Raw genomic sequence first — 112,520 nt, 5'->3', positions numbered from 1 at the left:
CAACACAGTAATAATCAGGCAGATAATATTATCGCATTAGCCAAAAAATATTATGCAGAAGTGGCAGTTGCCAAACAAGGATTATGGTCAAGTGAAGATGAAAATAGTTTATTTTTTAGATGTAATACTAATCCGCCACATAAAGGCAAACTAACACATAAATTAGTCGGGCATATTCTACGAGAAACATTCACAGAAGAGGATGTGGTTAATTTTAGAGAACAATGCTGGCATCAAAAAATCAAAGGAAACTCAACCGTTAAAAGTTTGGCTGGAAAGATTGAAGAGACTCGTAAAGAGCATGGCAATGGTTTTAATTACATTGTTCAGACTATCAAAAAACGCAATTATGTGTTGGAAAATAATGATACTACGCAAGCACAAAAAGACAGATGGGCTAAATATAAAAAAGATTATAAAGAGGTTGATGAGGCAATTAAAAATACTGAGTTAGTGGCTGAAAAAATTAATCAATTCTTAGACCATGGCAAACAAGAAAAATACAACAATCCTTTTAGTATTGCCCAACTTTATAATCATTTAGAAACTGAAATTACTGGATTTAGTAAAACGGATAAATTCAATACCGAAGAAAATGCATGGCGTGATAAAGAACAATCTACTGAGATTTTAAGCAAAGCAGGAGAGGTGATAGAGATAACAAAATCTAACGCCTCTCGTTTAACTGCTGATAGCATTCGTCCATTTGATGGATTATTGGACAGAATTATTAGCCGTCAAGCCTATGAAATTGCCAGTATGAAAATTAAACAAATTGAGGCATTAGATGTTGATAAAAAAAATGCGTTATTTGTGCCAATTTTTATGGAACAAAATCGCTTTAAGTTTGAACAAGATATGGCAGAAATTAAAAGCAATGCTAAGAAAAAAAATAGTGCAAAAGAAGGATTAGAGAAACAAGATAGCCTGTGGCAAGAGAAAAACACCAGAATTAAGAAAAATACTTACTGCCCCTATACAGATGAAATTATTACAAGTGGTGAAATTGACCACATCATTCCCCAAAGTCAATCTAAAAAAAATCAAGATGTAGTGTTTAATTCGGAAGCCAATTTAATTTATTGCTCAGGCACAGGTAATCATCAAAAAGGCGATGTCCGTTGGGCATTTGAGCAACTAAAACCCAAGTATTTAAAGGAAGTTTTTGGCGATGAAACCAATATTAAACAAAATATCATAGATTTTATAAAGAGTTTAAATGAAAACGATTCAATCAGTTTTCATAATTTAGAAGAAAAAGAACAAAATTATCTGAGGCACGCTTTATTTATCAGCGAGTTAGACAATCGGACTTTCCCACTTTTAAATACCCGGTATAAAACCTTTGTGAATGGCACACAGGGCTATCTAGGCAAACAAATTAGAAAATTATTACAAGAAAAATATCCAAATATTCAAGTTAAAACCTATCAAATTCCTGCCCAAGAAGTGAGTCAATTACGCACCGTTTTAGGTGAATACAATGACAGTTTTGCAAAGCAAGCAAAACAAGGGGCGTTCTCTCATGTTGTGGACGCTTCTTTGGTTTTAGCCACGGCACTACAAACGCCCAAAATAGCCGAAGAATTAACCACGACCAATGTATCGGCGTTAAGTGAAAAAGGGCAATGGTTACAGGATTTATTGCCACAAAATGCACTGGTTCAACATATTAAACGCAAGCCAAAATATCGTAAACAACTAGAATCCACACAGATATTTAAAGACGGCTTGTATGGTGAACGATTTATGCCAATTTTATTAGACGATGAAAAACTTTATTATGGTTTTGCACTGGATAATTGCCACGAAATAGAGCCGTTAAAAGCACTTAAAAAAACCGTTAAAGACTTTGATAAAAAACAACGAATTGCCAAGGAAAAGCAACAAACTAAGCACAATGCATATTTTGAATTATTAAAGCCATTTTTATATACGGGTAACAAAAATGACAAACATCCTGTTGCAGGCGATTTATCCGATAATTGGCAATATCAATATCTATCTATTGATAAAACCAAAGCCTTAAATCACTTGCAAAAATGTGCCAAAGAAGTTTGTAGTGATACTGAAATTGAACAAGCACAGCAACTAGAAAAACTGCGTTATAGTGTCGAGAAAAAGAAAATCAAAGGTGTTTTGTTGACAGGACAAGGTAAAAAATCTTTTATTAATGCACTAGATGATAATAAATTTAAGGTTTCAAAATTAACGCTACCTGCTAAATCCCAATGGGAAGCATTAATCAATTACCCAATTATAGATTATGCCAATAATAAAACTACATTAAAACAATGTTTTGGAAAGTCCGAACAAATAGAAATAAGCAGTCCAAATATGATCAATTTTTGGCAAGATTTGGCAAAAGAAAGTAGTTTAAGTGTTGATTACCTCCAAGAGCATTTATTTAAAAGAAACGATAAAGGTGAATTGGTTAAAAAATCTGGCATTATCCCTAAAGGCGTTTTTAATAAAAAAATCAAAACAGAGAAAGGGTTGAAGGCATTAGAAGGCAGTGATTTATTAAACACATCCTTTGGCATGGAGTTTATGCAGAAGACAGACTTAATCCCGCAATCAAGTTGGGATACATTGTTTAAAGAATTTTTCCATATAGATAAAATTAAAAATAGTAGCCAGCATAAACAAGTACGCAAAGAATACTCTTTGCCAGTTGTATCAAATCCATCAGGTGGCTTTAGAATTAAACGCAAAAATTCCCTAACGGGCGAAGTAGTTTATCAAGTCAGCAGTATTGCAGATGGTGGCTATGCTTGTGGATTTGAAAAAGATGAAAATGGCAAGGTAAATATGACAAAAGAAGGCGTTACCTTTCATGCTGGATTGAAGAAAAGTCGCAATGTTGCCTATATTGGAAAAAGTGGAAAGCCTAATATTAAAAAAAGTAATACTAGCGATTTAGTAGAATCATTTGGCAATATAAGGGAGGTTGATTTAAATATTGATAATATTCAAAGCAGTCATTTAACTTTAGCAGAATCTGGCAGAATTGATATAAAGATTTTGATTGAGGATCAACTTTTTAAAGATTTGTGCAAGTTTAATGGCAATATTGATTCTAACAATCCCCCATCAGACATTACCTTTGCTTTTAACAAAGACCAAAAAATAGACTGTGATAAATTTAAAAATTTTATTAATCAACAACAAATACCAATGCCACGAGACAATGGAAATAGTAATCGTTGGGCATATAAATTTACTATTCAAGTATTAAAAAATAGTGTAGAACTAGCGTACAGAACCAGTTTATCTAAAAGTATGAAAACCGCTTATCAACAAGGCAGACCCATAAAATGAATTTATCCACCCTAAACCCCAACCCCAAAAAAGCCCTATTCCTCGCCAAAAAGCAACTCAGCGAATTGGTTTTTGATGCGGTTAACTTAGAAGGTGTGAATTACACTTTGCCAGAGGTGCAAACCTTGTTGGACGGGGTAACAGTGGGCGGACACAAGCAAACAGATGAATTGATAACGCAAAATCAAATTAAAGCGTGGCAATTCTTATTTGCAGTCATTGAAAAACAAGATTTTGATTTATCAGCTCAGTTCGTTTGTCAAATGCAGGCAAAAGTAGCCCAGCAAGAAGCATTAACTTGGGCTGAGTTTAGGTCGGGTGGCGTGAGCATTGCAGGCACGGATTATTTACCACCCGACCATACAAAATTAGCGGATTTATGGCGAGTATTGGCAGAAAAAAGCTTGCCTAATGATATTGACGGTATTTATCAATACGCTGTCAGTCTATTTTTGCAAATGGCACGCAATCAGTTTTTTTATGACGGCAACAAACGCACGGGGAGGCTGATGATGAATGGCATATTACTGACAAATGGCTTGCCCGTGATTAACCTGCCAGCCAGCAAACAACTAGAATTTAATCAATTAATGCTGGATTTTTACCCAAGCGATGACGAAATGCCAATGCAAGCATTTATGCGTTCTTGTTTGAACGCTCATCATTTGAAAATAATGGCGGAGTAAATGCACGCACACTTAACCCTAAGTGAATACGGACAATTTATTGGCGTAACCAGTGAATGTCTAACTGTCAAACACGAAGGATTTACTCGGGAATACCCACTGAATCGCTTAAAAAGCATTCAAATTGCCAAGCGAGGTGTCAGTTTTTCCTCAGATGTGATTATCGCCTGTGCCAATAGAGGGATTAAATTTTTCATTCAAGATTTCAAAAATGAAAATATCGCCTGTTTGAGTGGCACAGGGCAGCACGCAGTCGTGCGTGTTCGACAAAATCAGTTTGAATTTATCAAAACCGTTAAAGTATCAACGCTATCAGCATCAGTCATTGCAGGAAAAATTAAAAATCAACGGGCAACCCTGCTTTATTTTAAAAAATACCACCAACAACATAAGGACACCATTGACAAAACTGCCGAGCGATTAAACAGCATTTTGACTCAAATAAAATACAGAAAATGGCAAAATTTTGATAAATGGAGTGCGATATTATTAGGGTTAGAAGGGCAAGCAGCAACACAATATTGGCAATGCTTGGTTGAATGTGATTTAATGCCAAATGATTTTAAAAATAGAATCGGACGACAAGCACAAGATGTTGGCAACAAAGCATTAAATTATGGCTATGCAATTTTAACCTCGTATATTTGGAATGCAATTTTAAATGCTGGATTAGAACCTTATTGTGGGTTTTTTCACACGGTTAGAGCAGGAAAACCCTCATTAGTTTTAGATGTTATGGAAGAGTATCGTGCTTGGGTGGTCGATAGAAATATTATTAAATTACGCACCCAATTAGAAGGGAGAAATGATTTAACACCTACTATAAAAAAGAAAATTATTACAGATATTCACAAAACCTTTAACACCAAATATCATTATAAAAAACGAAAAATGCGCCTAGAAAGCATTTTACAAAGACAAGTTTATCATTTGGCAGGGCATTTTTCTGATGATAAAAAATATAAATCTTATCGATTTAGGTGGTAATAATTTTATGGCTCAAGCAAAACTACACAATGAAGTAATGGTGGCTTATGATATAGAAAACAGCAAAAATCGCACCAAATTATTCAAAAAACTCAAAGACATCAGTCTTCAACCCATTCAAAAATCCGTATTTTGGGGGCACCTAAATAAAGCGGAAGAAGACAGTGTGAAACGACTACTAAAAGAATATTGCCAGAAAACTGATAAAGCCTTTGTCGCTAGAATTGCACTCTCAGAGCAAGTTAATCAAAATAATTCCATTGGTTATGACAAGGACGATTTTCCTAAAAATCCCCATGAATATTATGTCTTATAGTTTGCCAATTAGCCTTATTCGTCAATATTGTTTTTGCCCTAGAATCCCTTATTTTCAAGAATTATTAAAACTCAATCCCAAAAGACCACAATGGGTAAAGCAAGGTGAAGACCTACATCAAAAACAACAAAAAGTCTTTAAACACCGCACCTTAAAACGCTTTAATTTAGAACAAGCCACCCAAGCATTTAATGAGTTTGTAACCTCAGACAGTTTTGCTTTACATGGTGTTGTTGACAGTATTTTAAATACCCAAGAATACATCTATCCAATAGAGTTTAAATTAGGCGGTAGCAAGCCAATGAAAGGACAAATCCTGCAACTCACCGCCTACGGACTATTACTACAAGAAAAATACGATTTACCTTGCCAAATGGGGTTTATCCTGTATGAAACTAGAGGCAAAACCCATCAAATCAATTTTGACGAAAAACGCATACAGCAAGTAATGATAATTAGAGATAAAATCCTAAATGATTTAGAAAATTCTTATATGCCAGATAGCCCAGCAACCCCTGCACAATGCACCCAATGTGAATATCTAAACCATTGTAACGATCGCTAAACGATTTTATCCTTGATTTTTTAAGCACACTAAAATAAGCAATTATCAGCATTTTTTAGTCTCATTGCTTTTTGAAAATAGTATTATTCTAAAATAAAAAAATGCACATTTGACCTCCGCCCTTGCTAGTATAATATTTCCTAAAAATACTGTAATAATAAGGTTTAACGCCATATTAATTCATTCTATTTTTGAATTAAGGTATAATACTTCCATTAGTTTTAGACAATAAAAAACCCGATATGTGCAATACAGAGATCGGGTCAAAATTTATTTTAGATGATTTCAGTGCATCGTTGTTTAGGTTATGATGTGCTGTCACTAGTGAGAAATTATAACAAAAAAACTTCGCAAAATTCAACACTTTTTAATATTTTTATGAACTTCGTAAAAACATCCTTTTCCCAACTTTTAAAATCCTTACTGTGTAAGAGTTTTAAGCCGAGCCAGCACATCATAACCTAAACAACCAGCAACTGAAACATTCGTTACCGATAAATCTATCGTCTGCAGATTCCCAGCACATCATAACCTAAACAACCAGCAACTGAAACCTCTTTGGTTGTGGCGTTATTGCCTGTTTTAAACCAGCACATCATAACCTAAACAACCAGCAACTGAAACGTCCCATTCCTAGTCGTCCTCTGGCACAAAGACGCCAGCACATCATAACCTAAACAACCAGCAACTGAAACTATAATCGTTGCAGTGTTCAAATGTTCCGCGGGTTAATTCCAGCACATCATAACCTAAACAACCAGCAACTGAAACTAGAATACGATTTTGACCCTGGTCAATCTTACACCAGCACATCATAACCTAAACAACCAGCAACTGAAACTACTATATGGGTGGTCGTGTGGAATGTTTTGAGACCAGCACATCATAACCTAAACAACCAGCAACTGAAACAACGCACCCAAATTCTATTTTACAACTCTCTGACCAGCCAGCACATCATAACCTAAACAACCAGCAACTGAAACTACGCAATGACCAAGCAACACTTTAGCGGAGATACCAGCACATCATAACCTAAACAACCAGCAACTGAAACTGCCCACAAAAGCCGCTGGTGCAATCGCTGGTATTCCAGCACATCATAACCTAAACAACCAGCAACTGAAACAAGTCTAACCGACAAGAACAAATCCGCCGAGCCTTCCAGCACATCATAACCTAAACAACCAGCAACTGAAACCTCTAATTATGAATTATGCAATGAGAACAGATAGTCCAGCACATCATAACCTAAACAACCAGCAACTGAAACCTAATTGCTCAATGGTATTTATTTTATCTACTTTCCAGCACATCATAACCTAAACAACCAGCAACTGAAACTACTACTGGAATAACATACACGGTGAAGGAATGTTCCAGCACATCATAACCTAAACAACCAGCAACTGAAACAACGAGAGCAACACAAGAAACAAATCACCGATTATCCAGCACATCATAACCTAAACAACCAGCAACTGAAACCCATTAAAGACGGTCTATTGGTTTTTTTTCTTACCAGCACATCATAACCTAAACAACCAGCAACTGAAACTAGTTGTTTTTGTTAAAAATTTGTTTGGCTGTTCCAGCACATCATAACCTAAACAACCAGCAACTGAAACTAACAATCAGTTTGGATAAGGCTGGGAAAACTGGCCAGCACATCATAACCTAAACAACCAGCAACTGAAACTGAAAAGTCTTACCAGAGCCAGTGCCGCCAATAACCAGCACATCATAACCTAAACAACCAGCAACTGAAACCCGAAGCCCCAACCTGCAACACACCAGGCTGCCACCAGCACATCATAACCTAAACAACCAGCAACTGAAACCATTAAGCACTGCAAGTGAAGTAGTAAGAATTTCAATCCAGCACATCATAACCTAAACAACCAGCAACTGAAACGCAAGAGATGTTCGCCAAACCAGCAAACTATGACCCCAGCACATCATAACCTAAACAACCAGCAACTGAAACATGTTACTGAATTAGCCTCTAGGTTTAGTGCCAATGCCAGCACATCATAACCTAAACAACCAGCAACTGAAACGCTTCATTTCTATTTTGTTTTCCATTTTATTGTCCTCCAGCACATCATAACCTAAACAACCAGCAACTGAAACGCTGTCAAATTGGCGACATTCACGGCGATGTTAACCAGCACATCATAACCTAAACAACCAGCAACTGAAACACTTCAGTTGTATTGTATGTTGAAATTATTTCAAATCCAGCACATCATAACCTAAACAACCAGCAACTGAAACTTGGTGGCTCCCCTACTCCTGACACAGTTGCATTACCAGCACATCATAACCTAAACAACCAGCAACTGAAACCCCGACCGAGCGAACAAGTGAGGGAGGGAGGGAGCCAGCACATCATAACCTAAACAACCAGCAACTGAAACCAAGCAAAACAAGTCTTGCACTACAAGTCATTGGCCAGCACATCATAACCTAAACAACCAGCAACTGAAACATTAAGTCCATTACTCCTACAGTAAGGTCGCAATGCCAGCACATCATAACCTAAACAACCAGCAACTGAAACAATATTTCCAATTAATATTACTTTGTTAATTCCCACCAGCACATCATAACCTAAACAACCAGCAACTGAAACAACTGATATTTATGAGAGTCAACAGCATTATTAGCACCAGCACATCATAACCTAAACAACCAGCAACTGAAACTAGCAAATGAGTTAATAACCCGTAAAATCGAATATCCAGCACATCATAACCTAAACAACCAGCAACTGAAACGAGATTAATCTTTACATATCATCAGGAGGAGGGTCTCCAGCACATCATAACCTAAACAACCAGCAACTGAAACTTCATCTACCTCTGAAACAAGAAAACTATTAGCAACCAGCACATCATAACCTAAACAACCAGCAACTGAAACCATCTTTCAATCAAGATATTACTAACTGGGATGCCAGCACATCATAACCTAAACAACCAGCAACTGAAACCAGACCTAATACAGACTGGGTTAGAACACAACGCCAGCACATCATAACCTAAACAACCAGCAACTGAAACGACAAGGAAATCCTCCGACCAAAAGTTCAAAGTCCCAGCATAACCTAAACAACCAGCAACTGAAACCACCACCAATCAATGGACACTTTACTACGCGGAACCAGCACATCATAACCTAAACAACCAGCAACTGAAACTGCGTAGGTCAAGGGCATATCGCTGATGTAATTACCAGCACATCATAACCTAAACAACCAGCAACTGAAACAAATAACTCAAACTGATGAATTCTTTATCCTTTACCAGCACATCATAACCTAAACAACCAGCAACTGAAACCATCTGGTATTGATCGGCCATTGCTTGGCTTGCTCCAGCACATCATAACCTAAACAACCAGCAACTGAAACTAGCGGCTCCGTTCGTTCGGCGGGCGTTCGTTCGTTCCAGCACATCATAACCTAAACAACCAGCAACTGAAACGAAACTGAAACTCAACAGTTAAAACAACTTCCTTTTTATTGAACCATTACAATCAGGCTAAAGAGAGGAAGGGGTCTATAATATTGAGCCTAATCTGGATGTTTCTTTGGGGTGTAAGGGTGTAGTATTATGGTATTCCAGTCTTAAAGTAATTTATTTTTCTAAAAATTCAAGTGCCTTTGCAATATCGGGAGTTTCTAAAGTCAGAGCATCTTTTTCGCTTCTTAGCCAAGTGCTTTGGCGTTTACAGAGTTGGCGGGTGGCGATGATGGCTTGGTCTATCATTTCTTCTAGGTTGATTTTGTTGTTGAGGTATTGCCACGCTTGGCGATAGCCGACGCAGCGGATGGCAGGTAGGTCTGGGTGTAGATTTGGGTTGGTTTTTAGGGTTTTAACTTCGGTTAAAAAACCGTTGTCTATCATTGATAAAAATCGGCGTTTAATTCTTGCGTGGAGTTCGGGGCGGGGTGGCATGAGGATGATTTTTTTGATGGGGAAAATTAATCCTGCTTGTTTGTTGCCTTGGAGTTGGCTGAGGGTTTTTTTGCTGATGTCAAAGACTTCTAAGGCTCGGGTGATGCGTTGAGCGTCATTTGGGTGAATGCGTTGAGCAGATTTGGGGTCTATTTTTTCTAAATCGTGGTGTAGGGCGGCAACACCTTTTTTTCGTAAAAGTTGGTTGAATTTCTCTCTGGATTCTGGGGTGGATTCTGGCAGGGTGGAGAGCCCGTGTTCTAATGCGTTGAAATAAAAGGAGGTGCCACCGACTAAAATTGGGGTTTCGCCTTTTTCAAAGGCGATTTTTATTTGTGCTTTGGCATCTTTAGTAAAATCATGTGCTGAGTAAGGTTCTTCGGGATTGCAGATATTGATTAAATGGTGAGGGTATTTTTTTAGTGTTTCAGCGTCGGGTTTGGCGGTGCCGATGTCCATGCCTTTGTAAATTAGGGCAGAATCAACGCTGATAAGACGGGTTGGGAATTGTTGTGATAATTTAATCGCTAGGTCGGTTTTTCCTGAGGCGGTGGGACCCATTAAAAATATGACGGTATTGGCTTGAATTGACATTTAATTACTAAGTTTAATTGAGTGTAACCTACATTATAATAATGCTATTAAATTTATTAGACATAAATAATGTTTACAATCGAAAATCAAGCAACAGGCAAAATATTTAGAACCCAGGGTGATGACTCAATTTTAGATGATGCATTAATTCACGGTTTAAATTTTCCATATGGGTGTCAAAAAGGCTTTTGTGGCAAGTGCAAGGCGACGATTATTGAAGGCGAAGTGAGTTATGATGGGGATGTTCCGAATGGCATTACACCTGAGGAAGCGGCAGAAGGAATGGCGTTGTTGTGCCAGTGTTATGCGAAGTCTGATGTATCGCTTGTGGTGCAGGAGTTGGATAGTTTGGCGGATATTGAGGTTAAGTCATTGCCGTGCAAAGTGCAAAGTATCAAGCATCTTAATCACGATGTGGCACAAGTGATGTTGAAAATCCCTGGGGCTGAGTCGTTGCAATATTTTGCAGGGCAGTATATCGATTTAATTCATCCTGATTTTGAGCCCCGTGCGTTTTCTATTGCCAATGCACCGACGAATGCCAGTTTGATTGAGTTGCATGTGCGTTTGGTGGAAGGGGGTAAATTTACCCATTTTGTGTTTAATAAAATGGAGGAAAAATCTTTATTGAAACTGGAAGGGCCGAAAGGCGATTTTTTCTTTAGAGAAGAGAGTAAAAAGCCCGTAATTTTGGTGGCAGGTGGCACAGGATTTGGACCGATAAAATCCATTGTTGAGCACGCCGTAGCAATAAAATTAAACCGACAGATTTATATTTACTGGGGTGTTCGCAGTGAACGAGATTTGTATATGGACTTGCCACAGCAGTGGGCAGAGACATATGATAATATCCATTTTGTGCCAGTTTTATCAGAATCGAATGAGGTGTGGCAGGGGAGGACAGGCTTTGTGCATGAGTGCGTATTAGCGGATTTTGAGGATTTAACGGGTTATGAGGTTTATGCTTGTGGCCCACCAGCAATGGTGAAATCTGCTGCCAATACTTTTGTGGCACAGGGGATGATTAAGGATAATTTCTTTTCAGATGCCTTTGTTTTTGCTTACACTAAGGAGAAATAATAATGAGTAATATGCAACAACATTTAACTGAGCAATTGACCATGGCATTGAGTCCAACGCATTTAGAGGTAATGAATGAATCTGCTAACCATTCAGGTCCTGCGACTGAATCACATTTTAAATTAATCGTAGTGAGTGATGAATTTACGGATAAAAAATTGATTGACAGACATCGTTTTATCAATCAATTATTTAAAGCAGAATTGACGCATATTCACGCCTTAGCAATGCATACTTATACGCCAAGTGAGTGGGAAATGAAAAACAGTGTGCCTGCTTCACCGCAATGTGCAGGGGGATCAAAATCTTAAGAATTTTAATATTACTGTTATTTTTATTGCTGAATGGCTGTGTATTACAGGACGCTATTAGCAGTTTTATCAAGCCTGCGACACCAGCCATCTCTGTATCTGCGGTATCAACAACCCTTACAAAGCCTAAGTCATTTGTATCCAGTAAAAAAACGGTAACACTAATTGCCAAACCCGCACCTTTAGAAGCAGGTGAAGAAGATTTATGGCGCTATATTTCCAAGGGCAATACGCTCAAGGCGCGTAATCATAGAGATATATATTGGCATATTAAATGGTTTAAGGACAATCCTGATTATCTCACTCGTGTGACCAAACGCGCAGGGCCATATTTGTATCTTGTGGCTCAGGAGGTGGAAAAAGCGGGTTTGCCGATTGAGTTAGCATTGTTGCCGATTATTGAGTCGGCTTATTATCCGTTTTCTTATTCGCATGGCACGGCGTCGGGTTTGTGGCAATTTATCCCCGATACGGGCAAGTTATATGGGCTTAAGAAAAATTATTGGGTAGATGAACGACGCAGTGTTATTCGTTCCACGCGTGCAGCCGTTCTTTATTTGAAGAATTTACATACTTTGTTTAAAGGTGACTGGTTGTTGGCAATTGCCAGTTACAATTCAGGACCAGGCAGGGTGCAAAGGGCAGTGAAAAAAAACAAAGCCAAAGGTAGAAAAGCCGATTTTTGGAATATTTCACTGCCTGCAGAAACGCGAGGTTATGTGCCGAGATTGTTGGCAGTGGTAGAGTTGATTAAAAATCCAAAGAAATATGGTCAAACCATCACCCCTATTACTAGTAAGCCACAACTTGAATCAGTGTTTATTTATTCGCAGTTAGATTTGTCGCTGATTTCTGAATGGACAGGGCTGAGTTTAGATGAGATTTATACATTTAATCCTGATTTAAATCGTTGGGCGACACCAGATACGACGCGTTATGAGTTGTTATTACCGATTCAAAAAGTGGCAGAATTTAAAAAAGCGCGTGCGAGTTATCCGAAGCAAAACCAGTTGCGTTATAAGCGTTATACGATTAAATCGGGTGATAGTTTAAACCGATTGGCAAAGAAATTTAATTCATCAGTTGCCTATATTAAGAGTATCAATAACATCAAAGGCTCTCACATTAAACTTGGGCAAAAAATTATTATTCCAATTCCGAGAAAAGCCAAAGATTATTATTCACTGTCCAAAGAGCAGCGCACGGCACAGAGATTTAGCAGTAAAAAACACGGTAAGAAAATGACTCATATTGTTGCCAAAGGTGAAAGTTTATGGGTGATATCGAAACGCTATGATGTGCCTGTCGATAGTATGATTAAATGGAATCATTTGTCTAATGCAAAAAAAGGCTTGCAAATTGGGCAAAAATTAGACATTTGGCAGGTGCAAAAAATTAAGGCGTCCAAGCTAAAAAATCTCACTAAAACTGGGGTTAATGTTAAGCGAACAATTTCTTATCGTATTCGCAGTGGTGATAGTTTGTCAGTGATTGCACATAAGTTTGGTGTGCGTGTTTCGCAGTTACGCAAGTGGAATAAATTACCTACCAACAAGCCGCTTAAAATTGGCAGAAAACTGAAAATTATTAAACCTATTGTTAAATAGAGACCTTTGCATAAATATGAATAATCATCAAAACGCCATCTTTCATCAAATTACAAACTTTTTAAAAACACCCTTAGCCCTGCTAGGAGTGGATTTAAAAAATTTCCAATTTAATAAAATCTGTTATTTTTCTAATCATCCCTATTTATGCAAAGGTCTCAAATAAAATGAATCAATTACCTATTAATAAAATTTTTATCGCAGGTTTTGCTTTTACAATGACGCATTGGAAGAAAATATTGGAAATTTCACTCATTCCTTTCTTGATTTCTTTACCGTTAATGATGACAATGCCCGAATTATTAGCCATCATCAAGCAAGTGTTTTTAGCCTTGGAGCAAGCAAAGCCCGATACCCCGTTGCCTGAAATTACACTGCCCGATAACATCAGTATTTATTTTATTTTGTTTTTGTATGGCAATATTTCTTTGTCTATTGGTTTATATCGTTTGGTTGCTTTGGGTGGTCAATCTGTGGGTATTATGCCTGTGTTTGACTTAGGTAAAATCGTGCGTTTTGTTGGTTTGACGCTACTAGTGGGGATGGTTAGCATTGTGCCATTGGTGCTTACCAATCTGTTGATATTGCAGTTTATTATGTCTTTTCTAATTGTGCCAATTACGCTGAATTTTGTTAATATTGCGGTTGGCAACCCTTCTAAATATCGTTGGGGTTTATCATTTCCTACACATATGAATTTATTCTTTTTACAAGTAATTGTACCGATATTGGTAGTGCTATTATTTACCACTTTATCCAATCTGATAGGTTTAGGTGCGAGTGTGGAATGGGTGGCGAGAGTACTGGTGTTTTATTGGAGTGCGATTACATTGACATTGTGCCATCAATTAATTACCACTTCACGGAAAACCCCTTAGGGTAACGCATATCAAAAGTAGCTCGGTTGAGTTTCTTTTTTGCAATTTTTTTCCTGAGCTTTGCATAAACCTTCAAAAATCTTACCAATCGTTGTTGTTTTTGCTGATAGCCCAACACCACTTTAATATTGGGTTCAAATACCAATTTATCAATATGTGTTCTTGAGAAAGATTTAATGCGTTTTTTGGTAGCATTTTGGTAGATTAGATAGTCCTGATACAGTTGGGCGATACTGGCTTTGTCCGCCTTAGAGCGTGCCAATACAACATCAGATTTCACCTGTTTTTTAGGGATAAATAGTGCGCCAGTATTGGAAATATATCCTGAGCAATTAGGCGTGCTTTTCATTTTACAATCTGTATTTTCCCAACGCATTGCAATCTGTTGAGTTTCAATATTGATTTTCACTGTATTGAAAAATGAGCGTTTAACTTGTGCTGTAGCAATCCAGGGCTCACTTTCCAGCAGGTGTTTAATTTCCACTAAATTCAATAAGTTTTTGTCTTTAATCAAAGGCTGTATCTTTTTTTCGAGTTCGGCTTGAGTAATTGGCAAACTACTATCAATTTGCCATTTAAAGGCAGTTTTTAAAGAATCAATATCCTTGATTTTTGTCATTCCCCACAGAGTAAGACTTATCGTAAAAAAAATAGTAAGAATTTTAGCGACAGGCATTAGTCGTTGGGTAGTCGTTTTTTGACGCTTATTGTAGCGTTTATTTTTTTTATTCATTATTTAGAATTGCTAAAACTAAGGCGTCAAAACTAATACCTTGTGCTTGAGCAGCCATTGGCATTAATGAGTGAGAAGTCATGCCAGGCACGGTATTAATTTCTAATAAATAAGGGGTGTTGTCCCTATCTAAAATAAAATCAACACGCCCCCAAGTTTTTGCCCCCATGGCTGTAAATGCTTGCATAGCGATTTTTTGTAGTTCTTTTTCATCAGCATTTGACAGACCGCAAGGGCATAAATATTGCGTGTCATTAGAAAGATATTTGGATTCATAATCGTAAAAACCTTGATTGATTTTAATTTGAATCACCGGTAAGGGTTTTCCATTGAGGATGGCAACGGTGTATTCACTTCCTTCAATCCATTGCTCAACTAATGCAATTTCATCATATTGCCAAGCCAATTCAAGTGCTTTATTTAATGCTTCAGTAGTTTCTACTTTGCTAATACCCACACTTGAGCCTTCAAGAATTGGCTTCACTGCCCAAGGCAATGGAAAATTAATATTAGGAGTTTGTTGTCCAACTTTTACCAAAATAGAAGAGGATAATGGTAAATTATGCTGTTGCCAAATATCTTTGGTAGTGGCTTTGTTCATGCACTGCTGGGAAGCTATGGCATTTGAGCCTGTGTAGGCAATATTATGTTGCTCTAATTGTCGTTGAATATAGCCATCTTCGCCACCACGACCGTGCAAAACAATAAAAGCCTTGTCAAAATCCTGCACCCAAAGTTTGGCAAGATTATTGCCATGCCAATTAAATTTAAAGCACTCAACGCCTTGATTTTTTAGAGCATCGTAAACAGCATTTCCACTGTTTAAAGAAACTTCTCTTTCGGCTGAGTTGCCACCCATTAGCACCGCAATCATAGTATTACTACTTCAGTTTCTAAATTAATACCAAAGTTAGATTGGACGGTTTGTTGAATGTGTTTGATGAGATTTTCAATCTCATTTGTTGTGGCGTTATTTTGATTGATAATAAAGTTGGCGTGTTTATCAGACACACAAGCACCACCGATGCAAAACCCTTTTAAATCACTATTTTCGATGAGTTTTGCTGCATAATGCCCTTGCGGATTTTTAAAAACAGAGCCACAATTAGGCAATCCAATGGGTTGAGCGTTGTTGCGTTTTTTTAGCAGGGCTTTGATATCATTTTGTTTTTCAGTTTGTAAAAACTGTAAACTAGCACCAATAAAAATTTCATTTGGCTGGTGTGCCACAACGCATCTATATGTAATATCAAATTCAGATTTATCACGGGTAAAGACTTCACCCAAATTGTTGACAGTTGTTACAGATTCAACAGCAGACCACATTTCAGAGTCAAAGGCACCTGCATTCATTGCCAATGCACCACCAACATTACCAGGGATGGCACTTAAAAATTCAGCACCATTTAGGGAATGAGATTCACAAAATCGAGACAATTTTGCCAATGTTGTCCCTGCACCTGCATGGATAATATCGTCTTTAAATTCTAATTGATTAAGGTGCGTAAGTTTGATGGCAGTGCCTTTAAACCCAGTATCACGCACCAATAAATTACTACCAAGCCCTACCATTAAAATTGGTTGTTGATTGTCTTTCAAAAAATCAGATAGTGCTTTTATCGTATCGGGAATGAAAAAATTATCTACTGTCCCACCTGCACGCAATGAGCAGTGTTTGTGCATTGGTTCATTATGCAACATCATTTTTCGATGAGCAAATTGACCAAAGAATGGATGTTACCTGCACCAAGGGTTAGTATTACATCCTCATTTTGGATAATATTGGGCAAGACCTTGAGAACTTCGCCTGTGTCTTTAACCACGATAGGATTAAGTGTTGAACGCTGACGGATGCTGTTTGCGAGTGTGCTTGAGTTGATGTTGGCAATGGGGCGTTCGTTTGCAGGGTAAATATCCAGTAAAATCAAAACATCTACTTTGGACAAGGCGTTAGAAAAATCATCAAATAAATCCCGCGTTCTTGTGTAGCGATGTGGTTGGAAAATTACCACCAGTCGCCTGTCTTTATAGGTGTCTTTCAGACTTTCAAATACGGCTTTAATTTCGTTAGGGTGGTGTCCGTAATCATCAAATAAAAGCACCTGCTTGTCGTCAATAGTAAGCGTACCATGAAAATCAAGACGACGGGCGACCCCACCAAAACTCTTTAATGCAGTTTGAATAATTTTAATATCAATACCCAATTCACGAGCCACACCAATTGCGGCCAAAGTATTGAGAATATTATGCTTGCCAATGCCATTTAATTCAACTTTAAAAGAGCGTATGGCAAGTGCCGCACATTTAACTTCAAAGTACATTTTTCGTTCGATTTGACCGACATTAAACGCCTGAATATCAACGCCATCAGTAAAACCATAAGTGATAACAGGGCGAGTAATTTTTTTCAATATACCTTTAACCCCTGCATCATCTGCACACAATACGCAGGCACCGTAAAAAGGCAGATTGGCGGTGAAATTGACAAAGGCGCCTTCTAATTTATTGTAGTCGTTGTCATAGGTACTCATATGGTCTTGGTCGATGTTGGTAATGACGCTCAACATCGGCTGCAATAATAAGAAAGATGCGTCAGATTCATCGGCTTCAGCGACTAAATAATCGCTTTCACCGAGTTTTGCATTGATGCCACTTGAATTCAAAATACCGCCAATAATATAAGTTGGGTCTAATTTGGCTGTGTTTAAAATGTGCGTAATTAAGCTGGTAGTGGTGGTTTTTCCATGAGTACCAGCCACAGCAATACCAAAACGAAAACGCATGATTTCTGCTAACATTTCCGCTCTGGGAACAATAGGAATATGGGTTTTTCTTGCTTCAATTATTTCTGAATTTTTGCTACTAATTGCACTAGAAACCACCACTGCATCCACTTTTTGTAGATTATTTTGATGATGTTGGTTAAAAATTTTACAGCCCAATTTTTCCAAACGCTTCGTAACAGAACTCTGATTAAGGTCAGAACCTGAAATTTGATAGCCAAGATTGTGCAATACTTCGGCAATCCCACTCATACCCGAACCACCAATGCCAATAAAATGGATTTTCTTAATTCGAGAACTGAAAGCAGGTAATAAATTATTCATATGCAATCGTAATGATAGTAAATACTTGAATACCTTCACCTCTGCCAAAAGCCGTTAAGCCTTCACCTGTGGTGGCGGTAATGCCGACCTCTTTGGCGTTAACATTAGTTAGATTGGCGATATTGGATTTGAGCGCTTCTATATTGGGTGAAATCTTTGGTACTAAACACTCAATGGCAATGGCAATATGGGTAATTTTCCAATTACCCAAATCTGCCAAATCCAGCATAGCAAGTTTTAAGTATTCTGCACTATCAGTAATACCTTGTTGACAAAGTTCATCGGCTTTAACACCAATAATATTTTTGCCCGTTACCGAAGAAATTGCATTGGTAAGCGAGTGCAAAACCACATCAGCATCACTATTGCCTTTTAATCCTTGTGGATGGTCAAAAGTTACACCACCCAACACCAGAGATTTACTGTTATCAGTATCAAAAGCGTGAGAATCTTGCCCAATTCCTGTTTTTATCATATTTTTAAATAGAAGTTTGCTAAATCTAAATCTTCTGCCGTGGTTATTTTTAAATTGCTTTTACTACTAGGTACCAACACCGATTCCAATCCCAAGTACTCAATACTGCTGGCTTCATCAGTGATGGTTAAATTATTTTTTACCACATTTTTCAATGCCTTGAATAATACACCAAAACGATACATTTGGGGCGTTTGTGCTTGCCAAAGTAACGATCTATCGATTGTTTTTTCAACCACGGTATTACTGGATTTTTTAATCGTATCCACCATTTTTACCGCCAGCAATCCGCCAACAGGATGATTTTTCAGTTGCTCAATTAAATGAATAACATCACTTGCTTTTACGCAAGGTCGAGCCGCATCGTGGACTAACACCCAATCCTCATCTTTGGCAAAAGGGCGTAGAGTGTTGAGTGCTGATAACACCGAATGAAAACGCGCTTTGCCACCAGCAGCAGTGGCAAGCAGTTTATCGTGGTTGGCAAATGCTGAGTTTGTAAACTCAGTATCATTTTCAGCAATGGCAACCACGCAGCCTTTGATTTGTTCAATATTGAGTAAAGTTTTCAAAGTTTGGTCAAGCACCGTTAACCCATTGTCCAATTTAAGATATTGTTTTGGCAGCTTGGTGTTCATCCGTTCACCAATGCCACTAGCAGGAACAATAAGAAAATGTTGATTATTCATCAATTGACTCACTGATTTGATAATAGTGTTCACCTTTTTTAACCAAGCCAAAACGATAACGCGCTTGAGATTCTAACACTTCCATATCAACAGCATTATTGGCTTGTAATTTAAGAAAGGTGATTGCATTTTGTTGTTTTAATAATTCATTATGCCGAATACTTTGGTCAATAATCGCTTGCTTTTTGATGAGTGAAAAAGGAAAGTTATTGACTAAAAAATTTTGACGAATAAGTATTGCTAAGACGATAATAAGCACGATGGTAATCCAATAGCGATTGAAAAATTTTTGTAAAGCATTCATCAATTTTTCATTAAATGCGTGTTTGAAAATTTATCGTGCAAAGCGAGATTATTCTTGTCAAATAATTGGTAAATAAAGCCAAGCCCCGCTGTAGAAAATGACACAATGGCTAAAACAAAGCGTATCAAAGCTTGTTTATGGGTAATAGGTTCGCCATTTCTTTGGGTTATGTGAAACTTCCAAGCCTTCATTCCCAAAGTTTGTCCACCCTGTGTCCACGACCAAGTAAAGTAGAAATAAATAGTGACTAAAGAAACAAAAAACATCCAAGTCTCTGTCTGTGCTTGCTTTTCAAAAAATGCAATAAGTAAAACACCAACAATAAAAAATACCAATGAAAAAGCCAAAAATATATCGTAACTAATTGCCCCTAATCTACGGAATAAAGAAACATCTGATTGCATTATAATACTGATTTTCCCATTAATAAATTAGGATGAACGGTAGTGCGATTAAGATAAACACCCCAATGTAAATGAGGCCCTGTTGCCCGTCCTGTTTGCCCAATAGTGCCGATGGTTTCACCTTTTTTCACCATTTTCCCTTGTTTAGCGATGCGTTTATCCATATGGATATAAACGCTAATCAAGCCTTGTCCGTGGTCCAAAAAAATTGTATTACCATTAAAGAAATATTGACCTGATAAAATTACTTTGCCATCTGCGGGTGCTTTGATTGGTGTGCCAGTAGCACCAGCATAGTCTATTCCTGTATGTGGGTTTCTTGGTTGCCCATTATAAAGGCGTTTGACACCAAAAGGACTGGTAATAACACCAAGAACAGGGCGTATAAATACACCATTAGATAAGGTTTTGTCGGAAAAGAACAGTCTAGTTTTACCTAAAATAACACGCTCTTTTTTGATTCGGTCCATATGTGCAGCATTAGGATCGACATATTTTTTATTTTTACCTTTGAGTTTAATATTCTGTTTGACAGGCTTATTTTTGATTATTTTAATTTCAACATCCAAGGTTCGGGTAGAAAAATCTTGAATAGTAATGGATTTTTTACCCGCCTTTTCTAATAGCGGAATGCCTAATAACACCTGCCAATGATTGCCCTCAATGTGTTGCGTGTATAAAGGCACGGTGCGATAAAACGCTTTTGGATTGCTGTGAGTAGTCTCAAAATCAAACACCGCAATTCCACCAGGGTAGGGCGTGTGCTGAACAGGGATACTCGCCCATGCAAAATGGGACAATAACAGTAATAAAAGGCTAATTTTTTTCAATTTTTTTGACCTGAGAATGAATTTTTCCATCACTTAATCGAGTGATGATTGAAGTGCCTATTTTAACCTTAGTCGTTGAGTCTAACACCTGATTATCTTCCAGCATTGAGATGCTATAACCTCGAGAAAGTGTGGCTAAGGGCGACAGATGTTCAAGCCCTGCAGTATGTTTGGCAAGGCCGTATTTTTGCTGCTTAAGCAAGCTATCAATGGATTTTTTCAGTTGCTGACTTAGGCTAGATAAATTCAATTGTTGCTGAGTAATATGGCGTTGAATGGCATTATTTAACTGTATTTTTACCAACTGATTGAGTTGCTGTTTGTGCACAATATTCATATTGGGCGAATGTTGTTTGAGCTGCTCTGATAGGGTGTTTAATTTACTTTGATTTAAATTTAATGCTGTTTTAAGTTGAGAACTTAAGCGTTTATTCAACTCATCCAGCCTTTGTGAAAATACATTCAGTTGCCGGTTAAAACCGAATGTATTCAAGTCCAACTGATTGAGTTGCGTTTGACAATCGCCCAAAGTTTGCTGTGTGCGTTGCAATAAATGGCGATGCAACTTGTCGAGTTTCGACAGCAACTCCAACCTATCAGGCGTTGCCATCATCGCCGCTGCACTGGGTGTTGGCGCCCGTATATCTGCAACAAAGTCGGTAATTGTGGTATCAGTTTCGTGTCCAATTGCACTGATAATTGGAGTTTTGGCAGCAAATACGGCTCTAGCCAATACCTCTTCATTGAATGCCCACAAGTCCTCTAATGAACCACCACCACGCGCCAAAATCAACACATCACAGCGTGCAGATTTGTCCGCTGCATAAATTGCCTGAGACAATTTTTCAGCCGAGCCTTCGCCTTGCACCACGCAATCAAACAGTAATATTTCAGAAAATGGGTAGCGTTTATTCAGCACCTTAATGATGTCTCTAATCACGGCACCATTTGACGAAGAAATCACACCAATCGTTTTAACTTCTATTGGCAAGGGCTTTTTATGTTGCGCATCAAACAAACCTTCACCACGCAATTTCGCCTTCAATTGCTCAAACGCAGCCTGCAAATTACCCACACCCACAGGCTCAATATGACGCACAATCAATTGAAAATCGCCTCGTTGCTCATACAGTGTTGGCACCGCTTGAACCAACACCGCCATCCCATTTTCTGGATTAAACTGAATATTGCGTTGACTCAAACGAAACAATGCACAACGCACCTGTCCTCGTTCATCTTTTAAAGAAAAATACCAATGTCCCGACGCAGGGCGGGATAAATTCGAAATCTCACCTTTAAGCCAACAAGTCGGCACATTGTTTTCAATGGTAGATTTACACAGCGACAAAAAATCAGAAATTGAATAAATTTCATCAATATTGAAATCAACCTGGGAAATTGCCAAAGAACTTTTCATAATATCAACCGTCTATTTTTTTAAGTAATGCAAACACCGCACCTGCACCCCCGTCTTTTGGCGGACAAGAATGAAATGCCAAAACTTGCGGATGTTGACTGAGAAAATTAACTACTTGCGTTTTTAAGATACTCATTCCATTCCTAGAACGATACCCCTTACCGTGAACGATGCGTACATAACGCTCAAATTGATGTCGATAAATAAAATCTGGCAACGCCTCACAAGCCTCTTCTACTGTATAACCATGCAAATCTATCTCTGCCACACTGTCAATATGTCCATGCTTCATAATATTCATTTGCTTTTCTGAAATTCCACTTTTTGCATAATGCACAATTTTATTTCCTGCAATTGTGCCATTAATTACATGACTAAATGCAATAAAGGGTGGTTTTCTTTCAGCATTTGTAGGCATGCGGGTACCACCGTCTTTATCCATCGGTGCAACAGCATCAACCGTATCTCTGAATAATTGTTTATCTTCTTCGCCAATCATAAAAAAAGCCCTCAAATGAGGGCTTTATTATATAAGCAATGCTACTTAATTACAGTGCTTTAATTTGTGCGTTAAGACGAGATTTTTTTCTAGCTGCCTGATTCTTATTCATCAAACCCTTGCTAACCGCTTGGTCGATCTCTTTCTGCATCTTGGCATAACCACTCTGTGCGTCTTTTTTGTTACCATCATCTAAAGCATAAGCCACCTTTTTAATGAAAGTACGAACTCTTGCACGGATTTGAGAATTGTGTTTATTGCGTTTAACTGCTTGTCTTGCGCGTTTTTTTGAACCTGCTGAATTAGCCATCGTATAAAATATTGTAAAATAATAGAAAGGCGTAATTATAGAGAGTTATGCTTTAAAAGTCCATAGTATTTACTAATTTAAGTGTCTTTTTCTTATTTAGCAATAATTGCCAAGTACGACCACCTTGAGATTTCCACAAAGAAACTGCACGAATGCCTGCTAATAGTAGCGCTCTGATGTGATTGGCGGTGCGTTGATTAGACAAATGTATCTCTTCACCATTTACCATAATGGTTGGATTTAGTTCGCCCAAAGTGGTTTTATACAATTCAGCAAGTCGTGCCAATGTATTTGCATGAGAAATTTCAAAGAATTCTTGGTTTTTTATTTGCTCAATTTCACTTGATATTTTGGATAATAATTTTTGGTTTTTCATTAGCTTTTTTTCAAGATTAATGAGAGCCAAAGAATAAAAAATAATATTTTGAATGTCTTTGGTTTTGGCATTTAATGCTTTTTTGAGTGAGGTTAAACCAGTCGCAAGGTCTCTTGGTGAAGTAAATACTTGTTCAATATCGGTACTATTGCTAATAATACTTTTTAGACTTGCATTGCTATTTTTACTATCACATGCACCTGTAGAAGCCAGTTGGTCCACCAAAGTTGCTGTTTGCAGTAGGGAGGCGAGTGCCATCGTGCGCTGTTCATATTTATCCATATTTTATTGCCTATTTTCTATAATCGCGCCACCTAAGCATACATCGTCAGTGTAAAAAACAATGGATTGCCCAGGAGTAATGGCGCGTTGTGGTTGTTTAAAAGTAACTTTTATTGCATTATTTTCAATATCAATTGTGCAGTTTTGTGATGCTTGCCGATAGCGTATTTTAGCCTTACATTTTAATGGAAATTTTGGCTTAGTTGCAATCCAATGTGGATTGGATGCGTTCAGTGATGTGTGATAAAGTAGAGAGCTGTCGCCTTGTACCACCAATAACTCATTACTTTCTAAGCGTTTGTCTGCTACGAACCACGGCTCACCCGACTCCCCAAACCCGCCACCAATTTCCAAACCTTTGCGTTGCCCGATGGTATAAAAAGCCAAGCCTTGATGATGCTTGATAAATTGCCCATTTTCATCAACAATATCACCTTGTTGTTTGGGTAAGTAAGTTTGTAAAAATTCAGAAAAATTACGCTCACCAATAAAGCAAATGCCAGTTGAGTCTTTTTTATCAGCAGTGACAAAATCATTTTCTGTGGCAATTTTTCGCACCTCATCTTTGTTGATTTCACCCAGTGGAAACAGACTTTTTGAAAGTTGGTGTTGATTTAAAAGATGTAGGAAATAACTTTGGTCTTTATTGTTATCCAAGCCAGTTTTAAGTTGAAAAACACCGTTTTCTTGTGTGATTCTGGCATAGTGTCCAGTAGAGATTTTGTCTGCACCTAAATTAAGCGCATAGTCTAAAAACGCTTTGAATTTAATTTTTTGATTGCACAAAACATCAGGATTTGGCGTGCGACCTTTTTTATGCTCTTTGAGAAAATGCTCAAACACATCATCCCAGTAGTCGCTTGAGAAATTAACGGTGTGTAGTTTTATTCCCAATTTATCGGCAACTTTCTGTGCATCAGATAAATCTTGCTGTGCGGTGCAATGCCCATCTGTGTCATCTTCTTCCCAATTTTTCATAAACAAAGCCTCAACTTCAAAGCCTTGTTCTATAAGTAGAAGGGCAGCAACAGATGAGTCAACACCACCTGAGAGTCCAACAATTATTTTCATTGGTTGATAAATTCTTGTAAAGCTTGTCTAAATTCTGTAACACCTAACGAATTGCTATTGGTTACAAATTGAAAAATTTCATTTTGAGAGTGTATTTTTTTCATTCTATTAAAGATTGCCCTACCTTTTGAGTCATTTTCAGGAATTATAACATCTTCAAAAAAAACATTCTTTTTATCATTGTTATAAAGTTCGCTTAATTTCTTTTCTACGCTATCAAAGGGTAAAAACAGAACCTTAGGCTTACTTTCGTAGTGTTGTTTATGATCGCCATCAATAACAGAAATAACATTGTTTTCTGCAGAGAAAAAACCTTCACTACCATTCTTGTCCATTAATGCAATAACGCTACTGACAGGACCTATTGGAATTGTTATATGTTTTTTCCTTAATTTGTTGCTTTCTAATTGTAGTTGCCACTCTATAAAATTTAGTAAGACCTTATCCTCTGTTAGAATGTATTTGTCCCAGCCTTTAAACTGATAAAGAATACCTTTGATATAGTTATAAGACTGTTCAGTAATTTCGCATTGCCCATTGGTGTTTTCTAAATAGAACAATTCATCATCTTTTAGCATTTTCATAATGGCTAAAGAATGTGTGGTAAAAATTAGAGTAACAGATTGCGTTTGACAAAAATCTCTTAATTCTTTCAGTAAATGAACTTGTGCACTGGCATCTAAAGAGATATCCAGTTCATCTATAACAATAAGTTTTTTTTGCTGTTGAATAAGACGATAGATACTTAATATAAAATATTCTCCAGAACTAAAATAATCCTCCCTAATATATCGGTTGTCTTCTTGGGGTAAAAAGTAGTATTGTTTCTTGTTAATAGTAACTTCTTTTAACTCATCGAATTTATCTGAAGTGTATATATTCTTATACCAAGTAATTAGTTTCTCTGGTGTTTTATAGTCTTCTGCAATGTATTTTTGTCTAATTTCTTTGTCTAAATCTGAGATTGCTTGGAAAAACTTAAATCTTTCTCCGTGAGGCAGTGGTAATTCTCCAATAATCTTGTTTTTTATAGTGTCTGCAACAACATTTTTACTGTCTATTGTTTTGAATTTTTCATTGTAAGTGTGGGTATAGCAATCACTGTCTATGTGGTATGTAATTTTACTGTTCTTATTAAATATATAAGGGGATGAGGTTTCTTTAAAAATGTCTGCCCTTAGCAGGTTGGCAATTGATTTTATAAATGTGGTCTTACCCACACCATTTTTTCCAACAATACACATTAATTTTCCAGAATTTAAATCTTTTACCTCTAACTCGAATTCCAGGTGTTTGATGCTTTGTAGGTGGTCAATTTCAATTTTAAAATAGTTCATTTGGCGCTTTTCCTTAGAAAACTATCAACTATATAATTGCCGTATTTTTTCCTTAATTTATTTAAAAAGTCTTTATTCACCGAATTGATATAGCCAACAATGCCAAATATTTTTTGGATGTTTCCATCAAATCTTTTTCTTAAAAAAGAATCGAATTTATTGGTATCGTTTGCATAAAAGTGCATTGCTATCTGAATGTCAGATTTTATTTTTTTGTCAATAGTAATATCGCCATTAGGTGTAATGATTAATCCCAGTATTTTAATTTTAGATTTTTTAGAATAAGTTTTTGTTTTTTTATCATTAATTTTCAATCTTTCGTCAAATATATTGGATAAAGCAGTTTCAACAATTGGCTTTACTTGCACTATATTTTTATTGTTACTTGAAAATATTAAATCATCAGCATACCGACTATAAGTTATATTTTTTGATTGACATTCGGTTAATATGACTTTATCAAATTCAAATAATATGGCATTACTCAACCTGCCTGAAGTTGAAAATCCAATGGGCAAAGCACCTTCAAATGTAATTAATTTTATAATGCTGTCTTTGTATTGATCTATATCTGCTATACCTATATTCCCTTCGTCAATATTATGTTGCATTGTGTTTATTACATCAACGCTTTGAATGCTCGCAAAAAAGTTAGAAATATCGGTAGAAAGAAAATGTTTATTGTTTTTATGTGGCTCAATACAGTGGCGTATGGTTGTATTTTTTGCGTATGAAAAACATATAGAATCATCATATGTCAACTTATTTACAATAAAAACATTGATAAATTTATGAAATTCTGTCAGCTTTTTATTGGCTGATAATACCGTTCTTTGATCAAATTGATGTTGAGTGATATTGCCTTTGATAGGGGTGTTAATAAAATCCTCAAAAGAATATTTACCATGAAAGTAAAGGTTGAATGTTTCTTGAAATGATTTTTTTTGCATTATAAATTAGTTGAGACCTTTGCATAAATATGAATAATCATCAAAACGCCATCTTTCATCAAATTACAAACTTTTTAAAAACACCCTTAGCCCTGCTAGGAGTGGATTTAAAAAATTTCCAATTTAATAAAATCTGTCATTTTGCTAATCATCCCTATTTATGCAAAGGTCTCTAGTTGGCATTTTTTAAAATGCCCAGTTTTGATAGAATCAAAACCAGGCATTTTAAAATTAATAATAACCGCTTAGAGGCTAAATTCTCCTTTGGAGTGAATTAGACTGAAGATACTTCTAGTCATTTAGCGTGGTTATATTATATCAAAAAAAATAATTTAAATGTAACCCATTTATTCAAATTTGTCGTAGGCAGATACAATGCGTTGCACAAGATTATGACGCACCACATCTTTGGTTTCAAAATGGCAGAAAGAAATTTTCTTTTCATCTGCCAATACTTTGGCGGCGTGAATTAAGCCAGATTGTTTTGGATTGGCTAAATCAATTTGAGTAACATCGCCTGTGATTACCATTTTTGAACCAAAACCCAAACGCGTTAAAAACATTTTCATTTGTGGAATGGTGGTGTTTTGTGCTTCGTCCAAAATGATAAAAGCCTCATTCAGTGTACGACCTCGCATAAAGGCGAGGGGAGCAACTTCAATGATATTTTTTTCTAACAGTTTTTCGACTTTATCAAAGCCTAACATCTCATATAAAGCATCGTAAATTGGGCGTAAATAAGGGTCAACTTTTTCGGTCATATTACCAGGTAAAAAGCCCAATTTTTCACCCGCTTCAACTGCAGGGCGAACTAAAATAAGACGACGCACCTCAGAACTTTCTAAAGCCTCAACTGCACGAGCTACTGCCAGATAAGTTTTACCTGTACCAGCGGGGCCAATACCAAAAATACAATCTTTGTTTTTAATATCTAGGACATATTTTTGTTGATTTTTACTTCTAATATGAATAAACTTGCGTTTGGTTTTGATATTTACCACTTTTTCTGGTAAATCTTGGCGAGAATACATTTTAATTGCCATTTCCACATCATGAATTTCGATACTTTTGCTATCGCTAAGTGCCAATAAATCCTGCAATACTCGAGCGGCAATATGTTGGTTATCGCCCTGCAAAGTAAAGTCTTCACCTATGTTATTTATCTGCACATCTAAGCTTTTGGCAATCGTTTCTAAATGTCGGTCAAACGAGCCACAAATGCTAGAAAGTTGTTCGCTGTTGTTTATATCAAGTGTGAGGTTCATAGTGGCTATTTTATACATAAAGAGACCTTTGCATAAATATGAATAATCATCAAAACGCCATCTTTCATCAAATTACAAACTTTTTAAAAACACCCTTAGCCCTGCTAGGAGTGGATTTAAAAAATTTCCAATTTAATAAAATCTGTCATTTTGCTAATCATCCCTATTTATGCAAAGGTCTCATAAAGGTCTTAAATTAAAGAGTAAAATTAATAGGATGAAGCACACGAATAAAAATAAAGTAAACGCTATTTACATAGTGATATTGGCTATGCTGTTTCAGGTATTTGTGCCGACAGTTTTCGCCTTAACTTTTGAAGAAAAACAAAGTGGTAGATCTTTTACAGTTTGCACAATACAGGGTTATAAGCAGATTTGGGTTGATTTAGATGAGAAGCGAGATACGAATTCTACTACTTTGGAATGTGCTTATTGTTTGCTAAACATCAGTGCATTAGATGCTGTAAATTTTGATACAAGTTATGCGCTTAATTTTTTAAATGAGCATATTTATACTTTTACAACTATCCAAAACAATATTCAGTCAAAAACGCTATTTAGATTTTTGGCAATTCGTGCACCACCCTTTATTTTGAGTTAATATCGTAATTAAACCTTTGTATTTGTACTGATTGGCGTAAATACAAAGGTGCTTAACAGTAACAACTTTAATTCTTAAATAAGGAGAGACCTTTGCATAAATATGAATAATCATCAAAACGCCATCTTTCATCAAATTACAAACTTTTTAAAAACACCCTTAGCCCTGCTAGGAGTGGATTTAAAAAATTTCCAATTTAATAAAATCTGTCATTTTGCTAATCATCCCTATTTATGCAAAGGTCTCAAGGAAACACTATGTTTAATAAAATAAAAAAACTAACATTGGCACTTGCTGTGCTAACAATATTCAATAACACTTTTGCAATGGAACATCATAATGCAAAGCATACTGTCACTGGCATTGCAATAAATGACCCATGGATTCGTTCAGCACCGTCTAACGCACCTGCATTAGGTCTTTTTATGCAAATCAATAACAACAGTGATAAAGATATTAAATTATTATCTGTCAATGCCAGCGGTTATAAGCGTATTGAATTACATAGGACGATAGCACATAGCGGTATGATGAAAATGGTGAAACAGGATTTTATGCCTATTCCAGCACAGGGAACACTATATTTAAAGCCAGGAAGTTGGCATGTAATGTTGATTGGCCCAAAGCGTGTATCACGCATAGGCGAAAAGGTAATAATAAGCCTTAAATTTGATAATGGCGCTACTCAGGTTGTTGAGGCTTTGGTTAAAAAGGGCGGGATGATGAAAAATCATCTCATGCACTAAAATGAATTATAAATTACTCAGCGGTATTGGCGTCGTTGCATTGGCTGTTGTATCATTTTATTTGGTTAATGTGGACAAAGATTATCGGGCGATTTTGTCACAACAACTCAAAGTCTCTCATATTATTTATAATCCAGATAAGGAGTTACCCAAATTTTCTTTGTTAGACTACGATAACCAAGCGTTTAATAATGAGCATTTAAAAGGCGATTGGAGTTTAGTATTATTTATTTACACCCATTGTCCTGATATCTGCCCTACTGAATTAATGGATATGGCGTCATTGAAACGCTTGATGGAGGAAGACAAAACAGCAAAAATGCCAAAGGTGGTGGCAATTACTTTTGACCCATTAAGAGACACACCCAAGGTATTGAAAACTTATATTTCCTATTTTGATAAAGACTTTATTGGTGTTTCTGGTGAGCAGGCCCAAATTGATAGACTTATCAAGCCTTTTGGTGCCTATTATGAACGCGTTATTGTGGCTGAAAATGGCAAACAAACCATCCTTAAAGCCAGTGAAAAATTACCTGAAAATGCACTAAAAGAAGGTTATGTTATTAACCATACTGCCTGGATTTATTTGCTTAATCCTGAGGGGAAAATTTTTGCAGGATTTCCATCACCACACAAACCAAAAGAAATGATGCAAGATATTAAACTGATAATGGGGCATTTTTAATGGAGCACAGGCCCATTATTATTATCGGGGCAATCCTGATGATATTTATTGTCTTATTAGGTTATTCAGTTGTTAATTGGAATGCCCAGAATATCGATTATTATATTCAAGCTGATGAGTGTCAAATAGAAAAAACCAGCTGCCAAGTAATACTGGATAAACACAATTCTATTGAAGTTAATATTTTGCCAAGAGGCATTCCCAGCACTGAGAAATTAACTGTTTCTGTTGAGGTAAAAGGCGATAAATTTGATGAATTAAGCGTTGCTTTTGAGGCGATTGAAATTGACACCACCACGCCACAATATCGCCTATATAAACAAACTGAAAACAGTTTTTCGGGCAGTGCTTTTTTAGCAATATGTTCGCTATCAAAACAGAGTTGGATTACTCATCTTTTTGTTAAAAAAGGTAATGAAACTTGGGAAATAATCCTCCCATTTAGTAAGCAATTAGCAAACTAATTCCCCCATCAGTGAGTTACCTCGTGCGTTGGTGATTTTGACATCGACAATTTTCCCGACTAAGAGTTCATCGCCTTTGAAATGCGTGTTACGCATATTTTCAGTGCGTCCGAACATATTGTCATCTTTTTTGGCTTTATTTTCTACTAAGACTTTTTGCACGCTACCAATCATTGATTTGGAAATCACTTCGGTAGATTTATCAATAACTTTTTGCAGTGTGGCAAGGCGCTGTTTTTTGACTGCTAGTGTAACATCGTCAGGATAGTTAGCAGCAGGTGTTCCAGGGCGGGCAGAGTAAATAAAACTAAAGGATTTGTCAAAAGTTACTTGGTCAATTAACGCCATTGTATTGGCAAAATCTTGCTCATCTTCACCGGGAAAGCCAATAATAAAGTCGGAAGAAATGGAAATATCGGGGCGAATTTCACGCAGTTTTTTGATTTTAGATTTATATTCGAGTGCTGTGTGTCCGCGTTTCATCAAAGTTAGAATTTTGTCAGATCCACTTTGAATAGGCAGGTGCAAATGCGATACCAATTCAGGTACTTCGGCGTAGGCTTGAATTAAACTGTCGCTAAATTCAACGGGGTGTGAAGTGGTGTAACGAATTCTATCAATGCCGTCAATTTGTGCCACAATGGTAATCAATAATGCCAAATCAGCCATCTCGCCACCATCCATCTCTCCCTGATAGGCATTGACATTTTGCCCTAATAAATTCACTTCTCGCACGCCTTGATGTGCCAATATTTGCACTTCGCTGATGACATCGTTGAATGGGCGAGAAACCTCTTCGCCACGAGTGTAAGGCACGACGCAAAAAGTGCAATATTTGGAGCAACCTTCCATAATGGAAACAAAGGCAGTAACACCCGTTGTTTCTGGCTCAGGCAGATGGTCAAATTTTTCAATTTCTGGGAATGAAACATCGATACTCACCGACTTATCACCTAAGATGTCATTGAGCATCGTGGGCAGTCGGTGTAAGGTTTGTGGACCAAAAATCATATCTACGAAAGGGGCGCGTTTGAGAATTAATTCTCCTTCTTGCGAAGCCACACAGCCACCAACGCCAATCACTAAATTTGGGTTTTTGTCTTTGAGTTTACGCCAGCGACCTAGCTGATGAAACAGTTTTTCCTGTGCCTTCTCACGGATAGAGCAAGTATTAATAAGCAACACATCCGCCTCTTTCTCATTGTCCGTCAACGCTAAACCATGAGAATGCTTTAACACATCCGACATCTTGTTAGAATCGTATTCATTCATTTGACAGCCGAAAGTTTTGATGAAAAGTTTGCTCATTTAAAGGGGTGTAAGTTATTTCTGAATATTCAGCGTTTGAGTAGGGTAGGCGATTTCGGCTTTGTGCTTGGCAATAACGCCTGCAATTTGTAGTAATATTTTTTGTTTTACTCGTTGATATTCATTTTTATCTGTGGTTTTGGTAAAGGCATACACATTAAAATCTAATGAGGAAGCGTTAAAGTAGTTAAAATACACACGCAACGGCTCATTTGGGTCAATCTCCTTGTGTTTTTTAAGTAGCATTTCTACTTCATCAACAATTATAGGTATTTGTGCAATATCATCATAACGAATGCCAATCACTTCTTTGATACGGCGATTGGTCATTCGTGACGGGGTTTCAATGGGGATGGAGGCAAAAATAGAGTTGGGAATATAAATCGGATTTTTGCTAAAAGTGCGAATACGCGTCATCCGCCAGCCGATTTTTTCAACTGTGCCCTCAAACTGACTAGAACGAATCCAATCTCCTGTTGAAAAAGGTCGATCCATTTGCAACATCAAACCACCAAAAATATTGGACAACATATCTTTGGCGGCAAAACCGATAACGATACCACCAACACCACCAAAAGTAAGCAACCCAGATACTGAAAAACCCAGTTCTTGGGCAATACCCAGTGCAATGGAAATAATAATCAAAAGTTTGGTTAAACGCACTATCAAACGCACCGAATCATTATTAATATTTGATTTCTTCTCAATCAAATAATTTTCAACCCCAGACATTATCCGAATTATTGCCCAAGTCAAAATAAAGATAGGAACGATGTCAATATAGGTAATTACCTTTGTCAAAAATCCAATTTCACCTTTGAAAAGATTGATAGAAAAAAATATCAATCCAAACCAAATCAAAGATTTAAGCGGCAAGGATACCGCCTTAATTAAATGGTCATCCAATCGGTTCTTAGTCTTCCCCGCCTGCCGGGCAACTCCTTTTAAAGTTACACCCAAGACAATATGTGCTACCGTGGCCACCACAACTAAAATGCCAGCAGATTGGTAGAGTGTTATATTTTTTAAAAAATCAAACATAAGTGTATTATCCGTTATTTCAAATATTTAAGGGGGTCAATAGGAGTTTCAAATTTCTTCATTTCAAAGTAAAAGTTATCTTTGCCAGTCAAGGCGATGATTTGCCCCTTTTTAATTTTATCGCCATTTTGTACTTTTAACATTTGATTGTGAGTGTAAGAACTGTAAAAACCAAGTGAGTGTTTAATGATAATCATTTTGCCATGGCTTTTCATTTTATTACCACTATAAACCACCACACCTTTGCGAATAGCACGGACAGCTTGCCCTGCACGAGTGCTGATGGTAATGCCTTGGTGTTTTTTAGAAAAGGTTTTGATGATTTTGCCAGTAACAGGGAGCATGTTGGCTTTTTTGGCAATGATTATTTTTTCTTTTAATTGCTTGTTTCTAATTTTTTTGACAGGTGCTTTAACTTTAGTAACAGTTTTTTTGGGCTCGGCATACTCAGAAAAACGCAATAGCGGAATGTTTTCTTTGCCTGTGGATTTATCAATGATAATTACCCGCTTTTTGGGTGTGGTGTCAAAAAAACAACCGATAAGCGTCGTTGAAATGAAAATAACAAGCAATAATTTAATGCGTTTTAACATACCAAATCCCCAATCCAATAACAACAATTAAAGCATAACCCAAACGGTCAATGTATTTTTTCAGCCAAATATCACAGGCATCACCCAATTTCCTAACGAAAAAGGCAATTAAGAAAAATCGCGCCCCCCGTGCCAATAATGACATCAGCACAAAAGGCAAAAATGCCATATTGACAATACCCGCACTGATGGTGAATATTTTATAGGGTATGGGCGAAAATCCAGCGATGGCAATAACCCAAATACCATATTCTTTAAACCACAATTGAGTGGTATCAATTTTGTCTATATAGTGCAGTTTGACGAGTAGCGGGGTGAGGACATCTAACAAAAATGCACCCAAATAATAACCAATCATCCCGCCCAAAACTGAAAAAACCGTGCAAATTAATGCAAATTGATAAGATTTTTGTGGCTTTTTGAGTGCCATCGGTGCAAGTAAAATATCGGGCGGTGGGTAAGGCAGAATAAAAGACTCAACAAAACTAATTGATGACAGCCAATAAACAGCATATTTACTCTGTGCCCAGTCCAAGGCTTTTTGATAAATTTTGGAAAAAAGTTGCATTACTTTAGCATCGGAAACCCAAGTGCTTCACGAGAATCATAATAAGTTTTGGCAACTTTCTGACTCATTGCCCGCACACGACGGATAAAACGCGCTCTGTCAGTAACGCTGATTGCATGCCGAGCATCCAGCAAATTGAATAAGTGCGATGCCTTCATTACTTGCTCATAGGCGGGGTAGGGCAGGGCTTCTTCAATTAACTTTTCATTCATCGCTTCGGCTTCGTCAAATTGCTTAAACAACACAGCAGTATCAGCAATTTCAAAATTATATTTGGATTGCTCAACCTCATTTTGATGGAATACATCGCCATAACTCACCCCTTCAACCCACACCAAATCATATACCGAATCCACACCCTGCAAATACATCGCCAAGCGTTCAAGCCCATAAGTGAGCTCGCCTGACACAGGTGAGCAAGGCAATCCGCCGATTTGTTGAAAGTAGGTAAACTGAGAAACTTCCATTCCATTTAGCCAAATTTCCCAGCCCAAACCCCACGCACCCAGCGTCGGTGATTCCCAGTTATCTTCCACAAAACGCACATCATGCTGGGTCAAATCAATGCCAATTGCCACCAAAGATTCCAAATACAAATCCTGAATATCCTTCGGCGATGGCTTTAAAACCACTTGAAATTGATAATAATGTTGCAAACGATTCGGGTTCTCACCATAACGCCCATCAGTCGGGCGACGAGACGGCTGCACATACGCCGCCTTCCATGGTTCAGGACCAATCGCACGCAAAAAAGTCGCCGGATGAAAAGTCCCCGCCCCCATTTCCATATCAAAAGGTTGTAATAAAGTGCATCCTTTAGACGCCCAAAAAGATTGTAGTTTTAAGATTAAGTTTTGAAACGATGCAGTTGCATCTAAATCATGTAATGACATAATTAAATTCTAAGAAAAAATTTCATAGATTTTACCAAAAATTGCCACGGTCATTGTTTAATCGGTCAATCTTATCGACTTTAATTACACCAACCAAAACTCAATCCCCCCCACTCATTTCCTGCAAAGGTCTCCAGTTATACTAAAAATAGCGCCTTTGGTGTTATTTTTAACACCTTTGTTGCTATTTTTAACAAGGTGCGAAGAAGGTTTCCCAAGGGTGTAAAACTTCTTTCCAAGCGTATGAAGCTTTTTTCCAAGGTTGTAAAACTTTTTTCCAAGCGTGTGAAGCTTTTTTCCAAACTTAATAATCCCGCCACTAAAGCATTGATAATTTTTAATCCACAGGAGAGACACGAATGCAAACACATTCCCCTTCATCTTTATTGTCTAATCCAAAAGTAGAGATTGGATTGGGGTTTTTATTTGAGACCTTTGCATAAATATGAATAATCATCAAAACGCCATCTTTCATCAAATTACAAACTTTTTAAAAACACCCTTAGCCCTGCTAGGAGTGGATTTAAAAAATTTCCAATTTAATAAAATCTGTCATTTTGCTAATCATCCCTATTTATGCAAAGGTCTCTTAATATTTGTAGTTTTCAGCCTTAAATGGACCTTGATTCGGCACATTGATATAATCAGCCTGTGCGTCAGTCAATTTTGTAATGACACCACCGAAACCTGCGACCATATCGGCAGCGACTTCTTCGTCGAGTTTCTTAGGTAAGACTTCAACATAAATATTGCCACCATTGTCAGCGAATTTTTTGTCAAATAAATACATTTGTGCCAATACTTGATTGGCGAATGAGCCATCCATAATGCGGCTTGGATGCCCAGTAGCATTACCTAAATTCACCAAACGACCCTCTGATAATAGGACAATATAATCGTCTTTATCAGTGCCTCTATTAATGCGGTGAACTTGGGGCTTGACTTCGTCCCATTGCCAATTATCACGCATAAACTGGGTGTCGATTTCGTTGTCAAAATGACCGATGTTGCAGACCACTGCCCCTTGTTTAACGGTTTGTAACATTGCCGCATCACAAACATTAAAATTACCTGTGGTGGTTACGATTAAGTCGGTTGTGGCTAATAATCGCTTGTTAATATCATCGGCTTTTCCGGTGTTATTGCCTTGTTTGTAAGGGGAGATAATTTCAAAGCCATCCATACAGGCTTGCATGGCACAGATTGGGTCGATTTCGCTGATTTTAACAATCATTCCTTCTTGTCTGAGGCTTTGTGCCGATCCTTTACCGACATCACCATAGCCGATAACCAGTGCTTTTTTACCTGCCATTAGCATATCGGTGCCGCGTTTAATGGCATCGTTGAGGGAATGGCGACAACCGTATTTGTTGTCATTTTTTGATTTGGTTACTGAATCATTGACATTGATGGCAGGTACTTTCAATTCATTTTTTCCCATCATTTCAATTAAACGATGCACACCTGTCGTGGTTTCTTCGCTGATGCCGTGAATGTCTTGCAGCATTTCAGGATATTTTTCGTGTAACATTTGTGTCAAATCACCGCCATCATCTAAGACCATATTGGCATTCCACGGCTTGCCGTCAACAAGAATGGTTTGCTCAATACACCATAGAAATTCTTCTTCGGTTTCACCTTTCCAGGCAAAAGTTGGAATATCTGCCTGCACCATTGCCGCTGCAGCGTGGTCTTGGGTTGAGAAGATATTACAAGATGACCAGCGAACTTCTGCCCCTAAATCAACCAAGGTTTCCATTAATACGGCGGTTTGAATGGTCATATGAATACAACCCAAAATTCTTGCGTCTTGTAAAGGCTTTTCGCTGCTGTATTTGCTTCTTAATGCCATTAATGCAGGCATTTCCTTTTCTGCCAATTCAATTTCTTTGCGACCGAAATCAGCCAAAGCCATATCGGCTACTTTATAGTCATTATTTTCTACTGTGGTGTTACTCATTTTATTCTCCAATTTAAAAGTAAAAATAAGCGTAGTTTTTGTTGCCAAGCCTAATGGAAAATCCACTGCAACGCTTCTTGGCATAGTTATTTTATTTTAATAGGTATGCACGATCCGTTTTTTCCCAACTAATCGCCGCTTCGGTGCGACCAAAATGCCCGTAACTGGCGGTTTGTTGATAAATAGGGCGTTTCAAATCAAGCATTGCGATTAAACCTTTAGGACGCAAGTCAAAATGCTCAGCAACCAATGCTTCAATTGCTGCATCTGCAATCTTACCCGTGCCAAAAGTCTCCACACTGATTGAAGTCGGTTCTGCCACGCCAATCGCATAAGACACTTGGATTTCACAACGGTCTGCCAAACCCGCTGCCACGATATTTTTTGCCACATAACGCGTGGCATAGGCGGCACTTCTATCTACTTTTGAAGGGTCTTTGCCTGAAAATGCACCGCCACCATGTCGTGCCATGCCACCGTAAGTATCAACGATAATTTTACGCCCCGTTAATCCCGCATCACCCACAGGACCACCGATAACGAAAGCCCCTGTTGGATTGATGTGATATTTTGTGTTGTCGTTCAACCATTTACTGGGCAAAATTGGTTTGATAATTTCTTCACGAACAGCTTCTATCAACTCTTTTTGAGCAATGTTTTCATCGTGTTGGGTGGATAAAACCACCGCATCAATACCAACGATTTTGCCCTTGTCATAAATACAAGAAACTTGTGATTTTGCATCGGGACGCAACCATGGCAATGTGCCATCAAGCATTAGTTCTGCTTGGCGTGCCACTAAACGGTGTGCATATAAAATAGGTGCAGGCATCAAAACTTCTGTGGCATTACAGGCATAACCAAACATCAAGCCTTGGTCGCCAGCACCTTGTTCGTGATTTGCAAATTCATCCACACCTTGTGCAATTTCTGGTGATTGTTGACCCAATAAGTTGGTGATTTTACAACCATCACCTGTAAAACCGTATTCGTCTTTGGTGTAGCCAATGGCATTGATAGTATCGCGTACGATTTTGTCGTAATCAACATTGGCGTGCGTGGTTATCTCGCCTGCTAAAACGACATCATTGTCTTTAACCAGGGTTTCGCAAGCAACGCGTGCGTTTTTATCTTGTGTCAAAATGGCATCGAGTATTGCGTCAGAAATTTGGTCGCAAACTTTATCGGGGTGTCCAGCGGAAACGGACTCAGAGGTAAAAATCATTGTATTCTCCTAAAAAAAAGCCTTTTTACGACTTTGTAAAATGTAGAAAACCCATAAAGCGTGGGTTTCTTTAGAAGAAATCCTGCTTTAGCTTGTTTTGGTTACTTTATGAATGTAACAACGCTAGCAATCGGGACAAATCAGCGTGTGCCTATTATATACGAATTTTCATTCCAGACTAATTTTTAAAGACAAGGCACTAATAAACGGTGCAACCATTAGACTCATTACTAAAATTGCACTCAAAAAATACAACTGGGCATCAATTTCTAACCCCGCCTGTGCTTGTGAAACGGCAGATGAGGCAAAAATCAAAATCGGGATATATAAAGGCAATATTAATAAAGACAACAACATCCCCGAATTTTTGATACTCACAATCAGCGACGCACCCATCGCACCAATTAAACTCAAACTCGGTGTGGCAATCAACAGCGTTAACATCAACACTTTAACACTTTCACTATCAAGAAATAACAGCGTGCCGAGTAACGGAGAAAGCAAAATAATCGGCACACCTGTCAACAGCCAGTGTGCAACAATTTTTGACAAAATCAGTAATGGTAATGAGTGATGAGAAATCACCATTTGCTCCAAAACGCCATTATCAAAATCATCGTGAAACAAAGTATTGAGTGATAACAACACCGCCAACATACTTGCCACCCAGATAATGCCTGCAGCGATTTGCGACAAGGTAGCAGATTCAGGGCTAATTGCCAACGGAAACAATGAAATAGAAATGATAAAAAATAGCAATGGATTCATCACGCTTGACAAATTACGCAAGGCAGAACGAATATCACGCATGAGTGTTTGTAGGTAAATATTCATAATGAAAGCACCTTCTGATTTTTCAAAGCAGAATCTTGGTGTGTGGTGAATAAACATATCCCACCTTGCTCACAATGTGCCTCAATACAACTTTCCACCATTTTTACCCCCTGCGGATCAAGTGCGGTAAAGGGCTCGTCCAATAACCAAACTTTTGCCTCAGAAAGCACCAAACTTGCCAAAGCAACACGGCGTTTTTGCCCTGCTGAGAGTTTGGCACAAATTTCATTCTCATAACCTGATAAACCCACTTTTTCAAGCGCATTAATGAGTGCAATTTCCGCCATAATTGACTGATTGAGTGCCGTTAAAAATTTAAGATTTTCAATACAAGTAAGTTCACTACTCAAAGCAGGTAAATGCCCCAAATAAAAAACAGCACGACGATATGCCTCTGATTTAACCTCATCAGCATCCAAATGAATCGTACCTTGTTCCTGCGCATTAAGCCCAGCAAGAATTTTTAAAAGTGAAGTTTTACCACTGCCATTCGTGCCAGTGATACGCAAAATATCACCCGAATTGAGCGTTAAAGAAACATCGCTAAATAAGAGATTGTAACCCCTTTGGCAACTGATATTGTTGAGTGTGAGCGAGGGCACAATTGAGCGAGGGGCTTACTCCCCAGATTTTTCCTTGGCAAGACGCACTTTCTCTTTCATCTTTTCTTGGTTTGTCATTTCTGGCAAAGAACTGATGCCATTAGTATTGATATTGCTCAGCTTACCATCTGCAAAGGTAAGAATTAAACGGTAGTTAATGATCTCGCCCGAGCCTAGTGTGGTGTAATGAATATAATCCCATTGATTATTGTGAAATGGGTCAATCACGCTGGGCTGACCAATAGTGTCCTGCACTTGGCGTTTTGTCATCCCTGTTTTTAGTTGATTGATAGTGAAACGCTTTAAGACAGAGCCTTGATTAACATCAGCTTTATAAGGTTTGAATGATGGTATGCTCGGCAGTGAAAAATCAGGAATGTATTTTGAAGTGGAGCAAGCACTCAAAAATAGAGATAAAAAAGTAATTAATGTTATTTTGTTCATTTTTTGGTTAAAATAATTCAATTAAAAAGATTGATTTTACATTAAGGAAGCCAAAAATGGACGCAGACGATTTAAAAAGTGCAGGACTCAAGGTTACTCTACCAAGATTAAAAATATTAGAGATTTTAGAAACCAGTGAAAACCACCATATGAGTGCCGAGGATATTTATCGTGCTTTAATTATTCAAAATGAAGAAGTAGGTATGGCGACTGTTTACCGTGTTTTGACGCAGTTTGAGGAGGCAGGTATGGTTAATAAACTCAATTTTGATAATGGGCAAAGTGTATTTGAATTGTCCAATGTTGAGCATCACGACCATTTAGTGTGTGTGAAATGTGGCAAAATTGATGAGTTTTCAGACGAAATAATTGAGCAACACCAGCACGATGTTGCCGAAAAATACGGATACCAACTCACCGACCACTGTCTTTATTTATACGGACTTTGTAAAAACTGTCAATAATGGAAGATTTTATTTTTAGGGCTATTCTGGCCGCTGTCGGCATTTCAATCATCACTGGTTCGCTCGGCTGTTTTGTGATTTGGAAACGCATGAGCTATTTTTCAGAATCCATCTCACATTCTGCTTTATTAGGCGTATCTTTGGGTTTGGCAAGCGGCTTAGGACTACATTTTGGCTTAATTATCGTTGGTGTGGTATTTGCTCTGCTGATTGTGGTTTTACAGCAACGACAATTTTTATCTAATGACGCTATTCTCGGTATTTTTTCCCACATTTCTTTATCACTAGGTGTTGTCATTTTGGCACTAGTAGGTGGCGTAAATACCGATTATTTTTCCCTATTATTCGGTGATATTTTATCCATCACCAATCAGGATCTTATTTGGATTTACGCCATTCTCGCCTTAGTTGGCACGCTACTAACCACCTTTTGGCAGCGCCTATTATTACTTACATTAAGTGAAGATTTAGGTGTTGCCAGCGGCTTAAATAAAGTAATGTACCAACTCCTATTTATGCTAATGATTGCACTCACCGTCTCAGTTTCCGTGCAAATCGTCGGCGTGCTACTTATCACTTCGCTACTCATCATCCCACCTGCCATCGCCAGAGTTTTCTCTAACACTCCTGTGCAAATGACACTACTCTCAATTGTCATCTCAATCATTGCCGTCATCATCGGACTCAGTGGCTCAACCCACTATGACATTGCTACTGGACCAACGATTGTTATCGCACTTGGTGCATTATTTATCCTTTCACAAATACTTCCTAGTAAAGCCAGCGCTTAAGCCAATGATACGATTGTAGTTTTAATTGTCTCATTGAGACCTTTGCATAAATATGAATAATCATCAAAACGCCATCTTTCATCAAATTACAAACTTTTTAAAAACACCCTTAGCCCTGCTAGGAGTGGATTTAAAAAATTTCCAATTTAATAAAATCTGTCATTTTGCTAATCATCCCTATTTATGCAAAGGTCTCTATTAAACTATGACTCCGTCAAAAAGAATATGTGGTTATCCCAAAGAGTCGTTTAATTCACCTAACTGGTTGGTTTGCTGTTCAACAATTAGTGGTTCAATAATAGATTCTAAATCGCCCTCCATGACCTCAGCGAGTTTGTAGAGGGTGAGGTTGATACGGTGGTCGGTGATGCGGCCTTGTGGGTAGTTGTAGGTGCGGATGCGTTGGGAGCGGTCGCCGCTGCCGACGAGTTGTTTGCGGGTTGAGGCTTGGGTTTGTTGTTGGGCTTGTTGTTGGGCGTCTAGGATGCGGGAGGCTAGGACGGACATTGCTTGGGCTTTGTTTTTGTGTTGGGAGCGACCGTCTTGGCATTCGACGACGGTGCCGGTGGGGAGGTGGGTAACACGGACGGCGGAGTCGGTTTTATTGACATGTTGTCCGCCTGCGCCGCTGGCACGGAAGGTGTCGACGCGGACATCGCTCATGTTGATGTTGACTTCTTCGATATTTTCTACTTCTGGCATAATTGCCACGGTGCAGGCGGAGGTGTGGACACGGCCTTGTGATTCGGTTTCTGGAACGCGTTGGACGCGGTGGGCGCCGGATTCAAATTTGAGTTTTGAATAGACATCGGTGCCGCCGATGCGGGCGATGATTTCTTTGTAGCCGCCGTGTTCGCCGTTGTTGGCACTCATAATTTCTAGTTGCCATTTTTGTTTTTCAGCGTAGCGAGCATACATTTTGAATAAGTCGCCTGAGAATAGGGAGGCTTCATCGCCACCGGTGCCTGCACGGATTTCAATGATGATATTGCGTGCGTCGTTTGGGTCTTTTGGTAGTAGTGATTTTTTGAGCTCTAGGTCGAGTCGCGCTAGGGTTTCTTTGCCGTCGGCAATTTCTTCTTTTGCCATTGCACGCATTTCGTCGTCGTCTTCGAGTAGCATTGATTCGGCAGTTGCGATATTTTCTTCGGCGTTTAAATATTCGCTAAATTGTTGGTTGACGGGGGTCAGTTGTGCGTGTTCGATGGAGAGTTCACGGAATTTATTTTGGTCTCCACAGATGGCAGGGTCGCTGAGCATTGCGCCGACTTCTTCTAGTCGCATTGAGAGTTGTTCGAGTTTGGCTTTGATAGAGTCGTTCATAATGATTTGTTTTTAGGCAGGCAACCTTGGCAATGTTTGAGTTGCTGTGCATCTGCTTGTTTGATATTATTAAACGGTGTGTGGAGTAGTTTATTAGTAAGTTGGTCAGCTAATTGTTGAATCACTGTGCTTGCATCGTTACCTTTTTTGAGTTGTTTGAGTGCGGATTCAACGGCAGTGGCTTTTATTTTATAGGCATTTTTACGATAAGTTTGTATTGCTTTTTCGTTGGGTAGTTGCATTAACCAATTTTCAAATTTTTGGTTTTGAATGACAACAATTTCTTCTGCTAGTATTTTTTCTTTTTGCCGATTATTTATATTGCTGTCCACTACTTGTTTTAAATCATCAACGGTGTATAAAAATACATCGTCAAGTTGTGCCACTTCAGGCTCAATATCGCGTGGAATGGCAATATCAAGTATAAATATGGGCTTGTGTTTTCGTAGTTTGAGGGCGCTTTCAATCAATCCTTTGCCGATAATTGGCACGGAAGCGGCAGTGGAAGAAATGATAATATCTGCTTGATGAACCACCGATGAAAATTGCTTCAAACTGATGGAATGTGCGTTGTATAAATCAGCAATTTTCTTGGCATTTTTGACCGTTCTATTAGCAACAATCATTTTTTTAATGCCTTTTTGATTTAGGTGCTGGGCACACAATTCAATCATTTCCCCTGCACCGATTAACATCACTGTTTGCTCTGATAAATCGGAAAAAATCTTTTCGCTGAGTTTTATTGCACAGTAGGCGACTGATACAGGGGATGAGCCGATTGCGGTATCGGTTCTGACTTTTTTGGCAGTTGAAAATGCATGTTGAAACAGTTTTTCCAACAGTTTGTTGAGTGTGCCTGCTGATTTTGCTGATCGATAGGCGTCTTTGAGTTGCCCTAAAATTTGTGCTTCGCCTAATACTAAAGAGTCCAAACCCGTTGCCACATGACAAATATGTTGTAATGCATCGTCGCCTTCAAAATAGACTAAATAAGGGCTGAGTTCTGTTCTGCTAATGTTGTGCGTGTCGGCAAGATAATCGCTAAGTAGTGCTTCTGCGTTGTCATTTTCAACAATTGCATAAATCTCAGAGCGATTGCAAGTGGATAAAATTGCACAGGCTTGAATGCCGTTAATTTTGTTAAATTTTACCAAAGAATTGGACAGTTCCTCTGGTGCAAACGCCACTTTTTCACGCACTTCAACGGGTGCGAGTTGGTGATTGATACTTAGAATTGAAATGCGAGGCATGGGCAATAAAAGATAATAGAGCTAAAAAAAGTAAATTCGTAATTATACCCTAAGCATATTATTTACCATTACAATGCACACTCATGAAAACACTCGCTTCTTTATTATTATTTAGTTTTTTATCCGCCTGTACAACCGTGTTAGAACGCACTGAAAATTGGGTTTATTCTCAGTATATTCCAAAATCTTGGATGCTGGAAGGGCGATTGAGTGCCAGCGTTGATGGCAATACTGAAACTGCAGATTTTGTGTTAAATCGTCAAGGAGAATATCATCAATTAATACTCACAGGTTCATTAGGGTTTGGACAAATGCAAGTTAAACAAACTGCACAAGGTTTGTTGGTAGATGGCAAACTAACAGAGCAAACTTTGCAAGAGTGGATGAGGGCTGAATTGAGTTGGACTTTCCCTATAGAAAAATTAGAACAACTTGTCTTTAAGCACAATCTTGAGAATATTGAAAATTGGCAGGTATCTGTGTCTAAATATCAAGTGATTAATGAGGTTACTTACCCAAAAATTGTGCATTTTAAAAATACAACAAAAGCGATTAAAATCAAGTTACTGTTAAGGGAGGTTAATCGGTTAAAATAAACGGCATATGATAGAAGAAGATTCCTTAGTCAGCGGAGAAAGTCAGCAACACGAAGAAATCGTGATGACTTCAGTGCGTCCCGATTCTTTGACTGAGTATATTGGACAAAAAGATGTGAAATCGCAGATGGCGTTGTTTATTGAGGCGGCGAAAAAACGCGATGATGTGCTGGATCATTGTTTGATTTATGGTCCACCAGGGTTGGGGAAAACGACTTTGGCGAATGTGATTGCTAATCATATGGGGGCAGGAATGAAGCAGACTTCGGGGCCTGTGTTGGAGCGGTCGGGTGATTTGGCGGCAATACTCACTAAACTGAATCCTTACGATGTTTTATTTATTGATGAGATTCATCGCCTTAATCCGGTGGTGGAGGAAATTTTATACCCAGCGTTGGAAGATTTTAAATTGGATATTATGGTGGGTGAGGGGGTTGCGGCACATTCTGTGCAGTTGGATTTACCGCCTTTTACCTTGATTGGGGCGACGACGAGGGCGGGTATGTTGACTTCGCCGTTGCGAGATAGGTTTGGAATTGTGCAACGATTGTTGTTTTATGAAGAGCCGGATTTACAGAAAATTGTGTTGCGTTCGGCGGATATTTTGAACATTCAAATAGAGGCAGAAGGTGCGATGGAGATTGCTAAGCGTTCGCGGGGTACACCAAGGATTGCCAATCGTTTATTGCGTCGAGTGCGTGATTTTGCTGATGTGAAAACTGAGGGTATTGTGCATCAAGCCATTGCTAGTGAGGCTTTGACGACATTGAAAGTGGATGAGTTAGGTTTGGAGCAATTAGACAGAGATTATTTATCTGCTATTACACAAAAATTCGGTGGTGGACCAGTAGGGCTGGATACTCTGGCGACTTCCATTGGCGAAGAACGAGGCACTTTGGAAGATATGGTTGAGCCTTATTTAATTCAGCAAGGCTTTATTATGCGTACGCCACGAGGGCGAAGTGCGACGAATTTAGCCTATGCACATCTAGGGCTGATTAATCCTGATACAGCAAAAGGTTTGTTTAGCGAATAATTTTGGAGAAAAAATGGATAATAGTATTAGTATTTTGGGTTTGATTGTTGGGGCTGATTTAGTTGTGCAATTAGTAATGTTGATTTTGGTGGCAATGAGTGTGTATTCTTGGACGATTATCTTATCTAAAAAGAAAATTTTAATAGATTCTCAAAATGATATTAAAACTTTCTCTCAAATTTTTTCAGCAAGCAAAACCCTTGATGAGTTACACGCTAAAATCTCAATTGAGGGAGCAATGTCACGCATTTTTAAATCGGGTTTTGATGAGTTTTCTCGTTTCGAATTAAGCGACAATCAAGCAAATTCTGAGCGTGCTTATCGTCTAATGAACACTAGTGCCAATGAAGAAATTGAGAGCCTGGATAAGGATTTGAGTATCTTGGCAATGATTGCGTCTTCCAGCCCATATATCGGTTTATTTGGCACGGTATGGGGCATTATGCATTCATTTATTGGCTTGGCGTCGGTCAAACAGGCAAGTATTGCCGTGGTTGCACCCGGTATTGCTGAGGCGTTGATTGCCACCGCTTTCGGTTTATTTGCAGCCATTCCAGCAACGATGGCTTATAATCGCTTGTCATCTAAAATTGGAGACATTCACAACAAATACGACGCTTTTGTTGAAAAAATATTTGTTGGGTTTCAAAGACAGCAATGATTACCTTGCCAAAACGCACCAGAGCGGATATAGACGCACATATTAATATTGTTCCCTATATTGATGTGATGTTGGTATTGTTGGTGATTTTTATGATGACGACGCCGATTATCGAGCAAGGTATTGAGGTGGATTTGCCGAGTGGCAACGCAAAAGCAATCAATCTTGTTGATCAAGAGCCGACTATTATTAGCATTAATCGTGAGGGTGAATATTTTATCAATTCTATGGACGGTGGCGGTGCGGAGCGTTTATCAGCAGGGACAGTTGCCGCAAGAGTACAAGCCAGAATGCAAGTTTTTCCAACAATGCAGGTGTTTGTCAGGGGGCACCGTGAGGTGGCATATGGTGCGGTGATTGCGTTGATGTCGTTCTTACAAAAAAACGGTGTTGGTAAAATTGGTATTATTACTGAGTCAGAAGAATAGTATGAATTTTATCAAAAACATCAGACTGCCTAAAATTGCTCAACGCCACCCTGTAGCATTTTCTTTGTCTGTAATTTTGCATATTGCGGTATTTATTGGTTTGTTGTTTTCTAATGTCGTGCGTTGGGACGAGGCAGAAAAACAAGTTAAAAAATCTGCCCCTAAGTTTATTCCAAAAGCAGTAACGATTGATTTGAGTGAAATTAAACGAGAAAAGCAGCGTTTGACTGATATACAGAAAAAGAAAGTGGCGAAAATTAAGCGAGAAGAAAGGCGTTTAAGGGTATTGGAAGATGAGCGTTATAAAAAACAGAAAAAAATTAATCAATTAAAAGCTAAGGCAAGGAAAGAAAAAAAGGCGAAAAAATTAGCAGAAAATAAAAGAAAAATTGCCGAGAGAAAAGCCAAAGTAGCAGAAAATAAACGCATAAAAGCAGAGGAAAAAGTCAAGGCTGCTGAGAAAAAGAATAAAGCAGAAATCAAAAAATTTAAAGAAGAACAAAAGCAACGCACACTCGCCAAACAGGCTCAACTCGAAGATGATGCCAAAAGAAAATACGCTCAAGAGGGTATTATAAATGAGCTCAAAGCGAATTATATCAATCAAATTGCTTCAAGAGTGCGCAACCAATGGCGTTATCAAGGGGGCAAAGATAACTGGGGTTGCGAGGTGCATATTCTGCAAGATACTGGTGGCAATGTGAAAAGCGTTGATTTGAAATCTTGCAATATAGACAATAAGAGCAAGGTAAAATCTTTTAAAAATGCAATTAAACGAGCAGTGAATAAAGCATCACCATTACCTGCTGCACCTGATAAGCGCGTATTTGACCGTAAAATAATATTCAATTTCAGAGTAAATTAATGATAGATTTAGCCCAAATTACCGACCAACAGAAGAACCAATTAACCTTTCGCTTAATGCAAGTGATGGAAAATTGGAAGTTGGAAGACCGAGACCAAATCGCTTTGTTGGGATTGACGGATTCTTTAAAACCCCGTCATTTATATCTATATAGAAGAGGCGATAAGTCTTTTGATTTTGACCAAACTTCGATTAATCGCAGTGAAATGATTATAGGGATTTACGAATCTTTGGGCACGACTTATCCGACCAATCGTGAATATGCTAGTATTTGGCTCAAACGCTCGGTGAAAAAATTCAAGCAAAAAGCACCTTTGGAATTAATGCTGAGTGGTGAAACAGGGATGAAACGCGTTTGGCACTTTTTGGATTGTACGCAAGGATGGAGGGAATAATGGCTTTAATTGAAATCCAAACTCAAAATGAGATGATTTGGACATTAAAAATATTGGATAGAATAACCGATGCATTGTTTAATGAAATTGTTAATTTGGTTGAGAGTGGCAAAGGTAAGTTTAAAAATGTGCCAGTGATTTTAGAAATTAAATACAGGCATATCCAGGCTAATGAATTGGCGATGTTGATAGAAGTTATCACTCAAAATCAAATGTCGGTAATTGGTATTCGTTCACGCACTCAAGAGTTGATTGATTTTGCGAGATTAGCGGGGTTGGCAATATTTGATAAAACCAAGCCAAGTGAAATTTTGCAGTTAAAACATCGATTGCCTAAAATTGTTTCTGAAGAAGTTATTCATTCAGAGCAAGTTATTTCTAAAGACAGCGATTTGGTGTTACTAAGTTCGGTTCAAGCCGATGCCGATGTGATAGCGCATGGCTCTGTTTCTGCTTATAGAATTGTACAGGGTAATGTATTTGCAGGTGTTGACGGTGATGAAAAAGCTACGATTTTTATCCATTCTTTTAATGCGCAATTAGTTTCCATTGCTGGAGTTTATAAGCAATTTGAAACTGTGCCGGAGAAATTACACTCGCGTTCGGTGGTGATTGATTTACAAGAAGGGCAATTAAGATTTCAAATAATTTAAGAAGATAGGTGATGAATACAAACGATTTTTTACTAGAATTAGGCACAGAAGAGTTGCCACCGAAGTTATTAAAGCAATTATCAACTGCACTTAGTCGTAATTTAATTGAGCAACTTGATGATTTTAAATTATCGTATGGCAAGGTGGAAAATTTTGCCACGCCACGACGCTTAGCAGTGCTAATTTCTGCATTACAATTGCAACAAGACGACCAAATGATTGAACGCAAAGGTCCATCTGTGAGTGCACCTGACCAAGCGGTAGATGGCTTTGCAAAATCGTGTGGAGTGAGTCGAGATGACTTGACACAAAAAGAATTTAGTGGTTCAAATTACTACTTTTTCAGCAAAGAACAAAAGGGCTTAAACACGCAGGATTTATTAGAAAATATTGTCGATACAGCGATTAAAAAAATCCCAATTACCCGTGCAATGCGTTGGAGTGATTTGGATTTTACTTTTGTGCGTCCGACACACTGGTTAATTATGATGTTGGGTGCAGATGTCGTTCCTGCAATAGTGATGGGCTTGACTTCTGGCAATATTACTCGTGGTATGCGTTTCACAGGTGAGCAAGAATTTAGCATAGCTAATGCGTCAGAGTATCAAAAAACTTTGATGGAAAAAGCACAAATTGAAGTCGATTTTGATACCCGTAAAGCGACTATTCGTGAACAAGTAATTCAAGTCGCTGACGATAATCAGGCTACCGCAGTAATTGATGAATTTTTACTGGACGAAGTTTGTGCTTTGGTTGAATATCCAAAAGCGTTCTCAGGTGGATTTGATGAACGGTTTTTAGCTGTACCCGAAGAAGCACTGATTTCTGCAATGAAATCACACCAAAAATATTTTCATATGCTTGATAAAAATGACAAATTATTACCCGTATTTATTTCAGTTGCCAATATCGAATCAAGTGATTTATCTGTTATTATTGACGGCAATGAACGCGTCATTCGTCCCCGCCTAACCGATTCAGAGTTTTTCTGGGAGCAAGATAAGTCAGTCACTTTGATGTCTCGCCTGTCAAAATTAGACAGCATTTTATTTATGAAATCACTCGGCTCTATGGGCGATAAAGCCAAACGCATTGAAAAATTATCGGGTTATATTGCCAATGTAATCGGTGCAAATGAAAAACATAGTGCTCGTGCGGGGTTATTGGCAAAAACTGATTTGGTCACTGATATGGTAGGTGAATTTGCCGACTTGCAAGGGGTGATGGGGGGTTATTATGCTAAAAATGATGGCGAAGATAATACAGTCGTAACGGCGATTAGTGAACATTATCACCCAAGATTTGCAGGGGATACATTGCCTTCAACACAAGAGGGGTTGTGCGTCGCCATTGCCGATAAATTAGACACAATCACAGGTATTTACGGTATCGGACAAGGTCCGACAGGTTCAAAGGATCCATACGCATTACGCAGAATGGCGTTAGGTTTGTTGAGAATGATGGTGGAAGGTGAGTTGAAACTTGATTTGAAAGTCTTAATTACACATTCTCTTGAATTACACGCGTCCGAAGTAGATAGGGGTAGCGCGGATGACATCTATAAATTTATGATGGATAGATTGCGTGCTTACTACAAAGAGAAAAAAGTCAGTGGCAAAGCCTTTGAAGCGGTATTGGCAGTCAGCCCTGAATCGCCTTATGATTTTCATTTGCGTGTTGAAGCATTGAATAATTTCTCTCAGGATAAAGCATCAGAAAGTTTGATTGAAGCTAATAAACGCATTGCCAATATCTTAAAAGACAGCGTTGTTTCACTTAAAATTGACGAGTCTATATTAGTTGAAAATGCAGAAAAAAACTTATATCAAGCCACCAAAAAAGTTGCAAAACACAACGCCACTTCCACCGACTATACTGCTAATATGTATGAATTGATTACACTCAAAGATACTATTGATACCTTCTTTGATGAAGTGATGGTAAATACTGATAATGCTGATTTAAAACAAGTACGCTTAAATCTTATTAATTGGGTGCGTTCATTATTTTTATCAGTTGCCGATATTTCTTATTTGAGCTAACATGATAGATTTTGTTAAAAATTTATTGGTTGAATACGAAGATATAATGGTGATGATAGGCGTTATTTCAGCCATTATTTTTATTATCAGTCTTGCAATAATGCCGTGGATATTAGGCAAAGTGCCTGCTAATTATTTTACAAATTGTGAAAAATACAAATCTAATATTATCATCACAACACTTAAAAATATTGCTGGTTTCGTGCTATTATTAGCAGGTATTGTTATGCTAGTTACCCCTGGACAAGGTATTGTTTCTATCATACTAGGTTTGTTTTTGATGGAATTTCCTGGTAAACGGACTTTAGAATTGAAGCTAATTAGTAACGAAAGCACTTTTAAAATTCTTAACTGGTTACGGAGCAAGGCAGGGAAACCACCTTTTGAGCGTTAATATGATAAAAATGTATGGCATAAAAAACTGCGACACCATCAAAAAAGCACAGAAATTTCTAATTACACGAGGTGTGGAATTTGAGTTTATTGATTTCCGTCAAACCCCAATCAGTAAAAAAACTCTACAAAGTTTTATTGATGTAGTCGGCTGGGATAAAATCATTAATAAGCGTTCAACCACTTATCGCAATTTCAGTGATGAAGAAAAACAAAACATCTCGTTATCGTTAACATTAAAAAACCCAACCCTTATCAAACGCCCCGTTTTAGTCACGGCAGATGATATCGAAGTCGGGTTTAGTGAAAAACTATACCAGCGATTTGTTTAGTTTTTAGCTCTGTTCTTTCGCCACTTCTTCACGCACTTTATCCATATCTAACTCTTGTGCTTTTTTCACAACTGCCTCTAAATCACTACCTGACATCGCCCCTGGCTGAGAAAAGATAGCAATTTGATCTCTAAAAATCATCAAAGTTGGAATTGAGCGAATCTGATATTGCCCCGCTAATTCCTGTTCATCTTCAGTATTAATCTTGGCGAAAACCACATCAGAAAACTTCCCAGAAATTTCATCATAAGTTGGTGCAAACTGCTTACAAGGTCCACACCAGGGTGCCCAAAAATCTAAAATAACAATGTTATTTTTTTGGATTGTATTGTCAAAATTGTCTTTGTTGAGTTCTAATACTGCCATGTTGTTTGCTCTATGAATAATAAAGATGCTATTATATCTGATAAAATAATTTTATGAAAATTTTAGGCGTTGACCCTGGTTCAAGAATTACAGGTTTTGGTATTATCAAAGCCGATAAACTTAAATTTACTTATGTCGGTAGTGGCTGCATCCGCACCAAAGGCGAATTGACCGAGCGTATCACTATGATTTTTGAAGGCATCAGTGAAGTTGTCGAAAAATACCAGCCCGATATTGTCGTTATTGAACGAGCCTTTATGCGTCCCGACCGTCCAAATCCAGATGCTGCTATCAAACTCGGACACGCACGCGGTGCCATTATTTCAGCAATAGGATCTCGTGGTATAAAAATGGCGGAGTACAGCCCCAATCAAATCAAAAAAGCCGTCGTTGGAAAAGGGCATGCTGGCAAAGATCAAGTTGGTTATATGGTTTGTGAAACTTTAAAACTCAATAAATCACCCCAAGAAGATGCGGCAGATGCGTTAGCAGGGGCAATTTGTCATGCTTATCATTGCCTTTAGGGATGTCCTTTAACTAAAATAAACCTTAATATTGCCAAAGGCTGGTAATGCATTCACCATTTTTGTGAGTTTTTTTAAGATTTCATTGCGACTTGTGTCGGGCGATATGCAACTGAGTGGCAAGAAGAAATCCACATGAATTTTGCCGTCAAGGTAATGTAGTTGAATACGCTCAATTTCACCATCACATTCGTTATTAAATAAGGCTTTATTTAAAATTCCTAATGCTACAGCACGCTCGGGTAGGTGTTTGCAAGGTGCCGCCGTTTCATCATCTTCGGGGTCAATATGCACGGTTACATCGTGTAAATCCTCCAAGCATTCTTTGGCAACTCGTTCAACACTGATGGTAATAATATGCCCCTCGCTAACGCTCAAAAATGGATCTACTTGTACATGCACATCGGCTGAAATCGCATGCCCAATTTTGCGGGTGCGGAGTGAATGCACGCTATTTACGCCGCTAATCATACCAATGACTTTTCTGAGTTTTTCTACTTCTTTGATGTCAATAGAAGTGTCCACTAATTCCTTTGTCGCATTTGATCCTAATTCCCAAGCAATCGCCATAACCATCAAACCAACAATAATTGCTGCAACCCCATCAAGATAAGGGTAGCCATTGAGACTGCCAAAAATACCAACCAACACCACAACAGACGACAACGCATCCGAGCGATGATGCCAAGCATTCGCCTTCAACATATTCGATTTATAAGTTTTAGCAACTTTAATAGTAACCCAAAATAATAACTCTTTGGACAATATGGACAACGCAGTAACCCCAAAAAGTAGCGTGCTATACGACAAAATATTTGGGTTGTCTAATCGCTCAATCGCATTATAAATAACCCCAATGCCCACAATTGCCAAAATAATTGCTAAACCCAGAGTAGCAATTGTCTCAAAACGCTTATGTCCATAAGGGTGGTCTTCGTCAGCTTCTTCGTTGGCGTGTTTCGTCGCATACAAAACCACGCCATCCGAAAGCAAATCTGAGAACGAATGAATGCCATCTGCAATCAATGCACCTGAGTTACCAAGCACACCAGCAATGACTTTAAAAATAGCGAGCAGAAAATCTACTACTGCACCGATGAGAGTAATTTTTTGACTGGCTTTTGTGCGTTCGTTGTTTTGCATAACTTTCTATTTTAGGCGATTTTAAAAAAAATAGGATAAATTGTTGCGAATGTTAATGATAACGAGTATCATTCAGGATTTATTTTTATACAATTGAAAAATCCTTATGAATATACTTTCAAATCAAAAAAAAGGCAGTACTTGCGAGATAAGCAGTATTAATTTGCCATATTCAAAAAAAATTAGACTATTGGGGATTGGTGTTAATACTGGGTTGATGGTGTCTGTGTTGAGAAATAGGGGTGGGGATATGGTATTGGCGTTGGGGAATGCACGAGTAAGTGTGGGGCGGACGATTGCTAATTCAGTTAAAGTGAGGGCGTTATGAAATTTGATAAAGTTGCATTAATTGGCAATCCGAATTGCGGGAAGACGACGCTTTTTAATCTGCTAACGAGGACGAAACAACGCACGGGGAATTGGCCAGGGGTAACGGTTGATCGTAAAGAAGGCGAGTTTTCTGTGAATGGCAAGACTTACGGGGTTATGGATTTACCGGGGGTATATTCGATTAATGAAGATGCGTCGATTGATGAGCAAATTGCACGGGATTTTGCGTTGAATAATGCGGATTATTTGTATTTTAATATTGTTGATGCGTCAACGCTGGAACGCGGGCTGTATTTGACGACACAACTCAGAGAGGCGGGGATTAATACCGTTGTTTTGCTGAATATGATGGACATTGTACGAAAGCGTGGGATGGAAATTGATGTTGAGGCGTTAAAAGTAGCAATAGGGTGTGAGGTGATTCCGATTTCGTTGAAAGAGACGGTGGATTTTGTGCAGTTATCTGAGGCGATTGATGGATTTGAGGCGACTTCGGCGTTGGCAATTGATTATCCGAATGAGATTGAAACAGTGGATGATGAAGAGCAGGCTGCTTTATTGAAGGCAGAGAGTCGATTTAAGCACGCACATGAGATTGTTAATCGTGTGATTTGCCACGATATAAATTTGAAAAAAACTGTTTCTGATAGGGTGGACAAGCTTGTTTTGGGCTCTTTAACGGGTGTGCCAATATTCTTACTAGTGATGTATTTTTTATTTTTGATGAGTATTAATTTTGGCGGTGCATTGATTGATTTCTTTGATATAGCGACAGGTGTGATTTTTGTTGATGGCGTTAGGTATTTGATGGAAAGTGTTGGTATTCCTGAGTTCTTGATGGTGTTGATTGCTGATGGCGTAGGTGGCGGCATTCAGGTGGTGGCAACTTTTGTGCCAATTATTTTTGCCTTGTATTTATTTTTGACTTTGCTAGAAGAGACTGGTTATATGGCAAGGGCAGCGTTTGTAATGGACCAATTTATGCGTAAAATCGGCTTGTCTGGTAAGGCATTTATCCCATTGATTGTTGGGTTTGGTTGCAATGTGCCAGGAATTATGGCAGCAAGAACGCTGGATACTCATCGTGAGCGAGTAACCACTGTGCTGATGTCACCGTTTATGTCGTGTGGGGCGAGATTGGCTGTGTATGCGTTATTTGCGGCAGCATTTTTCCCAGTAGGTGGGCAAAATATTGTGTTTGCTTTGTATTTGATTGGGATTATATTTGCGATTTTTACAGGTTTGATTTTAAAGCGTGCATTTAAGAGTGATGACACCAGTGATTTTTTAATGGAAATGCCTAATTATCAATTACCTTCTTTGAGAAATTTATTAACCAACACTTGGAACAAATTAAAAGGCTTTGTTTTGGGTGCGGGCAAGGTAATTATCATCGTGGTGGCAATTATCAATGTGGTTAATAGTATCGGCATAGATGGCAGTTTTGGCAATCAAGATTCAAAAAAATCATTGTTAAGTAAAGTCGCGCAGGTGGTTACACCCGTTTTTAAGCCAATGGGAATTGAAGAAAATAATTGGCCAGCAACGGTGGGTATCGTTACGGGTATTCTTGCTAAAGAAGTTGTGGTCGGTACACTGGATTCTCTGTATTCAAACATTGATGCAGAAACAGGTGCCAACAAAGAAAAAGCACTTGAATACAATCTTGCCTATGGATTAATGGAGGCAGCAGCAACCATTCCTGTTAATTTAAAGGATACCTTGCAAAATCTATCTGACCCATTAGGGCTTGGCGTTCTAGATGATACTAATTCGCAAACATCAGCCGCACAAACACAAGAAGTATCAACCGATACATTCGGTGCAATGGTGTCGCGTTTTGATGGAAAAATCGGTGCTTTCGCCTATTTATTATTTATCTTACTTTACTTTCCTTGCGTTGCTGCATTCGGTGCAATGATTCGAGAAATTGGTAAAAATTGGGCAATCGTTGGTGCACTATGGGCAACTGGATTGGCGTATTTTTCAGCCACAACCTTCTATCAAGTTGCCACTTTCACACAACATCCAATGTACTCATTATTTTGGATAGGCATATCTATTGCTATTTTAGTAGCCTCTATTTTGATGCTAGTGAATACAGGTAGAAAAGCCAGTGACAAGATTATTCCGGTTATCACCGAGTCGAGTTGTAGACATTGTAAATAATCAATTAAGGAGAGACCTTTGCATAAATATGAATAATCATCAAAACGCCATCTTTCATCAAATTACAAACTTTTTAAAAACATCCTTAGCCCTGCTAGGAGTGGATTTAAAAAATTTTCAATTTAATAGAGACCTTTGCATAAATATGAATAATCATCAAAACGCCATCTTTCATCAAATTACAAACTTTTTAAAAACACCCTTAGCCCTGCTAGGAGTGGATTTAAAAAATTTCCAATTTAATAAAATCTGTCATTTTGCTAATCATCCCTATTTATGCAAAGGTCTCTAATAAAATCTGTCATTTTGCTAATCATCCCTATTTATGCAAAGGTCTCAAGGAGAAAAAAATATGTCAAATTTACCAAGTTTTATCATGGGGTTCAGAGAAGGATTAGAGGGCTTCCTTTTAATTGCGATTGTTTTGCAATATGTTATTAAGATTGGCAAGGGTCATTTTAGAAATAGTATTGTTCAAGGCGGCGTTGCAGGCGTTGTTTTGTCGATTGTTTTAGGCTTGCTATTAAGCCGCTTTGCTGAGTATTTGGGTGGCGTGTCAAGTATGACAAAACTGTGGGAAAGTGGGGCAAGTTTTATTGCCTTGTTGTTAGTTGCGGTGTTTATTGTGTGGATGATTCGTCACGGTACAAATATGGCACAACATATGAAAGAGAAAGTGGGTAGCAGTATTTCTGCAGTTGCTTTATTTTGGGTTGCATTTATTATTGCCCGCGAAGGCACGGAAATCGCAATATTTTCATTCGCAGGAAAATACCCTTTTGATGTTGTTATTATGGGCGTAGTATCGGCATTCGTCATTGCGGCACTTGTTTTTTATTCTTTGAGACCTTTGCATAAATATGAATAATCATCAAAACGCCATCTTTCATCAAATTACAAACTTTTTAAAAACACCCTTAGCCCTGCTAGGAGTGGATTTAAAAAATTTCCAATTTAATAAAATCTGTCATTTTGCTAATCATTCCTATTTATGCAAAGGTCTCTCTTTAATCAAAGTCAATTTATCGGTTTTATTTAAAGTCACTTTGGCGTATTTGATTTTGCAAGCGGGTTTCTTATTGGGTTACTCGCTATATGAGGGTTTTTCAGCATTAAAAGGCTACGGCATGATTGACCAAATCATTTTGTATTTAATAAGGCTTACAACCTCGCAGGTACTATTTTGAGCCACAAAGATGGTATCTTTGGTATTCCATTACATGTCTTATTTGGTTGGTATTCTAAACCAGAATGGGTGCAATTTATGATGCAATATGTCTTTACTGTTGGGATGTTTACTTACTGGCGTTCGTATAATACCAATAAGTAATGGTTGAAAAAGTTGTTATTAGTTTTTTATGTATTTATAATAGTGTTCAATGACTAATTTACCCATCAAAAATACGAGTATCAAGCAAAAAGTATCTATTAGAGACCTTTGCATAAATATGAATAATCATCAAAACGCCATCTTTCATCAAATTACAAACTTTTTAAAAACACCCTTAGCCCTGCTAGGAGTGGATTTAAAAAATTTCCAATTTAATAAAATCTGTCATTTTGCTAATCATCCCTATTTATGCAAAGGTCTCTATTATAAAAATGCCTTGGCATGGCTTGTATCTCAATAATAAAATTCAATGAAAAGCCCATTATTAATTATACAAGGTATATCAGCGGCAGCTATAAGTGCTGGTATTAAGCAAGCGCAAAATTCACAAGCCAATAGCAATCCAAGCGACAGCAAAAAATTGGATTTGTCAGTGATTCAATTAGCAAAAGGCTCGTGCACAGCGGCGGTGTTTACCCAAAATGTATTTTGTGCTGCCCCCGTATTGGTAGCAAAAAATCACCTTAATTCTGCCGTGCGTGCCTTGGTGATTAATAGTGGCAATGCCAATGCAGGCACTGGAGTTGCAAGTGGCACACCGGGATTAGAAAACGCCCATTTCGTTTGTGAATTGGTGGCAAAAGCGTTGCATATTAACACCGAGCAAGTGCTGCCATTCTCAACTGGCGTGATTGGACAGCCTTTGCCAATGGCGTGTTTTGAAGACAATATTACCCCGCTTTCGACCCAGTTGGCAAATACAAATTTACCCCAAGTAGCACAAGCAATTTTAACCACAGATTCGGTAGAAAAAACGGCTTCAGCACAATTCAAAGTGGCGGGTAAAACTGTGAGTATTACAGGTATTGCCAAAGGTTCAGGAATGATTCGCCCCGATATGGCGACAATGTTAAGTTTTATTTTTACTGATATAAAAGCCACCCAATCTGAATTACAATCCTGCTTAACCACGGCAACCAATCAATCGTTTAATCGAATTACGGTGGACGGCGACACCTCAACCAATGATGCCTGCACACTCAGCGCAACTGGTATTTCTGGCGTTAATATGAGTGATTGTGTGGCAGAATTTCAGCAAGCATTAAACAAAGTAACTCTGTCACTGGCACATCAAATTATCAAAGACGGAGAAGGAGCAACTAAGTTTGTGGAAATCTGCGTTAAAGGCGGCGTACATAATGCAGATTGTTTAGAAGTGGCTTACACAGTAGCCCATTCGCCTTTGGTCAAAACTGCACTATTCGCCTCTGATGCAAATTGGGGGCGGATTTTGGCAGCAGTAGGGCGGGCGAATATTGCCCATTTACAAGCCGACGAAGTCAGTATTTATTTGGGCGATGTCTGCCTAATTAAAAAAGGCGAATTAGCAACGGATTATAGTGAATCTGCTGGCACGCAAGCCATGCAAAAAAGCAAGATTGTGATTACAATTGAGATTGGCAATCACGATACTTTAGAGCGTGTGTGGACGACTGATTTATCACACGATTATATTAAAATTAACGCAGAATACCGCACATGAATACTTACCGCTTATTAATCTCTTGTCCTGATGCCCATGGTTTGGTGGCAAAGGTGAGTCAATTTATTTTTGAACAAAAAGGCAATATCAAAGAAGCACACCATCATCTTGACACACAAAACCAACGCTTTTTTATGCGTATTGAAATTAAAAACACAGCAACGAGCTCCCTAACCGAATTTAAACAAGCATTCAATACGTTAGCCAAACAATATCAAATGAATTGGCAAATAAACGATGCCAAAACACTAAAACGCATCTTAATTATGGGCTCCAATGCCTCACATTGCGTGGCAGATCTATTACACCGCAATCACGAAAATGAATTGGCGGGCGAAATTATTGGCGTGCTATCTAATCATAACAAGTTACAAAAAATTGCCAGTTGGTATGAAGTGGATTTTAAAAAAGTTGCTATCAATGCCGATACAAAAGCAGCCGATATGGCAAAAATGATGAGCACCGTTGATACATTCAAACCCGATGTTATTGTATTGGCTCGTTATATGCAAATTATTCCCAAAGCAATGTGTGATAAATATCAGGGCAGAATTATTAACATTCATCACTCTTTCCTACCCTCATTTGCAGGGGCAAGTCCTTACAAGCGTGCCTGTGAACGCGGGGTGAAATTGATTGGGGCAACTTGTCATTATGTAACCAGTGAACTGGACGAAGGCCCTATTATTGAGCAAGATGTGTTGCGTGTAGATCACAGTGATAACGCCAAAGAAATGCAAAAAATGGGGCAAGATATTGAAAAAATCACCCTAGCAAAAGGTTTACAGTATCATCTTGAAGACCGTGTACTGACTTGCAACAATAAAACCGTTGTTTTTGCTTAATATTTTTTTAGACAATAAAAAAATAGTCATAATGACCGCCTTTTTAAAGCTTAGGCTGCTATCAAAGGAGCAACAAGAACCCAATCACAACACAACCCTTTGACCTAAAACTAAAAAATCCAACACACAGCCTCTTTTCCACCTTGACAAGGTTCGACCTTGTCAAGGGTAATTGGTGGGGTGGGTATGTTGGTAGTTGATGTTGGTGAGAGTATCGGCGGCTTTCATTTTGTCGGTTGATGTCGTTGTATAGGGAGAAAGGTCGAATTTTCCTTGTGGTTTAGTTCTGGGTTTGGTGGGAATATAGAATATACATTCCTACTTACAGCGTGGGAATGAGAAGGTGAATAGGTTGGTGTAGAGACAAAGTGGGCAAGGCTTGGTTCTTTGGCGGAGGGCAGCCATTAACCATTGTTAATTTGATATTGAGACCTTTGCATAAATATGAATAATCATCAAAACGCCATCTTTCATCAAATTACAAACTTTTTAAAAACACCCTTAGCTCTGCTAGGAGTGGATTTAAAAAATTTCCAATTTAATAAAATCTGTCATTTTGCTAATCATCCCTATTTATGCAAAGGTCTCATATTAACTTTTATTTATTGCTTGAAATAATGGGCTAAATATTTATCAAAACTCATATTATCTGTTTGCTCTATCTCTCGTTGTTGTTGGCAAGATTTTTTGGCTTGCTGGTCTAAATACGCAAAATGCGCTTGATCAATTTCCTGTGCAAGAAAATCCTTCTGATGTTGTTTTGCCAGAGTATTGCTATAATCGAAAAATCCCTGATTTTTGGCTTTCATTTGCTGCAAAATAATTGCTGATGGTGTTAAATTAGTGTTTTTAATGCGTTTGCTAATTTCTTTGACTGCTTTTTGATATTTTGTGCCTAATAACTCAGCACACAGTAAGATTTTATGTAATGTTGTTTTGCCCAAATCTTGCAACAAAATACTCTGCTTTTGGTGCATTAATAACAAGTTTGGTTGCCGTCCTTTATGTGCAACTAATTGATCGTTGCTGTCAATTTCAAACTGCTCGCAACTGGCAATAATTGGTGAGTCTTCTAGTAGGCAAAATAACAGGAATGCCTCTAAAAACAGCACCTGCACTGTATCAATACCTAACGCTAAGTTTGGATTAATATCTAATGAACGCAATTCAATATAATGAATGCCATTCTCATCTAACGCATCTAATGGTTTTTTACCTGATACCATTTCTGGCTTGGGACGCACGGATGCATAATATTCATTTTCAATTTGTAGAATATTGGCGTTTAATTGTTGATATTTTCCTTGGTGTTGCACTCCAAGCTGCTCATATTTATGACATGCTGTTTGCATGCCTGCTTTTAGGCTGTGAATATAATGCCCTAAAGAATTATAATTTGCCTTTACTCCCGCTTCATCCTCACGCAAATTTTGATAGCCGATATCACCCATCCGTAGCGAAGTTGCGTGTGGTTCATATAAAGTAGAGTCGTTAAATTCAACTAAAGAATGCTGATGATAGCCCTTCAGAAAAGACTTACAAACTGCACTTGAGGCACCAAATAAATAGGGTATTAGCCAGCCGTAACGCACCACATTGCGTGTGAGAGCCATGTAACTTTGATCGGTAAAACCCCTTAGTGTTTTATTTGGTGTTTTGAGTAAATAATACTGTTTGAAAAAATCCGCTGAAAAAGAATAATTAAAATGAATTCCTGCAATAGTTTGCATCACGCTACCATAGCGATTAGCAAGTCCACGCCGATAAATGGTTTTCATTATTCCTTGATTGCTACTACCGTATTGAGCGATAGGGATATGTGTTTCTCCCCGAATCACGCATGGCATACTGGTTGTCCAGAAACTTTGGTCTTTAGGTAGATGATGATACAAATACTGTTGTGTTTTTGACAAAAATTCTAGCATTTCCTCGGCATTATGCACAGGTGGGGTAACCAATTCAACCAATGATTCAGAGAAGTCGGTGGTGATGTTTGGGTGTGTAAGTGGACAGCCTAGGGCTTTTGGGTGGGAGGCTTGGGAGATTCCGCCTTTTCTTGAAACTCGTAATCCTTCTTTTTCCAAACCCATTAGATTGCCTTTTAATAGGGTACTGTGGGGTTTTAGTTGTTGAATTTTTTCCGTTAAGTTCAAAATAAAATAAAATGTTAAAATGGTGCTATTTTACAGGAGGCGAACCTATGAAAACAATCAGGGCAGTTGTCGGCGTTTTACGCAAAAAAAACAATGAAATACTGATTGCACAACGCAGGAAATCACAGTTTATGGGTGGTTTTTGGGAGTTACCAGGAGGCAAAATTGAAGCGGGAGAAACACCAGAGCAAGCATTGAGCAGGGAACTTAATGAAGAACTTGGCGTTCGAGTTGAGCGTTTAAATTTACATCAAACGATGGTGTATAGTTATGCAGATAGGGTAGTTGAATTGAGCATTTATAATGTCAATCAATATCAAAATACACCATTGGGGATTGAGGGGCAAGCGATTGCTTGGGTTAAAGTCGCTGATTTGAATAACTATCAACTATTACCAACTATGAGGGCGTTTATTAACTCAATTACGCTGCCTAATAAATATTGGATAACACCGTCAAATAATCATCAAAGTGATGAATGGATGGGGAAATTTAAGCAAAAACTCAAACAAGATATTCACCTCATCCAACTTAGAAGCAAAAATAGACTAGATAGCAACTTCATCACTGAACTTTACAACCAATGCCAACAAAATAACATCAAATTACTACTAAATACCACCAACAAATCATTTAACGAAACCTGTGATGGCTGGCATCTCACCAGTGCCGAAATATCCAAATTAAACAAACGACCTTGTGCAAAAAACAAACTACTGGGTGCATCCACACACAATCTAACCGAAGCCCTCAAAGCCCAAAAAGTAGGTGCAGATTTTGTCGTCATCTCCCCTATTCAAGCCACTCAAACTCACCCCAACACTATTCCTATTGGCTGGAACGCCGCCAAAGAAGTCGTCGATAAACTCAACATCCCCGTGTATTTATTGGGTGGTATGGCTGAAAAAGATTTAGCTAAAACCTTGCAACTCGGCGCTCAAGGTATTGCAGGGGTTAGTGCCTTTTAATAAATCAACTCTTTTTTACTCTGCTCTAGAAAGTGTCATGACATCGCAACACTCAACCTCTGTATTTTTTAAAATAACACTTGCAAGTTCGTTAAGAGTTGAGCCAGTAGTAATAATATCGTCAACCAATAGGACTTTTTTATAGGACATTGGTTTAACGGCAAAAGCACCTTTAATTTCCGCACGGCGTTGTTCGGGGTTAAGTTCAAATAGAGGCTGGGTTGCCTTGATGCGTTGGGTGCTGTGAATGTCGATGGTTACAGATGTTTTTTGTTTGATTTTGCGTAGCAGTTCTAGGGCTTGGTTAAAACCCCGTTCTTTGATGCGTTGTTTGCTGAGGGGCATGGGGATAATAGCGTCGTAGTGGGGAAGGGTTTGATATAAATCGTAGAATTGGTGGGCGAAGTAGTCGCCGATGCAAAATTGTTGGTTGTATTTAAAATCTTTAATAAGTTGGGCGATTGAACCTTGGTAATCGTACAGGGTGTAAGTGCGGTTAAAAGCAGGGGAATGACTTAGACATTGTCCGCAAAAATTAAGGTGTCTAGTGATAGGATACCCACAGGATTGGCAGCGTTGAGGGCTGTTAGTAAAATCTTGTGCACAAGTATCACAAACGCAGAATTTTGCTTGTTCTAAGCAAAGAACGCAAGTTTGTTTTGGGATTAATCTCTGGTAAATACCCATATTGTATCATCAGAGAGTTCAGGTTTAAATTGATAGCCTTCGCTATCGAATGCCTTTAAGGACTCGGGATTAGTTAAACGGTTTTTAATCATATAATTAACCATCAAACCACGGGCGCGTTTAGCATAGATGCCAATGATTTTGTACTGGTCATTTTTGCGTTCTTTGAAGGCAATATTGATGATTTTGGCGTTGAGCGATTTTTTATCAATGCCTTTAAAGTATTCATTTGAGGCTAGGTTAATAATAACTTCGGATTCATCTTCATTTAGGATTTTTGAGATTTTATCACCCCAAAATTCGTATAAGTTTTTGCCCTTTGGATTGACTAATCGGGTGCCCATTTCTAGGCGGTATGGGGCAATTAAATCTAAGGGGCGAACTACGCCGTATAAGCCTGATAACATCCGCAATGCGTCTTGCGCGAAAGTCAAATCTTCGGTGTCTAAATTGGGGGCGTCGATGCCAGTATAAACATCGCCTTTAAAGGCTAAAAGCGCTTGTTTTGCGTTGGCAAGGGTAAGGGGCGTTTTAAAAATTTGAAAGCGTTCAAAATTTAAAATGGCTAATTTCTCACTAATGGACATTAATTCGCCAATGTCATCCTGGGTTTTGGATTTTAGAATTCTTATTAAGGCTTCAGATTCTTTGATTTGGCGAGTTTGTGTATAGGTAGTGAGATCGACGGGATTAAAGTCTTGAGTTTTTGACGGGGAAATGACAGCTAGCATTGACAGCGTGAATTAAGTAACAAAATAGTATATAAAATATTCTACCTGAATTTAATATTAAATACGAATAGATACTTGCTTAACAAAACATCTTTTGACAAGGTCGAACCTTGTCATAATTGCATTTCGGGCAACCACAAGGGTCGCCCCTACGGATTTATTGTTGTGAGGGGTGTGCATGGGTTAGAGGGTGTTAGCAAAAGTTAGGCTGACACCAAAGGTGGTGTGGGTGTGGGGGTTTATTGTTTGTAGTTTGTTGTTGAAATTGGTGTGTTTTTGGCTGTCCATAATGGTTCTCCTGTGAGTTGTTAAAAGTTAGAATGCTTTAGTAGCAAGGTTGCTAAGTACCGCAAAAGTTTTGCGATGGATGTTAAAAGTTTTGGGATGGATGGCAAAAAATTTGGGATGGATGTTAAAAGTTTTGCGATGGATGTTAAAAGTTTTGGGATGGTTGGCAAAAGTATTGCAAAGGGTGGCAAAATTTTTGCGGTGGTTGTTAAGGGTATTGCGATGGGTGGTGGTTTTGTTGTTGTGTGGGGTGTTAATTCTATTTCTTAAAGAGATAGGGTTAATTCTTTTGGATGTATCGTAGGGGCGACCCTTATGATCGCCCGAACCCAAGGCGATTTGGGTGGGGTGGGGTGAATTTTGTTGATTATTCCTATTTATGCAAGGGTCTGACATTATAATTAGGGCATTTTTTTGATTAACCTTTAACTATGAAAACACCTTTATTACATTTACCGAAAGCGCACGGGCTTTATAATCCAAATAATGAGAAAGAGAATTGTGGCGTTGGTTTTATTGCGCATATTAAGGGGGATTCGTCGCATAGTATTACGGCGGATGCGTTGGAGATGTTGGCGAGGATGGATCATCGTGGGGGGTGTGGTTGTGAGGTGAATACGGGGGATGGTGCGGGGATTTTGACGGATATTCCGCAGGGGTTTTTTATTCGTGAGATTGAATCTCTTTTTAAAGTAACGGTTGTGAAGGGGGGGTATGCGGTGGGGAATGTGTTTTTGCCGCAGGATGATGAGCAGCGGGTTCATTGTATGGATTTGGTTGAAAAGGCGGTGGCTGAGCAGGGGCAGACGCTGATTGGATGGCGGGATACGCCGATTGATGCGGATAAGGCGAATGTGGGTCGGATTGCTCGGGAGTCGCAGCCTGTGATTAAGCAACTTATTGTTGCTAAGGCTGAGGGGATTGATACGGTGGCTTTTGAGCGGGCATTGTTTGTGATTAGGAAGCATACTTCGAATGTGATTAGGACGGATGAAAGTTTGTCTCAGGGGGTGTTGTTTTATGTTTGTAGTTTGTCGGCTAGTGTGATTGTTTATAAGGGGATGTTGATGGGGTCGCAGGTGTTGGATTTTTATACTGACTTGTCGCATCCTGAGTATTCGACTTACTTGGCGATGGTGCATTCGCGTTTTTCTACTAATACTTTTCCGTCTTGGGATAGGGCGCAGCCGTGTCGTTATATGTCGCATAATGGGGAGATTAATACGAGGCAGGGGAATTTTAATTGGATGCATGCTAGGGAAGGGGGGCTGGAGAGTGATTTGTTTAAAGGTGATGATTTAGCCAAAACTTTGCCTGTGATTGAGACGGAGGTTTCTGATTCGGGGAGTTTTGATAATGTGTTGGAATTTTTGATGATGAACGGTCGCACGCTGCAAGAGGCGGTGTTGATGATGGTACCAGAGGCTTGGCAGAATGATGCGAATATGAGTGATGAGAAAAAGGCGTTTTACGAGTATTTTTCTAATGTGATGGAGCCGTGGGATGGGCCGGCTTCTATTGCTTTTACTGATGGGCGTTATATTGGTGCTGTACTGGATCGGAATGGGTTGCGTCCTTCTCGTTATTATATTACCCATGATGAACGGGTGATTATGGCGAGTGAAGTGGGTGTGGTTGATGTGGCGACTGATAATGTTAAAACTAAGGGTAGGTTGCGTCCTGGTAAGATGTTTTTGGTGGATTTTGATAAGGGTGAGTTGTTAGAGGATGAGAGTATTAAAGCGGCTTTTGCTAAGAAGAATCCTTATCAGCAGTGGTTGGATGAGCAGCAGATTCATTTGTCAGAATTGCATTGTGATGAAGAGGCGCATGGTTTTTATCCTGAGACCTTAATTCATCGGCTGAAGGTGTTTGGATATAGTACGGAAACTTTGCAATTTATGTTGTTGCCATTGGTGACAGAATTGCGTGATCCGGTTGGTTCGATGGGTAATGACTCGGCTTTGGCGTGTTTGTCGAATCAATCACGCATTATTTATGATTATTTTAAGCAATTGTTTGCACAGGTTACTAATCCTGCGATTGATTCTATTCGTGAAGAGATTGTGATGTCGTTGCGTTGTTCTATCGGCCCTGAGGGCAATCTTTTGAATGATGTGGCTGAAAATGCACATCGTCTTGTGATTGAGCATCCGATTTTAACCAATGAGGAGACGGCTGCACTTCGGCATTGTAATCATCTGGGGTGGACGGCAAAAACGATTGATATTACTTATGCTAAAGATTCGGGTCAAAAAATCAGTGCTTTGCTGGATGATATTTGCCAGCAAGGTTCACAGGCTATTAAAGCGGGGCATAGTTTAATTGTCTTGTCAGACCGTAATGCGGGTGAAAATCAAATTGCTATTTCCAGTTTGTTGGCATCCAGTGCTTTGCATCGGTATCTTGTGGATAGGTCTGAACGCACGCAGGTGGGTATTATTGTTGAAACGGGGGAGGCTAGAGAAGTGCATCATTTTTGTTTGATGACGGGTTTTGGTGCGGATGCGATTAACCCTTATTTGGCCTTTGAGGCGTTATGGCAAGCGCGTAGGGATGATATTATTGAGATAGAAAGTGATGCGGAAATCGTTGCTGCTTACCGTAAAGGGGTTGGTAAAGGGATGCTTAAAGTGATGGCTAAAATGGGTATTTCTACTTTGGAATCTTATAAAGGTGCACAAATTTTTGAGGCTGTGGGTTTGGCGCAAGAAGTGATGGAAAAATGCTTTTTTGGCACTGCATCTCGTATTGATGGTGTGGGCTTTGACATCTTGCAAGATGAAACTGAAAGCCGCCATCAAAATGCTTACAACAGCGAAACACTGGATAATTTAGGGCAATATCATTGGCGTAGCGGTGGGGAAAAACATATGTGGGATCCCATTGCAATTTCTAATTTACAATTGGCATCTCGTAATAACGACGAATCGGCGTATTGGAAATTTGCCAACCATGCCAATGAAGAAGGCACACGAAACTCGACTTTGCGTGGCTTAATGTCATTCAAAAAAGGCAATCCGATTGATATTGACAAGGTCGAACCTTGTCAAGAAATTGTTAAACGCTTTGCCACGGGGGCAATGAGTTTTGGTTCTATTTCGGCTGAATCGCATGAATCGTTAGCTATTGCTATGAATCGCTTAGGTGGTAAATCTAATACGGGTGAAGGGGGTGAAGATAGTAAGCGTTGGACGCCTGATGCGAATGGCGATTCTCGTAGGAGTGCGATTAAGCAAGTGGCTTCTGGTCGTTTTGGGGTGACTATTGATTATCTCAACAATGCTGATGAAATTCAAATTAAAGTTTCACAAGGTGCAAAACCTGGGGAAGGCGGTGAATTACCGGGTGCAAAAGTTGACGAAGGTATTGCTAAAATCAGACACTCAACGCCGGGTGTGGGCTTAATCTCGCCACCACCGCACCACGATATTTACTCTATTGAAGATTTATCGCAACTTATCTTTGATCTCAAACGCTCAAATCCAGCCGCACGAATTAGTGTGAAACTCGTTGCTGAAATTGGCGTTGGCACGATTGCTGCTGGTGTAACTAAGGCAAAATCTGACCATATTGTTATCGCTGGTCATGATGGTGGAACGGGTGCATCGCCGCTTACTTCTATTAAGCACGCTGGGCTGCCGTGGGAACTTGGTTTGGCTGAAACTCATCAAACACTGGTGATGAATGATTTGCGTTCTCGTGTCGTTATTCAAACGGATGGACAACTAAAAACTGGAAGAGATGTTGCTATTGGCGTGCTACTCGGTGCTGAAGAATTTGGCTTTTCCACTGCACCTCTCATTACTATGGGCTGTATTATGATGCGTAAATGTCATCTTAACACCTGCCCAGTCGGTATTGCTACGCAAGACAAAGCATTGCGTAAGAAATTTACGGGTAAACCCGAATATGTAGTGAATTATCTATTTATGGTTGCTCAAGAATTGCGTCTTATTATGGCTGAATTGGGCTTTAAAACCGTCAATGAAATGATTGGCAGGGTGGATATGCTGGAAATGAACCGAGCCATCGACCACTGGAAGCAAAGTTCTATCAACCTTGATGCTCTACTCACCCCCGCACAAAAACCCCACGATAATACTGGCACATACCAAACCAAAACCCAAGACCATCAACTAGCGTGTCAACTGGACAACACGCTTATTGAACAGGCAAAATCTGCAATCACAGGCAATGATAAAGTTAAATTGAGTGCCAAAATTACCAATATTGACCGTGCTGTCGGTGCAATGCTGTCTTCCCATGTGGTTAAAACCCGTGGTAGCAATAATCTAAATGATGGTTCAATTCACATCAACTTCACTGGCTCCGCTGGACAATCTCTTGGTGCATTCCTCGCTCAAGGTATTACTCTTGAAGTAGAAGGTGATGCCAATGACTATGTCGGCAAAGGCTTATCAGGTGGTCGAGTAATCGTTTACCCGCCAAAAAATGCTTCATTCAACGCCGAAGACGAAATCATTGCTGGCAATGTTTGTGGCTACGGTGCAACAGGCGGTGAAATGTATCTATCAGGTATCGTGTCAGAACGCTTCTGTGTGCGTAATTCTGGTGCAATCGCTGTTGTAGAAGGTATCGGCGACCACGGTTGTGAATATATGACTGGCGGAAAAGCCATTATTTTAGGCGAAGTCGGTCGTAACTTTGCCGCTGGTATGTCAGGTGGCATCGCCTTTGTTTACAACCCAAATAACACTTTTAACAGTATGCTCTCTGCAGGTGCTATGGTCGATTTAGACCCGTTTGATGAGAGCAGTGAAAAAGAGTTGAAACACTATATTCAAACTCATTATGACTTGACGGGCTCACAGATTGCTAAGCGTATTTTGGATGACTGGATAAACGCACTAAATGATTTTGTCCTTGTGATTCCTACTGAATACAAACATGCACTTGAAGATATGTAATTTGTAAAGTAGAGGCATTTATTAGTAACCTATTGATAAAACTTTATCTCCATATATATCTACAAATTCTTTCACTGGTGACCATATATCAATATATCCAGTCTTTTGTTCAAAAATCTTACCATGATTTTTTTCTGCAATATTCATCATTTGTTGTAAATTATTATAAATATTAATACTAGGATCGGATAGTTTTTTTTCTATATCACCTTTTGTAATATAATAATTTCCACTTTCTCTTAGTTCTAAAAAAGCATTTAATATTTTAGAATTAATGTTTTCTTGTTTTTCTGGTTTAGCCCAAAGCTTTAATTTTCTGCTTATTTTTTTTATTTCATTCAATTCATTTTGCCTTAGTTCATCTTTTTTTACATTTTCTGTCGTTGAAATTTTTTCAATATTTGCTAGAATAGCAAACCCATCAAGTGCCATTGAGTAAATTTCTTCTGTTGATTCTTTTTGAGCAGCCTGAAAAGCAATTTTTTTTAAAATTTCTTGTGCTCTTGTTACTTTAGATTTTATGTTATTCATTATTACCCCTCTTAATAAAAATTATTATTATATAGTATTTATTTACTAAAAAAATACTAAAATTATCTAAATAATATATTTTATAGTAATTATTTATTGCAATAATCAATAAAAATGTACAAAATATGTTATATTATGTACATATTAGTTATAATGAGATTTGCAATGAAAACTATGACATCAACACAAGCAAGACAAGATTTTAGCGCTGTTATCACCAATGCTGAACAAGTACCTGTAACCATATCCAAAAAAAATAAAAATATCGCTGTTATCTTATCCTCCAAAAGATACCAAGAGTTGACAAAACTTGAAGATATTTTGTATGGAAAAGCGGCACAACTTGCTATTAACGAAGGTTTAGCGTCCAAATATGAGGTTGATAATCTACTCAATGATATTGGCTAATGGAAAATCTTAGGCTGACTAAGCAGGCTTTAGGGCAACTTAAGAAACTCAATAAATCCGATAAAAATACCGCAAAAAATATCAAATCGGTTTTACTTTCATTAAACAGTGGCAATATCACTGGGGAAGTATTACAAGGATATTCTAGTTTTTTCAAAATTCGCATTGGGAAATTTCGCCTTATACATACTACAATTGACGGTATATTAATTGTTGCTATCATTGAAAAAAGAGAGACGGTTTACAAAACTTTTAAACATTTAGTGAAAAACTCTGACTTTTTAAACTTATAAAGCTTGGTAATGCCACCCAATAAAAAAGGCACTTAAAGCGCCTTTTTGTGAGAAGACAGAGGTTTGTTTACCCTCCCTTTACCTGTGCCATTACTTCATCTGCAAAGTTCTCCTCTTTCTTTTCGATGCCTTCACCGACTTCGAAACGAATGAATGACTTGATGGTTGCATTATTTGATTTAAGTAATGCAGCTACGGTTGTGTCTGGGTCCTTAACGAATGCTTGACCTTCAAGGGTAACTTCGTTGATGAATTTCTTCATACGACCGCCAATCATTTTTTCAATGATGTTGTCTGGCTTGCCAGATTCTCTGGCTTGTTCTACGAAAATCGCTTTTTCTCTTTCAAGAATATCTGCAGATAATTCATCTTCAGAAACACACTCTGGCTTAGAAGCCGCAATGTGCATGGCGATATCTTTTGCCAAATCTTCATCACCGCCTTCTAATACTGTCAATACTGCAATGCGTTCGCCGTGCTTATATACTCCGATAACGCCATTATCGCCTACAGTGACTGTCTTCACACGGCGGATTGTTACATTTTCGCCTGTGCTTGAAACGATGTCTTCACGCGCTTTCTCTAATGAGTCGCCATTTTCCATCGTTTCTGCTAAGAATGCGTCAATATCAGCAGGGGTAGTTTTAAGTGCTAATGCGCCTAAAGCATCAACGAAACCGATGAAAGTATCACCTTTGGTTACGAAGTCTGTCTCAGAGTTTACTTCTAAGATAGTAGCTGTTTTGCCGTCACCCGTTGTGTTAACTTTTACCAAGCCTTCCGCTGCAATACGACCCGATTTTTTCGCGGCTTTCGCTGCCCCCGAGGTACGCATTAAGTCAATTGCTGCTTCCATATCGCCATTGGTTTCAGCCAACGCCTTTTTGCAGTCCATCATTCCGGCTGCTGTTCTTTCTCTTAATTCTTTAACCATTGATGCTGTAATAGCCATAATAATCTCCTAATTTATCATTGTTCTTTATGCAAGAATTTTTTCAATCATTGCACTTTTAGTGTCGCTCGCATTCACCTTGACGCCTGCTTTGTCAGCATAGTTAGCTAATTCTGCTTTTTTCATTGCAGTCAATGCTGTTTTGCTTAATTTGTCAGTTTTGGCTTCTGCTTTTTCAACAACAGGCTCTTTGGCAGGTGCTTTTTCAGCGGCTGGCTTTTTAGCAGGTGCTGCTTTAGTTTCTTTTGTAGGTGCTACTTTGGAATCAGCAACTTTAACGACTTTCTTGGTTACTTTCTTTTCTGTCTTTTGCGTTGGTGCCGCTGCTTTTGCTTCTAAAACTGCGTTTGCAATTTCTCTTGCATAAAAACCGATTGCTCTAATTGAGTCGTCGTTGCCTGGAATCACATAGTCAATACCTTCTGGATTGTGGTTTGTATCCACGATACCGATAACCGGCAGGCTTAATTTTTGCGCTTCTTTAATGGCGTTTTTTTCGTGACCGATATCGATAACAAAAACGACATCAGGAATGCCTCCTAAGTCTTTAATGCCACCTAGGCTTCGTTCTAATTTTTCCATTTCGCGTGTCATCATTAGCGCTTCTTTTTTACCGAATTGAGTAAAGTTTTCTTCCGCTAAAAATTCCAAGTCTTTTAAACGCTTGATTGAGGCTTTAATAGTTTTGTAGTTTGTCATCATACCGCCTAACCAACGGTGATTAACATATGGCATACCACAACGAATTGCTTCTTCTTTCATGGTGTCGCTTGCTGCACGCTTGGTGCCGACAAACAAGATTGAACCGCCTTGTGCTGCTGTTTTTGATGCAAAATTAAGCACATCATTGAACATTGGTAGTGATTTTTCTAAATTGATGATATGAACACCGTTACGAGTGCCGTAAATATAGCGCTCCATTTTTGGGTGCCAAAATCTACTACGGTGACCAAAATGAACACCGGCTTCTAACATTTTTTTCATGGTTGCTTTTGCCATACTATTTCTCCAGGGGTTACGAAGGGAAACATTTCCCTTCCTTCCACAACTTCTACTAGCCAACTCTTCTTTTCAAAGAGCACCCTGACTAATATGCCAAGTTGTGTGATACATTAAAAATAAATTGGGTGTCCACTGGACACCCAATTCAACTTGTAATTTTTTCTGTTCTAAAACACTAAAAATTATAAAGGCATAATTATACCTGCTTGCTGCCTGAACGGCAAGCAGGAAATAACAACTACTTCGCTAAAGCTAATTCTGCGCGCATTGCGTCGATAGTCGTCTTATAATCATCAGTGCTAAAAATAGCAGAACCTGCTACAAATGTATCGGCACCCGCTGCTGCGACTGCACGAATATTGTCAATTTTGACACCACCATCAATCTCTAAACGAATGTCTTTACCACTCGCATCAATCAATTGTCGCACTTGACGACATTTTTCCAAGGTATGTGGAATGAAAGACTGACCACCGAAACCAGGGTTAACAGACATCAATAAAATCATATCTAACTTGTCCATCACATTTTCTAACACATTGAGTGGTGTCGCTGGATTAAACACCAAGCCTGCTTTACAGCCACTTTCTTTAATCATGCTAAGTGTTCTGTCAATATGCTCAGACGCTTCTGGGTGAAAAGTGATGTAAGAAGCCCCTGCAGACACAAAATCAGGAATAATTCTATCGACTGGCTTAACCATTAAATGCACATCAATCGGTGCGGTAACGCCGTGGTTTCTGAGTGCTTCACACACCAATGGACCAATGGTTAAATTGGGTACATAGTGGTTATCCATTACATCAAAATGCACAATATCTGCACCATCACGCAAAACATTGTCCACTTCTTCGCCCAGTTTGGCAAAGTCTGCAGCCAAAATTGATGGTGCAATAAAATTAGATTGTTTCATTTCTTTCTCCTATTTTGTAAAAGTTATTAAAGGCGTTCCTGTCATTTCTTCGGGTTTTTCAACATCCATCATCAGCAATAGCGTTGGGGCAATATCAGATAATGCCCCTGTGTTAGGTTCGACAACTTCTGCCTTTCGCTGACTCACAAATATAAGTGGCACGGGATTGTTGGTATGTGCAGTATGCACTTCGCCTGTTTTAGGGTTGACCATTTTCTCAGCATTGCCGTGGTCAGCAGTAATCAACATTTCACCATCAATAGAACGCAACGATTGATAAACAATACCCAAACATTTATCCACCGCTTCAACTGCTTTAATCGCTGCATCTAATTTTCCAGAATGCCCGACCATATCGGTATTAGCAAAGTTGCAGATGATTAAATCATATTTTTGGCTCTCAATATTTTCAGCCAACTCATCGGTGAGTTCAAAGGCGCTCATTTCTGGCTTTAAATCGTAAGTTGCTACATCCGGCGATGGGATAAGCACACGGTCTTCGCCATAAAATGGGCGTTCAATACCCCCATTTAAGAAAAAAGTAACATGGGCATATTTTTCCGTTTCGGCAATTCTAAGTTGCGTCATACCTAAATTAGATAGGTATTTACCCAAAACATTATTGAGTTTTGCACTGGGGTAAGCCACGGGCAAATTAAAGTCTTTTTTGTATTCTGTCAAACAAATAAATTGCGTTGGGGTAAAAGTGCCACGGGAAAATCCTTGAAAATTTTCATCGGTAAAGGCTTGAGTAATCTGCCTAGCACGGTCGGCACGGTAATTCATAAAAATCAATACATCACCTTTTTTGATTTTTACTGGTGCTTTGATCACGGTGGACTGGATAAATTCATCTGTTTCACCTCGCTCATAAGCCATTTCAATCGCTTCGATAGCATTTTGTGCCAAAAATTCACCCTTGCCTCTAGCAATGAGTTCGTAAGCACAACGCACGCGTGACCAACGATTGTCCCTGTCCAAAGAGAAATAACGCCCGATAACACTGACAATCTCACCCACACCTATTTCAGTAATTTTGTCTTCTAATTTTTGAATATATTGTTTGGCACTTTTTTGCGCACAATCCCTGCCATCAGCAAAGATATGTAAATAAACCTCTTGACAGTCATATTCTTTTGCCATTACCAACATTGCGTGCATTTGGTCTTCGTGAGAATGCACACCACCATCGGACAACAAACCCATAATATGAACGGCTTTGCTGTTATCATTGGCATATTCTAGCGAATTTTTTAAAATTGGGTTTCTAAAAAAATCACCATTTTTAATGTCGTTACTAATACGCGTAAAATCCTGTTTCACAATCCGCCCAGCACCGAGATTGAGATGCCCCACCTCTGAGTTACCCATTTGCTTACCTGGTAAACCCACTTCCTCACCACTGGTATTAATTAAAGTATGTGCATATTGCTCATTAAACCTATCCCATACAGGCGTTTTCGCTTGGGCAATGGCGTTATTTTCTATCACTTCTGAGTGTCCCCAGCCATCTAAGATAATTAATACTTTGGTTTGTTTTTTGCTGTTCATTATGTGTGAATTATATCAAATTTAGACATTAAATAAAAAGTGAATAACATCACCGTCTTGCATAATGTATTCCTTGCCTTCTGAGCGTAATTTACCCGCTTCTTTTGCACCTTTTTCCCCTTTGCATTCAATAAAATCATCAAATGCAATGGTTTCAGCGCGGATAAAGCCTTTTTCGAAATCACCGTGAATTTTACCTGCCGCTTGTGGCGCACTATCGCCGATACTGATAGTCCAAGCACGCACTTCTTGTACACCTGCGGTAAAGTAAGTTTGTAAACCCAGTAGTTTATAACCTGCTTTAATCAAGCGGTCTAAACCCGATTCTTGTTGCCCCATTTCAGCCAAAAACTCTTGTTTTTCTTCGGCATCTAATTCTGCAATTTCTGCTTCGACATCGGCACAAATGGCAACCACTTGTGCACCTTCAGTATCAGCAAATTTTTGAATATCAGTTAAGTACGGGTTATCACTCATTCCATCTTCGCTAACATTGGCAACATACAATACTGGCTTAATCGTCAATAACTGAAAACCTTTCAATAATTTGATTTCTTCCTCATCAAAATCCAAAGTTCGGACACTGTCGCCATTTTCAAGCACAGGTAAGATTTTTTCCAATAATGCTCTCAATGGGATACCGTCTTTTTGCCCAGATTTGGTGTTTTTAATGGCTTTTTCAAGCAACTTTTCAACTGCGGTTAAATCTGCTAATACCAATTCTGTATTGATAATTTCAATGTCATCAAGTGGGGAAATTTTACCAGCTACATGGATAATATCGTCATTATCAAAGGCACGAACAACATGTACAATCGCATCAGTTTCACGAATATTGGTGAGGAATTGATTGCCCAAGCCTTCCCCTTTTGATGCCCCCTCAACCAAACCAGCAATATCCACAAACTCCATCGTGGTCGGCAATATTTTTTGTGGATTAACGATTACAGCCAGTTGCTCTAGGCGTTTATCATTCATCGGCACAATGCCAACATTCGGTTCAATAGTGCAAAATGGATAATTCGCCGCTTCAATTTCTGCCTGAGTCAACGCATTAAATAAAGTTGATTTGCCGACATTCGGTAAGCCGACGATTCCGCATTTAAATCCCATCTTTTACTCCTGTGTATGTAGTGTTTGCATCGCAGATTCAGTTTCGCCTTGTACAATTTTTTCAATCACTTGTAACGCATCAGTCATCGCATTTTGAATAGATGCTATCTCTACTTTACTTGGCGAATGCAACACAAAATCTGCTACTTGAGATTTATCACCCGGATGACCGATGCCAATTCTCAATCGATAAAAATCTTTACTGCCTAATGCTTTAATTGTATCACGAAGTCCATTATGCCCGCCATGCCCGCCGCCAAATTTAAGTCTAGCAATGCCAGGGTCTAAATCTAATTCATCATGCACGAGCAAAATTTCATCCGCCGTTATTTGATAGAATTTAGCTAGACTTTGAATGGACTGCCCAGAGGCGTTCATATAAGTACTCGGCTTTAATAATCGAATCGTTGCTCCAGCGATATTGACTTGTGCTACCTTGCCAAAGAACTTAGATTCTTTCTTAAAAGATCCTGTATATAAATGTGCAAGCACATCACAGAACCAAAAACCCGCATTGTGGCGATATGTCTGATAGTCCTTGCCCAAGTTTCCCAAGCCAACAATCAGTTTAATCGTCACCGTGATTTACCAAATTAAGAACCTGAATCGCCTTCACCTTTGTCATCACTGCTTTCAGTTGTATCGTCTTCAGTACCTTCTTCGCCTTCAACAACAACTTCTTCAGTCATCAGCTTCGGCTCTTGAACAGCAACCACATTTTGGTCATGTGCTTCAATATCGCCGTGTGTTAGTGCGGTAATGATAACACCTTCTGGCATAGTAATGCCTGTCAAGCTGATGTGTTCGCCCATTTCAAGTTTACTGATATCAACTTCAACAGAGTTCGGTAAGTTTGCCGGTAAGCAAGATACTTCAATCGCAGTAACGAATTGATTAAGAATTGCACCAAGACGCATTGCATCATTGTCATCTTCGCCAATAAAGTGCAATGGAATGTTTGTCACGATTTCCTTGTTCATATCAACACGCAAGAAGTCTACATGGGTAACCAAATTTTTCGCTGGATGGCGTTGCAAGTCTTTAATAATAACGGATTCTATTTTTTTATCAACTGACAAATCCAATACCGATGTATAAACTTCTTCATTCTCTAAAAGATGTGTTATTTCGTGAATGTTTAATGTAACCATTGCTGGCTCTTTCCCCGCACCATAAATAATGGCAGGAACTTCTTCGTTGTGACGCAGGCGGCGGCTCGCACCTTTCCCCTGGTCTTTGCGTGTTGTAGCGTTAATTGTAATACTCATTTTTTTCTCCTTGGCCTCTAAAATTTGATTAGAGATAATAAAAAAACACCCTTGTGTGGATGTTGTCATAATGATATGTTTTGCGACCAAACACATCAAGCAGGCAATTTTACCCGAAAATACAGGGCAAAAGAATGCTATCTGGCTTTAACCCAAAACACTAAGGCAACCACAGCAGAGATACCACTACCAACCCACGAAGTATTGACCGCTAAAATACCCGCAAGAATCACCAAAGCCCCCGCAAAAATAGCCGAAGTTTGCCGATTGACATTGTCTTTTAATTGCCCAACAATCGTTTTCGTTTGCTTATCATAAAGCCCGTTAATATCCTTCATTCTCTCTATTTTTTTCAACGCATTAAATAACAATCCTGGCAATTCAGGGATTTCTTTCAATAATTTGGGTGCTTTTTCTTGTAATTTTTCAAAGGTTTTTTTCATGCTATATTTCTCTTTTACCAAGTCTTCTAAAAAGGGTTTTGCGGTTGCCCACAAATCAAGTTTTGGGTAAAGTTGCCTGCCCAATCCTTCAATGTTTAACAGGGTTTTATCCAATAATAATAATTGCGGTTGCACGGTAATATCAAAGTTTTTTGCTTCAGCCATCAAATCCATCAGCACTTGCCCAAATGAAATTTCATCCAAAGATTTTTCAAACATCGGTGCACAAATCCGCCCAATCGCTCGTTCAAAAGCCTGCACATCTATCTCACCTGTCCAACCTGCATCTACATAAGCCTGTGCCACACCACGATAATCTTGATTAAAAAATGCCAATAACATCGCCACCAAAAAATCCTTATCAGATTCGTCCAGCACACCCATAATGCCAAAATCAACCCCAATATAATTGTCATTTTTACCCACAAAAATATTACCCGGATGCATATCAGCGTGGAAAAAATTGTGTTTAAAAGCTTGGGTAAAGAAAATAATCACACCGTCTTCTGCCAATTTTTTGAGATTAACGCCATCGGCTTTGAGTTTTTCAATATCGCCCACAGGCGTGCCGTAAATGCGTTCGGTGGTCAGTACTTCTTGCGTACATAACGCCCAATGCACTTTGGGCACATAAAGTAAATCTGAACCCGAAAAATTAGCACGCAATTTTTTCGCATTATCGGCTTCAATCAACATATCCAACTCAAGCAAAATAATACTTTCAAACTCCGTCACAATCTCTACTGGACGAATTTTTTCACTAATTGCATAACGACTCACAAATTTTGCCACAATATACATTAATGCAATATCGCGTTTAATAATCGCCTCAATACCTGGTCGTACCACCTTAACCACCACTTCATCGCCATCGTGAGTAACGGCAGTATGCACCTGTGCAATTGACGCACTCGCCAAGGGTTTTGTATCAAATATTTTAAACAATTCATCAATACGCCCACCGAGCGATTGCTCAATCATAGCCTTCGCTTGCTCACTATCAAACGCAGGACAAGCATCTTGTAATTTAGCGAGTTCGTTACCAATATCCTCTGGCAATAAATCACGACGGGTGGACAGGGTTTGCCCAAATTTAATAAAAATCGGACCCAATTCTTCAAGTGCCAAACGAATGCGTTCGCCTCTACTGCGTTTTTTTCTTGGCATATAATGCCACGGGGTTAAATACAACAAGGGTTTAAAGCGTTTTAAAAAAGGCATTGATAGCATCAACGCATCAATTTTATAACGCGTTAACACACGGAAAATTTCAAATGCTCTCAGAAAATTACGCATTATCAATGTCTCGATGGGGCAATCAGAAAATGGGTAATTCCGTCTTTAATAGACCCTATTGGATTGTCTGATGATTTGATTTTTTTTGCCAATTTACCCACTTGATGTGCCACCACATCGCCCGTGTATTTAGACAGCAATTCTTCTAAATCAATATTCACCTGTTGCAACAAATCCACCAATAACTGTGCCGTTTTCACATCACCATGGATAACGATTTTGTCTTGTCTGAGCAATTCGGTCAAGTCCTCACCCTGAAACAAGGCTAAAAACACGCTGGACTGCAATGTAATGTTAACATCGGTATTTATAGCCGCATCGGTAGTCACAAAAATGCGATTATTGGTGCAAATAAAATTCATTTCCAAGGGAAAATCTTGCAAAGAAAAATGCACTTTTTTACCCTCTAATGGCTGAATGTCGATTGGGTGCGTTGCCAATAAAAAATTCAACGCACGCTCTAAAATAATAGCTTGCATTAAGTTTTAATGCCTTTGTGCAAGGCAACGATGCCACCCGACAAGTTATGATATTCACACAAACCAAAACCTGCATCCAGTACCATTTTTTTCAATGTTTCTTGGTCGGGGTGCTTGCGGATGGACTCTGCCAGATATTGATAAGAAGCTTCATCGTCGGCAATAATTTTGCCCAATTGTGGCATTACACTAAACGAATAAAAATGGTAGAATTTTTCCAATAAGGCAATATCAGTTTTAGAAAATTCCAGAATTAACAAACAACCCCCCGGCTTCAAAACACGATACATCTCACGGATACACTGGTCTTTATCAGTAACATTACGCAAACCAAATGCAATTGAAACGCAATCAAAAGTGTCATTGGCAAACGGAATTTGCTCACCACTCAATTGCACAAAATCCACACCCGAAACACCCTTATTAATTAAATTTTTACGCCCCTCATTCAACATAGCCGCATTAATATCAGAAAGCACCACCTGCCCTGTATCACCCACTTTTTGCTTAAAAGCACGCGCTAAATCTCCCGTACCGCCAGCAATATCTAAGACTTTGTCACCCGCTTTGACATTTGAAGTGGCAATGGTGTAATGCTTCCAAAGTCGATGTGCACCAAATGACAGCACATCATTCATCAAATCATACTTATTAGCGACCGAGTCAAAAACACCACGAACCATACCTTGTTTGTCTTCGGTGGCAACATCTGTAAAACCAAAATGTGTTGTTTTATGCATCATTATTTTTGCGGGTAGGGTCTAAAATCTGCACCTGTGTAAATCTGTGTCGGCCTGAAAATTCGGTTATGCGCCACTTGCTCATGCCAATGTGCCACCCAACCACTCGAGCGAGCCATCGCAAAAATTGGGGTGAAATGTTTTCTTGGAATTTTAAAAATCTCGGTATACAAAATGCCTGAATAAAAATCTACATTTGGATAAACACCTTTTGTACCCAGCAGTTCTTCACAAACCCTTTCCACTTCCATTGCCACTTCAAAACGCTTGGTGAGTGTCATATTAGTCTTTTTAACATAGTCCTCAATCATACTTTGCAAAATAGTTGCACGCGGGTCCTTCACGCTATATTCACGATGCCCCATACCCCAAATGACCTGCTTATTTTTTAAACGATTTTCAATATAAGGACGCACATTAGTCACTTCACCAATCTCATCCAACATATTCAACACATCTTCATTCGCACCCCCGTGCAACGAACCTGCCAAAGTACCCACCGCTGCCGATACTGATGCAAATGGATTGGCAAGTGTGGAAGCCGTTACCATTGCCGAAAAAGTACTGGCATTAATCGTGTGCTCAGCGTGCAAAATCAAGCAAGCATCAAACAATTTAACGATGTCATCATCTGGCTCTTCGCCAAATGACATATATAAAAAGTTCTTTGCGTACGACATTTTATTGTTCGGCTGAATCGGATCATAACCTGTAGAAATACGCGCCCACATTGCTACTAAAGTGCTCATATTGGCAATAATTTTGGTCAATGCACTTTGTGTATAGGCCGAATTCGGATCTTGTGCACCCGCATCAGGATAAAAAGTTGCCATCGACGCAATTGCCGTTTGTAACACATCCATCGGGTGTCCATTCGCTGGTAGCGCCCACATCATATGGCGAATATCGCGTTTGACTTCGTAACGCTGGTGCAATACTTTGTTAAAATCCTCTAAGGCACCAGCACTCGGCAATTCGCCATCTCGAAGCAACATTGCTACTTCTTCAAACGATGCGTTTTTAACCAAATCTTCAATTGAATAACCACGATATGCCAAGATGCCATTCTTGCCGTCAATCGATGAAATTGCCGACTCTGTCGCTGGAACACCCGCTAAACCTGGAATATATTCAAGCATAATTTAAACCGAAAAAGATGAGCCGCAACCACAAGTGGTTTTAGCATTAGGATTATGAATAATAAAACGAGAGCCTTGCAGGTCTTCTAAATAATCAACCGTTGCGCCAATAAGATATTGGTAACTCATTGGGTCAACGACTAATTGCACGCCGTTTTTTTCTACGCCTGAGTCACCTTCTTTTTGTTTATCGTCAAAAGTAAAGCCGTAAGAAAAACCCGAACAACCGCCACCTGTGATATAGACACGCAATTTCAAATCGTTGTTTTTTTCTTCCTGAATAAGGTCGGATACTTTTTTAGCGGCATTGTCGCTAAAAACAATATCTGCTTCTTCTAATACTTGTGCTGCTTGCATAATTTTTCTCCTTTAAGGTAATAAACCAATTTGCTCTAAGCCTAAACCTTCATTTAGCCCAAACATAATATTCATATTCTGCACAGCTTGCCCCGATGCGCCTTTAACAACATTATCAATCACTGCCATAATAATAAGTCTGTTGCCTGATTTTTGTACGCTGATATGGCAATTATTCGTACCTTTCACTGATTTAGTCTCTGGATAAATACCACTTGGCAAGATGTGAATAAATGGGTCATTTTGATAGCGCTTTTCAAACAATTCTTGCACATCAATATCCTTGGTCAAATCCACATAAATATTGGCAAGCATACCTCGAGTCATCGGTATCAAATGCGGTATAAAATCAAAATTTACCTCCACACCTGCAATATCCGATAACACTTGTTGGGTTTCAGGTTTATGGCGATGTTGATTAACATTATAAGGTTTTAAAGATTCGTTGACCTCGCAAAAAAGCGTGGCAACATTAGCCCCTCTACCTGCACCACTAACCCCCGACTTGCAATCAGCAATAATATGTTTTGTATCAATGACCTTTGCTTCAAGCAAAGGTTTAAGTGCCAGCGTGATGACAGTCGGATAACACCCAGGATTGGCAACCAAAGTGGCATTTTTAATTTGTGACTTATAAACTTCAGGCAATCCATAGACAGCATTCTCTAATAAAACACTTTGTGTATGTTTCATGCCATACCATTTACTCCATTCAACACTGTCTTTAATACGGAAATCAGCACCCAAATCAATAACTTTAATGCCTTTCTCAATAAATGCACCCGTATTTTCCATTGCCACGCCATGTGGAGTGGCAAAAAATATTACATCACATTCAAACAGCGACTCATCATCTGGCGCAATAAAGTCAAAATCAACATAGCCTATTAGACTGGGAAACTCTTCAATAACGGGTTTTCCGATATTTGTCCGTGAACACAGATGAGTAATTTTTGCATCTGAATGATTGTGCAAAAGACGCACAAGCTCCAAACCTGTGTATCCAGTACCACCAATAATACCTACTTTAATCACAGTATTCACCCAACATTTTTTCCAGATAATGAATATTCATCCCACCTTGACGGAAAGTTTCATCCGCCATAATGCGTGCTTGCAACGGGATATTGGTTTTAATACCGTCAATCACCATTTCATCAAGGGCATTTTGCATTTTGATGATTGCCCCCAATCGGGTGTCGGCAAAAGTAATGAGTTTGCCAATCATTGAATCGTAATGTGGTGGCACGGTATAGCCGTTATAAATATGACTATCGACACGCACACCTAAACCGCCAGCGACATGATATTGGGTGATTTTTCCAGGGGAGGGCATAAAATTATTGGGGTCTTCGGCGTTGATGCGACATTCAACTGCAAAACCTTTAATTTGCACCTCATCTTGGGTGAATGACAGGGGCTGACCATCGGCAATTAAAATTTGCTCACGCACAATGTCAATGCCTGTAATCATCTCGGTAACGGGGTGTTCAACTTGCACACGGGTGTTCATTTCAATAAAATAAAATTCGTCGTTTTCAAACAAAAATTCAAAAGTACCGGCGCCACGATAGTTAATTGCCTTGCAAGCGTCAGCACAAACTGCACCGATTTTATCCCGTAATGCTGGGGTAACGCCTGGGGCTGGGGCTTCTTCTACGACTTTTTGATGACGGCGTTGCATTGAGCAATCTCGTTCACCCAAATGCACGGCGTTACCGTGTTCGTCTGCCAATATTTGAATTTCAACATGACGAGGTGTGGTCAGGAATTTTTCCATATAAACTTCTGCATTGCCAAAAAAACTCAGCCCTTCAGTCTTGGCAAGTTCAATTGCGGCCAGTAAATCCGCTTCTTTTTCCACCACTTGCATACCCCGTCCACCACCACCACCTGATGCTTTGATGATAATTGGAAAACCAATTTTATTGGCGATGGCAATGTTGGTTTTATCGTCAGTGCCTAATCCGCCATCTGAGCCGGGTACACAAGGCACATCCGATTTTTGCATCGCCTCAATGGCTGCGACTTTATCACCCATCACCCGAATATTGCTTGCACGAGGGCCGATAAAGATAAAGCCACTTTCTTCAACACGCTGTGCAAAATCTGCATTTTCAGACAAAAAGCCGTATCCTGGGTGGATGGCATCTGAATGCGTTACTTCTGCCGCTGCAATTAAAGCGGGGATATTCAAATAACTGTCTGTTGAAGGCGGTGGACCAATACAAACGGCTTCATCTGCCAAACGCACATGTTTCAAATCCTTATCTGCTGTTGAATATACAGCCACAGTTTTGATACCGAGTTCTTTACAAGCACGCAAAATACGCAAGGCAATTTCGCCACGATTAGCGATTAAAACTTTATTAATTTTATTCATTATTTTATTACAACCAAGGTTTGTCCAAACTCAATCGCATCACCATCATTACACAATATTTCCGTTACTGTGCCTGATTGGTCTGCTTCAATTTGGTTCATAATTTTCATTGCCTCAACGATACAAATAGTATCACCTTGATTGACATGCTGCCCCACCGTTACAAACGCATCAGAAGTCGGCGACGCTGCACCGTAATAAGTGCCCACCATCGGTGAAGTAATGGGATGTCCATCCACTGCCACAGGGGCAGCTGCTTCGGCAGGAGTGGCAACCGCAACAGGGGCAGCAACAACAGTAGGAGCTGCCATTTGCACAGGAGCAGCCACTGCCTGCGGTGAATGACTATAACGAGCAATGCGAACCGATTCTTTCCCTTCTACAATTTCGATTTCTGCCATGCCAGACTCTTCCAGCAATTCCATCAGTTTTTTTACTTTACGAATGTCCATTTTTACCCCTCTGTTTTTAGTTCATAATTAAATGCTCGTAATTTTACCACCAATATAACCGAAGTTAAGCATATTTACACGCATTTTACCTACTGAAAGAATTTATTTTCTAGCGGTATAAGCCGGATAGAAATCCTCAAGATACGCCACAGTCGCATCAATATGCAACTGTCCTGGTGCGGTAATGGTATTCCCCACATACGCAAAAGTGAATAACGAGCCATAAGTCGCAAAAGACAATCGGGTGATTAAACCCCATCCCCCCATCCCAATCACCACTAAATTTTTATCCCCACTGTGCAACAGCATTTCCGTCAAAACCACCCTGTCCGCATTAGAATCCACCTGACAAGCAACCTTGACAATATCAGCTTTTGCCGATAATAATACCTCAGCCGATTCAATTTCGTGATTAATAGCCACCAAAGAGGGGGTTTTTTCAAAATTATGATACGACAATAATAATTGCGTTTCAGATTTCAGAATTGCATTGGCAAGTTGACAAAACTTTTCCGAACAATCCAATGAATGTATCGAAGAAGTCTCAATATCAACAATATCTGCATATTGGTAACATTCAGCAATAATAACCACTCTTTCCGCATCGCTACCTCCCCAATTTCCGCCTTCTCTCTTAGGTCTAAAAGTTAATATAGTCGGCACATCAAGGTCACCAAATTTTTGCAATTCTTCGATGATATTTTTAGCAAATATTTTACCTGTGAATAAATCTACTCTAATTTCAGCAATATCCAACCCTTGCTTCTTTAACGCCTTTATTTCTTCCACACTGCAATTATTACTAAATGAAACAGCGATTGCTGGCATCCCATTGCCTAAAGTATTGTTTTTTAGTTTAATCATTTTTTTAGTTTAATCCATTTGCCGAAAGGGTTTCTCTATATAGTAATGTATGAGAATTGAGTGCTATAAAACTTGGTCTTTCATTTTCGTTCACTGAAAAAAATATCACGCTTCGTGATATTGTTCATATTCTGTATCTCTGAGTGATGTCTCCTCTTGACTAAAATAACCCTCTACCGTTTGTACCGATACAGAAGCGTTAAAGACTTCGTTACTTTCAGAAACAACATTCATATTAAATGCTACTTAGAACTTTCCAGATGCCGAAGAAAATCTTGTGCGTTAATCTCACCTACAATGCGTTGTGAACGATTTTCAACACCGTTTTTAAAGAACAAAATTCCTGGTGGTCCGATGATACTAAAACGCTTCATTAGAGCTTTGTCAGTTGCATCATTCGCAGTAACATCGGCTTGTAGGGCGATGATATTTTTCATTTTCTCAACCACATTAGGGTTTGAAAAGACGAAGCGCTCTAACTCTTTGCACGAAATGCACCAATCTGCATAAAAATCTAGCATCACGATTTGACTATTGCTTTGTGCTTGGGCAAGTATGCGGTCTAACTCGGCACTAGACTTAACTTTATCAAATACAATATGAACTTTTTTCGCCTGCACTCCTGAGCCATAACCTGATAATGGAGCAAACATATCGCCACCGCCACGAGCAACTAGTCCTCCCAATAATAAACCGTAAATTAACACGAGTAAGCCAATGCCTTTAAATAAGCGATGAAAAACGGATGCGGTGTCGTTTAATTTTTGGAATACACCCATTACAATTGGTGATAAAGTGAAAAGTAATGCCCACAATATTAACGAGACGAATGGCGAGATGATACGGTCTAGCAAATAAATGGCCACGGCTAACATCATGATGCCGAATACATATTTAACATTATCCATCCAACCGCCTGCTTTAGGTAATTTACTCACGCCAGCACCGATTGCAAGTAGTGGCACGCCCATACCTAAACTTAAAACGAATAAAGACAAGCCACCAAGCAAAGCATCACCCGTTTGCCCAATATAAATCAATGCGCCTGCAAGTGGCGGGGCAACACAAGGCCCAACAATCAATGCTGATAAAAGACCCATAATTGCCACACCAATTAAACTACCGCCTTTTTGTTTGTTGCTGATACTAGTAATTTTATTCTGCAAAGCAGCTGGCAATTGGATATCGTAAAAGCCAAACATGGAGAATGCCAACGCCACAAAAATTGCACTAAATGCCACCAAAACTACTGGCGTTTGCAATAAAACTTGTAAATTTTCGCCAAAATACCCTGCTAATACACCTGCCATCGAATAAGTTACACTCATCGCTAGGACAAATACAATCGACATAGTCAACGCTTTTCTGGTGGTCATTTCACCTTTTTGCCCAATAATAATACCTGATAAAATCGGAATCATCGGGAATACACAAGGGGTTAACGACAATAATAAACCAAAACCAAAGAAACTGACTAAGACTAATAAAATATTATCTTGCTGTAATAATGCGGTAATTTGGTCGGTTTCGTTTAAAGGGGCGTCAGTCGTTAGATTTGGAACTGTGACTAATTTTGACGCTGCTTGTGGTTGTGGTTTAACTGGCTCAACTGCCATAGTCGTTTCAGGCATTGTAATATCTGTGATTTTTTCTATTGGTGGGTAGCAAATACCACCCAACCAGCAACCTTGAAACTTAGCCGAAAAAGTTACTTTTCCTGTTTGAATATTTTTTAGTGGTATATCAATAACGAGATTACCCTTGTAAATCTCCACTTTGCCAAACAATGGGTCGTCTTTTTCTACCCAACTTGGAAAGATAATCTCGCCAAATTCTGCACCCTTGGCATCGATGAAAAACTTATCACGATAAAGATAGTACTCTGGATGTACTTTCCAAGTTGCACGCAAAGTATTCGCATCAATTGCCTGTACTGAATATGCAAATGCTTCATCCGCAGGTAATGGCTCATCAGAAATAGGTACTACCTTTTTAATGATAGACTGCATAGTAGACTTCGCCTTGGACAGTATATTAAACGCATCATCAACTAATGATGTTTTACGATTATCCCTAACTTTAAGTGTTACTGATTTGGTAATTGGCGGATAACACACACCCAAATCTGCACAACCTTGGAACACCATATTAAGTACGATAAATTGGGTATCGCCTTCCAACACAGGCACTACAACCTGAACATTATTACGATAAACCCCAATCTTGCCAAAAAATTCATCATTTTTAATTTTCGCTATAGGGAATTTTGCCTCGCCTAATCGCGTTGAATGATTTGAAGAAATCTTGATTTTTTCTTTATAAAGATAATACCCTTCGGCAACATCCCAATTCAATAAGATTTTGTCATCAACAACCTTAGCCTTAAAGGCAAACGCCTTATCCGCAGGCAACAACTCACTCTCTGCCTGTGCAGATATCGAAAATAATAAAAATAATGATAATAATAAACGCTGCATGACTTTTCTCCTCAAATATATCCTGCTATATTATACGCTTAGGGGTAGATAGGTAAAATTATTTACTAATATCAATATCAATCCCTTGTTCAAGCAGTTCTTTTTGTCTATACGCAAGATAGGCACCATAAGTTGCCAATTTTTGATAAAAATTACCACTGACGAATCGCAATGCTTCTTTAAAATGAAAAGTATATAAAAATCCATCAATACGCGTTATTTCATCGCCTTTGTTAAACAAAATAATACCTGGTCGATAGTTGAGTTTAAGTTTTTTTACCCACGCTTTCGGCGTTGTTTTATTACCTTTATTGTCAATAATAGCCTGTGTAGAATTTGCATCAAGGCGCGCCACACTAAAAGCATTAAATTCATTCATAACCGCCTTATTTTTAAGTGTAGTGTTGTGAAAATATGCACAAGCATCACAGTTTTTATCTTCAAAAATCACTGCCAATGGGGTTTTAATTGTAGAAAAATCTGTTACTTTTTGGAACATTACATGGTCTTGTAGTTGGTAATTACCTGTTTTTTTATTGACTTCAATATACTCTGCTAAAGTTGAGTTTTTATAAGATTTACTCTGCACATATCCCAACACTTCTATAAATTTTTCAGGCGATCGATAACCGTTTGTTCTTGCTACTATCTTGTTTTTTTGATTTAAAAAAACAATCGTCGGTGTATATCGCACTCCAACTTTTATTGAAAATTCTTTCTCAGTAATAGCTTTATCTTCACCCAAAGCCACTTCTTTATCACCCCGCATATTAATAGCAATTACATCAAAATGCTCTTGAACAAAGTCTCTGAGAAAAGGTTTGTCAAAATTTTTCGCCATATGATCACAATAAGGACACTCGTCTAAATGAAAAAACAACAATACATGTTTATCCTTTTGTTTTGCCTCATCAACATCATCAACAAGTTCTAAAAAACTTTCTTTAAACCAAGACGGCATCGAATAAATTACGCCACCTACAATTTTCCCCTCTTTTGCTAATGTTGGTACACTAACCATACCAATCAACATTAAAAAAACAATAACAAACTTTAGATTGAAATTCCTCATAACACCGCCCCAATATAATTTATCAATTTTATTATAACTTATTCAAGAATATAATGCCCCAACAAATTCAGACAACAATCTGAATTTTATTATTTTGAATAAGTTGAGACCTTTGCATAAATATGAATAATCATCAAAACGCCATCTTTCATCAAATTACAAACTTTTTAAAAACACCCTTAGCCCTGCTAGGAGTGGATTTAAAAAATTTCCAATTTAATAAAATCTGTCATTTTGCTAATCATCCCTATTTATGCAAAGGTCTCAAGTTAAGTTTAAACAGCAAAAAGATGGCGTTTATTTTAACCAAAGTTGTTAAGTTGACGATTAAACAAAAAAGGTTTGCCTTACACACCAAAAAAGGACAACCTTAAAGTTGTCCTTTTTTGATATACTATCGCACCATGGATAATCTCCTTAATTTCTTTGTTAAACAAAAAAAATTAGCTTTGGTTTTTACACTGAGTGTGATTGCTGTGGGTATTTTGGCGCTTAATGGCATTCAACGAGATGAGTTTCCAAATGTGGATTTTGAGACGATGGTTGTGGTTACCAACTATCCTGGTGCATCGCCTGAAGATGTTGAGCAAAATGTTACTAATTTGATTGAGGATGAACTCAGGGATGTTATAGGCATTGATAAGTTTAGCTCTAAATCAAGGGCAGGGGTTTCTACTATTACGGTTAAGTTGTCTCATGATGTGAGTGATGTTGCTGAAATTAAGCAAGATATTAGGAATGCAGTTAATCGCGTTAGGGCTTTGCCTGTTGAGGTGGTGGATTTGCCAAAAGTGATGGACTTTAAACCGTCGAGGCAAAGTATTCTCAAGGTGAGTATTGCTGGCGTGTCTTTTTCTTACGCCAAATTACGCCAAATTATTGATGACATTGCTACTTCTATTGAGGCTGTGGATGGTGTGTCTGAGGTGAGTAAGCAGGGGTATCTTGATAAGGAGATTCAGGTCAAAATCGACCCGCAGAAACTTTATTTGCATAAACTTTCGTTGCCACAAGTGATGAGTGCTATTGGGCAACGGAATAAGCGTTGGACGGTGGGTAATAATAATAGTGATAAAGATGAAAAAACTATTGTGGTGTTGTCTAAGTTTGCTAAGGCGGATGAGGTGGGCGAGGTAATTATCAGGTCTAGTTTTAGTGGGCCAATTATTCGTTTGAAAGATGTGGCTTTGATTACTATTGGTAATGTGGAGGAAAAATCTATTGTTCGTGTGAATGGCAGGAAAGGATTTATTTTAAATATCAAAAAACAAGCACAGGCTGATGTGATTACTACGGTGGATTTAATTAAGGAAAAAATGACAGTGATGAATCGGCAGTATGGGGATAAATTGCAGATTTTCTATACTTCAGATAGATCTAAATATGTGCGTAATCGACTAAATATTGTTACTAATAATGGGGTGATAGGTTTGTTATTGGTGTTGGTAATATTGGGGTTATTTTTGTCGTTTAAAACTGCATTTTGGGTGGCGGTGAGTTTGCCAGTGAGTTTGTTGGGGTCGGTGGCGTTGTTGGGATTGGCGGGGGAGACGATTAATTTGGTGTCGTTGTCGGCGATAATTTTGGTGTTGGGGATTGTGGTGGATGATTCGATTATTGTGGCAGAGAGTGTGCATTATTATCGACAGTTAGGCGAAGAGCGGTATGCTGCGTCTGCACGAGGGTTTAAGCGGGTGATTATGCCGGTGATTACTACTATTTTGACAACAATATTGGCGTTTTCATCAATGTTTTTAATGGGTGGGACGATGGGTAAATTTATTTATGTGATTCCTTTGATTGTGATATTTGCTTTGGGTTTATCTTTCTTGGAGGTTTCATTTGCTTTACCTGCGCATTTGGCAGGTGTTAAAAATAAAGAAAAAGAGAGTGTTTGGTTTGAAGTTGTTGAACAAAAATTTGAAGTATTGTTAGCCAGGGTGTTAAAGATTAGATATCAAGTTGTTACTTTATTTGCTGTTTTATTAGTGGCTTCTTTGGTCTTTGCATCAATGCAAATGAAGTTTACTTTGTTCCCTGCGGTTGGTGTTGACAATATTAAAGCAAGGTTGGTTATGAAAGTAGGTTCATCGCTGAGTAATACTGAACATAAAGCAGAAGAAGTAGAAGATTTGGTGGCAAAAATTGTTGGACTAGATTTAGTTTCTATTACCACGGATGTTGGTAAATATTATACTCACAAGGCTTATTTTAATATTGAATTGGTACCATCTAATGACCGTGAAACAGATTCTAAGGTAATTTTAAAAAAACTTAAAGACAGTGTTGAACAAATTACTGGTGTTGAAAAATTACACTTTTCTGTGCATCGACCAGGACCTCCACAGGGTGAAGATATTGAGATTAATTTGATTGCTCAAAATGATGTTCAGAGAGAAAAAGCGGCGTCAAAACTTGAGAAAATTTTAGAAGCAATAGAGGGTGTGGACAATATTGACCGTGATGATGACCCAGGTAAAAATCGTATTGAAGTAGTGCTTGATTATGAAAAAATGGCACGTTTAGAAATCGAGCAATCAACATTAAATCAATATTTGCGTGCGGCATTTACGGGTATCGATGTTACCAATATGCGTGAGGGTAAAAATGATGTGAATTTTAGAGTGTATCTTGGTGAGAATAATTATTCTGAAGATTTTATTCGGGATATTAAAGTGCTTAATAGAAAAGGACTTGTGGTTCCGATTGCCAATTTTTCCAGTATTCAAACTATTATCGGTGAGCCAAATTTTAACCACTATAATGGATTGCGTTTAACCACGGTAAGTGCGAGTATTGATGATGCTAAAACTAATGTCAAAGCGGTGATGCGTGATGCGCTTGAACAGTTAAATTTGAGTGATAATTTTGCAGGTGTTCGTGCGATTAGTGAAGGCGGGGCTAAAGAAACTAACGACTCCATGGATAGTTTTAAGCAAGCTTTTGTGATGGCAATTTTTGGTATTTTCTTATTGTTAGTGTTGTTGTTTAATTCTTATACTCAGCCACTGTTAATTCTTAGCACTATTCCTTTTTCGGTAATTGGGGTTATTTGGGCATTTTCCCTACACGGAGAAACATTGAGTTTTTTTGCTGTTTTAGGGGTGTTGGCATTGATAGGGGTGATTGTAAATGACTCTTTGGTGTTGGTTTCACATCTAAATTACCTGAAAAAGAAAGGCATATCAGATGTCCATCAATGGATTGTCCAAGGCTCAAAAGACCGTCTGCGTGCCGTAGTACTTACTAGTCTCACCACCTTAGCAGGCATCATCCCGTTAGCTTACGGCATCGGTGGCACTGATTTCATTTTGCAACCCATGGCACTTGCACTCGGCTATGGATTGTTATTCGGCACAGTGATGACGCTCATTTTGTTACCCTGCTTATATTTGATGAACTACGAGTTTGTGAATTGGGTTACTCATAAATTCCGCAAGTAACATTTTCAACCCATGGTGATGGGGTAAGAAAAAACAAATCCGACCTGTCCCATAAAAAAATACGGAATAACAATCACTTACATTGCCTAATGACACACAGGTCAAACCTATTTTTTATTTATTTTGCAATGCGTGGCGAATAAGTTCTTCGGTGCTAAAGGTATTATTGCCAACGCCAGCAATCATTTTTTCTGCTTCTTTAACTTTAAAGCCAAGCGATTGCAAGGCAGCAAGCGCTTGATTACTGTTTGGATTATTACCACTAATCGTCGTCGCTTGATTACTGGCTTTAATAAGATTGAGTTTTTCCAAGCGGTCTTTGAGTTCTACAATCAATTTTTGTGCTGTTTTCTTGCCGATACCTGGGGTTTTTGCAAGCAAAACATCGTCATCATTCGCAACAGCGCTCATTAATGAGCCAATGTCCAAATGTGACAAAATCGCCAAAGCTACTTTAGGCCCAACACCATTTACGCGGATAAGTTCTCTAAAAATAGTTTTTTCATCTTTGCTGATAAAACCATACAAAGTATGCGAGTCCTCTTTAACCGTTAGGTGCGTATAAAGAGAAATATTCGGCTCACTGCCCATCGCATAAAAACTCGACATTGGGCATAAAATTTCATAGCCAATGCCCCCAACCTCCAACAAAAGTTCAGGTTGATTTTTCTCTAAAATCGTACCAGTGAGTTTTCCAATCATATGCGCTATCCTTGTAAGAGGTTGAACCTCTTACAACCAAGAGTATTGTTTAAAATAAGTTTTTTCAAAAGTTTTAATATCATCTTGATATTGCAAGGTTAAGCCAATATCATCTAAGCCATTCATTAGTCGGCGTTTGCGTTCGGCATCTACTTTAAAAGTATAAGTCTCATTATTCGCTGTTACAGTTTGTGCGTCTAAATCAATGCCAATTTCTCCATCAAAGGCAAATAATGCATCCATTATGTTGTTGTCCTGCACGATGGGTAAAATGCCGTTTTTAAAACAATTATTATAAAAAATATCTGCAAAACTCGGTGCAATAATCGCACGAAAACCATAATCCTCTAACGCCCAAGGTGCATGCTCCCGTGATGAGCCACAGCCAAAATTCTCACGAGCCAATAAGATTTTTGCCCCTTTATATTTTGGGTTGTTAAGCACAAAGTCTTTATTGAGAGGGCGTTTTGAATTGTCCATCCCCACTTCTCCATGGTCTAAATAACGCCATTCATCAAACAAATTTACGCCAAAGCCAGACCGCTTAATTGATTTTAAAAATTGCTTAGGAATAATCGCATCGGTATCAATATTTGCACGGTCAAGTGGCGTGGCAATGGAAGTTAATTTAGTAAATTTGTTCATATTTTTTTGTTTAATTATTGAAGCAATCGCTTGATACCCTATCATCTGAAAGAAAGAAATCATCCCAGCCCCTTTTAGGCGGTATATTTTTCTTTTTACAGAACTCTTTTGCTTTTGTATCGTTAGATAGGTATGAATCACAATAGCTGTGTAATTCTTGTTTGGTTATTTTGTGATATTCGTTTTTCATTGTAATCGAGTTTTATCACAGCCAAGTTGCTCTTGAAAGTCACAAGCTGTGTTGTAATACTCTTTAGCTTTCTGTTTATCTTGTCGAACACCTTCAGCTTGCTCGTACATAACACCAAGATTGTAACAACCTAATCCGTTATATAAATTACAAGCCTTTTTAAAGTATTGAACTGCCATAAAGTTATCCTTTTTGGGTTTACCGTTTTTATATAATAGCCCTGTATTAACGCAACCTAGTCCATCACCCAATCTGCAAGATGTTCCATAAAATCCAAACGCTCCAAAAAAATATTTTGTTATAGTTTCATGGTAACGACCGAGCGCATTACAGCCACGAGCATGTTTTAAATTACAAGATTTAAGGTAATATTTAGATGCTGCATAATAATCTTTCTCCTCTTTTTCGTAATAATATCCATTATCGTAACACGACTTACTATCTCCACTATTGCAAAGTTTATCGCCTTCTTTAACATAATTTTTTGTTAACTCTTGCCTGATAAGGTAAGAAGAATATTCTTCAGTGATGACCGCATAACCAGTCAAGACGATTAGTAGGGTGATTGGGGTTAACGCTATAATGACTATTTTTTTCATTTTCATACTTAAATAATTTTAACAAAATTTTCCACAAATCGCACTTTTAGCAGCCGTATAAGGGCTGACTAAATGGGTAAATGAGCCTTGTCCTTGGCGACCTTCAAAGTTACGGTTTGAGGTGCTGGCACAGCGTTCACCGACTTCTAATTTGTCGGCGTTCATGGCTAGGCACATTGAGCAGCCTGCTTCACGCCATTCAAAACCTGCTTGGGTAAATATTTTGTCCAAACCTTCGACTTCGGCTTGTTTTTTAATCAATCCTGAGCCGGGGACGATTAAGGCGAGTTTGATGTTGTCGGCGATGTGTTGGTCTTTTAAAACAGTGGCAGCAATGCGTAAATCCTCGATGCGAGCGTTGGTGCAGGAGCCGATAAAGACTTTGTCGATTTGGATGTCGCTGATTTTGGTGTCTGCTGTGAGTTGGGTGTAATTTAAAGCGTTTTCCCAGCTGGTTTTTTCAACTGCATTTTTTGCATTGTTTGGATTGGGTATGTATTCATCAATGGCAACTACCATTTCTGGTGAAGTGCCCCAGGTAACTTGTGGTTTAATGTCTTCGGCGTTAAAACAGAGGGTTTTGTCAAAAAATGCCCCCTCATCTGAGTGCAGTGTCTGCCAATAGTTAACTGCCTTGTCCCATTCAGTGCCTGTTGGTGCCAGTGGACGACCTTGGACATAGTCAATGGTTTTGGCATCCACAGCCACTATGCCTACGCGTGCACCAGCTTCAATTGCCATATTGCACAGCGTCATTCTGCCTTCGATGGATAAATTTTGAATGGTGTCGCCTGTAAATTCAATGGCAAAACCTGTGCCACCTGCGGTGCCGATTTGACCGATGATATATAAGGCAATGTCTTTAGCACTGACATTTTCATTGAGAATACCTGTTACTTCAATATTGAGATTTTTTGATTTAGATTGCCATAGACAGCCCGTAGCTAAAACATGCTCAACTTCAGAAGTGCCGATACCAAATGCTAACGCACCCAACGCACCATGCGTGGAAGTATGCGAGTCGCCACAAACGATGCTCATCCCTGGCAAAGTTGCCCCTTGTTCAGGGCCAACCACATGGACAATGCCTTGACGAATATCGTTCATTTCAATTTCGGTAATGCCAAAATCAGCACAGTTTTTATCCAGCGTTTCAATTTGCAATTTAGAAATCGGGTCTTCAATACCACTCACCCCTGATGAGCGTTCTGTGGTTGGAACATTGTGGTCGGGGACGGCAAAACTTGCTTCAATACGCCACGGCTTTCTACCAGCCAATTGCAAGCCCTCAAAGGCTTGGGGCGAAGTTACTTCGTGGATAAGTTGGCGGTCAATATAGATGAGCGAAGTGGTTTCTTCTTCACGCACGATGTGTGCACTTATTAATTTGTCGTAAAGTGTTTGAGCCATTGTTGTAATTAACGATAAAATAACTCATTTTACATTTTCATTAAACCTATGTGCGGAATTTGTGGGCAATTAAGATTTGACAATCAGGCGGTTGAGTCAAAGAATTTAGAAGTAATGATGCAAAAAATTGCACGACGAGGTCCTGACGACGAGGGGATTTGGTCGGATAGGATGGTTGGTTTTGGGCATCGGCGCTTGAGTATTATTGATTTATCTAATTATGCACATCAGCCGATGGTAGATGAAATGCTTAATTTGACTTTGGTGTTTAATGGCACGATTTATAACTATCAATCCTTGCGCAAGGATTTAATTCAGCACGGTTATCATTTTTTTTCTACTTCAGACACCGAAGTTATACTTAAAGCTTATCATCATTGGGGTGAAGACTGTGTTAAACATTTGGATGGTATGTTTGCGTTTTGTATTTGGAACGGTACACATTTATTTGTAGCACGCGATAGAATGGGGATTAAGCCGTTGTATTTTAATTTGACTGATGAGGCATTTAGTTTTGCCTCCAACACACAAGCACTGATAGCGATTGGGGTGGATAGTGGTATCAATTCAGTGGCGTTGCAACAGCAATTATCCTTGCATGGCGTGGTGCCAGCACCAAATACCATTCTTAACGGAGTGCATAAAATTAAACCTGCGACGACGCTGATGATTGATGCACAAGGCAAGATTACTGAGAAAATATATTGGCAACCGAAGGCACAAAGAACGGGATTGAACAATGAAGAATATTTGGAAAAAACCCATGATCTGTTGATTAAGGCGGTAGATAAAAGAATGTTAGCAGCTGATGTACCAATTGGGGTGTTACTTTCGGGTGGGTTGGATTCTTCTTTGTTAGTAGGGCTTTTGAGTGAGGCGGGGCATCAAGATATTCGCACATTTTCTATTGGTTTTGAGGATATAGGGGGCGAAGCAGGGTCAGAATTTGAATATTCTGACCAAATTGTCAGGCGTTTTAATACTAAACACGAAAAATATGTGGTGAGCAATCGTCAAGTTTTGCCACGACTGGGTGAGGCAGTGTCGAATATGGCAGAACCGATGGTGGGGCAGGATGCTGTGGCGTTTTATTTGCTTTCTGAACAAGTTTCTAAACACATTAAGGTGGTTTTATCAGGGCAGGGTGCTGATGAGGCATTTGCAGGGTATTTTTGGTATGCACGCATGCAAAAAGAGTTGGGTAGCGAGTTTGAACGCTTTGCTAAACATTATATTGACAGGTCTTATGAAGAATATTTGCAAACTGTCAATGCACAATATCACACGGGCAACCATACCCAAGAATGGCTCAATAAAGAGTTTGATAAAGCTAATGCTGATGAATTTATGGATAAAGTATTTCGCACGGACATTACTCGTTTGGTGGTAGATGACCCTGTTAAGCGGGTGGATAATATGACCATGGCGTGGGGGTTGGAAGCGCGAGTACCATTTATGGACACGGCGCTAGTTGAGCATGCATTGTGCATACCACCGAGTCTAAAAATGAGCGAAGAGGGTAAATATCCATTGAAACAAATCTCTCGTGGATTGTTGCCCGACAGCGTGATTGATAGGAAAAAAGGTTATTTTCCAATGCCAGCACTTAAATATGTGCGGGGTGAATTTTTAGAATTTATGTCTGATATTTTAAATTCCAGTCGCTGTATTAATCGAGGGGTTTACAATCAGAATTTTGTGCAAAAAGTGATTAATCAACCCGAGCAATATATGACTGCACTCAACGGTTCACGCCTGTGGCATTTGGCGTTGCTAGAATATTGGTTGCAGGAGAATGTTGATGGATAATATTATCATTTATACAGACGGTGGCTGTCGAGGCAACCCTGGTGTTGGTGGTTGGGGTGTGTGGTTACGATATAAAGGCACAGAAAAAAAATTGAAAGGTGCTGAAAAAGACACCACCAACAATCGCATGGAACTCACTGCTGCAATTAAGGCATTAGAAGCTTTAAAATCCGACGAAATTAAGGTGGATTTATATACCGATTCTAAGTATGTAATGAATGGAATTAACGAGTGGATTATTAATTGGAAGAAAAAGAATTGGAAAACCAGTGCTAAAAGACCTGTAAAAAATGTGGATTTATGGCAAAAATTAGACAGACTTAATCAAAAGTATCCCGTAAATTGGCATTGGGTAAAAGGCCATAGTGGCGACGAAGGTAATGATATGGCGGACTTATTGGCGAATCAAGCTATGGATAGTATAGGTTAATTATAATATTACTTTATTGTAATATTACCAAATATAAATAGACTTGCAAAGTCTTTCTTTTTGTGAATAAATAGACATCTTTAATTCAACAAAAGCCCTAGGAGCAATAAATGAAAAAATTGGTATTATTATTTGGATTGGTAGCTGCATTAAATTTTAATGTATTGGCTGATGAACAGGATGGTGTTGCTGTATTGGGCGATGATGCAACTGAAGAACAAATGCAAGCAGTGAGAGATGGGGGCAAGTCGCGTTGTGAAGATATTGATGATGAAGACCAGCGCGAGGTTTGTGTGGTTGATTATTTTGCACAGCATAATTTAGAAGAAGAGCCTAGTTGCGATTAACAACAAAGAATTTGTAACTCTGCATTATGGGGGAGTTATTAAATAAAGACTCAAAAAGAGTCATTTTTTATAAAATAAAAGGAAAAATAAAATGAAAAAACTTAAAGTATTAGTAGTAAGTGCTGCATCAGTAGCATTGTTAGCATCAATGGCGGTAACCGCTAAGCCAGTAGGTATTGTTAAAGGTGTTATGGAGGTGGCGGGTATTTCTCGTAATCAAGATAACAAAGCCACTATTCACCCAGCGTTTGCAAAGACTTCGCGTCCTTGTCCGCCATTCTGTATTCAACCGACAAACCCGTTTGCTCCTGCAGCAGTTGAAACGGTATCTGAGTTAGATATTATTCATGCGATTCGTGATATTGCTAAAGGCGATAACTCTAAAATGGTGATTGATGCGCGCACACCAGTTTGGACCACAGCTAAAAAAGGCGGAACAATTAAAGGTTCGGTGAATATTTCTTTTAAAAAGTTAAACTCTAAAGCTATTGCTAAAGACCCAGATGCAGTTATTGAAATCTTAACTAGCAAGTTTGGTGTTACTGAGCAAGATGGCATCTTTAACTTTACTAAAGCTAAGACTTTGTATTTGTTCTGTAATGGTTTGTGGTGTGGTCAATCACCTGCAGCGATTAGAGCATTACTTTCTTTAGGTTATCCAGAAAATAAACTTAAGTACTACCGTTCAGGTATGAATGCATGGCATTCACTTGGTCTTAGTACTGTTGGCAAATAACCCCACAATTATTAAATTAGGAGAGACCTTTGCATAAATAGGGATGATTAGCAAAATGACAGATTTTATTAAATTGGAAATTTTTTAAATCCACTCCTAGCAGGGCTAAGGGTGTTTTTAAAAAGTTTGTAATTTGATGAAAGATGGCGTTTTGATGATTATTCATATTTATGCAAAGGTCTCTAGGAGATTATTATGAAAATTAAATTATTATTTATTGCACTGACTGCTTTATTTTTAACTGCTTGTAATACCACAGGCAACGCCAAAGGTGGCAAGCCAGTTGGTATCGTTAAAGGTGTTATGGAAGTTGCGGGTATTACTCGTAATCAAGATGGCAAGAATACTATTCACCCAGCGTTTGCAAAGACTTCGCGTCCTTGTCCACCATTCTGTATTCAGCCGCAGCATCCGTTTGCCCCTGCAGCTGTTGACACTGTAACTGAATTGGATATTATTCACGCACTTCGCGATATTGCGAATGGCGCTAATGCGATGGTTATTGATGCTAGAACTCCTATTTGGACCACAGCTAAGAAAGGTGGAACAATTAAAGGTTCGGTGAATATTTCTTTCAAAAAGTTAAATTCTAAAGCTGTTGCTAAAGACCCAGATGCAGTTATTGAAATCTTAACTAGCAAGTTTGGTGTTACTGAGCAAGATGGTGTCTTTAACTTTACTAAAGCTAAGACTTTGTATTTGTTCTGTAATGGTTTGTGGTGTGGTCAATCACCTGCAGCAATCAGAGCGTTGCTTTCTTTAGGTTATCCTGATAGCAAGCTTAAGTACTACCGTGGAGGTATGAATGCATGGCACTCATTAGGTCTTAGCACTGTTGGGAAGTAACTTTTGATTGTCTTATTTAAGGAGAAAAGGGTGCTGTTGGCACCCTTTTTTTTCATTTTGTTATTTCTGCATACAGTACCAGTGGTTGCTGGTGCGCGTGCAGATTCGTGGTATCGAATTGGCTATGATTATTCTCAAAGAAAACGCAATGACGAGGCGTTTAGATGGATGATGCGTGCTGCTGAGGCAGGGCATATTGCCGCTCAAAATAACATTGGATTGAGTTATTTACATGGACTGGGTGCAGAGAAAAATGAAAAAAAAGCATTTGTGTGGTTTGAGAAAGCCGCTAAACAAGGGTTGTCGTATGCTCAAAGTGAATTGGCAATGTTGTATTATCGACAAGGCAAAGTAAAACAAGCAGAGCAATGGTGGTCAACAGCAGCAAAACAGAATGATGAATATGCACAGTTTAATTTAGCCTCGTTATTTTTAGAACAAAATAAACGCAAACAAGCGCATTATTGGTTTCAACAAGCGAGTCAAAATAATCATCCTCAAGCGCAAACCGCGTTGGATGAATTAAAGGAGAAATAAAATGAAAAAAATAACAATAATATTGGGTTTTCTATTGGCACAAAATACTATCGCATTTTTTCCAATGCCAAATATGCCAAAATTACCAGAACTACCAATGTTTGGCGATTTTAATCCAAACCAATTACGCACTAACTTCAACAAATTTAGTAATAGTGAGCCTGATTTTGCCAGAGAAAGACGCGTAATTAGTCAGATAGAAGAAGCGGTAATGGATGGCGATGTGGAATATTTACCGTTAAAAAGAGGTAGAAAAGTTTTTACAATTTATATGGAAAGTGAAACAGACAAGCCAAAAGGCGGTGTTATTATTTTGCACAATCGCGGACAACATGCAAATTGGGACGATACCATCAAACCATTACGCACAGGGTTAACGGAAAAAGGCTGGCACACACTGTCAGTGCAAATGCCTGTGTTAGGTAAAGAAGCCAAATACTATGATTATGTACCTATTTTTCCTTACTCGTATGAACGCATTGATGCAGCATTGGACTTTTACAAGGAAAAAGGCATTACCAATATCGTGCTGATTGCTCATGGTTGTGGTGCACATATGGCAATGGGTTATATTGAAAAATATAGTGATAATAAATTTAAAGGCTTTGTTGGCATTGGTATGGGTGCAACAGATTATAAGCAAAAATTGGTGAATGGTTTTCCATTGTATAAAATGACAGTACCGATTTTAGATATTTTTGCCGAGCAAGATTTTGCAGGAGTGAGAAAAATGGCTAAGTATAGAGATGGGCTAATCAAGCAAGCAGGTAATAAAAAATCAGCACAAGTTATTATTGAAAACGCAGATCATTATTACAAGAGCGAAGGAGCTGTTAAACACCTAACGGATAAAGTGGCAATTTGGTTAAATGCGTTGTAAATAGTCAAGCTCTTGTTGGGAAAAATCAGCAAGTTTTCTGGCTTCAATATTGAATGGACCACGCAGTTCAGAGCCGATGTGTTTTTTTACTAATTTATCGAAAGTTCGCAATGGCTCAATTTTTCTTTGTTGGCATAGGTAATGAAACCATTTGTTGCCGATTTTGACATGACCGATTTCATCTTTAAAAATAATATCTAAGATGTTAACCATGTGGGCGAAGTTTGATTGTTTAAAGCGCGCTTGAATTTTTGGCGTTGCATCCAAGCCTCGGGCTTCTAGCACTCTCGGCACTAACGCCATTCGTGCCAATACATCATAATCGGTATCCGCCGTCATTTTCCATAAGCCATTATGTCCGTCAAAATCACCGTATTGATAGCCCAACTCAATTAGGTAATTATTCAGCAAAGTGAAGTGTTGAGACTCTTCAAAGGCCACCTGAATCCAATCTTGGTAAAATTGTTCAGGCATCATCTGAAAGCGATAAACAGCATCCAAAGCCAAATTAATCGCATTAAATTCTATATGGCAAATTGCGTGAATGGTATTGATAAAGCCTAAATCTGATTTATTGCGTTGTGGTACAGCACCAAATCTGACTAATTCAGGTTTGTCAGGCCTACCTGGATTTTCAGTTTTTTGAATTAGAGTATCCACATAATCTAATTGATGATTATTGCAAAGTGTGTGTAGTTGCTGTGTGAGTTTAATTTTTTCATCAATACGCTCACTCATCAAAGCACAATGTGCTAATTCAAAGGCGTTCATATTTGCCCAATTGAATATTACCCAATTGCCAATCGCCGATTTGTGTGCGAATCAGCCTCAGTGTTGGAAAACCGACAGCAGCAGTCATACGACGCACTTGACGATTTTTTCCTTCAGTAATTTTAAGCTCAATCCATGCAGTGGGGATATTTTTCCGCATACGAATTGGTGGTACTCTATTCCATAGCCAATCAGGCTGTTTAACGATTTTTGCCTTGGCAGGTTTGGTGAGTCCATCCTTGAGTATTATTCCTTGGCATAATTGCTCAATAGCATCATCGGTGACTTTGCCATCAACCTGTACAAGGTAGGTTTTTTCTTTGTCAAATTTCGGGTGTGAGATTTGGTGCTGTAATTTTCCATCATCTGTAAGTAGTAACAGACCTTCTGAATCTTTGTCTAAGCGGCCTGCCGGGTAAAATCCTTTTTCATTGATGTAGGTAGATAGATTTTTAGAATCACCACTGAATTGACACAAAACCCCAAATGGCTTATTAAAAAGGACGATACTACCCATAAATATTTTTTGCTCTTTCAACAAAAGCATCAAGTTGTGCATTGGAAATGGCAGTGAAAATCGGGGCAATAGCAATATCCACCAACCGAGAAGCGAAACTAAATTCTAATTCAAGACTAATTTTACAAGCGCTATCACTCAACGCAGTAAAAATCCAAGCCCCTTGTAATTGCTTAAAAGGTCCATCTTTGAGTTGCATATCAATGCGTGCGTCAGAGGTTAAAGTATTTATAGTGGTAAAAGTTTGATTAAAAGCACTTTTATTAATGCTTACCGAAGCGGTAATTTCACGCTCAGTTTGATTTAAAATACTCGCAGACGAACACCAATTAAGGAATTCGGGATAGTCATTGATTTGATTCACCAGTTGATACATTTGATTGCACGAATAGGGGACAATGGCACTTTTAGAGATTTGATGCATAACGATTAAGAAAAATGGCTAAGAAAAACAAAAAAACAAATTCAAATACAATTGCCGTGAATAAAAAAGCACGACACGACTATTTTATAGAACAAAGCCTTGAAGCCGGACTTTCTTTGGAAGGTTGGGAGGTAAAAAGCCTGCGTGATAACAAAGTACAAATCAAAGAAAGTTATGTTATTTTAAAAAATAACGAAATGTTCTTATTCGGTAGTCATATTTCACCACTCAATACAGCCTCCACTCATGTCAATGCAGACCCGATTAGGACGCGTAAGTTGCTGTTAAATCGTTTAGAAATCAACAGGATTAAGGAAAAAATAAATCAGAAAGGTGCAACTGTCGTGCCACTCAAACTTTATTGGGTGCGAGGCAAGGTAAAGCTTGAAATCGGTGTTGCTAAGGGAAAAAAAGAGCATGATAAGCGCCAAGACATCAAAGAAAAAGACTGGAAAAGAGACAAGCAAAGGACTTTAAAAGAGAGTTTGAAGTGATGATTGCATTTTTTATTAAAAAAAAGCGTTGACACAGGTGTATTTCTGTTTATAATTGACCCCACTAAATGCAGAGATGCTGAACGACAATATAGTGTTTTCATCTCCAAACAAGTAAAACTTTTAGTACTTTTAAATAAAATTAAAACTTTCAAGGAGAATGAAAAAATGAATAAATCAGAATTAATTGATGCAATTGCATCAGCAGCAAATCTTTCTAAAGCAGATGCAGGCCGTGCATTGAATGCTACAACTGACGCTATCACTAGTGCAATGTCTAAAGGCGACGGCGTTCAACTAACTGGCTTTGGTTCTTTTGTTGTTAGAGACCGCGCTGCGCGCACTGGTCGCAACCCACAAACAGGTGCTACGATTCAAATCAAGGCATCTAAAGTTGCTGCATTTAAGGCTGGTAAGGCACTTAAAGAATCTGTAAACGGTTAATCTTAACTGTTTTGTGAAGAAAAGCACTCTCTAGAGTGCTTTTTTTTCGTTATGACAAAAGACAAGCAAAACCTATTCGGGTTAAATCAACAAGCACTCACCGAGTTGTTTGCAACATTAGGCGAAAAACCCTATCGTGTCAAACAATTGATGCAGTGGATTTATAAATATCATGAGTTTGATTTTGATAAGATGCTCAACCTTAGTAAAAAGCTCAGACAACAGCTGAAAGATACCACTTGCATTGAATTGCCCAAAGTGGCAAAGCAAGACCACGCCCTCGATGGTGTGATTAAGTGGGTAATTGATACGGGTGCAGATAATTTTATTGAAACTGTGTATATTCCTTCTGATGACAGAGGTACACTGTGTATTTCTTCACAAGTGGGTTGTTCTTTGGCATGTACTTTTTGCTCAACAGGAATGCAGGGTTTTAATCGCAATCTCAGCACTGCAGAAATTATCGGACAAGTGATGTTGGCCAATCATTATTTGAAAGACAAAGACAAGCGTATTTCCAATGTGGTATTTATGGGAATGGGTGAGCCGTTGTTGAATGAAAAAGCGGTTTATCCTGCCTGTGATTTGTTGTTGGATGATTTAGCATTTGGTTTGTCTAGACGCAAAGTGACGATATCAACTTCGGGCGTAGTTCCTGCATTGTTGCGAATGGCAGAGCGAGTACCTGTAAGTTTGGCAGTATCTTTGCATGCACCAGATGATACTTTGCGTAATGAATTGGTGCCGATTAATCAAAAATACCCAATTCAAGAATTACTATCAGCCTGTAAAGTATATCTAAACGCAGGCACGCAAGAACGCCATATTTTATTTGAATATGTGATGTTGAATGGGGTGAATGATAGCGTTGCACAGGCCAAAAAATTAGTGACTCTACTTAAAGGGATGTCAGCAAAAGTGAATTTAATCCCTTTTAACCCCTTCCCAAAAACTCAATATATCACCTCAAAAAAGGTTACAATTGCCTCATTTCAAGATGTTTTATTTGATAATGGTATTCGTACCACCACGCGAAGAACGCGTGGCGAAGAGGTGGATGCAGCTTGCGGGCAATTGGCAGGAAAAATTATTGATAAAACTAAACGCATAAAGGTAACAATATGATAAATATAGAAGGGATTGAACACCATTCTAAACAAAGAACAAAAAACAATAAAAGTAAAATTAAGTTGGGAATTACAATATTAATACTTATTATCATTATTTTTTATTTTTTTTCTAGTAATAGTCAAACGCCAGAAAGGTCACAGCCCAATCTGATTGTGATTAAAGAAGCGGAAAACAAAAAGACTAAAGTGGTTATTACCCCCGTTAAAGTTAAAACTAACGACACTCAGATTCAGCCTAAAAAATCTGATATTTTAGAAAATTTAGATGAAGTAATTTAATAATGAAGCCAGTACATACAATCACCAGAAGAAAATCCAAGAAAATTTTTGTTGGTGATGTGGCTATTGGTGGCGATGCACCGATTGCCGTGCAAAGCATGACAAACACCAATACCAATGATATTTCAGCAACAGTTGCACAAATCAAAGAACTGCAAAATTCAGGTGCAGATTTAGTGCGTGTTTCTGTACCGACGATGGCAGCGGCAGAAGCTTTTAAAATCATTAAGCAAAAAACCAGCGTCCCTTTGATTGCCGACATTCATTTTGATTATAAAATTGCTCTTAAAGTGGCAGAATATGGAGCAGATTGTCTGCGTATTAATCCAGGCAATATCGGACGCGAAGACAGAGTTCGAGAAGTAGTGGCATCCGCTCTGGATCATAACATTCCCATTCGTATCGGTGTCAATGCAGGCTCATTAGAAAAAGACCTGCAAAAGAAATACACTGAACCCACGCCCGAAGCTATGGTGGAATCTGCGTTCAGACATATTGATATTTTGGATAGATTGAGTTTTGATAATTATAAAATTTCACTCAAAGCCTCTGAAGTGTTTATGACAGTATTTGCCTACAAACAACTGGCAACACAAATTGACAATCCATTGCATCTTGGTATTACTGAAGCAGGCTCATTCAGAGCGGGTTCGGTGAAGTCATCAGTGGGCTTGGGTTTATTGCTTGCAGAAGGCATTGGCGATACTATTCGTGTTTCTTTGGCTTCTAACCCTGTAGATGAAATCAAAGTCGGTTTTGACATTCTAAAATCATTGGGGTTGCGACAAAAAGGTGTTAATTTAATCGCCTGCCCATCATGTTCTCGTCAAAAATTTGATGTGATTAAAGTGGTCAATGAATTGGAAGCCCGTTTAGAAGATATTAACGAACCAATTGATGCAGCTGTCATCGGTTGCGTGGTAAACGGACCAGGAGAAGCGAAAGCGGTATCGGTTGGACTCACAGGTGGCGAGCCTAATCTGATGTATATCAACGGACTCACGCATTCCAAAGTAAGCAATGAAAGTTTAGTAGATACGCTTGAAGCACAAATCCGCAGTCAATTAAAAGGCTGATTATCTATTTGCTCTTTTGTAGGCTTTGTAACGATAAATAAATTGAATAACAAAATAACCTGACACCGAACTAGTAACGGAAACAATCAAGCAGCCCAATAAAAATGGTTGCCAAATTGTGTCAAATACCTGCCATGCATACTCAAGCGACATTACAAAATCTTGCTCAATGCCAACGCCTAAAACCCACGCACCGAGTTTATAACAGGCATAAAAAATCGGTGGCATGGTGAGTGGGTTGGTAATCCAAACTAGGGCAATAGATAATGGTAAATTAGCATTGAATATGACAGCAGCAGGTGCGGCTAATAGCATTTGGAAGGGCACGGGCACAAAGGCACAAAATAAGCCAACAGCAAAAGCTTTGGCAGCGGATTTTCTATTGAAATTCCACAGGCTTGAAGCGTGTAGATGTTTGCCTAACCAGCCAAGATATTTGTGGTTTTTGAGTTCGTTAGGGCTGGGAGTGTAGTGTTTGAATAGTTTTTTCATAACGCAACATTAATGATGTTTTTAGCGGTTAACCCATATTGTTGATAAAGTTCTTCTTGTGAGCCTTGTTCAGTGAAATCATCTGTCAAGCCTAAAATTTGTAACGGGGTGTTGATTTTTTGTTGGTGTAAATATTCACTAATTGCACTACCTCCTCCACCCGAGATGGCATTGTCTTCAATAGAAATCAATTGTTGATGTGTGTGTGCTATTTTGCTAATCAGTGCTTCATCTAAAGGTTTAATAAAACGCATATCAATCACAGTTGCACCAAGTTCTTTACCTGCTTCTAAGGCAATTTTAACAAAATTACCATACGCAAAAATAGCAGTTTTACTGCCTTCTAATAAAATATTTGCCTTGCCAACCTCAACGGTATCTTGTGTTTCATAATGTTCAATATTTGCCGAGCCTCGTGGATAGCGAATACACACAGGTGAATCCATTTTTAGAGCAGTATTGAACATTCGGAACATCTCAAAACCATTGCTAGGTATCATAACGGTAAGATTAGGAATGCAGCGTAAAAAACTCAAATCAAAACACCCTGCATGAGTAGCCCCATCAGCACCTACCAAACCTGCACGGTCAATGGCAAAAATAACATTCAAATTTTGCAAAGCAATGTCATGAATAAGTTGGTCGTAACCTCGTTGTAAAAAAGTGGAATAAATGGCCACCACAGGTTTTAGTCCTTGCGTTGCCAACCCCCCTGCAAAAGTAATAGCGTGTTGCTCGGCAATGCCCACATCAAAATATTGCTTGGGAAATTTTTGCTCGAACTCACTCATTCCAGAGCCAGTACACATCGCTGGCGTAATGGCGATCAATTTCTTATTTTCAGCCGCCACATTAACCAACCAACGACCAAACACAGCACTATAACTGTCCAATGTAACAGTATTATTAACACCATCAGTAGCAGGGGCAATGCCGTGGAATTTACACGGGTCATTTTCTGCACTATTTAAACCGTAGCCTTTTTTAGTAATGATGTGTAATAATCTTGGCTTATTTTGAGCCTTTAAATTTTGTAGCGTCTTAATTAGTGTGGGTAAATCGTGCCCATCAATCGGACCATAATAATCCAATCCCAATTCTTCAAATAAAGTACTCGGTAATACCATGCCTTTTAAATGTTCTTCTGAGCGCTTAGCAAATTCACGCATTCTCGGCATTTTGTCCAAAATATTCAGTGACTTATTCCGCATCGTTGAATATACCTTGCCAGAGATGAGTTTGGTGAGGTATTTGCTCATTGCACCGACATTTTTAGAGATACTCATGTCGTTGTCATTCAAAATAATCAACAAATCTGCATCACTATCCCCTGCGTGATTTAGCGCTTCAAACGACATTCCACCCGTTAGTGCGCCATCGCCAATTATAGCAATGGATTTGTGTCCATTATTATTAATACCATTGCCAATCGCAATGCCGAGTGCCGCACTGATAGAAGTAGAAGAATGCCCAGCACCAAAACTGTCATGTACACTTTCTGAGCGTTTAGTAAAGCCAGAGATACCCTCTTTTTGACGCAGTGTATCCATTTTATCTTTACGCCCAGTGAGTATTTTATGGGTATAAGCCTGATGCCCTACATCAAATACAAAGCTGTCTTTTGGTGTATCAAATACATAATGAAGAGCAATTGACATTTCAACCGTACCAAGATTAGGCGCAAGATGCCCACCTGTTTTTTGCACCGTATTAATTAAAAATGCACGAATTTCATCCGCCAAAGATTGCAACTGAGTTAAATCAAGTTGTTTAATATCTTTTGGATAATTAACTGAATCAAGCACGCATTAATAAAGTGTTTTAAAGGTATGTATTATACGCCGACACCTTATTGTAAAATAAACGCTTTTATTGTAAATAATCTTTATGTTCACCGTCTGTGCTTTATATCAATTTGTTCGTCTTGATGATTTTGAAGAGTTTCAACCTCTTTTGCGTGCGTTATTGCTGAATTTAGACATTAAAGGCACCATTCTTTTGGCATTAGAAGGGCTGAATGGTACGGTGGCAGGTACACAACAATCGATTGATAAATTGGTGCAATTTTTAGCAGATGATGGGCGTTTTAATCACCTAGAAATCAAGTTTTCTCAAAGTGAAAAACTACCATTTAAACGCCTAAAAGTTAAACTAAAAAAGGAGATTGTCACTCTAGGCGTGGCAAACATTGACCCACTGTCCTCGGTAGGTACTTATGTTAAACCACAAGATTGGAATGCACTGATTAGTGACCCAGATGTTGTTCTGATTGATACCCGCAATGATTACGAATATGGTATTGGCAGTTTTCAAGGGGCAATCAATCCTAATACGGAAACTTTTAGAGAATTTCCGACCTACACCAAAAAAAATCTTGAACAATATCGTGACAAAAAAGTAGCGATGTTTTGTACAGGCGGTATTCGTTGTGAAAAATCTACTGCTTATTTGAAATTACAGGGTTTTAAATCTGTCTATCACTTACAAGGCGGTATTTTAAAATATTTAGAAACAGTCGATGAAGCAGACAGTCTTTGGGATGGCGAGTGCTTTGTGTTCGACGAACGCGTTGCCGTTAAGCACAATTTGGCACAAGGGCAATACGACCAATGCCACGCTTGCCGTTATCCGATTACCGATGTCGACAAACAGCATCTACATTATGAAAAAGGAGTTTCTTGTCCTCGTTGTCACGGCACTCGTTCTGAGTCGCAAATCAACCGTTATAAAGAAAGGCAACACCAAATTGAACTGGCAAAAATCCGTGGCGAAGAACATATCGGCGACAATGCTGCACAAGTTATTAACGCCAAAGTTAAGAAAAAAGCCAAAAAAGCAGAGCAAAAATAATGTTTTTTAGAAATGACATTCCCAAACTCAAACAAGATTTAACCATTCAAGCCAACTTATTAGGGCATGATTTAACACTCAAAACCCGCTGGGGTGTATTCTCCCCTCGTGCGATTGATGACGGTACGGCATTGTTAATGAAATATCTCAAAATCAACGAAACAGACAAATGTTTAGATTTAGGCTGTGGTTATGGTCCAATCGGCTTAGCTGTTGCCAAATCCTGTCCAAAAGGGGAGGTGCAGATGGTAGATAAAGATTTTGTTGCCGTTGAACTGTCAAATATCAACGCCAAACGCAATCATCTTAGTAATGCCGAAGCTTATTTATCGGACGCATTTTCAAGTGTCAATAAAGATAATTATTTCGACCAAGTTATTTCCAATGTCCCTGCCAAAGTCGGTAGAGAACAGCTCAGTATTATTCTTTATGATGCCTACGATGCACTCAAACCAGGCGGCAAGATTACCTTTGTTACTATCAATGGCTTGCGACATTTTGTTAAAGACAACTTTAATTCTGTTTTCGGCAACTACAAAAAAATAAAGCAAGGACAAAAGTACACAATTTCCCAAGCAACCAAGTAAAATACTCGGTTATTATAATTACATACTTAAAGGAATAATACCATGGACATAATGCAAAAAATTCAAAAACAAGTTGATAGCGCACCAATCGTTTTATACATGAAAGGCACGCCACAGTTCCCACAATGTGGCTTTTCCTCCACCGCCTCACAAACACTCGCTTCAACTGGCGTTGAGTTTTCATATGTTAATATTTTTGACGACCAAGAAGTTATGCAAAACCTACCTGCTTTTGCCGACTGGCCAACTTTCCCACAAATTTATATGAACAGCGAACTTGTTGGTGGTGGTGATATTATCGTTGAAATGGCTGAAATGGGTACACTTAAAGGCGAAATGGAAAATGCAACCGAGAAATTTAACAACAAATAATAAACACCCTTGATTTTTTAAGCAGGCTAAAACAAACAATTACCAGCACTTTTTAGTGTTATTTTTTTTGAAACTACTACAAATTGTGCAGCAGTCGACTGTGCTGTTTAAGCCAAACATCCGCTTGTTTATGTTCAGGCATCATTGTTGTTAGTAATTCATAAAAAACCTTGGAGTGATTTTTATGCACTGTATGTGCCAATTCATGGGCAATTACCATCTCAATCACCGATATCGGTGCCATTATTAAAAGGTAATTAAGGTTAATATTATTGCTGGCACTACAAGAGCCCCAACGACTTTTTTGCGCTTTAAAACGCACTTCTTTATAGTTCAAACCGTGTTTTTCGGCAAATTGCTCAAGTAAGGGTATAGCAGTCTTGATAAATTCTTTCTTGTAAAACCAATGAAAAGCTTTATTGCCTTTATGTTGAATGTTGAGTTGAAAAGATTGCCCATCAAAATTAAGAGGATTACCTGATTCAATGTGCAACAAAGGATACCACTCACCCAAAAACAAATATTGATTACCACTTGCATAATCCTGTTTGGGTGGAATTTTACTTTCTATCTCCGCCTGTTTCTTCTGAATCCAGTTCTGTTTCTCGTTGATAAAATGCTCAATTCTCCTCACACTCAAACGCATCGGAGCACGAACGAGCAAACATGCCTGTTTATCAATTTGTAGAGAAAGCGTCTTGCGTTTAGAGCGAATTAGTTGATAATTTATCATTTAGACCTTGGTTTTTTTTGCTATTTCGTATATTTTCGCATGATATTATAGGCACTTTTTAATAAATAGAGACCTTTGCATAAATAGGGATGATTAGCAAAATGACAGATTTTATTAAATTGGAAATTTTTTAAATCCACTCCTAGCAGGGCTAAGGGTGTTTTAAAAAGTTTGTAATTTGATGAAAGATGGCGTTTTGATGATTATTCATATTTATGCAAAGGTCTCTAATAGAATAGGAATGCTATCATTCTCCTTAAAGACAATAATTTTTAGTTATAAAACACCTGGCTAATTATTTCAGTTACCCATTATTGATTCAAATGTTAGTATTTAACCAACCCAACCCCTAGCATTTTCAAACATTTTCATCCACGGACTGCGTTCATTCCAATCTCTTGGGTGGTGGGAGTTTTGTACGGTTCGAATGACGCGTTCTGGGTGAGGCATCATTATGGTTATTCTGCCAGAGTCGTTAGTTATGCCT

At 38.6% G+C, this 112,520-nt stretch carries 130 protein-coding genes and 1 CRISPR repeat array (2 of these 131 only partly in view); of the genes, 63 read left to right on the top strand and 67 right to left on the bottom strand.

From position 1 onward, the window contains the following. The 5 genes in view from cas9 to cas4 are tightly spaced (at most 7 nt apart) and all read left to right on the top strand, a layout consistent with a single transcriptional unit that may run on beyond the window. A protein-coding gene (gene cas9 / locus AB8525_RS02985; RefSeq protein ID WP_369178518.1) for a type II-B CRISPR-associated RNA-guided endonuclease Cas9/Csx12 crosses the window boundary here: on the top strand, nt 1-3,321 show its 3' portion. Its footprint begins 1,305 nt before the window's first position; 3,321 of the gene's 4,626 nt are visible here — the last part of the coding sequence; its start codon lies beyond the left edge, outside the window; the stop codon is at nt 3,319-3,321. Continuing rightward, the gene (locus AB8525_RS02980; RefSeq protein ID WP_369178516.1) at nt 3,318-4,007 is read left to right on the top strand and encodes a Fic family protein; all 690 of its coding nucleotides are present in this window, start codon (nt 3,318-3,320) and stop codon (nt 4,005-4,007) included. Before cas9 ends, AB8525_RS02980 begins: the two co-directional genes overlap by 4 nt. Continuing rightward, nucleotides 4,008-4,994 (top strand): CRISPR-associated endonuclease Cas1, encoded by a 987-nt coding sequence (gene cas1, locus AB8525_RS02975; RefSeq protein WP_369178515.1) that lies wholly within the window; start codon nt 4,008-4,010, stop codon nt 4,992-4,994. It abuts the gene before it with no gap. Nucleotides 4,995-5,001: 7 nt separating this feature from the next. Continuing rightward, on the top strand, nt 5,002-5,310 hold the full coding sequence (gene cas2 / locus AB8525_RS02970; RefSeq protein WP_369178513.1) for a CRISPR-associated endonuclease Cas2: 309 nt from the start codon (nt 5,002-5,004) through the stop codon (nt 5,308-5,310). Continuing rightward, nucleotides 5,291-5,875: a CRISPR-associated protein Cas4 gene (gene cas4 / locus AB8525_RS02965; protein WP_369178511.1), complete on the top strand. Its 585-nt coding sequence runs from the start codon at nt 5,291-5,293 to the stop codon at nt 5,873-5,875. The genes cas2 and cas4 overlap by 20 nt, the downstream gene beginning before the upstream one ends. 446 nt (nt 5,876-6,321) lie before the next feature. Beyond that, a CRISPR array of direct repeats spans nt 6,322-9,363; the repeat unit is 37 nt; unit sequence CCAGCACATCATAACCTAAACAACCAGCAACTGAAAC. 153 nt (nt 9,364-9,516) lie between these two features. Here the strand turns inward: cas4 and miaA are convergent. Then, a complete protein-coding gene (miaA, locus tag AB8525_RS02960) occupies nt 9,517-10,431 on the bottom strand; it encodes a tRNA (adenosine(37)-N6)-dimethylallyltransferase MiaA (protein ID WP_369178509.1) in 915 nt (304 codons plus the stop codon). A 69-nt stretch (nt 10,432-10,500) separates the two neighbouring features. Here miaA and AB8525_RS02955 point away from each other — a divergent pair, with 69 nt between their 5' ends. From AB8525_RS02955 to AB8525_RS02935, 5 genes are read left to right on the top strand one after another with little or no spacing between them, the layout of a single operon-like run. Continuing rightward, nucleotides 10,501-11,511, top strand: a complete 1,011-nt coding sequence (locus AB8525_RS02955; RefSeq protein ID WP_369178507.1) for a CDP-6-deoxy-delta-3,4-glucoseen reductase — start codon at nt 10,501-10,503, stop codon at nt 11,509-11,511. 2 nt (nt 11,512-11,513) lie between these two features. Beyond that, entirely contained in the window at nt 11,514-11,822 is a 309-nt protein-coding gene (locus AB8525_RS02950; protein WP_369178505.1) for a BolA family protein, read from the top strand. Then, complete coding sequence (locus AB8525_RS02945) at nt 11,798-13,429, top strand: LysM peptidoglycan-binding domain-containing protein (RefSeq protein WP_369178504.1); 1,632 nt, start codon at nt 11,798-11,800, stop codon at nt 13,427-13,429. The genes AB8525_RS02950 and AB8525_RS02945 overlap by 25 nt, the downstream gene beginning before the upstream one ends. Before the next feature lie 16 nt (nt 13,430-13,445). Further along, complete coding sequence (locus AB8525_RS02940) at nt 13,446-13,595, top strand: hypothetical protein (RefSeq protein ID WP_369178502.1); 150 nt, start codon at nt 13,446-13,448, stop codon at nt 13,593-13,595. Nucleotide 13,596: 1 nt separating this feature from the next. After that, on the top strand, nt 13,597-14,307 hold the full coding sequence (locus tag AB8525_RS02935) for a hypothetical protein (RefSeq protein WP_369178500.1): 711 nt from the start codon (nt 13,597-13,599) through the stop codon (nt 14,305-14,307). Here AB8525_RS02935 and AB8525_RS02930 read toward each other — a convergent pair. The 16 genes from AB8525_RS02930 to AB8525_RS02855 all read right to left on the bottom strand — a co-directional run bounded on the left by AB8525_RS02930 (nt 14,282) and on the right by AB8525_RS02855 (nt 27,091). Beyond that, complete coding sequence (locus tag AB8525_RS02930) at nt 14,282-14,926, bottom strand: cell division protein FtsQ/DivIB (RefSeq protein WP_369178498.1); 645 nt, start codon at nt 14,924-14,926, stop codon at nt 14,282-14,284. The two genes, AB8525_RS02935 and AB8525_RS02930, sit on opposite strands and share 26 nt — an antisense overlap. A gap of 106 nt (nt 14,927-15,032) precedes the next feature. Beyond that, entirely contained in the window at nt 15,033-15,914 is an 882-nt protein-coding gene (locus tag AB8525_RS02925) for a D-alanine--D-alanine ligase (protein WP_369178496.1), read from the bottom strand. Then, entirely contained in the window at nt 15,911-16,744 is an 834-nt protein-coding gene (gene murB / locus AB8525_RS02920; RefSeq protein WP_369178494.1) for a UDP-N-acetylmuramate dehydrogenase, read from the bottom strand. The genes AB8525_RS02925 and murB overlap by 4 nt, the downstream gene beginning before the upstream one ends. Then, nucleotides 16,741-18,147: a UDP-N-acetylmuramate--L-alanine ligase gene (murC, locus tag AB8525_RS02915; RefSeq protein ID WP_369178492.1), complete on the bottom strand. Its 1,407-nt coding sequence runs from the start codon at nt 18,145-18,147 to the stop codon at nt 16,741-16,743. The genes murB and murC overlap by 4 nt, the downstream gene beginning before the upstream one ends. Further along, nucleotides 18,140-18,622, bottom strand: a complete 483-nt coding sequence (ispF, locus tag AB8525_RS02910) for a 2-C-methyl-D-erythritol 2,4-cyclodiphosphate synthase (protein ID WP_369178490.1) — start codon at nt 18,620-18,622, stop codon at nt 18,140-18,142. The genes murC and ispF overlap by 8 nt, the downstream gene beginning before the upstream one ends. Beyond that, the gene (gene ispD, locus AB8525_RS02905; RefSeq protein WP_369178488.1) at nt 18,619-19,311 is read right to left on the bottom strand and encodes a 2-C-methyl-D-erythritol 4-phosphate cytidylyltransferase; all 693 of its coding nucleotides are present in this window, start codon (nt 19,309-19,311) and stop codon (nt 18,619-18,621) included. Before ispD ends, ispF begins: the two co-directional genes overlap by 4 nt. Then, nucleotides 19,304-19,615: a septum formation initiator family protein gene (locus tag AB8525_RS02900; protein ID WP_369178486.1), complete on the bottom strand. Its 312-nt coding sequence runs from the start codon at nt 19,613-19,615 to the stop codon at nt 19,304-19,306. The genes ispD and AB8525_RS02900 overlap by 8 nt, the downstream gene beginning before the upstream one ends. Then, on the bottom strand, nt 19,615-20,019 hold the full coding sequence (locus AB8525_RS02895; protein ID WP_369152470.1) for an RDD family protein: 405 nt from the start codon (nt 20,017-20,019) through the stop codon (nt 19,615-19,617). The genes AB8525_RS02900 and AB8525_RS02895 overlap by 1 nt, the downstream gene beginning before the upstream one ends. Beyond that, nucleotides 20,019-20,849 carry a peptidoglycan DD-metalloendopeptidase family protein gene (locus tag AB8525_RS02890; protein WP_369178484.1) on the bottom strand — a complete coding sequence of 277 codons (831 nt, stop codon included), beginning with the start codon at nt 20,847-20,849 and terminating at the stop codon, nt 20,019-20,021. The genes AB8525_RS02895 and AB8525_RS02890 overlap by 1 nt, the downstream gene beginning before the upstream one ends. Next, nucleotides 20,836-22,266: an exodeoxyribonuclease VII large subunit gene (gene xseA / locus AB8525_RS02885; protein ID WP_369178483.1), complete on the bottom strand. Its 1,431-nt coding sequence runs from the start codon at nt 22,264-22,266 to the stop codon at nt 20,836-20,838. The genes AB8525_RS02890 and xseA overlap by 14 nt, the downstream gene beginning before the upstream one ends. A gap of 4 nt (nt 22,267-22,270) precedes the next feature. After that, nucleotides 22,271-22,765: a Smr/MutS family protein gene (locus AB8525_RS02880; protein ID WP_369178481.1), complete on the bottom strand. Its 495-nt coding sequence runs from the start codon at nt 22,763-22,765 to the stop codon at nt 22,271-22,273. 49 nt (nt 22,766-22,814) lie between these two features. Then, nucleotides 22,815-23,075, bottom strand: a complete 261-nt coding sequence (rpsT, locus tag AB8525_RS02875; RefSeq protein ID WP_369152463.1) for a 30S ribosomal protein S20 — start codon at nt 23,073-23,075, stop codon at nt 22,815-22,817. 52 nt (nt 23,076-23,127) lie between these two features. Beyond that, nucleotides 23,128-23,733, bottom strand: coding sequence for a high frequency lysogenization protein HflD (gene hflD / locus AB8525_RS02870; protein WP_369178479.1), 606 nt, complete (start codon nt 23,731-23,733; stop codon nt 23,128-23,130). A 3-nt stretch (nt 23,734-23,736) separates the two neighbouring features. Further along, on the bottom strand, nt 23,737-24,804 hold the full coding sequence (mnmA, locus tag AB8525_RS02865) for a tRNA 2-thiouridine(34) synthase MnmA (RefSeq protein WP_369178477.1): 1,068 nt from the start codon (nt 24,802-24,804) through the stop codon (nt 23,737-23,739). Next, nucleotides 24,801-26,141 (bottom strand): ATP/GTP-binding protein, encoded by a 1,341-nt coding sequence (locus AB8525_RS02860; RefSeq protein ID WP_369178476.1) that lies wholly within the window; start codon nt 26,139-26,141, stop codon nt 24,801-24,803. The genes mnmA and AB8525_RS02860 overlap by 4 nt, the downstream gene beginning before the upstream one ends. Then, entirely contained in the window at nt 26,138-27,091 is a 954-nt protein-coding gene (locus AB8525_RS02855) for a reverse transcriptase domain-containing protein (protein WP_369178474.1), read from the bottom strand. Before AB8525_RS02855 ends, AB8525_RS02860 begins: the two co-directional genes overlap by 4 nt. Nucleotides 27,092-27,120: 29 nt before the next feature. Here AB8525_RS02855 and AB8525_RS02850 point away from each other — a divergent pair, with 29 nt between their 5' ends. Then, entirely contained in the window at nt 27,121-27,267 is a 147-nt protein-coding gene (locus tag AB8525_RS02850) for a hypothetical protein (RefSeq protein ID WP_369149988.1), read from the top strand. A gap of 171 nt (nt 27,268-27,438) precedes the next feature. Here the strand turns inward: AB8525_RS02850 and AB8525_RS02845 are convergent, their stop codons facing one another. Continuing rightward, entirely contained in the window at nt 27,439-28,356 is a 918-nt protein-coding gene (locus AB8525_RS02845; protein WP_369178472.1) for a PhoH family protein, read from the bottom strand. Between the two features lie 38 nt (nt 28,357-28,394). Between AB8525_RS02845 and AB8525_RS02840 the strand changes: the two genes are divergently transcribed. The 6 genes from AB8525_RS02840 to AB8525_RS02815 all read left to right on the top strand — a co-directional run bounded on the left by AB8525_RS02840 (nt 28,395) and on the right by AB8525_RS02815 (nt 30,852). Next, nucleotides 28,395-28,556, top strand: a complete 162-nt coding sequence (locus AB8525_RS02840) for a hypothetical protein (protein ID WP_369152453.1) — start codon at nt 28,395-28,397, stop codon at nt 28,554-28,556. Continuing rightward, the gene (locus tag AB8525_RS02835) at nt 28,526-28,957 is read left to right on the top strand and encodes a hypothetical protein (protein WP_369178470.1); all 432 of its coding nucleotides are present in this window, start codon (nt 28,526-28,528) and stop codon (nt 28,955-28,957) included. The genes AB8525_RS02840 and AB8525_RS02835 overlap by 31 nt, the downstream gene beginning before the upstream one ends. 102 nt (nt 28,958-29,059) lie before the next feature. After that, nucleotides 29,060-29,230, top strand: coding sequence for a hypothetical protein (locus AB8525_RS02830; RefSeq protein ID WP_369178468.1), 171 nt, complete (start codon nt 29,060-29,062; stop codon nt 29,228-29,230). Continuing rightward, a complete protein-coding gene (locus tag AB8525_RS02825; protein ID WP_369178466.1) occupies nt 29,191-29,703 on the top strand; it encodes a copper chaperone PCu(A)C in 513 nt (170 codons plus the stop codon). The genes AB8525_RS02830 and AB8525_RS02825 overlap by 40 nt, the downstream gene beginning before the upstream one ends. 1 nt (nt 29,704) lies before the next feature. Next, nucleotides 29,705-30,388 carry an SCO family protein gene (locus AB8525_RS02820; protein WP_369178464.1) on the top strand — a complete coding sequence of 228 codons (684 nt, stop codon included), beginning with the start codon at nt 29,705-29,707 and terminating at the stop codon, nt 30,386-30,388. Between the two features lie 38 nt (nt 30,389-30,426). Continuing rightward, nucleotides 30,427-30,852: a hypothetical protein gene (locus tag AB8525_RS02815; protein WP_369152449.1), complete on the top strand. Its 426-nt coding sequence runs from the start codon at nt 30,427-30,429 to the stop codon at nt 30,850-30,852. Here the strand turns inward: AB8525_RS02815 and miaB are convergent. The 11 genes from miaB to AB8525_RS02760 form a co-directional block, all read right to left on the bottom strand. Continuing rightward, nucleotides 30,841-32,160 (bottom strand): tRNA (N6-isopentenyl adenosine(37)-C2)-methylthiotransferase MiaB, encoded by a 1,320-nt coding sequence (miaB, locus tag AB8525_RS02810; protein ID WP_369178462.1) that lies wholly within the window; start codon nt 32,158-32,160, stop codon nt 30,841-30,843. The genes AB8525_RS02815 and miaB overlap by 12 nt on opposite strands. A gap of 15 nt (nt 32,161-32,175) precedes the next feature. Then, nucleotides 32,176-33,201 (bottom strand): mechanosensitive ion channel family protein, encoded by a 1,026-nt coding sequence (locus AB8525_RS02805; RefSeq protein WP_369178460.1) that lies wholly within the window; start codon nt 33,199-33,201, stop codon nt 32,176-32,178. A 14-nt stretch (nt 33,202-33,215) separates the two neighbouring features. After that, nucleotides 33,216-33,794 (bottom strand): murein hydrolase activator EnvC, encoded by a 579-nt coding sequence (locus tag AB8525_RS02800; RefSeq protein ID WP_369178459.1) that lies wholly within the window; start codon nt 33,792-33,794, stop codon nt 33,216-33,218. Next, nucleotides 33,778-34,362 carry a YqaA family protein gene (locus AB8525_RS02795; protein WP_369178457.1) on the bottom strand — a complete coding sequence of 195 codons (585 nt, stop codon included), beginning with the start codon at nt 34,360-34,362 and terminating at the stop codon, nt 33,778-33,780. The genes AB8525_RS02800 and AB8525_RS02795 overlap by 17 nt, the downstream gene beginning before the upstream one ends. After that, entirely contained in the window at nt 34,362-35,255 is an 894-nt protein-coding gene (gene glyQ / locus AB8525_RS02790; RefSeq protein ID WP_369152443.1) for a glycine--tRNA ligase subunit alpha, read from the bottom strand. Before glyQ ends, AB8525_RS02795 begins: the two co-directional genes overlap by 1 nt. Before the next feature lie 114 nt (nt 35,256-35,369). Then, nucleotides 35,370-35,624: a hypothetical protein gene (locus AB8525_RS02785; protein WP_369178455.1), complete on the bottom strand. Its 255-nt coding sequence runs from the start codon at nt 35,622-35,624 to the stop codon at nt 35,370-35,372. Between the two features lie 220 nt (nt 35,625-35,844). Continuing rightward, on the bottom strand, nt 35,845-37,215 hold the full coding sequence (ahcY, locus tag AB8525_RS02780; RefSeq protein ID WP_369178996.1) for an adenosylhomocysteinase: 1,371 nt from the start codon (nt 37,213-37,215) through the stop codon (nt 35,845-35,847). A gap of 91 nt (nt 37,216-37,306) precedes the next feature. Beyond that, complete coding sequence (metK, locus tag AB8525_RS02775; protein WP_369178453.1) at nt 37,307-38,440, bottom strand: methionine adenosyltransferase; 1,134 nt, start codon at nt 38,438-38,440, stop codon at nt 37,307-37,309. 168 nt (nt 38,441-38,608) lie between these two features. After that, a complete protein-coding gene (ccmB, locus tag AB8525_RS02770) occupies nt 38,609-39,274 on the bottom strand; it encodes a heme exporter protein CcmB (protein ID WP_369178451.1) in 666 nt (221 codons plus the stop codon). Next, the gene (ccmA, locus tag AB8525_RS02765; RefSeq protein ID WP_369178449.1) at nt 39,271-39,876 is read right to left on the bottom strand and encodes a cytochrome c biogenesis heme-transporting ATPase CcmA; all 606 of its coding nucleotides are present in this window, start codon (nt 39,874-39,876) and stop codon (nt 39,271-39,273) included. The genes ccmB and ccmA overlap by 4 nt, the downstream gene beginning before the upstream one ends. A gap of 15 nt (nt 39,877-39,891) precedes the next feature. Next, entirely contained in the window at nt 39,892-40,320 is a 429-nt protein-coding gene (locus AB8525_RS02760) for an outer membrane protein assembly factor BamE (protein WP_369152438.1), read from the bottom strand. 56 nt (nt 40,321-40,376) lie between these two features. Between AB8525_RS02760 and fur the strand changes: the two genes are divergently transcribed. From fur to AB8525_RS02745, 3 genes are read left to right on the top strand one after another with little or no spacing between them, the layout of a single operon-like run. Beyond that, a complete protein-coding gene (gene fur, locus AB8525_RS02755; RefSeq protein ID WP_369152437.1) occupies nt 40,377-40,784 on the top strand; it encodes a ferric iron uptake transcriptional regulator in 408 nt (135 codons plus the stop codon). Next, entirely contained in the window at nt 40,784-41,575 is a 792-nt protein-coding gene (locus AB8525_RS02750) for a metal ABC transporter permease (protein ID WP_369178447.1), read from the top strand. Before fur ends, AB8525_RS02750 begins: the two co-directional genes overlap by 1 nt. Nucleotides 41,576-41,627: 52 nt before the next feature. Then, nucleotides 41,628-41,777 carry a hypothetical protein gene (locus AB8525_RS02745; protein WP_369150050.1) on the top strand — a complete coding sequence of 50 codons (150 nt, stop codon included), beginning with the start codon at nt 41,628-41,630 and terminating at the stop codon, nt 41,775-41,777. Between the two features lie 29 nt (nt 41,778-41,806). On the opposite strand, the gene prfA is transcribed toward AB8525_RS02745, so the two are convergent. Then, on the bottom strand, nt 41,807-42,898 hold the full coding sequence (prfA, locus tag AB8525_RS02740; RefSeq protein ID WP_369178445.1) for a peptide chain release factor 1: 1,092 nt from the start codon (nt 42,896-42,898) through the stop codon (nt 41,807-41,809). Then, nucleotides 42,895-44,148 carry a glutamyl-tRNA reductase gene (gene hemA / locus AB8525_RS02735; protein ID WP_369152430.1) on the bottom strand — a complete coding sequence of 418 codons (1,254 nt, stop codon included), beginning with the start codon at nt 44,146-44,148 and terminating at the stop codon, nt 42,895-42,897. The genes prfA and hemA overlap by 4 nt, the downstream gene beginning before the upstream one ends. A gap of 83 nt (nt 44,149-44,231) precedes the next feature. On the opposite strand from hemA, the gene AB8525_RS02730 reads away from it, so the two are divergent. From AB8525_RS02730 to AB8525_RS02685, 10 genes are read left to right on the top strand one after another with little or no spacing between them, the layout of a single operon-like run. Continuing rightward, entirely contained in the window at nt 44,232-44,744 is a 513-nt protein-coding gene (locus AB8525_RS02730) for a lipoprotein insertase outer membrane protein LolB (RefSeq protein WP_369178443.1), read from the top strand. A 7-nt stretch (nt 44,745-44,751) separates the two neighbouring features. Beyond that, entirely contained in the window at nt 44,752-45,780 is a 1,029-nt protein-coding gene (ruvB, locus tag AB8525_RS02725) for a Holliday junction branch migration DNA helicase RuvB (protein WP_369178441.1), read from the top strand. A 13-nt stretch (nt 45,781-45,793) separates the two neighbouring features. Further along, nucleotides 45,794-46,441: a protein TolQ gene (tolQ, locus tag AB8525_RS02720; RefSeq protein ID WP_369152425.1), complete on the top strand. Its 648-nt coding sequence runs from the start codon at nt 45,794-45,796 to the stop codon at nt 46,439-46,441. After that, nucleotides 46,438-46,869 (top strand): protein TolR, encoded by a 432-nt coding sequence (tolR, locus tag AB8525_RS02715; protein WP_369178440.1) that lies wholly within the window; start codon nt 46,438-46,440, stop codon nt 46,867-46,869. Before tolQ ends, tolR begins: the two co-directional genes overlap by 4 nt. A gap of 1 nt (nt 46,870) precedes the next feature. Next, nucleotides 46,871-47,734 (top strand): TonB C-terminal domain-containing protein, encoded by an 864-nt coding sequence (locus AB8525_RS02710; protein WP_369178438.1) that lies wholly within the window; start codon nt 46,871-46,873, stop codon nt 47,732-47,734. Next, the gene (locus AB8525_RS02705) at nt 47,734-48,129 is read left to right on the top strand and encodes a DUF2384 domain-containing protein (RefSeq protein ID WP_369178436.1); all 396 of its coding nucleotides are present in this window, start codon (nt 47,734-47,736) and stop codon (nt 48,127-48,129) included. Before AB8525_RS02710 ends, AB8525_RS02705 begins: the two co-directional genes overlap by 1 nt. Then, nucleotides 48,129-48,782, top strand: a complete 654-nt coding sequence (gene minC / locus AB8525_RS02700) for a septum site-determining protein MinC (RefSeq protein ID WP_369178435.1) — start codon at nt 48,129-48,131, stop codon at nt 48,780-48,782. The genes AB8525_RS02705 and minC overlap by 1 nt, the downstream gene beginning before the upstream one ends. Nucleotides 48,783-48,793: 11 nt before the next feature. Further along, nucleotides 48,794-50,824, top strand: a complete 2,031-nt coding sequence (glyS, locus tag AB8525_RS02695) for a glycine--tRNA ligase subunit beta (RefSeq protein ID WP_369178433.1) — start codon at nt 48,794-48,796, stop codon at nt 50,822-50,824. 1 nt (nt 50,825) lies between these two features. Continuing rightward, on the top strand, nt 50,826-51,218 hold the full coding sequence (locus tag AB8525_RS02690; protein ID WP_369152419.1) for a PGPGW domain-containing protein: 393 nt from the start codon (nt 50,826-50,828) through the stop codon (nt 51,216-51,218). Between the two features lies 1 nt (nt 51,219). Next, complete coding sequence (locus tag AB8525_RS02685; RefSeq protein WP_369178432.1) at nt 51,220-51,549, top strand: Spx/MgsR family RNA polymerase-binding regulatory protein; 330 nt, start codon at nt 51,220-51,222, stop codon at nt 51,547-51,549. 3 nt (nt 51,550-51,552) lie between these two features. On the opposite strand, the gene trxA is transcribed toward AB8525_RS02685, so the two are convergent. Beyond that, the gene (trxA, locus tag AB8525_RS02680) at nt 51,553-51,915 is read right to left on the bottom strand and encodes a thioredoxin (protein WP_369178430.1); all 363 of its coding nucleotides are present in this window, start codon (nt 51,913-51,915) and stop codon (nt 51,553-51,555) included. Between the two features lie 53 nt (nt 51,916-51,968). Between trxA and ruvC the strand changes: the two genes are divergently transcribed. Next, nucleotides 51,969-52,439: a crossover junction endodeoxyribonuclease RuvC gene (gene ruvC / locus AB8525_RS02675; protein ID WP_369152416.1), complete on the top strand. Its 471-nt coding sequence runs from the start codon at nt 51,969-51,971 to the stop codon at nt 52,437-52,439. 9 nt (nt 52,440-52,448) lie between these two features. Here ruvC and AB8525_RS02670 read toward each other — a convergent pair whose 3' ends face one another. Then, a complete protein-coding gene (locus AB8525_RS02670) occupies nt 52,449-53,582 on the bottom strand; it encodes a cation diffusion facilitator family transporter (protein ID WP_369178429.1) in 1,134 nt (377 codons plus the stop codon). 106 nt (nt 53,583-53,688) lie between these two features. Between AB8525_RS02670 and AB8525_RS02665 the strand changes: the two genes are divergently transcribed. From AB8525_RS02665 to AB8525_RS02620, 10 genes are all read left to right on the top strand, one after another. After that, entirely contained in the window at nt 53,689-53,910 is a 222-nt protein-coding gene (locus AB8525_RS02665; protein ID WP_369178428.1) for a ferrous iron transport protein A, read from the top strand. Further along, on the top strand, nt 53,907-56,081 hold the full coding sequence (gene feoB, locus AB8525_RS02660; protein WP_369178427.1) for a ferrous iron transport protein B: 2,175 nt from the start codon (nt 53,907-53,909) through the stop codon (nt 56,079-56,081). Before AB8525_RS02665 ends, feoB begins: the two co-directional genes overlap by 4 nt. Nucleotides 56,082-56,109: 28 nt before the next feature. Beyond that, nucleotides 56,110-56,373, top strand: coding sequence for a hypothetical protein (locus AB8525_RS02655; RefSeq protein WP_369178425.1), 264 nt, complete (start codon nt 56,110-56,112; stop codon nt 56,371-56,373). Further along, nucleotides 56,339-56,479, top strand: a complete 141-nt coding sequence (locus tag AB8525_RS02650; RefSeq protein ID WP_369178423.1) for a hypothetical protein — start codon at nt 56,339-56,341, stop codon at nt 56,477-56,479. Before AB8525_RS02655 ends, AB8525_RS02650 begins: the two co-directional genes overlap by 35 nt. Next, nucleotides 56,434-56,949: an FTR1 family protein gene (locus AB8525_RS02645; protein WP_369178421.1), complete on the top strand. Its 516-nt coding sequence runs from the start codon at nt 56,434-56,436 to the stop codon at nt 56,947-56,949. Before AB8525_RS02650 ends, AB8525_RS02645 begins: the two co-directional genes overlap by 46 nt. Further along, nucleotides 56,942-57,268: a hypothetical protein gene (locus AB8525_RS02640; RefSeq protein ID WP_369178420.1), complete on the top strand. Its 327-nt coding sequence runs from the start codon at nt 56,942-56,944 to the stop codon at nt 57,266-57,268. Before AB8525_RS02645 ends, AB8525_RS02640 begins: the two co-directional genes overlap by 8 nt. A gap of 261 nt (nt 57,269-57,529) precedes the next feature. Then, nucleotides 57,530-57,712: a hypothetical protein gene (locus tag AB8525_RS02635; RefSeq protein WP_369152405.1), complete on the top strand. Its 183-nt coding sequence runs from the start codon at nt 57,530-57,532 to the stop codon at nt 57,710-57,712. A 9-nt stretch (nt 57,713-57,721) separates the two neighbouring features. Beyond that, complete coding sequence (gene argJ / locus AB8525_RS02630) at nt 57,722-58,954, top strand: bifunctional glutamate N-acetyltransferase/amino-acid acetyltransferase ArgJ (RefSeq protein WP_369178419.1); 1,233 nt, start codon at nt 57,722-57,724, stop codon at nt 58,952-58,954. Continuing rightward, nucleotides 58,951-59,799: a formyltetrahydrofolate deformylase gene (gene purU / locus AB8525_RS02625; RefSeq protein WP_369152403.1), complete on the top strand. Its 849-nt coding sequence runs from the start codon at nt 58,951-58,953 to the stop codon at nt 59,797-59,799. The genes argJ and purU overlap by 4 nt, the downstream gene beginning before the upstream one ends. 444 nt (nt 59,800-60,243) lie before the next feature. Then, entirely contained in the window at nt 60,244-60,417 is a 174-nt protein-coding gene (locus AB8525_RS02620; protein WP_369152401.1) for a hypothetical protein, read from the top strand. Here AB8525_RS02620 and gshA read toward each other — a convergent pair. Further along, entirely contained in the window at nt 60,402-61,889 is a 1,488-nt protein-coding gene (gshA, locus tag AB8525_RS02615) for a glutamate--cysteine ligase (RefSeq protein ID WP_369178417.1), read from the bottom strand. The two genes, AB8525_RS02620 and gshA, sit on opposite strands and share 16 nt — an antisense overlap. A gap of 110 nt (nt 61,890-61,999) precedes the next feature. On the opposite strand from gshA, the gene AB8525_RS02610 reads away from it, so the two are divergent. Further along, on the top strand, nt 62,000-62,920 hold the full coding sequence (locus AB8525_RS02610; protein WP_369178415.1) for a Nudix family hydrolase: 921 nt from the start codon (nt 62,000-62,002) through the stop codon (nt 62,918-62,920). A 15-nt stretch (nt 62,921-62,935) separates the two neighbouring features. Here the strand turns inward: AB8525_RS02610 and AB8525_RS02605 are convergent, their stop codons facing one another. Together AB8525_RS02605 and yaaA are read right to left on the bottom strand one after the other, a co-directional pair. Further along, nucleotides 62,936-63,607, bottom strand: coding sequence for a ComF family protein (locus AB8525_RS02605; RefSeq protein ID WP_369178413.1), 672 nt, complete (start codon nt 63,605-63,607; stop codon nt 62,936-62,938). Next, nucleotides 63,586-64,338 (bottom strand): peroxide stress protein YaaA, encoded by a 753-nt coding sequence (yaaA, locus tag AB8525_RS02600; RefSeq protein WP_369178411.1) that lies wholly within the window; start codon nt 64,336-64,338, stop codon nt 63,586-63,588. Before yaaA ends, AB8525_RS02605 begins: the two co-directional genes overlap by 22 nt. Nucleotides 64,339-64,701: 363 nt before the next feature. On the opposite strand from yaaA, the gene AB8525_RS02595 reads away from it, so the two are divergent. Both AB8525_RS02595 and gltB read left to right on the top strand, forming a co-directional pair. Continuing rightward, a complete protein-coding gene (locus tag AB8525_RS02595; RefSeq protein WP_369178409.1) occupies nt 64,702-64,896 on the top strand; it encodes a hypothetical protein in 195 nt (64 codons plus the stop codon). Nucleotides 64,897-65,057: 161 nt separating this feature from the next. Continuing rightward, on the top strand, nt 65,058-69,557 hold the full coding sequence (gene gltB, locus AB8525_RS02590; protein WP_369178407.1) for a glutamate synthase large subunit: 4,500 nt from the start codon (nt 65,058-65,060) through the stop codon (nt 69,555-69,557). Nucleotides 69,558-69,578: 21 nt separating this feature from the next. On the opposite strand, the gene AB8525_RS02585 is transcribed toward gltB, so the two are convergent. Further along, nucleotides 69,579-70,088 carry a hypothetical protein gene (locus tag AB8525_RS02585; protein ID WP_369178405.1) on the bottom strand — a complete coding sequence of 170 codons (510 nt, stop codon included), beginning with the start codon at nt 70,086-70,088 and terminating at the stop codon, nt 69,579-69,581. 165 nt (nt 70,089-70,253) lie between these two features. Here AB8525_RS02585 and AB8525_RS02580 point away from each other — a divergent pair, with 165 nt between their 5' ends. Together AB8525_RS02580 and AB8525_RS02575 are read left to right on the top strand one after the other, a co-directional pair. Continuing rightward, entirely contained in the window at nt 70,254-70,496 is a 243-nt protein-coding gene (locus tag AB8525_RS02580) for a type II toxin-antitoxin system prevent-host-death family antitoxin (protein WP_369178403.1), read from the top strand. Beyond that, nucleotides 70,496-70,789: a type II toxin-antitoxin system RelE/ParE family toxin gene (locus AB8525_RS02575; protein WP_369152384.1), complete on the top strand. Its 294-nt coding sequence runs from the start codon at nt 70,496-70,498 to the stop codon at nt 70,787-70,789. Before AB8525_RS02580 ends, AB8525_RS02575 begins: the two co-directional genes overlap by 1 nt. 67 nt (nt 70,790-70,856) lie before the next feature. Here the strand turns inward: AB8525_RS02575 and tsf are convergent, their stop codons facing one another. From tsf to AB8525_RS02485, 18 genes are all read right to left on the bottom strand, one after another. Then, the gene (gene tsf, locus AB8525_RS02570; RefSeq protein WP_369178402.1) at nt 70,857-71,741 is read right to left on the bottom strand and encodes a translation elongation factor Ts; all 885 of its coding nucleotides are present in this window, start codon (nt 71,739-71,741) and stop codon (nt 70,857-70,859) included. 27 nt (nt 71,742-71,768) lie between these two features. Then, entirely contained in the window at nt 71,769-72,740 is a 972-nt protein-coding gene (rpsB, locus tag AB8525_RS02565; protein WP_369152381.1) for a 30S ribosomal protein S2, read from the bottom strand. Between the two features lie 241 nt (nt 72,741-72,981). After that, nucleotides 72,982-73,656 (bottom strand): ribulose-phosphate 3-epimerase, encoded by a 675-nt coding sequence (gene rpe, locus AB8525_RS02560; protein WP_369152380.1) that lies wholly within the window; start codon nt 73,654-73,656, stop codon nt 72,982-72,984. 9 nt (nt 73,657-73,665) lie between these two features. Next, nucleotides 73,666-75,207, bottom strand: a complete 1,542-nt coding sequence (gpmI, locus tag AB8525_RS02555; RefSeq protein ID WP_369178400.1) for a 2,3-bisphosphoglycerate-independent phosphoglycerate mutase — start codon at nt 75,205-75,207, stop codon at nt 73,666-73,668. Nucleotides 75,208-75,228: 21 nt separating this feature from the next. Further along, nucleotides 75,229-76,320 carry a redox-regulated ATPase YchF gene (gene ychF / locus AB8525_RS02550; RefSeq protein ID WP_369152377.1) on the bottom strand — a complete coding sequence of 364 codons (1,092 nt, stop codon included), beginning with the start codon at nt 76,318-76,320 and terminating at the stop codon, nt 75,229-75,231. A 3-nt stretch (nt 76,321-76,323) separates the two neighbouring features. Further along, entirely contained in the window at nt 76,324-76,899 is a 576-nt protein-coding gene (gene pth / locus AB8525_RS02545; RefSeq protein WP_369152376.1) for an aminoacyl-tRNA hydrolase, read from the bottom strand. A 14-nt stretch (nt 76,900-76,913) separates the two neighbouring features. Continuing rightward, nucleotides 76,914-77,588, bottom strand: a complete 675-nt coding sequence (locus AB8525_RS02540; protein ID WP_369152375.1) for a 50S ribosomal protein L25/general stress protein Ctc — start codon at nt 77,586-77,588, stop codon at nt 76,914-76,916. Between the two features lie 137 nt (nt 77,589-77,725). Beyond that, nucleotides 77,726-79,327 (bottom strand): 2-polyprenylphenol 6-hydroxylase, encoded by a 1,602-nt coding sequence (ubiB, locus tag AB8525_RS02535; protein ID WP_369178398.1) that lies wholly within the window; start codon nt 79,325-79,327, stop codon nt 77,726-77,728. 2 nt (nt 79,328-79,329) lie between these two features. Beyond that, a complete protein-coding gene (locus tag AB8525_RS02530) occupies nt 79,330-79,806 on the bottom strand; it encodes an SCP2 domain-containing protein (RefSeq protein WP_369178397.1) in 477 nt (158 codons plus the stop codon). After that, a complete protein-coding gene (gene ubiE, locus AB8525_RS02525; protein ID WP_369178994.1) occupies nt 79,806-80,546 on the bottom strand; it encodes a bifunctional demethylmenaquinone methyltransferase/2-methoxy-6-polyprenyl-1,4-benzoquinol methylase UbiE in 741 nt (246 codons plus the stop codon). Before ubiE ends, AB8525_RS02530 begins: the two co-directional genes overlap by 1 nt. Before the next feature lie 2 nt (nt 80,547-80,548). Then, on the bottom strand, nt 80,549-81,685 hold the full coding sequence (locus AB8525_RS02520; RefSeq protein WP_369178395.1) for a citrate synthase: 1,137 nt from the start codon (nt 81,683-81,685) through the stop codon (nt 80,549-80,551). A gap of 3 nt (nt 81,686-81,688) precedes the next feature. Beyond that, a complete protein-coding gene (erpA, locus tag AB8525_RS02515; protein ID WP_369178393.1) occupies nt 81,689-82,042 on the bottom strand; it encodes an iron-sulfur cluster insertion protein ErpA in 354 nt (117 codons plus the stop codon). A 12-nt stretch (nt 82,043-82,054) separates the two neighbouring features. Further along, nucleotides 82,055-83,077, bottom strand: a complete 1,023-nt coding sequence (gene argC / locus AB8525_RS02510) for an N-acetyl-gamma-glutamyl-phosphate reductase (RefSeq protein WP_369178391.1) — start codon at nt 83,075-83,077, stop codon at nt 82,055-82,057. Continuing rightward, on the bottom strand, nt 83,070-84,425 hold the full coding sequence (gene accC / locus AB8525_RS02505) for an acetyl-CoA carboxylase biotin carboxylase subunit (protein ID WP_369178390.1): 1,356 nt from the start codon (nt 84,423-84,425) through the stop codon (nt 83,070-83,072). The genes argC and accC overlap by 8 nt, the downstream gene beginning before the upstream one ends. Next, complete coding sequence (gene accB / locus AB8525_RS02500; RefSeq protein ID WP_369178388.1) at nt 84,425-84,877, bottom strand: acetyl-CoA carboxylase biotin carboxyl carrier protein; 453 nt, start codon at nt 84,875-84,877, stop codon at nt 84,425-84,427. The genes accC and accB overlap by 1 nt, the downstream gene beginning before the upstream one ends. Before the next feature lie 102 nt (nt 84,878-84,979). After that, entirely contained in the window at nt 84,980-85,741 is a 762-nt protein-coding gene (locus tag AB8525_RS02495; protein ID WP_369178386.1) for a type I 3-dehydroquinate dehydratase, read from the bottom strand. A 242-nt stretch (nt 85,742-85,983) separates the two neighbouring features. Next, nucleotides 85,984-88,218, bottom strand: coding sequence for a protein-disulfide reductase DsbD (gene dsbD, locus AB8525_RS02490; RefSeq protein WP_369178384.1), 2,235 nt, complete (start codon nt 88,216-88,218; stop codon nt 85,984-85,986). 58 nt (nt 88,219-88,276) lie between these two features. Next, a complete protein-coding gene (locus tag AB8525_RS02485; RefSeq protein ID WP_369178382.1) occupies nt 88,277-89,290 on the bottom strand; it encodes a thioredoxin fold domain-containing protein in 1,014 nt (337 codons plus the stop codon). Between the two features lie 122 nt (nt 89,291-89,412). Here AB8525_RS02485 and AB8525_RS02480 point away from each other — a divergent pair, with 122 nt between their 5' ends. Both AB8525_RS02480 and AB8525_RS02475 read left to right on the top strand, forming a co-directional pair. Further along, entirely contained in the window at nt 89,413-89,664 is a 252-nt protein-coding gene (locus tag AB8525_RS02480) for a hypothetical protein (protein ID WP_369178381.1), read from the top strand. A 75-nt stretch (nt 89,665-89,739) separates the two neighbouring features. Beyond that, nucleotides 89,740-92,733 (top strand): efflux RND transporter permease subunit, encoded by a 2,994-nt coding sequence (locus AB8525_RS02475; protein ID WP_369178380.1) that lies wholly within the window; start codon nt 89,740-89,742, stop codon nt 92,731-92,733. A gap of 114 nt (nt 92,734-92,847) precedes the next feature. On the opposite strand, the gene ruvA is transcribed toward AB8525_RS02475, so the two are convergent. The 4 genes from ruvA to leuC form a co-directional block, all read right to left on the bottom strand. Next, nucleotides 92,848-93,435, bottom strand: coding sequence for a Holliday junction branch migration protein RuvA (gene ruvA / locus AB8525_RS02470; protein ID WP_369152333.1), 588 nt, complete (start codon nt 93,433-93,435; stop codon nt 92,848-92,850). A gap of 30 nt (nt 93,436-93,465) precedes the next feature. Then, a complete protein-coding gene (gene leuD / locus AB8525_RS02465) occupies nt 93,466-94,080 on the bottom strand; it encodes a 3-isopropylmalate dehydratase small subunit (protein ID WP_369178379.1) in 615 nt (204 codons plus the stop codon). Nucleotides 94,081-94,266: 186 nt separating this feature from the next. Next, nucleotides 94,267-94,875 carry a tetratricopeptide repeat protein gene (locus tag AB8525_RS02460; protein WP_369178378.1) on the bottom strand — a complete coding sequence of 203 codons (609 nt, stop codon included), beginning with the start codon at nt 94,873-94,875 and terminating at the stop codon, nt 94,267-94,269. A gap of 12 nt (nt 94,876-94,887) precedes the next feature. Next, complete coding sequence (gene leuC, locus AB8525_RS02455) at nt 94,888-96,279, bottom strand: 3-isopropylmalate dehydratase large subunit (RefSeq protein WP_369178377.1); 1,392 nt, start codon at nt 96,277-96,279, stop codon at nt 94,888-94,890. A 48-nt stretch (nt 96,280-96,327) separates the two neighbouring features. Here leuC and AB8525_RS02450 point away from each other — a divergent pair, with 48 nt between their 5' ends. From AB8525_RS02450 to AB8525_RS02435, 4 genes are all read left to right on the top strand, one after another. After that, nucleotides 96,328-98,088 (top strand): N-acetylglutaminylglutamine amidotransferase, encoded by a 1,761-nt coding sequence (locus tag AB8525_RS02450; RefSeq protein WP_369178375.1) that lies wholly within the window; start codon nt 96,328-96,330, stop codon nt 98,086-98,088. Then, the gene (rnhA, locus tag AB8525_RS02445) at nt 98,081-98,518 is read left to right on the top strand and encodes a ribonuclease HI (RefSeq protein ID WP_369152328.1); all 438 of its coding nucleotides are present in this window, start codon (nt 98,081-98,083) and stop codon (nt 98,516-98,518) included. Before AB8525_RS02450 ends, rnhA begins: the two co-directional genes overlap by 8 nt. A 110-nt stretch (nt 98,519-98,628) precedes the next feature. After that, entirely contained in the window at nt 98,629-98,865 is a 237-nt protein-coding gene (locus tag AB8525_RS02440; RefSeq protein ID WP_369152325.1) for a hypothetical protein, read from the top strand. Nucleotides 98,866-98,956: 91 nt separating this feature from the next. After that, nucleotides 98,957-99,601, top strand: a complete 645-nt coding sequence (locus AB8525_RS02435) for a rhodanese-like domain-containing protein (RefSeq protein WP_369178373.1) — start codon at nt 98,957-98,959, stop codon at nt 99,599-99,601. 16 nt (nt 99,602-99,617) lie between these two features. Here the strand turns inward: AB8525_RS02435 and AB8525_RS02430 are convergent, their stop codons facing one another. Beyond that, nucleotides 99,618-99,767, bottom strand: coding sequence for a hypothetical protein (locus AB8525_RS02430; protein WP_369150451.1), 150 nt, complete (start codon nt 99,765-99,767; stop codon nt 99,618-99,620). A gap of 29 nt (nt 99,768-99,796) precedes the next feature. On the opposite strand from AB8525_RS02430, the gene AB8525_RS02425 reads away from it, so the two are divergent. Genes AB8525_RS02425 through AB8525_RS02415 form a run of 3 tightly spaced genes read left to right on the top strand, consistent with a single transcriptional unit; the run spans nt 99,797 to nt 101,864 of the window. Beyond that, nucleotides 99,797-100,447 carry a rhodanese-like domain-containing protein gene (locus AB8525_RS02425; protein WP_369152322.1) on the top strand — a complete coding sequence of 217 codons (651 nt, stop codon included), beginning with the start codon at nt 99,797-99,799 and terminating at the stop codon, nt 100,445-100,447. Nucleotides 100,448-100,483: 36 nt separating this feature from the next. Next, nucleotides 100,484-100,984, top strand: coding sequence for a tetratricopeptide repeat protein (locus AB8525_RS02420; RefSeq protein WP_369178371.1), 501 nt, complete (start codon nt 100,484-100,486; stop codon nt 100,982-100,984). Between the two features lies 1 nt (nt 100,985). Next, complete coding sequence (locus AB8525_RS02415) at nt 100,986-101,864, top strand: DUF3530 family protein (protein WP_369178370.1); 879 nt, start codon at nt 100,986-100,988, stop codon at nt 101,862-101,864. On the opposite strand, the gene AB8525_RS02410 is transcribed toward AB8525_RS02415, so the two are convergent. From AB8525_RS02410 to AB8525_RS02400, 3 genes are read right to left on the bottom strand one after another with little or no spacing between them, the layout of a single operon-like run. Further along, nucleotides 101,850-102,635 carry a ferritin-like domain-containing protein gene (locus AB8525_RS02410; protein WP_369178368.1) on the bottom strand — a complete coding sequence of 262 codons (786 nt, stop codon included), beginning with the start codon at nt 102,633-102,635 and terminating at the stop codon, nt 101,850-101,852. The two genes, AB8525_RS02415 and AB8525_RS02410, sit on opposite strands and share 15 nt — an antisense overlap. Continuing rightward, entirely contained in the window at nt 102,622-103,152 is a 531-nt protein-coding gene (locus AB8525_RS02405; RefSeq protein WP_369153046.1) for a pseudouridine synthase, read from the bottom strand. The genes AB8525_RS02410 and AB8525_RS02405 overlap by 14 nt, the downstream gene beginning before the upstream one ends. Continuing rightward, nucleotides 103,145-103,516, bottom strand: a complete 372-nt coding sequence (locus tag AB8525_RS02400) for a type II toxin-antitoxin system RatA family toxin (protein ID WP_369178366.1) — start codon at nt 103,514-103,516, stop codon at nt 103,145-103,147. The genes AB8525_RS02405 and AB8525_RS02400 overlap by 8 nt, the downstream gene beginning before the upstream one ends. 74 nt (nt 103,517-103,590) lie before the next feature. On the opposite strand from AB8525_RS02400, the gene smpB reads away from it, so the two are divergent. The 5 genes from smpB to ispG all read left to right on the top strand — a co-directional run bounded on the left by smpB (nt 103,591) and on the right by ispG (nt 106,999). Beyond that, a complete protein-coding gene (smpB, locus tag AB8525_RS02395; protein WP_369178365.1) occupies nt 103,591-104,070 on the top strand; it encodes an SsrA-binding protein SmpB in 480 nt (159 codons plus the stop codon). A gap of 168 nt (nt 104,071-104,238) precedes the next feature. Beyond that, nucleotides 104,239-104,514 (top strand): HU family DNA-binding protein, encoded by a 276-nt coding sequence (locus AB8525_RS02390; RefSeq protein ID WP_369178363.1) that lies wholly within the window; start codon nt 104,239-104,241, stop codon nt 104,512-104,514. A gap of 51 nt (nt 104,515-104,565) precedes the next feature. After that, nucleotides 104,566-105,639 carry a 23S rRNA (adenine(2503)-C(2))-methyltransferase RlmN gene (gene rlmN, locus AB8525_RS02385; RefSeq protein WP_369152313.1) on the top strand — a complete coding sequence of 358 codons (1,074 nt, stop codon included), beginning with the start codon at nt 104,566-104,568 and terminating at the stop codon, nt 105,637-105,639. Next, entirely contained in the window at nt 105,636-105,923 is a 288-nt protein-coding gene (locus AB8525_RS02380) for a hypothetical protein (RefSeq protein ID WP_369178361.1), read from the top strand. Before rlmN ends, AB8525_RS02380 begins: the two co-directional genes overlap by 4 nt. A gap of 2 nt (nt 105,924-105,925) precedes the next feature. Next, nucleotides 105,926-106,999, top strand: a complete 1,074-nt coding sequence (gene ispG / locus AB8525_RS02375) for a flavodoxin-dependent (E)-4-hydroxy-3-methylbut-2-enyl-diphosphate synthase (RefSeq protein ID WP_369178359.1) — start codon at nt 105,926-105,928, stop codon at nt 106,997-106,999. On the opposite strand, the gene AB8525_RS02370 is transcribed toward ispG, so the two are convergent. After that, nucleotides 107,000-107,491, bottom strand: a complete 492-nt coding sequence (locus tag AB8525_RS02370) for a DUF2062 domain-containing protein (protein WP_369152307.1) — start codon at nt 107,489-107,491, stop codon at nt 107,000-107,002. Beyond that, nucleotides 107,488-109,296, bottom strand: a complete 1,809-nt coding sequence (gene dxs, locus AB8525_RS02365; protein WP_369178358.1) for a 1-deoxy-D-xylulose-5-phosphate synthase — start codon at nt 109,294-109,296, stop codon at nt 107,488-107,490. Before dxs ends, AB8525_RS02370 begins: the two co-directional genes overlap by 4 nt. 82 nt (nt 109,297-109,378) lie before the next feature. On the opposite strand from dxs, the gene AB8525_RS02360 reads away from it, so the two are divergent. Genes AB8525_RS02360 through grxD form a run of 3 tightly spaced genes read left to right on the top strand, consistent with a single transcriptional unit; the run spans nt 109,379 to nt 111,300 of the window. After that, complete coding sequence (locus AB8525_RS02360; protein ID WP_369152304.1) at nt 109,379-110,341, top strand: rhodanese-related sulfurtransferase; 963 nt, start codon at nt 109,379-109,381, stop codon at nt 110,339-110,341. Then, entirely contained in the window at nt 110,341-110,928 is a 588-nt protein-coding gene (locus tag AB8525_RS02355) for a class I SAM-dependent methyltransferase (RefSeq protein ID WP_369152302.1), read from the top strand. Before AB8525_RS02360 ends, AB8525_RS02355 begins: the two co-directional genes overlap by 1 nt. 42 nt (nt 110,929-110,970) lie before the next feature. Continuing rightward, entirely contained in the window at nt 110,971-111,300 is a 330-nt protein-coding gene (grxD, locus tag AB8525_RS02350; RefSeq protein WP_369178356.1) for a Grx4 family monothiol glutaredoxin, read from the top strand. 76 nt (nt 111,301-111,376) lie between these two features. Here the strand turns inward: grxD and AB8525_RS02345 are convergent, their stop codons facing one another. Beyond that, nucleotides 111,377-112,033: a M48 family metallopeptidase gene (locus tag AB8525_RS02345; protein WP_369178354.1), complete on the bottom strand. Its 657-nt coding sequence runs from the start codon at nt 112,031-112,033 to the stop codon at nt 111,377-111,379. A gap of 333 nt (nt 112,034-112,366) precedes the next feature. Beyond that, a protein-coding gene (gene purL / locus AB8525_RS02340; RefSeq protein WP_369178352.1) for a phosphoribosylformylglycinamidine synthase crosses the window boundary here: on the bottom strand, nt 112,367-112,520 show its end. The gene runs 3,635 nt beyond the window's last position; only the last 154 of its 3,789 coding nucleotides appear in the window; the start codon falls outside the window, past its right edge — the gene reads right to left on this strand; it ends in the stop codon at nt 112,367-112,369.

The organism is Candidatus Thiodubiliella endoseptemdiera (genome assembly GCF_964212635.1).
GTDB lineage: Bacteria > Pseudomonadota > Gammaproteobacteria > PS1 > Pseudothioglobaceae > Thiodubiliella > Thiodubiliella endoseptemdiera.
This window is presented reverse-complemented; position numbering and strand designations above follow the sequence as displayed.

What these genes read in the sequence shown, in the direction of transcription:
- AB8525_RS02845 (WP_369178472.1), bottom strand. Translation starts at nt 28,356, where the DNA reads ATGAACCTCACACTTGATATAAACAACAGCGAACAACTTTCTAGCATT.
- metK (WP_369178453.1), bottom strand. Translation starts at nt 38,440, where the DNA reads ATGATTTTTACCTCTGAGTCCGTTTCCGCTGGACACCCCGATAAAGTT.
- AB8525_RS02620 (WP_369152401.1), top strand. Translation starts at nt 60,244, where the DNA reads ATGAATAATCATCAAAACGCCATCTTTCATCAAATTACAAACTTTTTA.
- AB8525_RS02595 (WP_369178409.1), top strand. Translation starts at nt 64,702, where the DNA reads ATGGATGTTAAAAGTTTTGGGATGGATGGCAAAAAATTTGGGATGGAT.
- gshA (WP_369178417.1), bottom strand. Translation starts at nt 61,889, where the DNA reads ATGGGTTTGGAAAAAGAAGGATTACGAGTTTCAAGAAAAGGCGGAATC.
- AB8525_RS02820 (WP_369178464.1), top strand. Translation starts at nt 29,705, where the DNA reads ATGAATTATAAATTACTCAGCGGTATTGGCGTCGTTGCATTGGCTGTT.
- murC (WP_369178492.1), bottom strand. Translation starts at nt 18,147, where the DNA reads ATGAATAATTTATTACCTGCTTTCAGTTCTCGAATTAAGAAAATCCAT.
- yaaA (WP_369178411.1), bottom strand. Translation starts at nt 64,338, where the DNA reads ATGCTAGCTGTCATTTCCCCGTCAAAAACTCAAGACTTTAATCCCGTC.
- ruvB (WP_369178441.1), top strand. Translation starts at nt 44,752, where the DNA reads ATGATAGAAGAAGATTCCTTAGTCAGCGGAGAAAGTCAGCAACACGAA.
- AB8525_RS02580 (WP_369178403.1), top strand. Translation starts at nt 70,254, where the DNA reads ATGAAAACTATGACATCAACACAAGCAAGACAAGATTTTAGCGCTGTT.
- AB8525_RS02750 (WP_369178447.1), top strand. Translation starts at nt 40,784, where the DNA reads ATGGAAGATTTTATTTTTAGGGCTATTCTGGCCGCTGTCGGCATTTCA.
- miaB (WP_369178462.1), bottom strand. Translation starts at nt 32,160, where the DNA reads ATGAGCAAACTTTTCATCAAAACTTTCGGCTGTCAAATGAATGAATAC.
- AB8525_RS02685 (WP_369178432.1), top strand. Translation starts at nt 51,220, where the DNA reads ATGATAAAAATGTATGGCATAAAAAACTGCGACACCATCAAAAAAGCA.
- AB8525_RS02655 (WP_369178425.1), top strand. Translation starts at nt 56,110, where the DNA reads ATGAATAATCATCAAAACGCCATCTTTCATCAAATTACAAACTTTTTA.
- rpsB (WP_369152381.1), bottom strand. Translation starts at nt 72,740, where the DNA reads ATGGCAAAAGCAACCATGAAAAAAATGTTAGAAGCCGGTGTTCATTTT.
- prfA (WP_369178445.1), bottom strand. Translation starts at nt 42,898, where the DNA reads ATGAACGACTCTATCAAAGCCAAACTCGAACAACTCTCAATGCGACTA.
- AB8525_RS02530 (WP_369178397.1), bottom strand. Translation starts at nt 79,806, where the DNA reads ATGCAAGCTATTATTTTAGAGCGTGCGTTGAATTTTTTATTGGCAACG.
- AB8525_RS02410 (WP_369178368.1), bottom strand. Translation starts at nt 102,635, where the DNA reads ATGAACGCCTTTGAATTAGCACATTGTGCTTTGATGAGTGAGCGTATT.
- AB8525_RS02940 (WP_369178502.1), top strand. Translation starts at nt 13,446, where the DNA reads ATGAATAATCATCAAAACGCCATCTTTCATCAAATTACAAACTTTTTA.
- AB8525_RS02805 (WP_369178460.1), bottom strand. Translation starts at nt 33,201, where the DNA reads ATGTTTGATTTTTTAAAAAATATAACACTCTACCAATCTGCTGGCATT.
- ubiB (WP_369178398.1), bottom strand. Translation starts at nt 79,327, where the DNA reads ATGCGTAATTTTCTGAGAGCATTTGAAATTTTCCGTGTGTTAACGCGT.
- rnhA (WP_369152328.1), top strand. Translation starts at nt 98,081, where the DNA reads ATGGATAATATTATCATTTATACAGACGGTGGCTGTCGAGGCAACCCT.
- AB8525_RS02900 (WP_369178486.1), bottom strand. Translation starts at nt 19,615, where the DNA reads ATGAATGCTTTACAAAAATTTTTCAATCGCTATTGGATTACCATCGTG.
- purU (WP_369152403.1), top strand. Translation starts at nt 58,951, where the DNA reads ATGAATACTTACCGCTTATTAATCTCTTGTCCTGATGCCCATGGTTTG.
- leuC (WP_369178377.1), bottom strand. Translation starts at nt 96,279, where the DNA reads ATGGCTCAAACACTTTACGACAAATTAATAAGTGCACACATCGTGCGT.
- AB8525_RS02585 (WP_369178405.1), bottom strand. Translation starts at nt 70,088, where the DNA reads ATGAATAACATAAAATCTAAAGTAACAAGAGCACAAGAAATTTTAAAA.
- ispD (WP_369178488.1), bottom strand. Translation starts at nt 19,311, where the DNA reads ATGAATAATCAACATTTTCTTATTGTTCCTGCTAGTGGCATTGGTGAA.
- AB8525_RS02430 (WP_369150451.1), bottom strand. Translation starts at nt 99,767, where the DNA reads ATGAATAATCATCAAAACGCCATCTTTCATCAAATTACAAACTTTTTA.
- AB8525_RS02610 (WP_369178415.1), top strand. Translation starts at nt 62,000, where the DNA reads ATGAAAACAATCAGGGCAGTTGTCGGCGTTTTACGCAAAAAAAACAAT.
- glyS (WP_369178433.1), top strand. Translation starts at nt 48,794, where the DNA reads ATGAATACAAACGATTTTTTACTAGAATTAGGCACAGAAGAGTTGCCA.
- smpB (WP_369178365.1), top strand. Translation starts at nt 103,591, where the DNA reads ATGGCTAAGAAAAACAAAAAAACAAATTCAAATACAATTGCCGTGAAT.
- tolQ (WP_369152425.1), top strand. Translation starts at nt 45,794, where the DNA reads ATGGATAATAGTATTAGTATTTTGGGTTTGATTGTTGGGGCTGATTTA.
- rlmN (WP_369152313.1), top strand. Translation starts at nt 104,566, where the DNA reads ATGACAAAAGACAAGCAAAACCTATTCGGGTTAAATCAACAAGCACTC.
- AB8525_RS02800 (WP_369178459.1), bottom strand. Translation starts at nt 33,794, where the DNA reads ATGTTAAAACGCATTAAATTATTGCTTGTTATTTTCATTTCAACGACG.
- AB8525_RS02705 (WP_369178436.1), top strand. Translation starts at nt 47,734, where the DNA reads ATGATAGATTTAGCCCAAATTACCGACCAACAGAAGAACCAATTAACC.
- AB8525_RS02795 (WP_369178457.1), bottom strand. Translation starts at nt 34,362, where the DNA reads ATGCAACTTTTTTCCAAAATTTATCAAAAAGCCTTGGACTGGGCACAG.
- AB8525_RS02835 (WP_369178470.1), top strand. Translation starts at nt 28,526, where the DNA reads ATGCAAAGGTCTCATAAAGGTCTTAAATTAAAGAGTAAAATTAATAGG.
- AB8525_RS02840 (WP_369152453.1), top strand. Translation starts at nt 28,395, where the DNA reads ATGAATAATCATCAAAACGCCATCTTTCATCAAATTACAAACTTTTTA.
- AB8525_RS02690 (WP_369152419.1), top strand. Translation starts at nt 50,826, where the DNA reads ATGATAGATTTTGTTAAAAATTTATTGGTTGAATACGAAGATATAATG.
- accC (WP_369178390.1), bottom strand. Translation starts at nt 84,425, where the DNA reads ATGAATAAAATTAATAAAGTTTTAATCGCTAATCGTGGCGAAATTGCC.
- xseA (WP_369178483.1), bottom strand. Translation starts at nt 22,266, where the DNA reads ATGAAAAGTTCTTTGGCAATTTCCCAGGTTGATTTCAATATTGATGAA.
- AB8525_RS02390 (WP_369178363.1), top strand. Translation starts at nt 104,239, where the DNA reads ATGAATAAATCAGAATTAATTGATGCAATTGCATCAGCAGCAAATCTT.
- ychF (WP_369152377.1), bottom strand. Translation starts at nt 76,320, where the DNA reads ATGGGATTTAAATGCGGAATCGTCGGCTTACCGAATGTCGGCAAATCA.
- rpsT (WP_369152463.1), bottom strand. Translation starts at nt 23,075, where the DNA reads ATGGCTAATTCAGCAGGTTCAAAAAAACGCGCAAGACAAGCAGTTAAA.
- AB8525_RS02435 (WP_369178373.1), top strand. Translation starts at nt 98,957, where the DNA reads ATGAAAAAACTTAAAGTATTAGTAGTAAGTGCTGCATCAGTAGCATTG.
- AB8525_RS02450 (WP_369178375.1), top strand. Translation starts at nt 96,328, where the DNA reads ATGTGCGGAATTTGTGGGCAATTAAGATTTGACAATCAGGCGGTTGAG.
- ispG (WP_369178359.1), top strand. Translation starts at nt 105,926, where the DNA reads ATGAAGCCAGTACATACAATCACCAGAAGAAAATCCAAGAAAATTTTT.
- AB8525_RS02730 (WP_369178443.1), top strand. Translation starts at nt 44,232, where the DNA reads ATGAAAACACTCGCTTCTTTATTATTATTTAGTTTTTTATCCGCCTGT.
- AB8525_RS02980 (WP_369178516.1), top strand. Translation starts at nt 3,318, where the DNA reads ATGAATTTATCCACCCTAAACCCCAACCCCAAAAAAGCCCTATTCCTC.
- AB8525_RS02645 (WP_369178421.1), top strand. Translation starts at nt 56,434, where the DNA reads ATGTCAAATTTACCAAGTTTTATCATGGGGTTCAGAGAAGGATTAGAG.
- ruvC (WP_369152416.1), top strand. Translation starts at nt 51,969, where the DNA reads ATGAAAATTTTAGGCGTTGACCCTGGTTCAAGAATTACAGGTTTTGGT.
- gltB (WP_369178407.1), top strand. Translation starts at nt 65,058, where the DNA reads ATGAAAACACCTTTATTACATTTACCGAAAGCGCACGGGCTTTATAAT.
- AB8525_RS02480 (WP_369178381.1), top strand. Translation starts at nt 89,413, where the DNA reads ATGAATAATCATCAAAACGCCATCTTTCATCAAATTACAAACTTTTTA.
- erpA (WP_369178393.1), bottom strand. Translation starts at nt 82,042, where the DNA reads ATGCAAGCAGCACAAGTATTAGAAGAAGCAGATATTGTTTTTAGCGAC.
- AB8525_RS02825 (WP_369178466.1), top strand. Translation starts at nt 29,191, where the DNA reads ATGCAAAGGTCTCAAGGAAACACTATGTTTAATAAAATAAAAAAACTA.
- AB8525_RS02760 (WP_369152438.1), bottom strand. Translation starts at nt 40,320, where the DNA reads ATGAACAAAATAACATTAATTACTTTTTTATCTCTATTTTTGAGTGCT.
- AB8525_RS02575 (WP_369152384.1), top strand. Translation starts at nt 70,496, where the DNA reads ATGGAAAATCTTAGGCTGACTAAGCAGGCTTTAGGGCAACTTAAGAAA.
- ruvA (WP_369152333.1), bottom strand. Translation starts at nt 93,435, where the DNA reads ATGATTGGAAAACTCACTGGTACGATTTTAGAGAAAAATCAACCTGAA.
- gpmI (WP_369178400.1), bottom strand. Translation starts at nt 75,207, where the DNA reads ATGAACAGCAAAAAACAAACCAAAGTATTAATTATCTTAGATGGCTGG.
- AB8525_RS02670 (WP_369178429.1), bottom strand. Translation starts at nt 53,582, where the DNA reads ATGCAAAACAACGAACGCACAAAAGCCAGTCAAAAAATTACTCTCATC.
- AB8525_RS02895 (WP_369152470.1), bottom strand. Translation starts at nt 20,019, where the DNA reads ATGCAATCAGATGTTTCTTTATTCCGTAGATTAGGGGCAATTAGTTAC.
- miaA (WP_369178509.1), bottom strand. Translation starts at nt 10,431, where the DNA reads ATGTCAATTCAAGCCAATACCGTCATATTTTTAATGGGTCCCACCGCC.
- argJ (WP_369178419.1), top strand. Translation starts at nt 57,722, where the DNA reads ATGAAAAGCCCATTATTAATTATACAAGGTATATCAGCGGCAGCTATA.
- AB8525_RS02850 (WP_369149988.1), top strand. Translation starts at nt 27,121, where the DNA reads ATGAATAATCATCAAAACGCCATCTTTCATCAAATTACAAACTTTTTA.
- AB8525_RS02880 (WP_369178481.1), bottom strand. Translation starts at nt 22,765, where the DNA reads ATGATTGGCGAAGAAGATAAACAATTATTCAGAGATACGGTTGATGCT.
- AB8525_RS02935 (WP_369178500.1), top strand. Translation starts at nt 13,597, where the DNA reads ATGAATCAATTACCTATTAATAAAATTTTTATCGCAGGTTTTGCTTTT.
- ispF (WP_369178490.1), bottom strand. Translation starts at nt 18,622, where the DNA reads ATGATAAAAACAGGAATTGGGCAAGATTCTCACGCTTTTGATACTGAT.
- accB (WP_369178388.1), bottom strand. Translation starts at nt 84,877, where the DNA reads ATGGACATTCGTAAAGTAAAAAAACTGATGGAATTGCTGGAAGAGTCT.
- tolR (WP_369178440.1), top strand. Translation starts at nt 46,438, where the DNA reads ATGATTACCTTGCCAAAACGCACCAGAGCGGATATAGACGCACATATT.
- AB8525_RS02380 (WP_369178361.1), top strand. Translation starts at nt 105,636, where the DNA reads ATGATAAATATAGAAGGGATTGAACACCATTCTAAACAAAGAACAAAA.
- AB8525_RS02710 (WP_369178438.1), top strand. Translation starts at nt 46,871, where the DNA reads ATGAATTTTATCAAAAACATCAGACTGCCTAAAATTGCTCAACGCCAC.
- AB8525_RS02495 (WP_369178386.1), bottom strand. Translation starts at nt 85,741, where the DNA reads ATGATTAAACTAAAAAACAATACTTTAGGCAATGGGATGCCAGCAATC.
- AB8525_RS02815 (WP_369152449.1), top strand. Translation starts at nt 30,427, where the DNA reads ATGATATTTATTGTCTTATTAGGTTATTCAGTTGTTAATTGGAATGCC.
- AB8525_RS02520 (WP_369178395.1), bottom strand. Translation starts at nt 81,685, where the DNA reads ATGCTTGAATATATTCCAGGTTTAGCGGGTGTTCCAGCGACAGAGTCG.
- mnmA (WP_369178477.1), bottom strand. Translation starts at nt 24,804, where the DNA reads ATGAAAATAATTGTTGGACTCTCAGGTGGTGTTGACTCATCTGTTGCT.
- fur (WP_369152437.1), top strand. Translation starts at nt 40,377, where the DNA reads ATGGACGCAGACGATTTAAAAAGTGCAGGACTCAAGGTTACTCTACCA.
- AB8525_RS02460 (WP_369178378.1), bottom strand. Translation starts at nt 94,875, where the DNA reads ATGAAAATGAAAAAAATAGTCATTATAGCGTTAACCCCAATCACCCTA.
- AB8525_RS02415 (WP_369178370.1), top strand. Translation starts at nt 100,986, where the DNA reads ATGAAAAAAATAACAATAATATTGGGTTTTCTATTGGCACAAAATACT.
- grxD (WP_369178356.1), top strand. Translation starts at nt 110,971, where the DNA reads ATGGACATAATGCAAAAAATTCAAAAACAAGTTGATAGCGCACCAATC.
- AB8525_RS02540 (WP_369152375.1), bottom strand. Translation starts at nt 77,588, where the DNA reads ATGAGTATTACAATTAACGCTACAACACGCAAAGACCAGGGGAAAGGT.
- ahcY (WP_369178996.1), bottom strand. Translation starts at nt 37,215, where the DNA reads ATGAGTAACACCACAGTAGAAAATAATGACTATAAAGTAGCCGATATG.
- AB8525_RS02405 (WP_369153046.1), bottom strand. Translation starts at nt 103,152, where the DNA reads ATGGGTAGTATCGTCCTTTTTAATAAGCCATTTGGGGTTTTGTGTCAA.
- cas2 (WP_369178513.1), top strand. Translation starts at nt 5,002, where the DNA reads ATGGCTCAAGCAAAACTACACAATGAAGTAATGGTGGCTTATGATATA.
- AB8525_RS02855 (WP_369178474.1), bottom strand. Translation starts at nt 27,091, where the DNA reads ATGCAAAAAAAATCATTTCAAGAAACATTCAACCTTTACTTTCATGGT.
- cas1 (WP_369178515.1), top strand. Translation starts at nt 4,008, where the DNA reads ATGCACGCACACTTAACCCTAAGTGAATACGGACAATTTATTGGCGTA.
- AB8525_RS02355 (WP_369152302.1), top strand. Translation starts at nt 110,341, where the DNA reads ATGTTTTTTAGAAATGACATTCCCAAACTCAAACAAGATTTAACCATT.
- trxA (WP_369178430.1), bottom strand. Translation starts at nt 51,915, where the DNA reads ATGGCAGTATTAGAACTCAACAAAGACAATTTTGACAATACAATCCAA.
- AB8525_RS02635 (WP_369152405.1), top strand. Translation starts at nt 57,530, where the DNA reads ATGAATAATCATCAAAACGCCATCTTTCATCAAATTACAAACTTTTTA.
- AB8525_RS02860 (WP_369178476.1), bottom strand. Translation starts at nt 26,141, where the DNA reads ATGAACTATTTTAAAATTGAAATTGACCACCTACAAAGCATCAAACAC.
- AB8525_RS02925 (WP_369178496.1), bottom strand. Translation starts at nt 15,914, where the DNA reads ATGATTGCGGTGCTAATGGGTGGCAACTCAGCCGAAAGAGAAGTTTCT.
- AB8525_RS02830 (WP_369178468.1), top strand. Translation starts at nt 29,060, where the DNA reads ATGAATAATCATCAAAACGCCATCTTTCATCAAATTACAAACTTTTTA.
- AB8525_RS02425 (WP_369152322.1), top strand. Translation starts at nt 99,797, where the DNA reads ATGAAAATTAAATTATTATTTATTGCACTGACTGCTTTATTTTTAACT.
- AB8525_RS02440 (WP_369152325.1), top strand. Translation starts at nt 98,629, where the DNA reads ATGAAAAAATTGGTATTATTATTTGGATTGGTAGCTGCATTAAATTTT.
- AB8525_RS02665 (WP_369178428.1), top strand. Translation starts at nt 53,689, where the DNA reads ATGAATATACTTTCAAATCAAAAAAAAGGCAGTACTTGCGAGATAAGC.
- dsbD (WP_369178384.1), bottom strand. Translation starts at nt 88,218, where the DNA reads ATGCAGCGTTTATTATTATCATTATTTTTATTATTTTCGATATCTGCA.
- rpe (WP_369152380.1), bottom strand. Translation starts at nt 73,656, where the DNA reads ATGAAACAATCTAATTTTATTGCACCATCAATTTTGGCTGCAGACTTT.
- murB (WP_369178494.1), bottom strand. Translation starts at nt 16,744, where the DNA reads ATGATGTTGCATAATGAACCAATGCACAAACACTGCTCATTGCGTGCA.
- ubiE (WP_369178994.1), bottom strand. Translation starts at nt 80,546, where the DNA reads ATGCATAAAACAACACATTTTGGTTTTACAGATGTTGCCACCGAAGAC.
- minC (WP_369178435.1), top strand. Translation starts at nt 48,129, where the DNA reads ATGGCTTTAATTGAAATCCAAACTCAAAATGAGATGATTTGGACATTA.
- leuD (WP_369178379.1), bottom strand. Translation starts at nt 94,080, where the DNA reads ATGAACAAATTTACTAAATTAACTTCCATTGCCACGCCACTTGACCGT.
- AB8525_RS02640 (WP_369178420.1), top strand. Translation starts at nt 56,942, where the DNA reads ATGAATAATCATCAAAACGCCATCTTTCATCAAATTACAAACTTTTTA.
- AB8525_RS02950 (WP_369178505.1), top strand. Translation starts at nt 11,514, where the DNA reads ATGAGTAATATGCAACAACATTTAACTGAGCAATTGACCATGGCATTG.
- glyQ (WP_369152443.1), bottom strand. Translation starts at nt 35,255, where the DNA reads ATGTCATTACATGATTTAGATGCAACTGCATCGTTTCAAAACTTAATC.
- AB8525_RS02360 (WP_369152304.1), top strand. Translation starts at nt 109,379, where the DNA reads ATGTTCACCGTCTGTGCTTTATATCAATTTGTTCGTCTTGATGATTTT.
- tsf (WP_369178402.1), bottom strand. Translation starts at nt 71,741, where the DNA reads ATGGCTATTACAGCATCAATGGTTAAAGAATTAAGAGAAAGAACAGCA.
- AB8525_RS02930 (WP_369178498.1), bottom strand. Translation starts at nt 14,926, where the DNA reads ATGACAAAAATCAAGGATATTGATTCTTTAAAAACTGCCTTTAAATGG.
- AB8525_RS02485 (WP_369178382.1), bottom strand. Translation starts at nt 89,290, where the DNA reads ATGAGGAATTTCAATCTAAAGTTTGTTATTGTTTTTTTAATGTTGATT.
- AB8525_RS02345 (WP_369178354.1), bottom strand. Translation starts at nt 112,033, where the DNA reads ATGATAAATTATCAACTAATTCGCTCTAAACGCAAGACGCTTTCTCTA.
- cas4 (WP_369178511.1), top strand. Translation starts at nt 5,291, where the DNA reads ATGAATATTATGTCTTATAGTTTGCCAATTAGCCTTATTCGTCAATAT.
- AB8525_RS02745 (WP_369150050.1), top strand. Translation starts at nt 41,628, where the DNA reads ATGAATAATCATCAAAACGCCATCTTTCATCAAATTACAAACTTTTTA.
- AB8525_RS02945 (WP_369178504.1), top strand. Translation starts at nt 11,798, where the DNA reads ATGTGCAGGGGGATCAAAATCTTAAGAATTTTAATATTACTGTTATTT.
- AB8525_RS02370 (WP_369152307.1), bottom strand. Translation starts at nt 107,491, where the DNA reads ATGAAAAAACTATTCAAACACTACACTCCCAGCCCTAACGAACTCAAA.
- hflD (WP_369178479.1), bottom strand. Translation starts at nt 23,733, where the DNA reads ATGGATAAATATGAACAGCGCACGATGGCACTCGCCTCCCTACTGCAA.
- ccmB (WP_369178451.1), bottom strand. Translation starts at nt 39,274, where the DNA reads ATGAATATTTACCTACAAACACTCATGCGTGATATTCGTTCTGCCTTG.
- feoB (WP_369178427.1), top strand. Translation starts at nt 53,907, where the DNA reads ATGAAATTTGATAAAGTTGCATTAATTGGCAATCCGAATTGCGGGAAG.
- AB8525_RS02955 (WP_369178507.1), top strand. Translation starts at nt 10,501, where the DNA reads ATGTTTACAATCGAAAATCAAGCAACAGGCAAAATATTTAGAACCCAG.
- AB8525_RS02605 (WP_369178413.1), bottom strand. Translation starts at nt 63,607, where the DNA reads ATGGGTATTTACCAGAGATTAATCCCAAAACAAACTTGCGTTCTTTGC.
- hemA (WP_369152430.1), bottom strand. Translation starts at nt 44,148, where the DNA reads ATGCCTCGCATTTCAATTCTAAGTATCAATCACCAACTCGCACCCGTT.